The organism is Cupriavidus sp. FW305-46 (genome assembly GCF_058787075.1).
The window spans coordinates 1-112417 of record NZ_JBYSZI010000016.1 but is presented as its reverse complement, the minus strand read 5'-3'; the positions used below and the strand labels follow the sequence as shown (position 1 = coordinate 112417).

Here is a 112417-nt window from a genome sequence, read left to right as displayed (position 1 = left end):
AACACGCCCCGCCCCCTGACGCTGCAAGTCAATCACACCGAGCACACGCTGAGCGTGGCCCCTGACACGCCGCTGCTCTACATCCTGCGCAACGACCTGTGCTGCAACGGGCCCAAGTACGGCTGCGGCCTGGGCCAGTGCGGCGCCTGCACGGTGCTGGTGGACGGCATGCCGGCGCGCGCCTGCGTGCTGCCGGTCAGGGCCGTGGTCGGGCACGCCGTCACCACGCTGGAAGGACTGGGCACCGATGCGCAGCCCGACCCGGTGCAGCAAGCGTTTATCGACGAGCAGGCCGCGCAATGCGGCTATTGCCTGAATGGCATGATCATGACCGCCAAGGCGCTGCTCGCGCAGAATCCCGATCCCGATGAGGCCCAGATCCGCGAGGCGCTGCGCTTCAACCTGTGCCGCTGCGGCACCCACGTGGAAATCGTGCGCGCGGTGCAACGTGCCGCGATGCTGCAACGGCAAGCGGCCGCGGGGGCCGCATCGTGAACGAAGGACTCGTGCCCCAGGCCACCCCTGCGACCGCGGTCGCGGGCAGCATGCCGCCGCCCGCCGCCGACTGCCTGGTTGCCCGGGTGCTGACACCGCCTGGCCTGCGCTGGATCGACGGCAAGCCGCTGGCGGCACGCCTGCTGGGCGCGCAGCGCGAGGCCGCGCTGGCGCTGCCGGGCGTGCGCGCGGTCGTCATCCGCAACAACTTTGCCGGCGTGGCGGCGGCTTCCGGCGCACAGGCCGCCAACGCAATCCAGGCGCTGCAGGCACGATGGTCCGCCCCGCCCCGCGCCGACGACGCGCCGGTAACGCGCCACGCGCTGGCCCGGCGCGGCAATGCCGATGCGGTGCTGGCCGGCGCCGATGCGCGCCACACGCAGCACTACCAGTGGCCGCTGGCCGGCACCCGCGGCGAGGCGTATTGCACGGCCGTCGCCGACTGGCGCGACGGCAAGCTGACCGTGTGGCTGCCGAGCACGCGCCCTGGCGCGCTGCGCGCCGAGCTTGCCGCGCTGCTGGGCATCGCGCCGCAACAGGTGGTGCTGGCCTGCTGGCAGGCGCCCGACGACCGCGCGGACCCCGCCCTGCTCGCGCCGCACGCCGCCGCCGACGCGGCGCTGCTGGCCCACGCCGCCGGACTGCCCGTGATGCGTCGGCTGTGTGCCGCCGACCTGGGTCTTGCCGATGCCGCGCTCGATATGCGCGTCGACACCGCGCTGGCCGGCACTGCCATCGAAGCCTACGCCGCAACGCTGGCGGGCACCGCCGCCCCGGCCGTACCGCTGGCGCTGTGGCTGACGCATACGGCATCGCCCGTGGCGGACGGCATCGATGCCGACCACGCAGGCGACACCGCCATGCCGCCCTATCGCATCCCGCATGTCGACCTGGTTGCGACAGGCAACGCCGCCGCGTTCGATGCCGCGCCACTGGCGGCCGCCCGGGCCCAGGTGTTCGCCCGGGAATCCCATCTCGACGAGCTTGCCGCCGCCTCCGGCACCGATCCGGTCGCGCTGCGGCTGGCGCATCTCGACGATGCGCGCGGCACGGCACTGGTACGGCAAGTGGCCGAGCGCGCCGCCTGGACGCCGGCCGCGCCCCGCGCCAACACAGCGGCAGGCAACGTACAGCGCGGCCGCGGCTTTGCCTATGCCCACACCATCGATCACGAAGCCGGGCAGACCTGGTCGGCATGGGTGGCCGAGGTCGAGGTCGACGGCACCACCGGCGAGCTGGCGGTCAAGCGCGTGACGGTGGGGCATGACAGTGAATCGCTGCCGCGCGCGCAAGCCGCGCAGTCCGCGCGCTCGCTGGAGCTGGCCGTGGCCGATGCTGCCCTGCAGCTGGCGTCGGCCACGCCCGCCTTCGACACCTGGCCGGCCGAGGCGCCATCTGCCAGCCAGGCGCTGCCAGCCGTGCCGGGCAGCGCCCTGCCGGAAGTCCGCCTGGCCGGCACGCTCGCCCCGCATGACGCGCTGGCTGCCAGCCCGACCGGCACCATGCCCGCCGCCGCGGCCGTGGCCAATGCCATCTACGATGCCACCGGCGTGCGCCTGCGCGCGCCGCCCTTCAGCGCCGACCGCATCCGCCTGGCGCTGGCCGAAGCCAGGCCCGGCAACCAGCGCAGCAAGCGCGGCTGGATCGCCGCAGCCGCCGCTGCCGCTGCGGGCGTGTGCGCCACGCTGCTGCCCTGGCGCGCGCCGATCGCACCGGTGGCGCCGCCCGAAGCGGGCTTCTATTCCGCCGCCACGCTCGAACGCGGCCGGCTGGTGGCCGCCGCGGGAGACTGTGCGGTTTGCCATACCGTGCCGGGCGGCGTGAAGAACGCCGGCGGCCTGCCGCTGGAGACGCCCTTCGGCACGGTCTACAGCACCAATATCACCCCGGATGTGCAGACCGGCATCGGCAACTGGTCCTTCGCCGCGTTCGAGCGCGCCATGCGCGAGGGCATCCACCGCGACGGGCGCCGCCTGTATCCCGCGTTCCCGTACACCGCATTCGCGAAGATCAGCGACGGCGACATGCAGGCGCTATACGGGTACCTGATGTCGGCAGAGCCGGTGAAAGCCGAAGTCCCGCAGACGCAGCTGGCGTTCCCCTTCAACGTGCGCCCGCTGCTGGCCGGCTGGAACCTGCTGTTCCATCGCAACGAGCGCTTTACACCGGACCCGTCGCGCTCCGCGCAATGGAATCGCGGCGCGTACCTGGCTGAAGGGCTGGGCCACTGCAGCGCCTGCCATTCGCCGCGCAACGCGCTCGGCGGCGAAAAGGGCGGCCGCCAGTACCTGACCGGCGGCAGCGCCGAAGGCTGGGAAGCGCCGCCTCTGACCGCGCTGTCGCAAGCACCGCTGCCCTGGACCGAAGCGGCGCTGTTCACCTACCTGCGCGGCGGCTATGCACCGCACCATGGCGCCGCGGCCGGACCGATGGCACCGGTGGTCGAGGAACTGGCGCAACTGCCTGAGTCCGACGTGCGCGCGATTGCGCACTACGTGGCCTCGTTCGGCACGCCAGCGCCCTCGCCTGCCGTACTGGCCGCACAGGCAGCGCAGATCGAGCAGCGCAGCGCGCAGGCCGCGCGCACCCTGGGCGGTCCCGGCGAACGCCTGTACCAGAGCGCATGCGCGGTCTGCCACCAGTCGGACCAGGGCATCGCCCAGTTCGGCGTCAAGCCTTCGCTGGCGCTCAATACGAACCTGCACAGCAAGCTGCCGGACAACGTGATCCAGGTGCTGCTGCAAGGCATGCCGGCACCGCCCAACAGCGAACTGGGGGCGATGCCGGCCTATGCCGACACGCTCGACGACCAGCAGATCGCGCAACTGACGCAGTACCTGCGCGCGCGCTTTGCGCCCGACAAACCCGCATGGCAGGACCTGGAGAACACCGTCGCGCGCCTGCGCGCGGCGCCTGCCCACTAGGACTAATCCAGACCTTGCGGGGCCGGCGCGCCGGCCTTCCGCATCCACGCTGACCGCACCTACGCCGTGCCTGGCAAGGCGCTTCGCCACCGGGCAGGGACACGTGCATTCCCGCGCCGGCGCCATGCGCGCCACGCGCGGGAAAACCCCGAGGAGGGAAAACGCAATTCGGCCTTGCCCGCCAGTTTCATGTAGCTTACGCTGAACGATCATGTAGTGCGCACTACATGAGTGCCGCGTGGCTCGCAGCGGTGCCTCCCCGCACAAGGACGGCGCGCCGCAAGCGGCAGACGAGACAACAAAACTAAAAGATTGGCCCTTTACATCACCGGAAGCGCTGGCCCGGGGCTTGCATAGTCCCCCGCAGCGCCGACCGGGAGGCCGGGCCTGGACCAACCAAGGGTAGACAACAAGGAGTGACTATGTCGTATCAGAATCAAGCAGGTGTCGCGAGCGTGCTACCAGGTTAGTTCCAGCCTCGCCAATTGGAGTACTCACCACGTTTCGTTGCAATTCGGTGCGACTGCCCCGGTGTGATCATCACGCATTAGTCAGTACCGTCTGGCCCCGCTTCGATAAACGTGTGCGTCCGAGTTCAAGAACCAGCCTATAAAGACAGGTAGACAACATGTCGTCATCAATTTCATCCATGGCAACAACGACCATCCCGGAAGTCACGCTAGGCTCGGCTCCGCAGCCCAGCGCGAGGGGAGCGTCGTCTCAAACCATCACGATCGAGCAAGGCATCCGCGCGGCCGGCGTCGGCCGGTTCCAGTATCGGCTCTTTGTCATCTTCGGCCTGGTCTGGCTCGCTGACGCGATGCAGGTGCTGTCGATCGGCTTCACCGCGCCGTCGATCGCGGCGACGTTTGGCATTCCCGTACCGACGGCCTTGCAGACCGGGACGATGTTCTTTGTCGGCATGCTGATCGGCGCTTTCGTGTTCGGCCGGCTGGCTGACAGGATCGGACGCCGGCCAGTGCTGATGATGGCGGTGGTCATCGACGCCATCTGCGGTGTCGCTTCAGCCTTTGCACCGGACTTCCAGTGGCTGCTGTTGCTGCGTTTCCTGACCGGCATCGGCGTTGGCGGCACGCTGCCGGTCGACTACACCATGATGGCCGAGTTCCTGCCCTCGGACCGGCGCGGTCGCTGGCTGGTCCTGCTGGAGTCGTTCTGGGCCGTCGGCACGATCCTGCTCGCCATTCTTGCGCTGATCGCCGTGTCGCGAGGCAATGATGCCTGGCGGCTGATCTTCCTCGTCACGGGCATCCCCGCCCTGGTCGGCGTGGTGTTCCGTTTCTTTGTTCCCGAGTCTCCGCTCTACCTGAATAAATCGGGACGCTCGGCCGAGGCGCGCGCGGTGCTGCAGCGTGTCGCCACCGCCAATCGCGTGTCCGTTGAAATCGGCAACCTGGAGCCGCAGCCGATGGAGCGCAAGTCGGTCTTTGCGCTGTTCGCGCGCGGATGCCGGCGCCGCACCATCTGCCTGCTTGCCGCCTGGGCGCTCATCTCGATCGCCTACTACGGCGTCTTCGTCTATCTGCCGGTCAAGCTGGCGGGCCAGGGCTTTGGCTTCATGCGCGGCCAGGTCTTCCTGATCGTGCTCGCGCTGGTGCAGCTTCCCGGGTTCGCGCTGGCCGCGCACGGCGTCGAGCGCTGGGGCCGCAAGCCGACCCTGATCGGCTTCCTGCTGCTCAGCGCGGCAGGCTGCATGCTCTACAGCCTGGGTACGTCCACCGCGCTTATCGTCGGCTCGACCCTGCTGATGAGCTTCTCGCTCCTCGGTACCTGGGGCGCCCTCTACGCCTTCACGCCCGAGGTGTACCCGACCGACCTGCGGGCCAGCGGGATGGGCACTGCGGGTGCGATGGCGCGCTTTGGCGGCCTGTTCGCGCCGTCCATCATTGCACCGATCATGGCCAGCCAGTTCACCCTCGCCCTTGCGCTGCTTTCGTCATTTCTTGCCGTGGCGGCAATCGCCATCTACATGGTGGATATCGAGTCGAAGAACCGCGCGCTCGACTAGCGCAAGGCGCCGCCGGACGCTCCCGGCAGTTCAGGGAGCCCGCCGGCGGCGCTGGCGTGGCGGGTCCCGAAAGCGAAGCCACGGGCAGGGCGGCCCGCTTCCATTACAATCCGGCTGCAACGGCGCGGCGCGCTGGTCGACCCGATCTCGCCGCCCGCTTCACCTGCTTGCCCCTATCCCGCCGAGCCCTCGCCGCCAGCCATGAAACAAGACCCGCGCTTTCCCAACCTGTTCATCCTCGACCACCCGCTGATCCAGCACAAGCTCTCGCACATGCGCGACAAGGAAACGTCGACGCGCACCTTCCGCGAACTGCTGCGCGAGATCACGCTGCTGATGGGCTATGAGATCACCCGCAACCTGCCGCTGACCACGCGCCGCATCGAGACGCCGCTGGTGGAGCTGGACGCGCCGGTGATCGCCGGCAAGAAGCTGACCATCGTGCCAGTGCTGCGCGCGGGCGTGGGCATGAGCGACGGCCTGGTCGAGCTGATCCCGTCGGCGCGCATCGGCCATATCGGCGTGTACCGCGACGAGCAGCACCGCCCGGTGGAATACCTGGTGCGCCTGCCCGACGTGGAGGACCGCAGCTTCATCCTGTGCGACCCGATGGTCGCCACGGGCTATTCGGCTGCGCATGCCGTGGATGTGCTCAAGCGGCGCGGCGTGAAGGACGAGGCCATCACCTTCGTTGCGCTGGTGGCGGCGCCCGAGGGCGTGGAGGTGTTCCAGAAGGCGCATCCGAACGTGCAGCTGTTCGTGGCCTCGCTCGACAGCCATCTCGACGAGCACGCCTACATCGTGCCGGGCCTGGGCGATGCGGGCGACCGCCTGTTCGGCACCAAGAACTGAGTGGCGCGCGGCGGGCTGGCTTGCGCTTGACCGGCCTCAATAGTCCGCGCCACAGGGCTCCCTACACTGGCGGCAGGCGCCGGCGAGACCTCGCCGGCGGCCATCGCCAAAGCAAAGGGAGCCAAGCATGGAAGCCTTCAAGATCCTGTTCAGTACCAGCACCGGCCTGATGAGCCTGGGCGTGATCGTCTTCATCATCGGCATGGGGTGGTTCTTCGCGCGGATGTTCGCGCGCAAGATGCGCGAGGATGCGGCAGCGGCCAAGGCGCAGCAACAAGCGCAGCGCCGCTAAGGAAAAGGGCCGCTTCGCGCGGCCCTTTCCGTCATTGCGTCAGTCCGGGTCTTTACTTCTTCTTGCCCAGCAGGCTCCCCAGCACGCCGCGGATCAGCTCGCGCCCGACCTGCGAGCCCACCGTGCGCGCGGCCGACTTGGCCATCGACTCCAGGATCGAATCGCCGCGGCCGGTCTTGCCGGTGCCCTTGGTCAGCGTGCCGAAGATGTCGCCGGCCGTGCCGAGCCAGCCGCTGTCCTGCTCGCCCGCTGGCTGCCCCGCCGGCGCGCCGCCAGCGCCCTTGCCGTTGCCATTGCCGACCGTCGCCACGCTGCCGCGCAGCTTTTCATAGGCGGATTCGCGATCCACGGTCTTCTCGTAGGTGCCCGCCACCAGCGAACTTGCAATCAGCTGCCTGCGCTCTTCCTCCGTCGCCGGGCCGATGCGGCTGCCCGGTGCCAGCACCCAGGCGCGCTCGGTCACGCAGGGCGTGCCCTTGGCGTCAAGGAACGACACCAGGGCCTCGCCCACGCCCAGTTCGCTGATCGCGGTTTCCAGGTCCAGCTTGGGGTTGGCGCGCATGGTGGTGGCCGCCACCTTGACCGCCTTCTGGTCGCGCGGGGTAAAGGCGCGCAGCGCATGCTGCACGCGGTTGCCCAGCTGGCCCAGCACGGTGTCGGGGATGTCGATCGGGTTCTGCGTGACGAAGTACACGCCCACGCCCTTGGAACGCACCAGCCGCACCACCTGCTCGATCTTGTCGAGCAGCGCCTTGGGCGCATCGTTGAACAGCAGGTGGGCCTCGTCGAAGAAGAACACCAGCTTGGGCTTGTCCAGGTCGCCGGCCTCGGGCAGCTTCTCGAACAGCTCGGACAGCATCCACAGCAAGAAGGTCGCGTACAGCCGCGGCGCGTTCATCAGCTTGTCGGCGGCCAGGATATTGACCACGCCCTGGCCCTTCTCGGTCTGGATGAAGTCTTCCAGGTTCAGCATCGGCTCGCCGAAGAAGACGTCCCCGCCCTGCGATTCCAGCGCGATCAGCCCGCGCTGGATGGCGCCGACCGAGGCGGCCGAGATATTGCCGTACTCGGTGGTGAACTGGCCGGCGTTGTCGCCGACGTACTGCAGCATGGCGCGCAGGTCCTTGGCGTCGAGCAGCAGCAGGCCATTGGCGTCGGCAATGCGGAACACCAGGTTCAGCACGCCCTGCTGGGTGTCGTTCAACTCCAGCATGCGCGACAGCAGCAGCGGGCCCATGTGCGAGACCGTGGCGCGCACCGGGTGGCCCTTCTCGCCGAACACGTCCCACAGCGTGGTCGGGCACGCGCCCCATGCCGGCTCCGGCAGGTTCAGGTCGGCCAGGCGCTGTTTTAGCTTGTCGGACGGCTGGCCGGCCTGCGAAATGCCGGTCAAGTCACCTTTGACGTCCGCCATGAAGACCGGCACGCCCAGTCGCGAGAAGCCCTGCGCCAGGGTCTGCAGCGTGACGGTCTTGCCGGTGCCGGTGGCGCCGGTGATCAGCCCGTGCCGGTTGCCCATCTGCGGCAGCAGCACCAGTTCATGTTCGGCGTTCTTGGCGATGAGGATGGGGTCGGCCATGATGTTCCTGGGGTTTTGAGGTCTGGCACCGCGGGACTCGCCACGGCAGCGGCGCGGGCAGGCCCGCGTGATAAAATCCTGGGCTGATTATAGCCAGCCGCCAGGCATATCCGTCACCTGGCGCGCGCTGTCCGAGGGCTTTGCCACCCGGCCACGGCGCGCATGGCAACCCCGCACAACATCACCGCAGATCACCGCATTCCGCTTCGGAGAGAATCATGGCCGGTCACTCGAAATGGGCCAATATCAAACACAAGAAGGCCGCCGCTGACGCCAAGCGCGGCAAGATCTGGACCCGCCTGATCAAGGAAATCACCGTTGCCGCCAAGCTCGGCGGCGGCGATGTCGACTCCAACCCGCGCCTGCGCCTGTCGATCGACAAGGCCATGGACGCGAACATGCCCAAGGACAACATCCAGCGCGCGATCCAGCGCGGCGTGGGCGGCATGGAAGGCGCCAACTACGAAGAAATCCGCTACGAGGGCTACGGCCTGGCCGGCGCGGCCATCATCGTCGACTGCCTGACCGACAACCGCACCCGCACCGTGGCCGAAGTGCGCCATGCGTTCTCCAAGCACGGCGGCAACATGGGCACCGAAGGTTCGGTGGCGTTCATGTTCACCCACTGCGGCCAGTTCCTGTATGCCCCCGGCACGCCGGAAGACAAGCTGATGGAAGCCGCGCTCGAAGCCGGCGCCGACGACGTCGTCACCAACGACGACGGTTCGATCGAAGTCACCTGCCCGCCCAACGATTTCTCGGCGGTCAAGGCCGCACTGGAAGCCGCCGGCTTCAAGGCGGAAGTGGCCGACGTGGTGATGAAGCCGCAGAACGAAGTCAGCTTTGCCGGCGACGACGCGGCCAAGATGCAGAAACTGCTCGACGCCCTGGAAAACCTGGACGACGTGCAGGAAGTCTTCACCAATGCGGTGATCGAAGACTAAGCTGCAACAAGCCCCCATCGGCGGCGCCCCGGACACAGCCCAGGCCGCCGCCTTTTAGTATGTGTTTCTTTTCTGGCAGTGATCATGAAAGTATTGGTTGTCGGCTCGGGTGGACGTGAACACGCGCTGGCCTGGAAATTGGCCCAGTCCCCCAAGGTGCAGGTGGTGTACGTGGCGCCGGGCAACGGCGGGACCGCGCTCGACAAGCGCCTGCAGAATGTTCCGCTGACCGACCCCGAGGTCATCGCCGCCTTTGCCGAGCGCGAGGGCGTGGCCTTCACCGTGGTCGGCCCCGAGGCCCCGCTGGCCGCCGGCATTGTCGATATCTTCCGCGCCAAGGGCCTGCGCATCTTCGGGCCGACCCAGGCTGCCGCGCAGCTGGAATCGTCCAAGGACTTCGCCAAGGCGTTCATGGAGCGCCACGGCATCCCGACCGCCGCTTACCAGACCTTCTCCGACGCCACCCAGGCGCACGCCTACATCGACGCCCAGGGCGCTCCGATCGTGATCAAGGCCGACGGCCTGGCCGCGGGCAAGGGCGTGGTGGTGGCGATGTCGCTGGAAGAAGCGCACACCGCGGTCGACATGATGCTGGCCGACAACAAGCTCGGCGACGCCGGCGCGCGCGTGGTGATCGAAGAGTTCCTGGACGGCGAGGAAGCCAGCTTTATCGTGCTGGTCGACGGCAAGAACGTGCTGGCGCTGGCCACCAGCCAGGACCACAAGCGCCTGCTGGATGCCGACGCCGGGCCCAACACCGGCGGCATGGGCGCGTATTCCCCCGCCCCGGTGGTCACGCCCGCGCTGCATGCGCGCGCGCTGCGCGAGATCATCCTGCCGACCGTGCGCGGCATGGAAAAGGACGGCATCCCGTACACGGGCTTCCTGTACGCCGGCCTGATGATCGACAAGGACGGCAACCTGAAGACGCTGGAATTCAACTGCCGCATGGGCGACCCCGAAACCCAGCCGATCCTGGCGCGCCTGAAGACCGACCTGGTCGATGTGATGGAGCACGCCGTCAACGGCAAGCTCGACAGCATCGAGCTGGACTGGGACCGCCGCACCGCGCTGGGCGTGGTGATGGCCGCCTACGGCTATCCCGACAGCCCGCGCAAGGGCGATGCCATCACCGGCATCCCGGCCGAGACCGACGACAGCGTGACCTTCCACGCCGGCACCACCCTCAAGGACGGCACCCTGCTGACCTCGGGCGGGCGCGTGCTGTGCGTGGTGGGCCTGGCCGACACCGTCAAGGCAGCGCAGCGCGCCGCCTATGCCGCGGTCGAGCAGATCCGCTTCGACGGCATGCAGTACCGGACCGACATCGGCTACCGCGCCATCAAGCGCTGATCCTTCCCGGCAAACGCCGTTCCGGCCGGCATGGCTGATCCGCCTTGCCGGCCAGCTTTGGACCTGCGCGACCCGCCGGCCGCCTCAGCCGGTACAATCGTGACAACGCTGTGACGCGCCTGGCAGCCGCCAAGGCTGCCAGGCCGCCCTCAGCCCGGTCCATCCGCTTTCCGCCAACCATGATCGATTCCCAGGCAGTCCGTGCCTATCTGCTCGGTCTGCAAGACCGCATCACCGATGCCATCGGTGCCATCGACGGCCAGCCGTTCCTGACCGACGCCTGGGAGAAACCGCCCACCGAACGCCTGCGCGGCAGTGGCCGCACCCGCATCCTGGAAGGCGGCGCGGTGATGGAGCGCGCCGGCGTGGGCTTCTCGCACGTGAGCGGCGACACCCTGCCGCCGTCGGCCACCGCCAACCGGCCGGAACTGGCCGGGCGCAGCTTCGAGGCCATGGGCGTGTCGCTGGTGTTCCACCCGCGCAATCCCTATGTGCCCACGGTCCATATGAACGTGCGCTGCTTCCTGGCGCTCAAGCCGGGGGCCGAGCCGGTATGGTGGTTCGGCGGCGGCATGGACCTGACGCCCTACTACGGCGACGCCGGCGACTGCGCGCACTTCCACCGCACCTGCCAGCAGGCGCTGGCGCCCTACGGCGACGACCTGTACCCGCGCTTCAAGCAGTGGTGCGACGAGTATTTCTTCCTGCGCCACCGCAACGAGGCGCGCGGCGTGGGCGGGATCTTCTTCGATGACTTCTCCGCGCTGGGCTTCGAGCGCAGCTTCGCCATGATGCAATCGGTCGGCGACGCCTTCCTGGACGCCTACCTGCCGATCCTGCAGGCGCGCAAGGACACGCCCTACGGCGAGCGCGAGCGCGGCTTCCAGGCCTACCGGCGCGGGCGCTACGTCGAATTCAACCTCGTGTTCGACCGCGGCACGCTGTTCGGCCTGCAGTCGGGCGGACGCGCCGAATCCATCCTGATGTCGATGCCGCCGCTGGTGACCTGGCGCTATGACTGGCAACCGGAACCGGGCAGCCCCGAAGCGGCGCTGTACACCGATTTCCTGCCAGCGCGCGACTGGGCCTGACGCCTGACCTATGGCCAATCCAGCGCAACACCGCAAGCCCGCCGCCGACGCGGGAGAACCGCCGCAACCGTCCGCCCGCCCCTATCGCCTGGGTATCCTGGGCGGCACATTTGATCCTCCCCACGTCGGCCACCTGGCACTGGCGCGGCTGTGCATCGAACACCTCGGGCTGGATGAGCTGGTGTGGATACCCACCGGCCAGTCGTGGCAAAAAGGCGACGACGTGACCCCTGCCGCCGACCGCCTGGCCATGACCGAACTCGCCGCCGCGGCGCTTGGCGACAGCGGCGCCAAAGTCCGCGTGAGCCGCATGGAAGTGGACCGCGCCGGCCCCAGCTACACCATCGACACCGTACGCCAGCTGCGCGCCGAATACGGCCCCGAAACCTCGCTGTGCTGGCTGATGGGCGCCGACCAGCTGCTGCGCCTGCACACCTGGCACGGCTGGCAGGCACTGTTCGAACACGTGCACCTGTGCACCGCCACGCGGCCGCGCTTTGAACTGGCGGCACTGGAGGGTCCGGTGCTGGCGGCACTGGCCGAACGCCAGGCTGACACGCACCTGATACAATGCACGCCCTCCGGCCGGATGTGGATCGACCAGACGCTCGCCGTCGACCTGTCTTCCACCCACCTGCGCCAGCGGCTGGCAGCCGGCCAGCCGGCAGATGACCAACTGCCGCCCGGCGTGGCACACTACATTGCCAACCACGGGCTGTACCGCAACGCCCCGGCCAGGGCATGACCGGGGTTGCCCCAGTCCCGGCGCCCACCCCCAACCGATCTCAGCTGAACAAGAAGACACCATGGATATTCGTAAACTGCAACGCGCCATCGTCGACGGCCTCGAGGATGTCAAAGCGCAGGACATCAAGGTGTACGACACCAGCCACCTGACTGAACTGTTCGACCGGGTGGTGATTGCCAGCGGGACATCCAACCGCCAGACCAAGGCGCTGGCAGCGTCGGTGCGGGATACGGTGAAGGGAGCCGGCGGCCATATCGTGGCGGTCGAGGGCCTGGAAACCGGCGAATGGGTGCTGGTCGACTGTGGCGACGCCGTGGTCCACATCCTGCAGCCGCAGTTGCGCCTGTACTACAACCTGGAAGAAATCTGGGGCGACAAGCCGGTGCGCATGAAGCTGGCCGCCGGCGGCCGCGGCCTGGCCAAGGCCAGCGAGCCGATGGACGAGGACGAGGAAGAAGCCCCGGTGCGCACCGTGCGCCGCGCCAGCAACCTGCGCCCCGCGCTGGCCCGCCTGCCCGAAGGCATGAAGGAGCCGTCGCCGCCGATGGGCCATGAGGACACCGACGCGGACGCCATCGCCACCATCCGCAAGCCGGCCCGCAAGACCGCCACCAAGACGGCAGCGACCAAGACCGCCACCAAGACGGCAGCGACCAAGACCGCCGGCACCCGCGCCGCGGCGCCGCGCAAGACCGCTGCCGGCACCACCGCGCGCAAGACCGCAACCAAGACCGCGGCCAAGAAGGCCCCGAGCAAGACCGCTGCCAGCAAGACCGCAGCAGCCAAGCCGGCCGCGCGCAAGCGCACCACCCGCTCGGCCTGAGTCCCGGCGCGCGGCCGCCCGGCGGCCGCGCAGCATGACCCATCCCCTGCCCCATGCAACTGGTGATCGTGGCCGTCGGCCACAAGATGCCCGGCTGGATCGAGACCGGCTTCAGCGAGTACGCCAAGCGCATGCCGCCCGAGCTGCGCATCGAACTGCGCGAGGTCAAGCCCGAAACCCGCTCGTCCAGCAACAACGCCGCCACCGTGATGCAGCGCGAAGCCGCGCGCATCGAGGCGGTGCTGGGCTCGCTGTCGAAACAGTGTCGCATCGTCGCGCTGGATGAGCGCGGGCGCGACTTCACCACCGTGCAACTGGCCGCGCAGCTGACCGACTGGCAGCGCGAGGGCGGCGACGTGGCCTTCCTGATCGGCGGCGCCGACGGGCTCGATCCCGCCCTGAAAGCCCGCGCCAGCACCCTGATCCGGCTGTCCAGCCTGACCCTGCCGCACGGCATGGTGCGCGTGCTGCTGGCCGAGCAGCTGTACCGCGCCTGGTCCGTCACACAGAACCACCCCTATCATCGGGCCTGATCCCGGCTGTCGCCGGTAGGCCCCTCCGCCGCGATGCCCGACACCCTGCACGACTACCTTTACCTCGCCTCGCAGAGCCCGCGCCGCCGCGAGCTGCTGACCCAGCTCGGCGTGCGCTACGAACTGCTGCTGGCCGATGACGACGAGGATGCCGAAGCGCTCGAGGCCGTCCAGCCCGGCGAGACCCCCGACGACTACGTCCAGCGCGTCTGCGCGCTGAAGGCCGAAGCCGCGCTGCGCCGCCGCGAACGCCGCGCGCTGCCCGATGCGCCGGTGCTGACCTCCGACACCACGGTCTGCCTGGGCGGCCGCATCCTGGGCAAACCCGCCGACGGCGCCGATGCCGCGGCCATGCTGGGCGCGCTCTCGGGCAGCACCCACCGCGTCCTGACCGCCGTGACGATCGTGTCGACCACGGGCATGCGGCATGCGCTGTCGATCTCGGAAGTCACCTTCCGCCCGATGCAGCCCGCCGAGATCGAACGCTACGTCGCCAGCGGCGAGCCGCTCGGCAAGGCCGGTGCCTACGGCATCCAGGGCCGGGCGGCGGAGTTCGTCGAGCGGATCAGTGGCAGCTATTCAGGTATCATGGGCTTGCCCTTGTTTGAGACGGCGGCGTTACTTCGCCAGGCCCGCCTGCAGTTCTGAGCAGCGCCCTCCGTGCCCAGACAAGACCCGGCCCAGCGCCGGGCCACCCTATACAGCCGGGCCACCGGCGACGCGTTTCACCCGCTATGACTGAAGACATCCTCGTCAACATCACGCCCCAAGAGACCCGCGTCGCCATCGTGCAGCAAGCCGCGGTGCAGGAACTGCATGTCGAACGCACGCTCACGCGCGGGCTGGTCGGCAATATCTACCTGGGCAAGGTGGTGCGCGTGCTGCCCGGCATGCAATCGGCCTTTATCGATATCGGCCTGGAGCGCGCCGCCTTCCTGCACGTGGCCGACATCTGGCATCCGCGTGATGCCGACCGCAACAATTCCACCCCGCAGCTGGCCATCGAGAAGACCCTGTTCGAAGGCCAGGCACTCATGGTGCAGGTGATCAAGGACCCGATCGGCACCAAGGGGGCGCGCCTGTCCACCCAGGTGAGCATCGCCGGGCGCACCCTGGTGTACCTGCCGCAGGACCCGCATATCGGCATCTCGCAGCGCATCGAGGGCGAAGTGGACCGCGAGGCGCTGCGCAGCCGCGTGCAGGGCCTGGTGCCCGACGACGAGCGCGGCGGCTTTATCGTGCGCACCATTGCCGAGGAAGCGACCGACGAAGAACTCGGCAACGATATCGCCTACCTGCGCAAGATCTGGGGCGCGATCCGCCAGAACGCCACTACCCTGCCCGCGCCCAACCTGCTTTACCAGGACCTGAACCTGGCCCAGCGCGTGCTGCGCGACTTTATCAACGACGCCACCGGCGTGATCCAGATCGACTCGCGCGAGAACTACCAGATGCTGCTGGAGTTCGCCAAGGAATACACCCCGGCGGTGCTGCCGCGGCTGTCGCACTACACCGGCGAGCGCCCGATCTTCGACCTGTTCAATATCGACGCCGAGATCGAGAAGGCGCTGTCGCGCCGGGTGGACCTGAAGTCGGGCGGCTACCTGATGATCGACCAGACCGAGGCGATGACGACCATCGACGTCAACACCGGCGGCTACGTGGGCGCGCGCAACTTCGACGACACCATCTTCAAGACCAACCTGGAGGCGGCCCACACCATCGCGCGGCAGCTGCGCCTGCGCAACCTCGGCGGCATCATCATCATCGACTTCATTGATATGGAGAACGCCGAGCACCGCGACGCGGTGCTGTCCGAGCTGAAGCGAGCGCTCGCACGCGACCGCACCCGCATCACGGTCAACAGCTTCTCGCAACTGGGCCTGGTCGAGATGACGCGCAAGCGCACGCGCGAGTCGCTGGCGCATGTGCTGTGCGAGCAATGCCCGGTCTGCCACGGCAAGGGCCAGGTCAAGACGCCGCGTACGGCCTGCTACGACATCCTGCGCGAGATCATGCGCGAATCGCGCCAGTTCAACCCGCGCGAATTCCGCATCCTGGCCTCGCAGGAAGTGATCGACCTGTTCCTGGAAGAAGAAAGCCAGCATCTGGCGATGCTTGGCGACTTCATCGGCAAGCCGATTTCGCTGCAGGTGGAATCGACGTTCCACCAGGAACAGTACGACATCATCCTGATGTGAAGATGCCGGCGCAGGCATGGAAAGGCCCGCGCACTGGCGGGCCTTTCTGCATTCTGGCCGGACCAGGCTAGGGCCGGATCACGACTTGCGGACTCACCACGAAGGCGGGTTCGGGCTGGTAGTACACGGCCGGCGGCGGCTGGTACACGACCGGCCGGTCCTTGCACTTGCGCTCCTCCTTGTACTCGCCGTTGTCTTTCCACTTGCGCTTGATCTTGCAGTTGCCGACCCAGAATTCTTCCTTGTAGTCGCCGCCCTTGTACCGGCGCGCGTAGCGGTGATCATCATCGTCGTCCCAGTCGTCGTCGGCCTGGGCGGCGGCGGAGAAGGTGCCAAGGAGCACGGGCAATACGATGAGGGCAACAAGGGCGCGGGGCTTCATTTTTTGGCGGCGGCGAGCGATGGTTGAGAAAGGCTAGCACGCCGCATTCCGCATCTGTGTATCAAGCTGTTTACGAACGTAACCGCGCTGCAGCGCCTGCGCGTGTCCGCTAGCGTCCGTCTCCTTACGGACTCGGTGATGGTCCTACTCCAATTCCGTTTGCCATCCGCTATAACTAAGCCAACGTAGTCAGCGGCATCCGCACGGATGCCGCGCCCGGCTTGCCGCCCCGATGCGGGGCGCGGCCCGGTCGGCAAGCAAGGAGTCCGGCATGAACGCCACGAACCATGGGACCTGTCTGCTGGCCCTTCTGTTGTCGGTGGCGTGCGCGCCATTGCCGATTGCCAAGCGCGCCCCCGCACCGCCGCCCGAGGCGAAGGGCGAAGCGGTCGCCGCCGCGCCCAAGGAGCGCGCCACCCCGATCGCGAACAAGACCATCAACATTGCCGCCGCCTGCAAGCGCACCGAGGAAGACGGCTTCCGCGAAGACGCGCTGATGGACGTCAAGGCCAACGAGGTGCGTGCGCTCAAGTGGAAGCTATGGGTATCGCGGCGCGGCAGTTGCGAATTCAACCTGGCCGAGTTCCGCCAGGTCCGCGCGACCCCGCACATCGAACTGCAGGCCATCGACGGCAGCCAGTGCAAGCTGCTGGTGTGGCAGGATCCGCGCCGCGTGACGCTGGCCCATAACCGCTGCGAGAAGCACTGCACGCCCGGCATCTACGAGCAGGCGTGGCCGGTGCTGTTCGACCCCAAGAGCGGTGCCTGCGCCGAGGTGCGCTGAGCCGCTGCGGCGTTACTTCGCTTTCGGCACCCGGCCCATCAGGTAGAACTCGTCGTTCGGGCGCATGCTGACGGTGTTGGCCATCCGGTTCGACAGGCCGAAGAACGCCGTGATGGCGGCAATATCCCAGGCATCCTCCTCGGAAAAACCGTGCTCGCGCAGCGCAGCAAAGTCGGCATCGCCGACTTCATGCGACGCCTTGCACACCTTCATCGCAAAGTCGAGCATCGCGCGCTGGCGCTGCGGAATATCCGCCTTCAGGTAGTTCACCGCCACCTGGTCCGCCACCAGCGGCTTCTTCTCATAGATGCGCAGGATCGCGCCATGCGCCACCACGCAGTACAGGCACTGGTTGGCGCCGGAAGTCGCCACCACGATCATCTCGCGCTCGCCCTTGGTCAGGCCGCCCTCCTTGAGCATGAGCGCGTCGTGGTAGGCGAAGAACGCGCGGAACTCGTCGGGACGGTGCGCCAGCGCCAGGAAGACGTTGGGGACGAAGCCGGCTTTTTCCTGGACTTCCAGGATGCGGGCGCGGATGTCGTCGGGGAGGTCGGTCAGCGCGGGAACGGGGTAGCGGCTGATGGCGAATGCCGGGTCGGACATGGTGGTCTCCTGTTGGATAGGCGTCATCGATCGTGGGCTTCTGATGCAGATACTAACGGATCGGCATGAGTGTGGCGGGCGCCATGTCGCCCATGCATCGCACGGACACATGTCCCCTGCATAAGGCATACTACGCACCTTCCGAACCAGGCGGGCACACTGCCCACCATACTGTTCCTGATGAAACGTATTCTCATCGTCAAGCTGACCTCTCTCGGCGACATGGTGTTCACCCAGCCGCTGGTCGCGGACCTGCAGCGGGCCTTTCCCGGCGTCAAGATCGACTGGATCGCCGACTCATATTGCGCCGACGTGCCGCGCTGGAATCCGAATATCGAGCGTGTGATTTCCGCGCCGCTGCGCGGCTTCAAGAAATCGCGCAATTGGGCTGGCTTGCGTGCGATCTTCAGTGCGCTGCGTGAACTGCGCCGCGAGAAGTACGATGCGGTGCTGGACGTCCACGGCGTCTACAAGAGCGCCATCGTGACGTTCCTGGCACGCACGCGCAATCGCTATGGCTACCCCGTGGCAGAGTTGGGCGAGAGCGGCGCACGCTTCGCCTACAACCATGTGTTCCAGCCATTTGTCGAAGAAGATTGCGCGCGGCAGCGGATGCGCCGCGCCGTCAGCCGCGCCCTGGGCTATGAGCTGACCAGGGACATGGACTACGGCCTGGAGATGCCCGCAGACACGCCGGCGCCGGCCGCCAAGGGTCCGTACGCGATGCTGTTCCATGCCACCTCGAGCGAGGAAAAGAAGTGGCCGGTCGCCGACTGGATCAGCGTGGGCAGCGCGATCTCGGCGCGCGGGCTGCGCGTGCTGGTGCCTTGGGGCAACGACGCGGAGCGCAAGGAAGCCGAAACCATCGCCGCCAGCGTGCCCAACGCCGAAGTGATGCCACGCCTGAGCATCACCGGCGTGGCGCAGATGGTAGGCAAGGCATCGCTGGTGGTTGGCATGGACACCGGCTTCGTGCATATCGCCGATGCGCTGCGCCGCCCGACCGTGATCCTGTTCACGACCACGTCGCGCCACCTGTACGGCGTCGATGCGCCGGGCCGCGCGGTCTCGCTGGGCGGCGGCGGCGTGGTGCCGCGGCGGGATCAGGTGCTGGCTGCCATCGATGAAGTGCTGGGCGTGCAGCCGCCCGTCACCTCGCCAAACTGAGCACGAAGGAAACGACAAAGGCCGGCGCAAGCGCCGGCCTTTGTCGTTGGCAGGTCCGTTACCCTTGCTGCGTCGCGAACTGGATCCGGTGCAGCCCGGCGTACAGGCCGTTGGCCGCCAGCAGCTGCGCGTGCGTGCCCTGCTCCGCCACGCGGCCGTGGTCCAGCACGGCGATGCGGTCGGCGTTCTCGATGGTGGACAACCGGTGCGCAATCACCAGCGTGGTCCGGCCCTTCATCAGTTCCTCCAGCGCCGCCTGGACCTGGCGCTCGGACTCCGAATCCAGTGCCGAAGTCGCCTCGTCCAGGATCAGGATGGGCGCGTTCTTATACAGCGCCCGGGCAATCGCCAGCCGCTGGCGCTGGCCGCCGGACAACTTCATGCCGTTGTCGCCGATATTGGTGTTCAGGCCCTCCGGCAGCCCCTTGACCGTTTCCGTCAGGTAGGCGGCCGCCAGCGCGCGCTCAACGCGGGCCATGTCGATCTCGCTGTCGGATTGCGCGCCATATGCCACGTTGGCGGCGACGGTGTCGTTGAACAGCACCACGTCCTGGCTGACGAAGGCAATCTGGTTGCGCAGGTCCTTCAGCGACAACTCGGTCAGCGGCGTGCCATCCAGCAGGATGCGCCCGCCAGTCGGGTCGAAGAAGCGCGGCACCAGGTTGACCAGCGTGGTCTTGCCGCTTCCCGACGGACCTACCAGCGCCACCACTTCGCCCGGACTGACGCGCAGGTCAATGCCCTCCAGCGCGGCACGCGATGCTTCACCGTAGCGGAAGCCGACTTGCTCGAAGGCAAGTTCGCCACGGGCACGATCCAGCATCTTGCCACCGTCCTGCGGCTCGATCGGTTCATCGATCAGCCGGAAGATCATCTCGGCTGCGGTGATGCCGCGCGTCAGCGGCTGGTTGATGTCGGTCAGGTGCTTGAGCGGCGAGATCAGCAGCAGCATCGCCATCACAAAGCCGGTAAAACCGCCCACCGTGGTCTGGTTGGCCTGCGCCTGCACCATCGCAATGGTGATGATCACCGACAGCGCCAGCGCGGCCAGGAAGGCCGTGACCGGCTGGTTCAGCCCGCCGGCAACCGCCATGCGCATCGAGTAGTTCTTGAGCCGCTCGGCCACGGTGCGGAAGCGGCCCATCTCGTAGGCCTCGCCGCCGTGCAGCTTGACCACCTTGTAGCCGCCCACGGCCTCTTCCACGACATAGGCAGCGTTGTTGGTAAAGGCCTGGTGATCGCGGTTGAGCTTGCGCAGCCGGCGGTTGATCTTCGACATCAGGTAGCCGATCACCGGCAGGATCACCGCCACGATCAGCGTCAGGCGCCAGTTGGTATAGAACAGGTAGATCAGCAGCGCCACAACCGTCAGCGAGTCCCGCACCAGCGTGATAAAGACGCTGGTCAGGATCTGCAGCACCTGGTTGACCTCGAAGATCACGGCATTGATCAGCGAAGCCGCCGTGTTGCGGTGGAAGAACGACGCCGGCGCCTGCAGCAGGCGCTCGAACATCTGCAGGCGCATCTTCAGCAGCACGCGGTTCGAGATCAGGTTCAGCAGGTAGCCCGAGGCAAACTGCGCCAGGCCGCGGATCAGGGCCACGCCGGTCAGGATGGCGGGGACATGCCACAGCGTGCCGGCGTAGTCGCCGCCGAAGCCCTTGTCGAGCAGGTCATTGACAACCTTGGGGATCACCCCTTCGCTGCCCGCGACCACGGCCATGGCGAGGATAGCGCCGATGAAGATGCGTAACTCGGGGCGCAGGTAAGACCAGAGCCGGCTGGCCATGCTGGACGGCACGGCGGCACCTGGCGAAATGGGCGGTTTGGATGTGGTCACTGATATGTCTTGTGTGTGGAGGCGGCGTGCCGGCCCGGCGCTAGCCCGGCCGCTTCTGCCGGGCTACCCGAAGGAAGGGCCTGACGATGAGCTGGAACAGGAAGCGCTGATAGACGTAGCGGCGCAGATAATAGCCGATGCTGCGCTGAGCCTTGTCGGTGGCGTCCAGGTCGGCGCGATGCGTTTCGAGCGACGAGGTCTCGGCCAGCTCGGTCAGGCCGATGCAATATGGCACCACCGCACTGACCGACACCAGGCCCTGCTTTTCGAAGGCCGACCAGTAGTCGGCCGCGCACCACATCGGCTGCAAGCCCGCCAGCAGCCGTTGCGCTGCGGCGCGCGTCACCACGTAGCCGTGCGCGCGCCACCATTCGCCGTAGCGCCTGACCAGGCGTCGTTCACCGCCGAGCCTGCGGGCACCCCAGCGGGTGTACTTGTCGACATGGGACAGCAGCACCACCTCGGCCCGGTCCGGATCCAGGCGCGACTCCAGGTCGGCCAGCACGGTTGCCAGGTCGGGGCCGGGCGAAGCATCGTCCTCCAGCACCAGCGCAAAGGCGGCGCCGTCGTCAAGCATCTTGCGGTATACACCGAGGTGGCTCAACCCGCACCCGACCTCGCCCCGGCTCATGGGGCGGTAGCGCGCGGCGGCGGCGGCGGCATCGTACTTGCTGGCCACTTCCTGCTCCGCCAGCACGCGGCCATCCACGGCCCGGAACACCTGGAACGGGATGCCAAGGCCCGCCAGCTGGCCGGAAATGCGCTCCCGGCGTTCCCGCGCGGAGTCGAGATTGATGACGTAGGCGCCGATCATGCGGCCAGCACCTGTGTGTCCGGTCTTGCCCGGATTGCAGCCGGCGACAGAGAGACCAATGCTGCACGCGCAGGCAGAAGGAAGACTTCTTCCATCCCGGCGGAACGGAACAATTGTGCTCGTATCATCAATTTGAGTTTCAGGAAGCGGCCCGCTAGCCGACTCGATGGCATCAGGGTGCGCGGAGGGCGCCATGCGCCAGTGCGGTAGAATACGCGGTCTCGATCCAGCGCCTGGCGCCGTGGGCGACTCCGGCGGCCCGTCGGTCTTGTCCGACCTGCGTGCCTCCCCTATGTTCCATGAGAGTCTCGGCCGTCATCATTACCAGGAATGAAGCTCACAATATCGGGCCATGCCTCGAAAGCGTGTCCTGGTGCGAAGAGGCGATTATAGTGGATTGGGCCAGCACGGATGACACTGTGGCGATTGCGCGTGCCGCCGGCGCCACCGTCATCCAGACCGACGACTGGCCTGGCTTCGGCCCGCAGAAGAACCGCGCGGTTGACGCCGCCACGGGCGACTGGATCCTGAGTCTCGATGCCGACGAACGTGTCACGCCCGCCCTGCGCGACGAGATCCTGGGCCATCTGAAGCGGGCCGACGCCCACGCGCTTGCGCTGCCGCGCCTGTCAGCGTTCTGCGGCACCTTCGTGCGCCACGCCGGCTGGTACCCGGACTATGTGACCCGCGTCTTCCGCAAGGGCCGCGGCCGCTTCACGGATGACCTGGTCCACGAACACCTGAAGGTGGACGATCCGGTCACCCATCTGCGCGAGCCGCTTGTCCATTACAGCTACCGCACACTGTCGGACGTGCTGCGCAAGATCGACAGCTACTCCAGCGCAGGCGCGCAGCAGGCCTACGCGCGGGGCAAGCGTAGTTCGGTGGCGTCCGCCGCGGGGCACGGCCTGTGGGCCTTCATCCGGACCTACGTGCTCAAGCGCGGCTTCCTGGACGGCAGCGCAGGCTTCGGCGTGGCGCTGATGAATGCGCAGGCAAGCTACTACAAGTACGCCAAGCTGGCGCAGTTGCAGGCCGACACCAGCCTCAAGGCAGCCGCCCCTGAGGTCACCCGTTGAGGCGGCCGGCCGCCCCTCCCCTTTATTCCATGCATCGATGAAAGTTGGCATCTCCTGCAATCGCTTCGGCGCTGGCGGCGGCCTGGAACGCTATGCGCTCGACATCAGCCGGGCCATGGCAGGCCGCGCCGGCACCGAGGTGTCGGTCTACGCGCGCCGCTTCGACGCCGGCGTGGCAGAGTCGGCCGGCATTGCCCCGCACCGGATCGTGGTGTCGTGGCTGCCTGGCAAGCTGCGCGACCGCTACTTCTCGTGGCGGCTGCAAGCGCGCCGTCCCGCGGACGAAGTGCTGATTGGCTGCAACCGGGTGCGCGGCTCCGATATCGCCATCTGCGGCGGCACCCATCGCGGCTATCTCGGCGCGCGCGGCACGACAGCGCGCCGCTCCGACCAGTGGCAGATCGACCTGGAGAGTGCGCAGTATGCTGGCGCGCACCGCGTGGTGGCACATTCGGCGCTGATGCGCCGCGAGGTGATCGAGCTGTACGGGATGCCGCCGGACCGCGTGGAACTGATCTACCCGCCGGTCGACACGCAGCGCTTCACGCCGGTCGACGCCGACGCGCGCGCCGCGTTGCGCCGTGAGTTCGGTTTCGGTGACGATGAGGTCGTGTTCCTGTTCCCGTCCTCGGGCCATGCCCGCAAGGGTTTCGACCTGCTTGCCGACTATTTCTCCAAATCGGACCTGCCGATCACGCTTGCCGTGGCCGGCCGTCCGGTCGGGCGCACCATCCCGCGGGTACGGGAACTGGGCTACAGCAGCCGCATCGACGCGCTCTACCGCGCCGCGGACTTCACCATCCTGGCGTCGGGCTACGAACCGTTCGGACTGGTCGGCGTGGAATCGGTGCTGTGCGGCACACCGCTGGTCTTTGCCGACAATATTGCCTGCCTGGAGGTGATCCGGCCGCAGGCGGTGCATGCCTTCGCACGCGATCGCGCCGAGACGCTCGACCGCGCGATTCGCGCCGCGGTCGACGCGGCACGCAGCGGCCAAGGCCGGCTGGCGGATCCGATGGCGATGCTCGACTACGATCCGGGCATCGAGGCCCACGTCGACGCGCTGCTAGCGCTGGCGGCCAGCGCGCGCGCCGCCCGGCAGGCGGCCTGAGACCGCCGCTGCCGTCGGTTTATTCGTAGAGGGTGCTGACGCTGTCCGGCGACAGTGCCAGCCGCAACGCGGTCAGCGCCTCGTCGGAGGGCACCACCTTCCAGTCCGCTCCGAGCATGGCCTCGCACGAAGCCGCCGCCGACTGGTAGTGGATGCGCACCGGCAAACCCTGTCCACCGCTGGCGCGGGCCAGGTGCGGCATCAGCAGTTCACGCAACATCCCGGTCGACGAATTCCCATTCATCGACAACCGCACGGCGCTGGCAAACCTGACGCGTGCGGCCACCAGGTCCATCACCGATTCCGCCGTAAACCTCACCCCACCGGTAAACGTATCGTGCCGCGCATTCCCCGTGGCGATCAGCAGCTCATCCTCGCGGAACATGTGCCGGTTGGCGTCGAACAGCTCGTTGAACACCGTCATCTCGACCAGCCCGGTGCCGTCGTCCAGCGTGACGATCACCATCTTGCCGCGCTGGGTCATCTGCGTGCGGACGCCGCTGATCACGCCGGCGATGGTCTTGCCGCGCACATCGCGGCCGAAGCCGCCGCCGTTGCCCTGCACTTCCTTTTCCAGCGCGGCCAGCGTGCCCTTGTTGAAGCGGCGCACCTCGTCGCGGTAGGCATCGAACAGATGGCCTGAGAAGTAGTAGCCGAGCGCCTGCTTTTCTTCCTGCAACGTGCGCTTGGGACTCCAGCGCGGTTCGTCGAGCAGCTCGGGGCGGTGCGCATCGCCGGCATCGCCCATCAGGTCGAACAGCGACACCTGGTTGGCGGACTCGGCCTTCTGCTCGGCGGCCTCCATCGCGATCGGCACCGAGGCCAGCAGCTGGGCGCGGTTGTCGTTCAGGCTGTCGAAGGCGCCGGCGCGGATCAGCGCCTCGATGGTGCGGCGATTGACCTGGCGGCGGTCGACGCGTTCGCAGAAGTCGAACAGATCGGTGAACGGCCGCTCCTCGCGCGCGCGCAGGATATCTTCGATCGCGCCCTGGCCGCTGCCCTTGATGCCGCCCAGGCCGTAGCGGATGGTCTTGGGGTCGGTCGGCGCGAAGCGGTATTCGCTGGCGTTGACGTCCGGCGGCAGCACCGCGATCTTGTTGAGCTTGCAGTCCTCGTAGAGGATCTTGACCTTGTCGGTGTCATCCATGGCCAGCGACATGTTGGCTGCCATGAATTCGGCCGGATGGTGGGCCTTGAGCCAGGCGGTGTAGTACGCCAGCAGCGCATACGCGGCCGCGTGCGACTTGTTGAAGCCGTAGCCCGCGAACTTCTCCATCAGGTCGAAGATGTCGTCGGCCTGCTGCGCGGAGAGGCCGTTCTTGTCGGCGCCTTCGCGGAACATGACGCGATGCTGGGCCATCTCCTCGGGCTTCTTCTTGCCCATGGCGCGGCGCAGCAGGTCGGCGCCGCCGAGCGAGTAGCCGCCGATGATCTGCGCCATCTGCATCACCTGCTCCTGGTAGACCATGATGCCGTAGGTCTCTTTCAGGACGGGTTCGACGCGCGGATCCGGGTACTCCACCTTCTCGCGGCCGTGCTTGCGCGCGCAGAAGCTGGGGATCAGGTCCATCGGGCCCGGGCGGTACAGCGCCACCAGCGCGATGATGTCCTCGAAGCGGTCAGGCTTGGCGTCCTTGAGCATGCCCTGCATGCCGCGGCTTTCCAGCTGGAACACGGCGACCGTGTTGGCGGTCTTGAGGATATCGAAGGCGGGACTGTCGTCGAGCGGGATATGGCTGCAATTCCAGTCGGCCTTGCTCGGATCGAGGCGGCGGATATAGCGCTCGGCCCAGTCCAGGATGGTCAGTGTGGTCAGGCCCAGGAAGTCGAACTTGACCAGGCCGGCGGCCTCGACGTCGTCCTTGTCGTACTGGCTGACCACGCCGCTCATGCCGTCGTTCTGCGCGCCCTGCGTGTACAGCGGGCAGAAGTCGGTCAGCCTGCCGGGCGCGATCAGCACGCCGCCGGCGTGCATGCCGACGTTGCGGGTCATGCCTTCGACGCGCTGTGCCAGCTCCAGCAGCTGGCGCACTTCCTCCTCGTTGTTCTCGCGCTCGGTCAGCAGCGGCTCTTCCTTCTTGGCTTCCTCGATGGTGACCAGCTTGCCCGGCTTGAACGGGATCAGCTTGGCGATGCCATCGACAAAGCCGTAGCCGAGATCGAGCACGCGGCCCACGTCGCGCACCGCGGCCTTGGCCGCCATGGTGCCGAAGGTGGCGATCTGCGATACCGCGTCCTTGCCGTACTTCTCCTTCACGTATGTGATCACGCGATCGCGGCCGTGCTGGCAGAAGTCGATGTCGAAGTCAGGCATCGAGACCCGTTCCGGGTTCAGGAATCGCTCGAACAGCAGCGCGTACTTGAGCGGGTCCAGATCGGTAATGCCGAGCGCATACGCGACCAGCGAACCGGCGCCCGAACCGCGGCCCGGTCCCACCGGCACGCCGTTGTTCTTGGCCCAGTTGATAAAGTCCGCCACGATCAGGAAGTAGCCGGGGAAGCCCATCTTGATGATGGTGCCGGTCTCGAACTCCAGCCGTGCGTAGTATTCCGGGCGCTTGGATTCGCGCACCGCCTCGTCGGGGAACAGCACCACCAGGCGCTTCTCCAGCCCGTCCTTGGCCATGTAGACCAGGTAGTCGTCCAGCGACATGCCGTCGGGCGTCGGGAACAGCGGCAGGCGCGGCTTGCCCAGTTCCAGCGTCAGGTTGCAGCGGCGCGCGATCTCGACCGCGTTCTCCAGTGCCGAGGGGATGTCGGCGAACAGCGCGCACATCTCGTCCTGGGTCTTGAAGTACTGGTCAGTGGTAAAGCGCCGCGTGCGGCGCGGATTGGCCAGCAGCTCGCCCTCGGCGATGCACACGCGCGCCTCGTGCGCGGTGTAGTCGTCCGGCGTCATGAACTGCACCGGATGCGTGGCCACCACCGGCAGTTGCAGTTCCGCCGCCAGTTGCACGGCCTGCTGCACGTAGGCATCGGTGCCGGCGTTGCCGGCGCGCTGCAGTTCGATGTAGAAGCGTTGCGCGAATACCGTGGACCAATGCTGTGCCGCGCGGCGCGCACCGTCGGCATTGCCGTTGGCCAGCGCCATGCCGATATCGCCACCCATTGCGCCCGACAGGGCGATCAGGCCGGTCGCGAGCGGCAGGTCATCCTCGCCGGGTTCCAGGAACCAGGCCGGATCGATCTCGGCGCGGCCGCGGTGCTGGTTGCCCAGCCACGCGCGCGACAACAGCATGCACAGGTTCAGGTAGCCGCGGCGGTCCTGCACCAGCAGCAGCAGGCGCGACGGCTTGTCGCGGTCTTCGGCGTTGGTGAGCCAGACGTCGGCACCGACCACCGGCTTCACGCCCTTGCCGCGCGCCTCCTTGTAGTAACGGATCAGCCCGAAGGCGTTGGCGAGGTCCGTCAGGGCGAGCGCGCCCATGCCGTCGGCGGCAGCGGCCTTGACGGCGTCTTCCAGGCGGACGATGCCGTCCACGATGGAGTATTCGGAATGCAGGCGGAGGTGTACGAAGCGGGGTGCGGACATGGGCGACATTGTACCGGCTCGGGCCGCTGGCATGCCTCCGATATTGCGTGCAGGCGGCCTGGCGCGAGGGCCCGGCATAGCCGATCGGAGTGCTTGGGAATGCGCGGCGGCGGCGCCCGCACGCGTTATAATTTCGCCTTTCCAATCAGGCAGTTATCGCAAGCCGTCGGCGCCCTCCGGGACGCGGCCGTGCAGGCGCAGTCTCCCATGCAGATCGTCAATATTTCCGCTTACAAATTCGTCTCGCTGGACGACATCGAGACCCTGCGCCCGGCCATGCGCGAGCGCTGCGAAGCGGCCGGCCTGAAGGGCACGATCCTGCTCGCGCCCGAAGGCATCAATATGTTCCTGGCCGGGCCGCGCGCAGCCATCGACGGTTTCATGGCCTGGCTGCACGCCGATGCGCGCTTTGCCGATATCGCGCCCAAGGAAAGCCTGTCGGAAAACCAGCCCTTCAAGCGCATGCTGGTGCGCGCCAAGAAGGAAATCATCACCATGAAGATGCCGCTGATCCGCCCCGAGGAAGGCCGCGCGCCGTCAGTGCGTCCGGCCGACCTGAAGCGCTGGCTGGACCAGGGGCACGACGACGAAGGCCGCCCGGTGGTGATGCTGGACACGCGCAATGATTTCGAAGTCGCGGTTGGCACGTTCGAAGACGCCGTGGAATATGACATCGCCAAGTTCAGCGAATTTCCCGAGGCGGTGGCGGCCCACAAGGCGGAGCTGGAAGGCAAGACCGTGGTGTCGTTCTGCACCGGCGGCATCCGCTGCGAGAAGGCGGCGATCCATATGCAGGAAGTCGGCGTCGAGCGCGTGTACCAGCTCGAGGGCGGCATCCTGAAGTACTTCGAGGAAGTCGGTGGCAGCCATTATCGCGGCGACTGCTTCGTCTTTGACTACCGCACCGCGCTGAACCCCAGCCTGGAGCCGGCCGGCCCCAAGCAGTGCTTTGCCTGCCGCGCGGTGGTCACGCCGCAGGAGCAGCAAAGCCCGCACTACGTGGTCGGCAAGAGCTGCCCCCACTGCATCGGCAGCAAGGACCAGGCCGCAGCGTAAGAAGCCGGCGGCTCAGGCCGCCAGCAGGTGGTAAAGATTGCGCAGCATGCCCGCGGTGGCACCCCAGATAAAGCGGTGGCCGCCAGTCTCGCGCGGATAGGGCATGGCGTAGAACACCCGCTCGCCGTCGACCCAGCGGAACAGCCGCCGTTCATGGTGGGACGGGTCCATCAGGAACGCGAGCGGCACCTCGAAGACATCGGCAACCTCCGAGGCATCCGGGCGCAGCGTGAAACCGTCGCGCACCAGCCCTACCACGGGGCTCACGTGGAAACCGGTGCCGGTGATGTAGTCCGGCAGCGCACCCAGCACTTCGACATAGTCGCGCGCCAGCCCCACTTCTTCCTCCGTCTCGCGCAGCGCGGTGTCGATACGGTTGACATCCCATGACTCCTGCCGCCCGCCCGGGAAGCTGATCTGCCCGGCATGCGCGCTCAGGTTGGCATTGCGCTGCGTCAGCAGCACCGTCAGGCCGTCATGGCGCTCCACCAGCGGCACCAGCACGGCGGCGTCGCGCAGCCCGCGGCTGCGGTCATAGACGCGCGATTCATCGGTCAGCTCCGGCGCCCAGGCCGGCGGCACCCGGAAGCGGTGCCGGATAAAGTCCACCTCAAGCCGCGGCGCGCTCAGGGCGCCGTTGCGCAGGTCGGTGTCGATGACGGGGAGGGATTCGGGATCGAAAGCAGGACGCATAACATCGCAAGTATGACAGAAGCGCGCATTCTGGCGCTGCAGCAAAAACGCCTGCCGCTTCCATCGTTTGTGCCGCGCCAATGCAAAAAGGGCACCCCGGGGGTGCCCTTCCTGAGGAAACGCTGGCCGGGCTGCCCCGGCCGGCGTGCCCAGCTTACTGCGCAGCCTTGGCAGCGACAGCAGCCTTCGACACCAGCTTCTCCTTGATACGTGCGGACTTGCCCGAACGCTGGCGCAGGTAGTACAGCTTCGCACGACGCACGTCGCCGCGACGCTTCACTTCGATGGCAGCGATCAGCGGCGAGTACAGCTGGAACGTACGTTCCACGCCTTCACCCGACGAGATCTTGCGCACGATGAAGGACGAATTCAGGCCGCGGTTGCGCTTGGCAATCACGACGCCTTCGTAGGCCTGCACGCGCTTGCGGTTACCTTCCACCACGTTCACGCTGACGATCACGGTGTCGCCAGGTGCGAATGCGGGGATGGTCTTGTTCGCGGTCAGACGCGCGATCTCTTCCTTCTCGATCTGCTCGATGATGTTCATCGTTTTTTCTCCGTAGCCATCGTGCCGGCGTTGTATGCCCCAGGCGTTGCCCGGGCCCCGGCAGAGGATGGGGTTTTACCTGGCGGGGGTCTCCCCCCGCCCTTCCTTCGCCGCCCATTCCGACAAGAACTTCTCGTCAGCCCGGGTCAGCAAACCTTGTTTGCGAGCGGCCTCGATCAGATCGGGGCGCTTGCTCGCGGTATTGGCCAGCGCCTGCTGGCGCCGCCATTTCTCGATCTCGGCGTGATGGCCCCCGAGCAGGATCTCGGGCACCCGCACGCCTTCATATTCTTCCGGCCGCGTGTAGTGCGGACAATCCAGCAAGCCGTTGACGAAGCTGTCCTGCACGGCCGACTGCGCATCGCCCAGCACGCCGGGCAGATGCCGCACCACGGCGTCGATCAGCGCCATCGCCGGCAGTTCGCCGCCCGACAGCACAAAGTCGCCGAGGCTGATTTCCTCGTCCACGCGGCGGTCGATCAGCCGCTGGTCGATGGCCTCATACCGGCCGCACAGCAAGACCAGGCCCGGCCGTTCGGCCAGCTCCATCACCTTGACATGCGACAGCGTCTTGCCCTGCGGAGACATCAGCACCACATGCGGCTTTGGCACGCCGGCCTGCGCCTGCGCCGCCACCGCGGCATCGATCGCGTCATCCAGCGGCTTGGCCAGCATCACCATGCCGGGGCCGCCGCCGTAAGGACGATCATCGATGGTGCGATAGTTGTCGACCGTGAAATCACGCGGATTCCAGGTACGCAAGCCATAGCGCTGCTGCTTGGCTGCCCGGCTGGTGATACCCCAGTCGGTCAACGCGCGAAACATCTCGGGAAACAGCGTGATCACATCGAACTGCATCCGCTCTCTCCCTTCCGAACCCCGCACCGCGAAGGCACGGGCTCAGTAATCGAGCCCCCAGTCGACCACGATGCGCTTGCCCGCGGTATCGACCGAGCGCAGGAACGCATCGACAAACGGGATCAGCCGTTCACCGGCCTTGCCGTCAGGGAGCACGCAGGCCACCTGCAGGATCTGGTGGGCACCGTTGTCGATCAGCCCGGACACCTCGCCCAGCAACTCGCCTTGCTCGTTGCTGACGGTGCAGCCGATCAGGTCGACCCAGTAGAACTCATCTTCTTCCGGCGCGGGAAAATCCGCACGCCGGATCCACACGCGACGGCCCTTGAGCGCTTCCGCAAGATTGCGGTCGGCCACGCCGGACGCTTGCGCCACGACGGTGCCGCTGTGCTCGCGCGACTGCGCGATCTTCACGCAGACGGGCTGGGCACGCGACGCATCGGCCGCCACCAGCCCCGCCTGCGGCGGTGCCAGCAGCCACCAGCGGCGGGCATGCAGCAGGGCCGAAGCATCATCGGCATGCGGCAAGACCTTGATCCAGCCGCGGATGCCGTAGGCAGCGCCAATATAGCCGACCTCCACCAGGTCTTCCGGCAGGGGGTCGGCATACAGGAGCGCCGCGGGCAGTTTGCAAGCCTTTTGCGGCTCGCCCTGGGGCTGAACCAGCGGTCGGTTCAGCGGCCGGGCGGCGCCCTGCTTTCGTTCAGTCACGTGTGCAATAAGAACGCGCCCGGCCGGCCGTAAAAACGGCTCGACGGGGCGCGCTGCAGGCGACTATCAGGCAGCAGCCTTGGCGGCGCCTTGCTTGACCAGGCGGGCAACGGTCGGCGACAGCTGGGCGCCAACACCTTGCCAGTAGGCCAGGCGGTCTTGCGCCAGGCGCAGGCCTTCTTCACCTTCCGTAGCCAGCGGGTTGTAGAAACCAACGCGCTCAATGAAACGACCATCGCGACGGTTGCGCGAGTCGGTGGCGACGATGTTGAAGAACGGGCGCTTCTTGCTGCCGCCGCGAGCCAGACGGATAACGACCATGGAATGATTCCTCAGAAAACGGGGTGTTCGAGGACGTTCGAACACGAAACGCAAGAGTATAGCCCAATTACCGAGGCCAAACAAACACTTAGGTGATTGACGCGCGCCTGCCGTGCAGGCATCGTGGCAAAAACCGCGACAGGAGGCCCGACATGCGCCCCGTTCTGCACTTCATGGCCCGCACCTTACGGCCAGCTTCCCTGCTCGCCATTGTACTGCTGGCAGGCACCGGGTCCGCGCCGGCCGCCCTGCCGCTGGACCAGGTCCGGCTGCCGCCTGGTTTCCGCATCGAGGTGCTGACGCAGGACGTGCCGGGCGCACGCGCCATGGCGATGTCGCCGTCGGGCACGCTCTTCGTCGGCTCGCGCAGCGAAGGCAAGGTCTACGCGGTGACCGACGCGCTGGGGGCCCGGCCGCGCGTGCGCACGGTCGCCACCGGGCTGCGCATGCCGGTCGGCGTGGCGTTGCACGACGGCAGCCTGTATGCGTCCTCGGTGTCGAAGATCGTGCGGATCGACCATATCGAGGCCAGCCTCGACCAGCCGCCGGCACCAACGGTGGTGAGCGACCGCTTCCCGACAGACGGGCATCACGGCTGGAAATTCATCGCCTTCGGCCCCGACGGCTACCTCTACGTGCCGGTCGGCGCGCCATGCAATATCTGCGCGCCGGACGAGAACCGCTACGCCAACATCATGAAGATGAAGCCCGACGGCAGCGACCTGCAGGTAGTGGCACGCGGCGTGCGCAACACCGTCGGCTTCGACTGGCACCCGGCCACGCGCGAGCTGTGGTTCACCGACAACGGCCGCGACCGCATGGGCGACGACGTGCCCGACGACGAGCTCAACCGCGCCACCGCTGCCGGCCAGCATTTCGGCTACCCGTACTGCCATGCCGGCACGGTTGCCGATCCCGAATACGGCAGCCAGCGGCCCTGCGCCGAGTTCGTGCCGCCGGTGGCTCGCCTGGGCGCGCACGTCGCGGCCCTGGGCATGCGCTTCTACACCGGCACGCAATTCCCGGCGGCCTACCGCGACAACGTCTTCATTGCCGAGCACGGCAGCTGGGACCGCAGCGAGCCGTCCGGCTACCGCGTGGTCCGCGTGGCGCTGGACGATGCCGGCAAGGCGGTGCGCCAGGAGGTGTTCGCGCAGGGCTGGCTGCGCGGCGGCAGGCCGTGGGGCCGCCCGGTCGACGTCCTGGTTGCGCCGGACGGTTCGCTGCTGGTCAGCGACGACCTTGCCGGGGCCATTTACCGCATCCGCTACCGACCCTGAATCCCGCTGAAAACCCCACGGAACGGGGGTCTGGGTGGCCGAAACAATCCGTTACACCGGTAACGGGATTGGCATAGGCGCCCCGATGGCCCATGCGTACCATGAACCCATCTTCCAACAGCAACACAGCGCGTCAGGAACCTGGGAATCCGCATGCTCACCCGCTCTCTCCTGCGCGACCTGGTGGCTGGCATCCTGGTGGCCTCGGGCCTGGTCGGCGCGGTTGCCACCAGCCATGCCCAGGTCGCGTTCTGGCAACAAGTACGGCCCGATAGCCGGTCCGCACGGATGCAGCCGCAGCCCCGCGACGGCTGGCAGATGGCCAGCGTGCGCGCCGAGAGCCGCGAGCACGTGCAAGCCCAGATCGACCGCATGGAGGCACGTGCCCGTGCCGACGATCGCCTGAGCGGGCGCCGCGCCGCACTGGCTGGTGCCCGCGACGACAACCGCGGCCGGGGCCAGGAACGCGACAACCCCAATGAAGCCCGCAACGACTCCCGGCCAGGCAACGTCGGCCCCGGCTGGCAGGCACGTGGCCGCGACAATGGCCGATAAAGGTCACTGCTGACGGCTGTCGGCACACCCCCGCCCGTCGCCGCACTGCCCAACGGTCTTGCGGCGGTTCGCGGAACTCCGCCCCCGCTCCCCCGGTCTCTATTCAAGTGTGCGCCCCGCTTTGCGGGTGCCACGCACAGGCTGCCGCCCGGCGCTGCCCGGGGCTCACAGCGTGCCGTCCAGTGCAGACGGCAATCGAACTGACCTGCCTCTGCCCGACACCTCCTGCCGGACCCGATCAAGACGGCCCGGGCGCAGCCTCCAGAAAGACAATAATTCTGTGAGGTTTGTCATGTCACCCCTTCTTAGCGACCTGGCCGAACACGCGGGCCAGTTATCGCTGTCAATCCTGTTCATGGGCCTCCTGACCCTGGTCCTCTACGGCGAAACCCATATCAGCGAGCACGCGGTGGCCTTCCTGGACGGCCTGCAGTCCGGCTGGCATTAGCGCCGTCCTGCGCGTCTTCTGACGCACTTCCCTTTCTTGCGCTGACTGCCGGCGTACAATGTGGGCCGGCCGGTACCCGTGTGCCGCCGTTCCTGTGCCGGTGCATTGCCGGCCCGCAACCGCCGGAAATCCGACCATGCCTGCAGCCACGCCAGCCCGCCATGCCTCCACGCTCGCCTCGCCGCCCGCCCGCGGCAAATCGAAGCTGTTGACCGTGGCGCTGGCGTTCCTGTGCGGCAGCCTGGGCGCGCATCGCTTCTACCTGGGCGGCCTGCGCGATCCGTATGGCTGGGTGCACCTGCTGGCGCTGCTGGCAGGCGCGCTCGGCGTGGCCTCGATGGCGACCGGCGCGGGCAGCGCGGCGCTGAACTGGACCTTCGCCGTCGCCGGCGGAGCCTCCGTCATCAGCGCCTTCCTGGCGGCCATCGTCTACGGGCTGCGCCCGGACGACAAATGGGACGCACGCTTCAACCAACTCGGCAAACCTACACGCTCCGGCTGGCCGGTAGTGATCCTGGTGATCCTGTCGCTGCTGATCGGCACCGGCCTGCTGATGGCAGGGCTGGCGATCAGTTTCCAGACCTTCTTCGAATCGCAGGTCGAGGCCGCCCGCGCGTTGTCGCAATAGCGGCCGCGGCGGCATTGGCGCCGTGCATTTCGACCTGCTCGACATTGCCGTCTTCGTCCGCGCCGCGGCGCTGGGCAACCTGTCGGCCGCCGCACGCGACCTGGGCTTGTCCACCTCCAGCGCCAGCGCCCGCCTGGGCCGGCTGGAACAGTCGCTGGGCAGCCGCCTGCTGCATCGCACCACACGGCGGCTGGCACTCACCGCCGACGGCGAGCGCTTCCTGCCGCATGCGGAGCAGTTGCTTGCCACCGCGGATCTGGCCAGCGCATCGGTCGGCACCAGCGCCGAGCGCCCGCGCGGGCAGTTGCGCGTGACCGCGCCGGCGTCCTTCGGGCGCCAGCATGTCTCGCCAGCGCTGCCCGAATTCCTCGCCGCCTATCCCGATATCGCGCTTGACCTGCGCCTGACCGACCAGGTGATCGGACTGGTCGATGCCAGCATCGACGTGGCGCTGCGCATGGGCGTGCTGCCCGATTCCACGCTGGTGGCACGCGCGCTCGCACCCAGCCACCGCGTGATCTGCGCCTCACCCGCCTACCTGCAGCGCCACGGCGTGCCGCGCCACCCGGACGACCTGCGCCAGCACAACTGCCTGGTGCTGGCCGACCAGTCGGCGTGGCGCTTCAATACGCCACTGGGCGAGACCGTGGTGCACGTGCGCGGCAACCTGCGCGTGGATAACGGCGAAGTGCTGCGCGACGCGGTGGTGGCCGGCGTCGGCATCTCGCTCAAGTCGACCTGGGATGTGGGCCCGCTGTTGCGCAGCGGCGCGCTCGTGACAGTACTGGACGAATACCCGGTGGTGCCGGCAGTGTCGATCTGGGCAGTGTTTCCCAGCCGGCACCTGGTACCGCCCAAGACACGCGCCTTCGTGGATTTCTTCGCCGAGCGCTTCGGCAACCCGCCCTATTGGGACCGGCCCGATACCTAGAGCGCACTGCGCGCTTGCGCACGATCAAGGCCGGCGCAAACGGCGGTTCTCCTTTCCGCCAATTCGCCCATACTGGTAGAGCCGTCCGATTCCGGCGGCGTCACGCGCGGCGGGGCCACACCCTGGCGCAAAGGAGCAAGCATCGACATGCCAACCTATGAGGAAGGACGCCTGGCGGCGATCGCTGTCAGGCTGGCGCTGTCCTCGGGACTGCCGCCATCGAGCGCGAAGGCCGCGCTGGAACTCGCCAGCAGCATGATCGGCGACCAGCAGGCCACCGAACGCGCCCGGAAGACTCAGAACAGCGAACCCTGCGGATCGTCCTTGCCGCGGGGCCCCCTGACTGGCGGGCGGAAACGCGACGTATCCAGCTCGAACCGGTTGTAACGAAACCCTAGCCGTTCGGCGGCCTTGTAGAAACGCTGACGCAGCAAGTCCGCCCACACGCCCGTACCGCGCATGCGCGAGGCAAAGCTGGCATCGTAGGCTTTGCCCTCGCGCATGTCGCGCACGCGGTTCATCACCCGTTCCGCGCGCTCGGGAAAATGCGCCAGCAGCCATTCCTCGAACAGCGGCCGCACTTCCCAGGGCAGCCGCAGCACGATGTAGTTTGCATAGACGGCGCCCGCTTCGTGCGCCGCTTCCAATACACGCTCAAGGTCGGGTTCGGTGACGAACGGGATCACCGGGGCGATGCTCACACCCACCGGGATGCCGGCGTCGGTCAGCGTGCGGATGGTGCGCAGCCGGCGTGACGGCGTGGCCGCGCGCGGTTCCAGCGTGCGCGCGATGCCAGCGTCCAGCGTGGTGATGGTGACCGCCGCCACCGCCAGCCGCTTCGCCGCCATCGGCGCGAGCAGGTCGATATCGCGCTCGATCAGAGACGACTTGGTAATCAGCGCCACCGGGTGGTCGCACTCGTTCAGCACCTCCAGCACGCCGCGCGTGATGCGCTGTTCGCGCTCGATCGGCTGGTAGGCGTCGGTGTTGACGCCCAGCGCGATGGTCTCGCAGCGGTACGACGGCCGTGCCAGCGCCTCGCGCAGCCGCTCGGCGGCGTTGGTTTTGGCATAAAGCTGCGTTTCAAAGTCCAGCCCCGGCGACAGGTCCAGGTAGGCGTGCGTCGGCCGGGCGAAGCAGTAGATGCAGCCGTGCTCGCAACCGCGGTAGGGGTTGAGCGAGACATCGAACGGGATGTCGGGCGATGCATTGCGCGTCAGGACCGAACGGGCGCGCTCGATATGGACTTCCGTGCGCAGCGGCGGCAGCGGGGCTGCCTCCGGCGACGATGCGGCTTCGGTGGTACGCGGCGCCTCTTCCGGTGCACTGCCCCAGCCATCGTCGAACGCTTCACGCAGGTCGCGCTCGAAACGCCCCTGCAGGTTGCTCACGGCGCCCCGGCCCTTGCGCGCCACGGGCGGCCGCGGGCCTGCCTGCGGCGCGAGCGCGTCGGGGTCGGCGTCGGGCCGCGTCGGGCGGCTGCTGGCGGGCTTGGGTTTTGGCGGGGGGCGCTCCATGCTGGCCTTGGTCATACTGCCTGGCTCTTCTCCTCGACGGAAATCGCCAGCGTCTCCTTGATCTCTTCCATCACCACATAGCTTTTCGACTGCGCTGCGCCGGGCAGCTGCAGCAGGATGTCGCCCAGCAGCCGGCGGTATTCACCGATCTCGCGGATGCGCGCCTTGATCAGGTAGTCGAAATCGCCCGATACCAGGTGACATTCCAGCACTTCCGGGATACGCAGCACCTCGCGCCGGAACTGCTCGAACATATTGCCCGACTTGTTGCCCAGCGAGATCTCGACGAACACCAGCAGCGCGCTGCCCAGCAGCGCCGGGTTCAGCCGCGCGTAGTAGCCCATGATGACACCATCGCGCTCCAGGCGCTTGACGCGCTCGATGCAGGGCGTGATGGTCAGGCCGACCGCCTCGGCCAGGTCCTTCATCGACATCCGGCCGTCGCTCTGCAGCGCCGTCAGGATCTTGCGGTCGAGCCGGTCGAGGGTGCGCATGGGCTGGCGACTCGTTCTCATGAGTTTTTCCTGTTTTCCTGAGAAATTCGATAACAATGACTGGATTGGATTCAATAGTATAGAGATAAATCCTTTATCAACTTGTCACCGCAGTTGGAGCCCCCGGACATGCGCGTTCTCGTACTAGGCAGCGGCGTTATTGGCGTCACCAGTGCGTGGTATCTGGCCAAGGCCGGTCACGAAGTGACCGTCGTCGACCGCGAGGCCGGGCCCGCGCTCGGCACCAGCTTTGCCAACGCGGGGCAGATCTCGCCCGGCTATGCGTCGCCGTGGGCGGCGCCGGGCGTACCGCTGAAGGCGATCAAGTGGATGTTCCAGGAACACGCGCCGCTCAGCATCCGTCCGGACGGCACGCTGTTCCAGCTGCAATGGATGTGGCAGATGCTGCAGAACTGCAGCGCCGAACGCTACGCCGTCAACAAGGAGCGCATGGTGCGGCTGGCCGAATACAGCCGCGACTGCATCCGCGCGCTGCGCGCGGAGACGGGCATCGCTTATGAAGGCCGCCAGCAAGGCACGCTGCAGGTGTTCCGCACCGACGAGCAGCTGCAAGGCGCGGCCAAGGACATCGCCGTGCTGGAAGAAGCCGGCGTGCCTTACCAGTTGCTTTCGCGCGAGGAACTCGCCGCGAGCGAACCGGCGCTGGCCGCCGTCCGCCACAAGCTGGCCGGCGGCCTGCGCCTCCCCAACGATGAAACCGGCGACTGCGCGCTGTTTACGCAACGGCTCGCGGGCATGGCCGAGCTGCTGGGCGTGAAACTCCTGTACAACCGCTCGATCGACAGCCTGATGACCCAGGGCGATGCCGTCACCGGCGCCGTGGTCGACGGCCAGCCGATGGATGCCGACCTGGTGGTGGTGGCGCTGGGCAGCTGGTCGACGCAACTGGTCAAGCCGTTCCTGCATGGCATGTCCAACCTGCCGGTGTATCCGCTCAAGGGCTTCTCGATCACGGTGCCGCTGAGCGATCCGTCGCGCAGCCCGGTGTCCACCGTTCTGGACGAAACCTACAAGGTTGCCATCACCCGCTTCGACGACCGCATCCGGGTGGGCGGCATGGCGCAGATCGTCGGCTATGACCGCAGCCTGGATCCGGCCAAGCGCCGCACGCTCGAACACGTGGTCACCGACCTGTTCCCGGGCGCCGGCGATGTCAGCCAGGCCACCTTCTGGACCGGCCTGCGCCCGATGACGCCGGATGGCACGCCGATCGTGGGCCCGACCCAGGTGCGCGGCCTGTGGCTGAACACCGGCCACGGCACGCTCGGCTGGACCATGGCCTGCGGCTCGGGCAAGCTGCTCTCGGACCTGGTCTCGGGCACCTCGCCGGCGATCCGCGCCGACGACCTGTCGGTGGGCCGCTACCTGAAGCCGGCGCGCCATCGCCTGGCGCCCAGGCCGGCCACTGCCTGAAGCAGGCGCTGCCTCGATAAGCAAAAAGGGCGACCCCGCGGGGCCGCCCTTCTTCTTTCCGGCGACTGTCAGGCCGCTCAGAACTGCTCGGCCGTCATCGCATTCACCGGTGCCGCACCACTGACGATGGCATCGCGCAAAGCCGACGCCTGCGACAGGATGTGCTCCGCAAAGAAATGCGCGGTGGCGATCTTGGCGTCATAAAAGCCCGGATCCTCGGCCCGCTTCGCATCGGCGGCCAGCATCGCACGACCGAACTGCCAGCCAGAGAACACGATGCCGCACAGCTTCAGGTAAGGCACACTGCCGGCAAAGACGGCGTTCGGGTCGGACTTGGCATTGGCCACGACAAACGCCACCACGTCTTCCAGCGCCGCGCGGCCCTTGGCCAGTTGCGCCTGTACCGCGGTGAACCCGGCGCAGCTGTGCTTGCCCAGCGCAGCCTCGGTCTCGGCGATCTGCGCACAGATCGCACGCGCCACGGCGCCGCCGTCGCGTACGGTCTTGCGGCCGATCAGGTCGTTGGCCTGGATTGCCGTGGTGCCTTCGTAGATCGGCAGGATGCGCGCATCGCGGTAGTGCTGCGCCGCGCCGGTTTCCTCGATAAAGCCCATGCCGCCGTGCACCTGCACGCCCAGGCTGGTGACATCGATCGACAGCTCGGTGCTCCAGCCCTTCACCACCGGCACCAGGAACTCATAGAAGGCCTGGTTCTGCTGGCGCACCGCTTCGTCGGGATGCTGGTGCGCCGCGTCGCTGGCGGCCGCGGCCACGTAGGCCACGGCGCGCGCGCCTTCGGTCAGCGCGCGCATGGTCATCAGCATGCGCTTGACGTCCGGGTGGTGGATGATGGTCACCGCCTCGCGCGCCGAACCATCGACCGGGCGGCTCTGCACGCGCTCGCGCGCAAAGGCCACCGCCTGCTGGTAGGCGCGTTCGGACACGGCGATGCCCTGCATGCCGACCGAGAAGCGTGCCGAGTTCATCATGATGAACATGTACTCGAGGCCACGGTTCTCTTCGCCGACCAGCGTGCCGGTGGCGCCGCCATGGTCGCCGAACTGCAGCACTGCCGTGGGACTCGCCTTGATGCCCAGCTTGTGCTCGATCGAGACGCAATGCACGTCGTTGCGCTCACCGGTGCTGCCGTCGGCGTTGACCATGAACTTCGGCACGATGAACAGCGAGATGCCCTTGACGCCCTCGGGCGCGGTGGGCGTGCGCGCCAGCACGAGATGGACGATGTTCTTTGCCATGTCATGCTCGCCGTAGGTGATGAAGATCTTGGTGCCGAACACCTTGTAGGTGCCGTCGCCCTGCGGCTCGGCGCGGGTGCGCACCGCGGCCAGGTCCGAGCCGGCCTGCGGCTCGGTCAGGTTCATGGTGCCGGTCCACTCGCCCGAGATCAGCTTGGGCAGGAAGGTGGCCTTCTGCTCATCCGTGCCGGCCGTCAGCAGCGCTTCGATGGCACCATCGGTCAGCAGCGGGCACAGCGCGAACGACAGGTTCGCGGTGTTCAGCATCTCGTTGCAGGCGGTGGCGACCAGCTTGGGCAGGCCCTGGCCGCCAAACTCCTGCGGATGCAGCACGCCCTGCCAGCCGCCCTCGCCGAACTGGCGGAAGGCCTCCTTGAAGCCGGGCGTGGTGGTGACCACGCCGTCCTTCCAGCTGCTCGGGTCCAGGTCGCCGGCGCGGTTCAGCGGCGCGACGACCTGCTCGTTGAACTTGGCGGCCTCGTCCAGCACTGCCTCGGCCGTTTCCGGCGTGGCTTCCTCGAAGCCCGGCAGTTTGCTCACGGCCTCTAGCCCGGCCAGCTCGTTCATGACGAACAGCATGTCCTTGATCGGCGCACGGTAAGTCATCGATGTCTCCCAACATGTATGAAAAAGCCGTTCGCGGGTCACCCCCGGAACGGCTCGTACTTGCTACCCGTGCCGGCCGCCTGGCGGCCGGCAAGGCATCAGCCCAGTGCTGCCACCAGCTCCGGCACCACGGTGTTCAGGTCGCCCACCAGGCCGTAGTCGGCCACGGAGAAGATCGGGGCTTCGGCATCCTTGTTGATCGCGACGATCACCTTGGAGTCCTTCATGCCGGCCAGGTGCTGGATCGCGCCGGAGATGCCGACGGCGATGTACAGCTGCGGCGCGACGATCTTGCCGGTCTGGCCGACCTGGTAGTCGTTCGGCACGAAGCCGGCGTCCACGGCGGCGCGCGAGGCACCCAGCGCGGCGCCCAGCTTGTCGGCCAGCGGCGTCAGCACCTTGGTGTAGTTCTCGCCCGAACCCACGCCACGGCCACCCGAGACGATGATCTTGGCGGCGGTCAGTTCCGGACGGTCGCTCTTGGCCACTTCGCGCGAAACAAACTGCGAAACGCCTGCGTCGGCCACGGCCGGCAGGGTCTCGACGGCAGCCGAGCCACCTTCGGCTGCGGCGGCGTCAAAGGCGGTGCCGCGCACGGTGATGACCTTGATCTTGTCTTCCGACTTGACCGTGGCAATGGCGTTGCCGGCGTAGATCGGGCGCTCGAACGTGTCCGGGGCGTCGACCTTGGAGATTTCCGAGATCTGGGCCATGTCCAGCTTGGCAGCCACGCGCGGCAGGATGTTCTTGCCGTACGGGGTGGCCGGAGCCAGGATGTGCGAGTAGTCGTTGGCGATGGCCAGCGCCTGCTCGGCCACGTTCTCGGCCAGGCCGTCACCGAAGTACGGGGCGTCGGCCAGCAGGACCTTGGTCACGCCGGCGATCTTGGCGGCGGCATCGGCCGCGGCCTTGGCGTTGGCACCAGCCACCAGCACGTGCACGTCGCCGCCGCACTGGGCAGCGGCAGTCACGGTGTTCAGCGTGGCGGCCTTGATGGATTGATTGTCGTGTTCAGCAATGACGAGTGCAGTCATGTTATTTCTCCCCCGCGCTCAGATAACCTTGGCTTCGTTCTTCAGCTTCTGCACCAGCGTCGCGACGTCCGGCACCATCACACCCGCGCTGCGCTTGGCAGGCTCGACCACCTTCAGGGTCGACAGGCGCGGCTTGACGTCGACGCCGAGGTCTTCCGGCTTGACGGTATCGAGCTGCTTCTTCTTGGCCTTCATGATGTTCGGCAGCGTCACGTAGCGCGGCTCGTTCAGGCGCAGGTCGGTCGTGACCACGGCCGGCAGCTTGAGCGACAGCGTTTCCAGGCCGCCATCGACTTCACGCGTCACCGAGGCCTTGCCATCGGCAACCACCACCTTCGAGGCAAACGTGGCTTGCGGCAGGCCGGCGAGCGCGGCCACCATCTGGCCGGTCTGGTTGGAGTCGTCGTCGATGGCCTGCTTGCCCAGGATCACCAGTTGCGGCTGTTCCTTGTCGATCAGCGCCTTCAGCAGCTTGGCCACGGCCAGCGGTTGCAGGTCTTCGTTCGATTCCACCAGGATGCCGCGGTCGGCACCGATGGCCATCGCGGTGCGCAGGGTTTCCTGGCACTGCGTGACACCGCACGAGACGGCGATCACTTCGGTGGCAACGCCGGCTTCCTTCAGGCGCACGGCCTCTTCCACGGCGATTTCGTCGAAGGGGTTCATGCTCATCTTCACGTTGGCCAGATCGACGCCACTGCCGTCCGGCTTGACGCGGACCTTGACGTTGTAATCCACCACCCGCTTGACTGCGACGAGTACTTTCATGCGCTCACTCCACTGATAGCTGATAGTCAGAAATATTGTTCGCTCGTCATTATAACCACCGGGTTGGCGGCTCTCCTGTTTTTCGAACGATCGTACTATTTTATCGGCAAAATAATGCCGGGCATAGCCCGGCAGATCCCAGCCGTCCAGCGATTGTGCCGCAAACCGGGGCTTGCGGGCATCGTCTGATTGGATGAAAACCTCAAAGTGACGCCGGCTTACCAGGCGGTAATGACCGAGTCCTTGAAGGTCGATGTGACGTATTGCTTGATTTCCGGCGAATGGTAGGCCTTCACCAGCTTGGCCACCCAGGGCTTGCTCTTGTCGGCCTCGCGGATCGCGATCAGGTTGGCATAAGGACCCTTCGGGCCTTCGATGGCGATGGCGTCCTTGACGGGCGACAGGCCGGCCGATTCCGCGTAGTTGCCGTTGATGGCGGCGGCATCCAGGTCATCCAGCGAGCGCGGCAGCTGCGCGGCGTCCAGCTCGACGATGCGGATCTTCTTCGGGTTCTCGACGATGTCCAGCGGCGTGGCCTTCAGGCCGGCGTTGGGCTTGAGCTTGATCACGCCCTTGCTCTGCAGCAGCAACAGGCCACGCCCGCCGTTGGTGGGATCGTTGGGCACGCCCACGCGCGCGCCCTGCTTGAGCTGGTCGAGCGACTTGATCTTCTTGGAGTACACGCCCATCGGGAAGGTCACGGTATAGGCGATATGCGCGAACTTGTAGCCGCGGTCCTTGATCTGGGCTTCCAGGTACGGCAGGTGCTGGTAGCTGTTGGCGTCCAGGTCGCCGGCAGCCAGCGCGGCGTTGGGCTGGATGTAGTCGCTGAACTCGACCACCTGGATGTTCAGGCCGTCCTTGGCGGCGACCTTCTTCACCTGTTCCATGATCTGGGCGTGCGGGCCGCCGGTCACGCCGATCTTGATCGGCTTTTCCTGGGCGACGGCGCCAGTGGCCAGCGTTGCGCCGATCGCGGCGCCGAGAATCCATTGCAGCAGGTTGCGACGTTGCATGATATGCGTTCCTGTTTCAGAAAATAATTGGCTTGGGCAGTGGCTGACTAGCGGTGGCTGATACGGCGGACAAGCCAGTCGCCGAAACTCTGCACGGCCTGCACGAACACGATCAGGATCACCACCACCGCCACCATGACCTCGGTGATATAGCGCTGGTAGCCGTAGCGGATGCCCAGGTCGCCCAGGCCGCCGCCGCCGATCGCGCCGGCCATGGCCGAATAGCCGACCAGGCTGACAAAGGTGATGGTCAGGCCGGCGACGATGCCGGGCATGGCCTCGGGCAGCAGCACCTTCCACACGATCTGGCGGGTGGTGGCGCCCATCGACTGGGCGGCCTCGACCAGGCCCTTGTCGACCTCGCGCAGCGCGCTTTCCACCAGGCGCGCGATAAACGGGATCGCCGCGATGGTCAGCGGCACGATCGCCGCGGTGGTGCCGATCGACGACCCGACGATAAAGCGCGTGAACGGGATCACCACCACCAGCAGGATGATGAACGGGATCGAGCGCACCGCATTGACCACCACGCCGACGCTGCGGTTGAACAGCGGATGCGACAACACGCCGCCGCGGTTGGTCAGGTGCAGCAGCACGCCCAGCGGCACGCCCAGCAACGAGCCGACCACGCCCGAGATCGCCACCATCAGCAGGGTCTCGTTGAACGAGGTCAGGAACAGGTCAAACATTTCAGACCACATGCTCGAACTCCTCCACCACGACGCCTTGCGCCTGCAGGTATTCCATCGCCGCCTTCACGTCGGCCAGTTCGCCCGTGGCCATGATCGCCAGCGAGCCGAAGGCCTGGCCCTGGATCTCGTCGATATGGCCATGCAGGATATTGAAGTCCAGCCCGTAGCGGCGGATCGCCTGGGCCAGCACCGGCTGGTCCACGCCCTCGCCGGTGAAGGCAAGGCGGTAGACGTGGTCGCGCCCGTTGCCCAGCCGGCTTTCCACGCGCTTGAGCACGCTGGCCGGCAGTTCCTGCGAGATGACGTCGCCGATCATGGCGCGGGTGACGTCGTGCTGCGGGCGCAGGAATACGTCGATCACGCGCCCGGTCTCCACCACCTGGCCGGCTTCAAGCACGGCCACGCGGTCGCAGACCTGCTTGATGACTTCCATCTGGTGCGTGATCATCACGATGGTCAGGCCCAGGTCGCGGTTAATTTGCTTGAGCAGATCCAGGATGGAGCGGGTGGTTTCGGGGTCCAGCGCGGAAGTGGCCTCGTCCGACAGCAGCACCTTGGGCTTGCTGGCCAGCGCACGCGCAATGCCCACGCGCTGCTTCTGCCCGCCGCTGATCTGCGCCGGATAGCGGTCCTTCAACGCCGACAGGCCCACCAGGTCCAGCAGCGGCAGCACCGTCGCGGCGATCTCGGCCTTGGGCTTGCCGGCCAGTTCCAGCGGCAGCGCCACGTTCTCATACACCGTGCGCGAAGACAGCAGGTTGAAGTGCTGGAAGATCATGCCGATCTCGCGGCGTGCCAGGCGCAGCGCGCCCGTGTCCAGCGCGGTCAGTTCCTGGCCCGCGACGATCACGCGGCCGCTCGAGGGCCGGTTCAACAGGTTGATGGCGCGTACCAGCGTGCTCTTGCCGGCGCCGCTGCGGCCGATAATGCCGAAGACCTCGCCCGCCGCTATCGACAGGCTGACGTCCCGCAATGCATGCACGTCGCCAGACGCGCCCGGGAAGCGCTGCGACAGTCCTTGCAGTTCGATCATGGAAAGGTGACCAAAAGAAAACGGCAACAGGCGAGGGATCTCCAGCGCTGTTGCCGCTCGTTATTTTTCTGAAGCGCGTATTTTATGCGATTCGCTTCATACCATAAACGACTTTTTACCGATGTCTTTATACGCTCCCGGCATATAAACGCCGAAAAAGTCGCCTATGAGCCACGCCAGGACGGCGAGCGCTTGTCAATGAAGGCCTGCACCCCCTCCAGCGCCGACTCGTCCATCATGTTGCAGGCCATGGTCTGGCCGGCGAGCTGGTAGGCGGCCTCGATGCCCATTTCCAGCTGGCGGTAGAACAGGCCCTTGCCGGCGGCCACCGCGGCGGCCGGCTTGGCGCAGATGCTGGCGGCCAGGCGCGCCACCTCTTCGTCGAGCTGGCCAGCGGGCACCACCCGGTTCACCAGCCCGCGCTCGCGGGCGGTTTCGGCGTCGATCATGTCGCCGGTCAGCAGCATCTCCATCGCCTGCTTGCGATGCAGGTTGCGCGACAACGCCACCCCGGGCGTCGAGCAGAACAGGCCCAGGTTGACGCCGGACACCGCAAAGCGCGCATCGTCGGCGGCCACCGCAAGGTCGCACATGGCCACCAGCTGGCAGCCCGCCGCCGTGGCGATGCCCTGCACGCGCGCAAGCACCGGCTGCGGCATCTTCTGGATCGCCATCATCATGCGCGTGCAGCGGTCGAACAGGCGCCGGTAGTAGTCGTGCGACGGCGAGGCCCGCATCTCGCGCAGGTCGTGCCCGGCGCAGAAGGCCTTGCCGGCGCCAGCCAGCACCACCACGCGCACGGTGTGGTCCGACGCCAGCCGGCCGAGAGCGTCGGTCAGCGCGTCGAGCAGCGTTTCTGACAGCGCATTGAACGCCTGCGGCCGATTCATGGTCAGTCGCACCACGCCCGCGGCATCGCGCGTTTCGGTCAGCAGCGGCGCGTCCACGCGCGCATCGTTCTCGGCCATGGCCATGCTCTCCTATCGTTCCAGCAGCACCTTCAGGTGCGCCAGCACGCTGCGGCCCAGCGCGCTCAGGTTGTAGCCCCCCTCCAGGCAGCTGACGATGCGGCCCTGTGCATGGGCGCGCGCAACGTCCACCAGCTGGCCGGTGATCCAGGCGTAGTCCTGCTCCACCAGGCCCATCTGGCCCAGGTCGTCCTCGCGGTGCGCGTCAAAGCCGGCGGAGATAAACAACATCTGCGGGCGGAACTCATTGAGCCGCGGCAGCCAGATGGTCTCGACCACTTCGCGCACGGCCATGCCGTTGGTATAGGCCGGCAGCGGGATGTTGACCATATTGGGAGCAAGATGCTCGGTGCCGCTGTACGGATAGAACGGGTGCTGGAAGATGCTGCACATCATCACCTGCTCGTCGCCACGGAATGCCGCTTCGGTGCCGTTGCCGTGGTGCACGTCGAAATCGATGATGGCCACGCGCTCCAGCCCGTGCGCCCGCAGCGCGTGGCGCGCGGCGATGGCGACGTTGTTGTAGAAGCAGAAGCCCATCGCGCGGTCAGGCTCGGCGTGGTGGCCGGGCGGGCGCACGCAGCAGAACGCGTTCTCGAACTCGCCCGCGATCACCGCATCGGTGGCCGCTACCGCCGCGCCCGCGGCCAGCGTGGCGGCGGCGAGCGTGTGCGAGTTCATCGAGGTATCCGGATCGATCGCGTGATAGCCGCTGGCCGGGCTGGCGCGTTCGAGCGAATCGACATAGTCGGGCCGGTGCACGCGCTCAAGCTGCTCGCGCGTGGCGGGCGGGGCTTCGCGGCGCTCCAGCAGCCCGTCCAGGCCGTGCGAAATCAGGTGATCCTCGATCGCCTGAAGGCGTTCCGGGCACTCCGGATGGAAATGCCCCATCTCGTGCCGCTGGAACTCGGGGTGCGTGTAATAGCCTGTCGGCATCTCTTATCGTCGCGATGTTGTCTCCAATCGCTACGTTAGCACACGCCAGCCCAAGCCACCCAGCGGCGCCGGCGCGCGATGTCGTGACGGCTTGCCCATAGTTGCCGCAGTGGCATCCGCTATACTCGGTGCGACTTGCAAAGGACATCATGACCGACACCCAGCGCTCACTGCGACGCCCCCTGCTGGGCGCCGCGCTTTCCGCTGCCGCACTCGGACTCTGCGGCCTCTCCCCCAGCCTGCTCGCCGCGGGCAAGCGCCGCGTCAGCATGCGCGAGGAAGAGATCGAACCCGGCCGCTACCGCGACAATCCGCAGACCCGCGCATTTATCGACGAGATGGTGGCCCGCCACCGCCTTGACCGTGGCATGCTGCAGGAGTGGTTTGGCCAAGCGGTCTATTCCGCCACCGTGGTGCGCCTGATCATGCCGCCCGCCACCACCGGCCGCAAAAGCTGGCGCACCTACCGCTCGCGCTTTATCGAGCCGATCCGCATCAACGCGGGCGTGCGCTTCTGGCAGGACAACCGCGACACGCTGCGCCGCGCCGAAGCCGAGTTCGGCGTGCCGGCATCGGTCATCGTCGGCATCATCGGCGTGGAAACCATCTATGGCCGCGACATGGGCACCTTCCGCGTGCTCGATTCGCTGTCCACGCTCGCCTTCGACTACCCGGACACGCCCAACCGCGAAGCCCGCACCACGCTGTTCCGCAACCAGCTGGCCGACTACCTGCTGTGGTGCCGCGACACCCGCACCGACGTGTACTCGGTGCTGGGCTCCTTCGCGGGCGCGATCGGCATCCCGCAGTTCATGCCGACCAGCCTGCGCGAATACGCCATCGACTACGACAACAACGGCCGCATCGACCTGCGCAACAGCCCTACCGATGCCATCGGCAGTGTCGCGCGCTTCCTCCAGCTGCACGGCTGGGAGCCGGGCCGCCCGGTGGTGTGGCGCATTGCCGGCGACGCCGGCAGCCTGGGTGTCGCCACCGCGGCGGCCGACGGCGAGCCGTGGCCAACGCGCACGCTCAACCAGCTGACCCGCGCCGGCCTGCGCGTGGACGAGCCGATCGACCCCGCGCGCGAAGGCGAGACCGGCGTGCTGGTGGTGGACTTGCCCACCCCCGACCAGCCCACGGAGTACCTGCTCGGCCTGCGCAACTTCTACGTGCTGACACGCTACAACCGCAGCTTCTTCTATGCGCTGGCGGTGTACCAGCTGGGCGAGGCGGTCAAGGCGGCGATGGGCTGATGCCAGCTGCCCGCCAAAGCAAGAAAGGCCTCGCATTTGCGAGGCCTTTCTTGCTTTGGCACCGGTTCAGGTCACGCCGGGAACACGCCGGTCGACAGGTAGCGGTCGCCGCGGTCGCACACCACGAAGACGATAGTGGCGTTCTCCACTTCCTCGGCAATGCGCAGCGCCACGCAGAGCGCGCCCGCGGCCGAAATGCCGCAGAAGATGCCCTCTTCGGACGCCATGCGCCGCGCCATGTGCTCGGCATCGCCCTGGCTCACCGGCTCGGTGCGGTCGATGTAGCTGGCATCGTAGATCTTGGGCAGATACGCCTCGGGCCACTTGCGGATGCCCGGGATGCGCGAGCCTTCGGCCGGCTGCGCGCCGATGACCTGGATCTCCGGGTTCTGTTCCTTCAGGTAGCGCGACACGCCGGTAATGGTGCCGGTGGTGCCCATCGCCGAAACGAAGTGGGTGATGCGGCCGTCGGTATCGCGCCAGATCTCCGGCCCGGTGCCCTCGTAGTGCGCCTGCGGGTTGTCCGGGTTGGCGAACTGGTCGAGGATCACGCCCTTGCCGTCGCGCTCCATCGAATCCGCCAGGTCGCGCGCGTACTCCATGCCGCCCTTGACCGGGGTCAGGATGATCTCGGCACCGTAGGCCGCCATGCTCTGGCGGCGTTCGAGGCTCAGGTCCTCGGGCATGATCAGCACCATCTTGTAGCCGCGGATGGCGGCCGCCATGGCCAGCGCGATGCCGGTATTGCCGGAAGTCGCCTCGATCAGGGTGTCGCCCGGCTTGATGCGCCCGCGCGCCTCGGCCCGGGCGATCATCGACACCGCGGGGCGGTCCTTGACCGAACCGGCCGGGTTGTTGCCTTCGAGCTTGCCGAGGATCACATTGCCGCGCGCGTCGTTGGCGGCACCGGGGATGCGCTGCAGTCTGACCAGCGGCGTATTGCCGATGGTGTCTTCAATTGTCTTGTAGGCCATGGAGCGAGGGGTCGCGAAAGGGGGTCGCAAACGGGGGATTCCAATTCGCCGGCCATTGTAATCCAGACACCTATCCCTCGCCGGCAGGCGGGATTTACGCTGCCACCCACCCGCCTGCGCCCATCCTGCCCTGGCTCAGCCCTCTTCGTGGTTGCCTTCGCCCAGCAGGTGGTACAGCAGGATGCAGCCGAAGGTGGCGGTGCCGATGCCGCCCAGCGTCATGCCGCCCAGTTTCAGCGTCAGGTCGCCGGCGGCCACGGTCAGCGTGGCGCCGACCGTGATCAGGTTGCGCGAGCTGGAGAAGTCCACCTTGTTCTGCACCCAGATCCGGCCCGCCGTCGCCGCGATCAGGCCGAACACGACGATGGTCAGCCCGCCGATCACCGGACCCGGGATGGTCAGGATCAGTGCACCGAACTTGGGCGAGAAGCCCAGCAGGATGGCCACCGCGGCCGCGACCACGAAGATCAGCGTCGAGTAGATCTTGGTGACCGCCATCACGCCCATGTTCTCGGCATAAGTGGTCACGCCGGTGCCGCCGCCGCTGGCCGACAGCATGGTCGCGATGCCGTCGCCGATAAAGGCACGGCCGATATACGGGTCCAGGTTGCGCCCGGTCATCACGCCGATGGCCTTGATATGGCCCAGGTTCTCCGCCACCAGCACAATCGCCACCGGGGCGATCAGCAGCATGGCGCTTAACTCGAAGGTCGGTGCGGTGAACGCCGGCAACCCGAACCAGCTGGCCGCAGCCACGCTGGAGAAGTCGATCGGCTTGCCCAGCCCCATCACGTTGGTGCCCAGGTAGTAGGCGAGGTAGCCGGCCAGGCCGCCGATCAGCACCGGCAGGCGCCCGATCATGCCGGGCGCACGCACCGCCACCAGCCCCACGGCCACCACCGTCAGCAGGCCCACCCAGGTATCGAGGGCCGCGCCGCTGACTGCCTTGACCGCCACCGGGGCCAGGTTCAGCCCGATCGCCGCGACGATGGCCCCGGTCACCACCGGTGGCATCAGCTTTTCGACCCAGGCGTAGCCCACCGCCTGCACGATCAGGCCGATCACCGTGTACAGCGCACCGGCGGCGATGATGCCGCCCAGCGCCACCGGGATATTGAGGTTGGGGCCGCTGCCCGCGTAGCCAGTGGCGGCGATCACCACGGCGATGAAGGCGAAGCTGGAGCCAAGATAGCTCGGCACCCGCCCGCGCACGCACAGGAAGAAGATCAGCGTGCCGATGCCGGAAAACAGGATGGCGATATTCGGGTTGAAACCCATCAGGATCGGTGCAATGGCGGTCGAGCCGAACATCGCCACCACGTGCTGGATGCCGGCCAGCAGCGTCTGCCCGGCGGGCAGCCGCTCATCCGGCCCGATCACGCCTTCGGTCTTGAGCCGCCATTGCGGCAGGAATCCCGCGTCCTCGCCATTCGCCATACTGTTCTGCTCCCTGTGGTCCGGGCTGGCCGCCTGGTCGGCGGCCGCCGCGTTTGTGCCTGGTTGTTTGGTAGATGCGTGCCTGTCGGCAGCCGCGCGCGGCAGATCCTGCCGGCGCGGCGTCCGCATGATACTCCGCCGCCACGGGGCGTGCGAAGCGGCAAGGGTCTAGCACAACCCATACCAGCAAGGAGAGCGCCCGGCCACGCGGCAGCCGGGCGCCAGCCCATGCGCCTGCTAGCGCGCCGGCTTCGCGGCCGCCGTGGGCGCTGCCTTACCGGCTTTGGCTGGGGCCGGGACCGCCGCCGCTGCCGGCGCCGCTGCTGCGGCTCCCTTCGGGCCAATGGCGAGGCCAGCGTCCTGCAGCTTCGCCACGGACTTTGGCCCGATGCCGCTGACGCGCTCGGCCAGGTCCGCGGCGTCCTTGTAGGGCCCACGCTTGTTGCGTTCGTCGATGATGTTGCGGGCGGTGGCGGCTCCCACGCCCTTGACCGAGGTCAGCGCCGCCTCGTCCGCCGTGTTGACATCGATGGCGGCATGCGCGGCACCGCCAGCGAACAGGCAGATGGTTGCAGCGAAGGAAACCAGGGAAAAACGCCGGGCAAGTTGCCGGACCCAATGCTTGAACATGAAGGCTCTCCTTTCCTGTGGATGGTCTGAGGTACCACCCCCGCCGGGGCGGCGAGGTCAGGTCAGGATAGGGGCGGGCCGCAGCGGCGGCCCATGCGGCAACAAAAGTTGACACCGGCCGCACGAAAGCGTGTCGGCCGGCTGCGCGCCGATTGTCAGCCGGCGCGTTCGATCAGCCAGCGGCAGTAGCGCGCCACGCCTTCCTCGACGGACAGGAACGGCTCGCTGTAGCCGGCGCTGCGCAGCTTCGACACATCCGACTGCGTAAAGCACTGGTACTTGCCGCGCAGCGCATCGGGGAACTTGACGTACTCGAGCAGGCCTTCCTGCACCAGTTCATCGAGCGACAGGCGCGGTTTGCCTTCGGCCTCGCGCAGGGTGTTGACCACGGTGGCGGCGATGTCGTTGAACGGCTGCGCGCGGCCGGTGCCGAGGTTGAAGATGCCGGACTTGTCCGGATGGTCGAAGAAGTGCAGGTTGACCTTGACCACGTCCTCGACCGAGATGAAGTCGCGGCTCTGCATGCCGGGGGCATAGCCACCGTACTCGCCGAACAGCTTCACCGTGCCGTCGGCGCGGAACTGGTTGAAGTTGTGGAAGGCGACCGAGGCCATGCGGCCCTTGTGCGTTTCACGCGGGCCGTACACGTTGAAGTAGCGGAAGCCCACGATCTGCGACAGCGCCGACGGCAGCCGGCGCCGCACGATCTGGTCGAACAGGAACTTGGAGTAGCCGTACACGTTCAGCGGGCGCTCGAACTCGCGGTCTTCGCGGAACACCTGCGAAGCACCGTAGGTAGCCGCCGACGACGCATACAGGAACTGCGTGCCCTGTTCCAGGCAGCTCTCCATCAGAGACAGCGTGTAACGGTAGTTGTTCTCCATCATGTAGCGGCCGTCGGTCTCCATGGTGTCGGAGCACGCGCCTTCATGGAATACCGCCCGCACCTTGCCGAACTCGCCGCGGGCAAAGCGCGCGAGGAAGTCCTGCTTGTCCAGGTAGTCGGAGATCTCGCAGTCGACCAGGTTGTGGAACTTGTCGGCACGGGTCAGGTTGTCGACAGCGATGACGTTGGTCTCGCCGCGGTCGTTCAGGCCTTTGACGAGGTTGCTGCCGATAAAGCCAGCGGCGCCGGTGACGATGATGGTCATGGTCGGATCAGGATGGGGGCGCCACGCCTCACGGGGCGGCGCCGAACAATTCAGAATAAGAGACGACGGCGGTACCAAGCTTGCCCACCACGATGGCGCCGGCACGATTGGCATGCTGCACGGCTTCCTTGAGCGGCACGCCGGCACCCAGCATGGTGGCGAGCGTGGCGATCACGGTATCGCCCGCACCCGATACATCATAGACCTCGCGCGCCTGGGCGGAGACGTGCAGCACCTCGGCCTCGGTGTAGAGCGTCATGCCCTCTTCCGAGCGCGTCAGCAACAGCGCCTCAAGCTGCAGCCCGCGGCGCAGGTTCTGCGCGCGGATGGTCAGGTCGGCCTCGGTCTTCCAGGCGCCGACCACGGCACGCATCTCGGCCCGGTTGGGGGTGATCAGGGTGGCGCCGCGGTAGCGCGAGTAGTCGTCGCCCTTGGGGTCGATCAGCACCTTGCGCCCGGCCGCGCGGCTGGCGTCGATCATGCGCGTGACGTGGGTCAGGCCGCCTTTGCCGTAATCGGACAGCACCAGCACCTGGTAGTCGTTGATCAGGGCCAGGAAACGGTCCTGTACCGCGGCCAGCACTTCATGCGCCGGCGCGCTCTCGAAATCCACGCGCAGCAACTGCTGCTGGTGCGCCACCACGCGCAGCTTGATGGTGGTGTTGAGCTTGGGATCGCGGTGCAGGTAGGGCTGCACATGGCTCTCGCCCAGCAGCGCTTCAAGCGTGCGGGCCGGCTCGTCGTCGCCGACCACGCCCAGCATGCCCACGCGTGCGCCCAGCGCCGCGGCGTTGCGGGCCACGTTGGCGGCGCCGCCCAGGCGCTCGTCGCTGCGCTTGACCTGCACCACCGGCACCGGTGCTTCCGGCGAGATGCGCTCCACATCGCCGAACCAGTAGCGGTCCAGCATCATGTCGCCGACCACCAGGATATGGGACTGCCGGATCTGCTCCTGCGGAATGACGGTCTTGTTCATGAAGATCCTTGGCAATATCGCGACGGCCGCGGCCGCCGCGTTAGCTTATCGGTTGATGAGTCCGTTGACCCGCCGGCGCCTCATTCGTTCACGGCCTGCCGGGTCGGGCGGCCGATGGCGTGGTACTCCACGCCGGTCTCGACCATGGCCTCGGGCTCATACAGGTTGCGCCCGTCGAAGATCACGGGGGCCTTCAGGCGCCGCTTGATCTGGCCGAAGTCGGGGCTGCGGAACACCTTCCATTCAGTCACGATCACCAGCGCGTCGGCGCCGTCCAGCGCATCCATCTGGTTCTCGTGGAAACTCACGCGCGCGGCGCCGCCCGGCAGGTCGGCCAGGTCGGCATCCAGCACGCGCCGGGCTTCGGCCATCGACACTGGGTCGTGCATGCGCAGCGACGCGCCGCGCGACACCAGTTCGCGCGCCAGCACGCGCGACGGCGCTTCGCGCATGTCGTCGGTATTGGGCTTGAAGGCCAGGCCCCACACGGCAAAGGTGCGCCCGCTCAGGTCATCGCCGAAGCGGCGCACGACCTTGTCGCCCAATACGCGTTTCTGCGCGCCGTTGACCGATTCCACCGCCTCCAGCACGCGCATCGGCTTGCCATGGTCGGCGGCAGTGCGCATCAGCGCCTGCACGTCCTTGGGAAAGCATGAACCGCCATAGCCGGCGCCGGCATACAGGAAGCTGTAGCCGATGCGCGGGTCCGATCCGATGCCCATGCGCACCAGTTCGATATCGGCGCCGACCTCGTCGGCCAGGTTGGCCAGCTCGTTCATGAACGAGATGCGCGTGGCCAGCATCGAATTGGCGGCGTACTTGGTGAACTCGGCCGAGCGCACGTCCATGTAGAAGGTGCGCTCGTGGTGCCGGTTGAACGGCGCGTAAAGCTGGCGCATGGTGGCCTGCGCGTGGCGGCCGGCGACGTCGGCGCTGCAGCCCAGCACGATGCGGTCCGGGCGCATGAAGTCCTCGACCGCGGCGCCCTCCTTCAGGAACTCGGGGTTCGACACCACCGAGAACTGCAGGTCCTCCAGGCTGCGCGCGGCCAGCTCCGCGCGGATCGTGGCGGCCACGCGGTCGCCGGTACCCACCGGCACGGTGGACTTGTCGACCACGACCTTGAAGCCGGTCATATGGCGGCCGATATTGCGCGCCGCCGCCAACACGTACTTCAGGTCGGCAGAGCCGTCTTCGTCCGGGGGCGTGCCCACGGCGATGAACTGCACATCGGCGTGCTCGACGCTGGCCGCCACGTCGGTGGAAAAGGTCAGCCGCCCGGCGGCACGGTTGCGCTGGATCAGCTCCTGCAGGCCCGGCTCGTAGATCGGCACGCCGCCTGTGTTAAGCAGCGCGATCTTCTGCTCGTCCAGGTCCAGGCAGAACACGTCGTTGCCAAGTTCCGCCAGGCAGGCGCCGGTGACAAGGCCGACATAGCCGCTGCCGATGATGGTGACTTTCATAGCGTCAATTCAATTCTGTTGCACAGGCCGCCCGGGCTCAGCCGAGCGTCTCGGAGCGCCGCGGGGCATAGGTTTCCCAGCGGTTGCAACCCGGGCATTGCCAATAGAAAAGCCGGGCGCGGAAGCCGCACTCGCGGCAGGTGTAGCGCGCGAGGTTGCGCGTGCGCAGCTGCAGCAGGTCACGGATGGCCGTGGTTTCCTGCGCTTGCTCGCCATTGCCGTCGTTGCCGTCGGCACCCTCTGCCGGGGCATCGGCACCCGCCGGCTGCGCGGACGGGGCGCCGGCCGTGACCACCGCCGCCTGCGCCTCGAAATACTTGGTCAGCGCCAGCAGCGTGGGCTGGCGGCGCAGCTGTTCGCGCATCAGGCGCGCGGCGGCTTCCGGGCCGTTCACGTCCAGTTCCGCCTTGTAGGCGGTATCGAGCACCTCCGGCGCCAGCTTGCCCTTGAGCAGGCCGCGCAGCCATTCCAGCGCGGCGCCCTCCTCCTGCAGGCTGGCGTAGGCCTTGACCACGCGGTCCGCCACCAGCGGCAGGAAGGATGCATCCTGCCGCTCGATGCCAAGCCAGTGGCCAAGCGCCGCGCGGGCGTCGCCCGCGGCCGCGGCCACGTCGCCCAGCAGGATCGGGGCGCGCACGTTGGCAGGATTCTCGGCAACGGCCTGGTTGAGCCACTTCACCGCATCTTCGGGGCGCTTGCGCTGCAGCGCGTCCTGCGCCAGCTCGCAGCAGAACTGGGCAATCTGCAGGCTGTAGCTGGTCTGCTCCAGCGTCTGCAGCTCGCGCGCGGCCTCGATCGCCTTCTGCCACTCCTTCTCCACTTCGTAGAGCTCAAGCAGCACGCGCTTGGCCGACGCCGCGTACGGGCCCGACATCAGCCGGCGCAGCGATTCCTCGGCACGGTCCAGCAGGCCGGCGCGCAGGAAGTCCTCGCCCAGTTCAAACAAGGCATGCTCGCGCTCAGGCTCGGGCAGGTCGGGGCGGGTCGCCAGGTTCTGGTGCACGCGGATGGCACGCTCGGTTTCGCCGCGGCGGCGGAACAGCGCGCCCAGCGCGAAGTGCAGCTCGGTGGTTTCCGGGTCCAGCCGCGCGACCTCGATAAAGGCGTCGATGGCCTTGTCGGGTTGCTCGTTGAGCAGGAAGTTGAGGCCCTTGAAATACGAGCGCGGCAAGGCGCCCTGCTCGCTGATCAGCTGGCGCACATCGAAGCGCGCCGCCATCCAGCCAAGGCCAAAGACAAGTGGCAGCGCCAGCAGCCACCAGGTTTCAAACATCATGGATCAGACCTTCGGGCCGACTACGTTATAGGGAACAGGCTTGCCGTCGCGCGGCGCGGCGGCTGCTGCCGAGGTTGGCGACGGCGGCGATGCCGCTGACGCGCTCGCCTGCGCGCCGGCATCGGCCAGGGCGCGGCGCAGCCGGGCAAGCTCCATGCGCTGGCGCATCAGGTTGGGCGCGATCGATGCCAGTGCCGCGACCGCGCCGAGCACGAAGGCCGCGAACAGGATCAGGATCAGCGGGGCATGCCAGACGGCGTTGAAGAACAGCTGCAGCGAGGCTTCGGCGGTATTGCGCAGCGCCAGCACGAACAGCAGCACGAATACGACGATGCGGACGATCCAGGCGAACAGTTTCATGCGGTTGGCAGCGTTTCAGCGTGACGTGGAAGCGGCACCGGCGCACTCGCGCGAGGTCCGGCAAAGACCCCGGCATTGTAACGGATACGCTTCACCTATTCGGTAACCGGGCCGTAATGCGGCCCGGGCTGCGGCCCGGCGCCAGACGCCGGCAAGCCGCTTGCGCACGATGCGCCACCCGTCTCGGTGCGCGCGTAAGGCCGGCAGAAATAGAAAAAGCGCCCCGAAGGGGGGCGCTTTTTTCAACCACACAAGCAGCAGGCAAAACCCGGCAATCAGGAAGAGCGGACAAAATTCAGCCCACCCTCGTGCAATCCCGCCGCTGCAGCGGGAGCGCTGCCCTGGCCTACCTTGCCCGGCACGGCCTGGGCCGTGCCGGCGGCATGACCGTTGCCATTGGCGCCCGGAGGCGCCGGCTGGCTGCGGTCAACCCGTTCGCGCAATTCCTTGCCCGCCTTGAAGTGCGGCACCCGTTTCTCGGGAACCAGCACACGCTCGCCGGACTTGGGATTGCGCCCCACGCGAGGCGGACGCTTGTTCAGACCAAAACTGCCGAATCCGCGGATCTCGATGCGGTGGCCATCGGCCAACGCCTCGGACATCGCGTCGAGTATCGTTTTGACCGAGATGTCCGCGTCCCGCAGCAGCAGCTGGGGGAAGCGGGCAGCCAGTTTTTCGACGAGCTCCGACTTGGTCATGGGCATACGCGCAAGCGCGGGGGCCTGCGATTACTGGTTGTCCTGGCCGAGCTTGGCCTTCAGCAGGGCGCCGAGGTTGGTCGTGCCAGCCGTGCCGGTGTCAGCCTGGAACTTCTGCATCGCTTCTTGCTGCTCTGCGCTGTCCTTGGCCTTGATCGACAGGTTGATGTTGCGCGACTTGCGGTCGACGTTCACCACCAGGGCGGTGATCTGCTCGCCTTCCTTCAGCACGTTGCGGGCGTCTTCCACACGGTCAGCGGAGATTTCCGAAGCACGCAGGTAGCCTTCCACATCGTCAGCCAGCTGGACCACGGCGCCCTTGGCGTCAACCGCCTTGATGGTGCCCTGAACCAGCGAACCCTTGTCGTTGGCCGAGATGAAGTTGTTGAACGGATCGCCCGACAGCTGCTTGATGCCCAGCGAGATGCGTTCCTTGTCGACGTCGATGCCCAGGACCACGGCTTCGACTTCGTCGCCCTTCTTGTACTTGCGAACGGCTTCTTCGCCAGTCTCTTGCCACGACAGGTCCGACAGGTGCACCAGGCCGTCGATGCCGCCCGGCAGGCCGATGAACACGCCGAAGTCGGTGATCGACTTGATCTGGCCGGCCAGCTTGTCGCCCTTCTTGTGGTTACGCGAGAAATCGTCCCACGGATTGGCCTTGCACTGCTTCATGCCCAGGCTGATACGACGCTTGTCTTCATCGATATCCAGCACCATGACTTCGACTTCGTCGCCCAGCTGGACAACCTTGGACGGGGCAACGTTCTTGTTGGTCCAGTCCATTTCCGACACGTGCACCAGGCCTTCGATGCCGGCTTCGATCTCGACGAACGCGCCGTAGTCGGTCAGGTTGGTCACCTTGCCGAACAGGCGGGTGCCTTGCGGGTAGCGGCGCGAGATGCCGACCCACGGATCTTCGCCCAGCTGCTTCACGCCCAGCGAGACGCGGTTCTTTTCCTGGTCGAACTTGAGGATCTTGGCGGTGATTTCCTGGCCAACCGACAGCACTTCGCTCGGGTGGCGGACACGGCGCCAGGCCAGGTCGGTGATGTGCAGCAGGCCGTCAATGCCACCCAGATCCACGAATGCGCCGTAGTCGGTGATGTTCTTGACGATACCGTTGACGATGGCGCCTTCCTTCAGGGTTTCCATCAGCTTCTGGCGCTCTTCGCCCAGGGTCGCTTCGACCACGGCGCGGCGCGACAGCACCACGTTGTTGCGCTTGCGATCCAGCTTGATGACCTTGAATTCCAGGGTCTTGCCTTCGTACGGGGTGGTGTCCTTGATCGGGCGCACGTCAACCAGCGAACCCGGCAGGAACGCGCGGATGCCGTTGACCATCACCGTCAGGCCGCCCTTGACCTTGCCGGTCACGGTACCCGAGATGATCTCGCCGTCTTCCAGCGCCTTCTCGAGGTTCAGCCACGATGCCAGGCGCTTGGCCTTGTCGCGGGAGAGGATGGTGTCGCCATAGCCGTTCTCGAGCGCATCGATGGCCACGGAGACGTAGTCGCCGGCCTGCACTTCGAGTTCGCCCTGGTCGTTCAGGAACTCCTCCACCGGCACGAATGCCTCGGACTTGAGGCCGGCATTGACGACCACGAAATTGTGGTCGATGCGCACGACTTCAGCGGAGATCACTTCGCCAGCCTTCATATTGGAGCGGGCGACGGATTCCTCGAACAGTGCGGCAAAGGATTCGTTAGTTTGCAGGTCGGACATAAACGTAAGGTGAAATCCGCAATACGCTGGCCGGCGCGACTATCGCGCTCAGTCTGCCAGTGCAGCGGGGTCAGGTTTGACACAAGCCAGCCACAAGCCTTGCCCGGGCTGGCGCCATCTGGTGCCGTCGGGGTACACCGCTTCTACTGATGCGCCCGCATGCATCTCATGCATCGGGCCGCACAGCGGCAAACCACTCCAGCACCTGCGCCACTGCCTGGTCCACCGTCATATCGGAGGTATCCAGCAGCTTTGCATCCTCGGCGGGACGAAGCGGCGCGGCGGTGCGGGTGCGATCCCGTACATCGCGCGCTTCAAGGTCACGCAAAAGGTCTTCGATATTAGCAGAAATTCCCTTATCAATCAATTGTTTATAGCGCCTGCGAGCGCGCGCCTCAACACTTGCGGTCAGGAACACCTTGAGCGGCGCATCCGGGAAGATCACAGTACCCATGTCGCGGCCGTCGGCGACCAGCCCCGGCAGCTTGCGGAAGCTGCGCTGCAGCTGGGTCAGCGCGTCGCGCACCGGCTGGTGCACGGCGATGGCCGAGGCCCGGTTGCCGATCGCCTCGGCACGGATTGCCAGGCTGACTTCCTCGCCTTGCATCCAGACGCGGTCAGGGCCGAACTTCACATCGAGGCGGGAAGCGATCTTTGCAAGCGCGTCCACGTCCGCCAGGTCAATCCCGGCGCGGTCGCTGGCCAGCGCCACGAGCCGGTACAGGGCGCCGCTGTCGAGCAGGTGAAAGCCCACGGCGTCCGCGACCTTGTGCGCGACAGTGCCCTTGCCCGAGGCAGTCGGCCCGTCAATGGCGATGACGTTGACGATAGTCATTGTTTATAAAACCAAGAGAAACGATTGATTGTGAATTCAATTGAGAATCATTATCATTTGATTCATGGCACTTCGCCGCAGCCGCGGCACCATGCCCTTTCCGTCCAGTCGCGAGGCAATCTACCATGGCAAAAACCCTGACTTTCGGCATCATGCACCTCGGCATCGCTTTCAGCGTGACGTATGCGCTGACCGGCAGCCTCGCCATCAGCGGTGCCATCACCTTCATCGAGCCGGCCGTCAATACCGTGGCCCACTACTTCTTCGACTGCTACTGGGAGAAGCGCGAGCGCCGCCAGGCCGGAACTGCCCGCGACCGCGCCCCGGCGCAGCGCGACCACGCCAACCTGGCCAGCGCTTAGACGGTCACGCCCGCAAACACGCTGAAGTAATCCGGGAACGTCTTCGCCACACAGCCCGGATCATTGATCCGCACCGGCAGCGGCCCAAAGGCTGCCAGCGAGAAGCACATCGCCATGCGATGGTCATCATAGGTGCCAATGCCGTCGGCCGGAGTCTGCCACGGTTGCGGCGGCGTCACACGCAGATAGTCGGCCCCTTCTTCCACGACTGCGCCGAGCTTGCGCAGTTCCGTCGCCATCGCCGCGATACGGTCCGTTTCCTTGACGCGCCAGCTGGCGATATTGGTCAGCGTGGTCGTGCCTTCGGCAAACAGTGCCGCCACCGCCAGCGTCATCGCCGCATCGGGGATATGGTTGCAGTCCAGCTCGATGCCGTGCAGGCGCCCGTCGTCGCGTTCCGTGCCGCGCACTTCGATCCAGTTGTCACCTGCCATCACATTGGCGCCCATGCGGTTGAGCGCCTCGGCGAAGCGCACATCGCCCTGGATGCTGGCCATGCCCACGCCTTCCACCCGGACCGGGCCACCGCCGATCGCACCGGCCGCCAGGAAGTAGGAAGCGGACGACGCATCGCCCTCAACAAAGATCTCGCCTGGCGAGCGGTAAGCCGCGCCGGCCGGCAGCACGAAGCGCTCCCAGCCCTGGCGCTCGACCTCGATGCCGAAGCGCGCCAGCAGGTTCAGCGTGATCTCGATATACGGCTTGGAGATCAGCTCGCCTACTACTTCGATCTCGATGCGGCCGCTGTCGGATTGCGCCATCGGCAGGCTCATCAGCAGCGCGGTCAGGAACTGGCTCGACACATCGCCGCGCACGCGGATCGGCGCGTCGATGCGAATGCCGGCCGGCTGGATATGCAGCGGCGGAAAGCCTTCATTGCCAAGGTAGTCGATCACGGCGCCCACCTGGCGCAGGCCGTCGACCAGGTCGCCGATCGGCCGCTCATGCATGCGCGGCACGCCCGACAGCTTGTAGCTGCCGCCCTGCAGCGCAAGCGCGGCAGTCAGCGGGCGGATCGCGGTGCCGGCATTGCCCATGAACAGTTCGGCCGACTTGTTCGGAAAATTGCCCCCGGCGCCGGTGACGATGTAGTCGTCGCCTTCCTGCCGCCACGCCACGCCGAGCGTGCGCAACGCTTGCAGCATCACGCGGGTGTCGTCGGAATCGAGCAGGTCGCGCACGCGGGTTTCGCCCGTGGCCAGTGCGGCCAGCAGCAGCACGCGGTTGGAGATGCTCTTCGAGCCCGGCAGCCGGACGGTGCCGTTGGCGCGGGTCAGGGGGCCTAGCGTCAGGTGTTCCATGGTTTTCGTGGGCGCCGGGGCGCCGCGGTCAGGCTATTGGTTCAGGGTTCGGTATGGTTGCCCGCGGCACGCTCTGCGCCCCAGGCCAGCCGGGTCTTGCTGGCGCGCGCGAAGATGCGTTCGAGCGCGTCGCCGTCGCCCTTCTCGATCTGCGCCTTCAGGTGCGCCAGCACCGACTGGTAGGTATTCAGCTCACGCAGCAGCGCGTCGCGGTTGGCCACGCAGATGTCGCGCCACATCTCAGGCGACGAGGCCGCGATGCGCGTGAAATCGCGGAAGCCGCCGCCGGCGAAGCCCAGCTTCAGCGCGGCATCTTCCGCATTGGCGACCTGCGCCACCAGCGCGTACGACAGCACGTGCGGCAGGTGGCTGACCGCGGCAAACACCGCGTCGTGCTGCACTGCCGACATCACATGGCATTCTGCGCCGGCGCTTTCCCACATGGCGCGCACCGCGGCGACATCGGCGCGCGAGTTTTCCTGCAGCGGGCACAGCACGGTCTTCTTGCCGAGGTACAGGTCCGGCAGCGCCGCCTCCACGCCGTTGAGCTCGCGCCCGGCGATCGGGTGTGCCGGCACGAACTGCGCGACCTTGTCGCCGAGCGCCGTCTTGGCCGCCATGATCACGTCTGACTTGGTGCTGCCGGCATCGGTGACGATGGTGCCCGGCTGCAGGTGCGGCTCCAGCGCGTGCAGCAGCGCAAAGTTCTGCGCCACCGGCGCGCACAGCACGATCACGCTGGCGCCGCGCGCGGCATCCGCCAGCGTCGCGGCCTCGTCGATCACGCCAAGATCCAGCGCCTTCTGCAGCGACGCCGGCGAGCGCCCCACCCCGACCACCGTGCCCACCACGCCGGCGCGCTTGAGCGCCAGCGCGAGCGAGCCGCCGATCAGGCCGACACCGACAATGACAACACGGGAAAAATGCAATGCACTCACAATCTCAGGCCGCTAGGGGCAGTGGCTCGGACCAGGCCGAGGTAAATCGATGATTGGCAACGAGGCAGGCAAGCAGCCTGCAGCGAAACGCCGCGATTGTAGCCGCGCTCACGCCAGCGCCCGCTCCAGCGCCGCGATGAAGGCCGCGTTCTCCTCGGCCAGGCCGATGGTCACGCGCAGCCAGCGCGGCAGGTTGTAGTTGCCCACCGGCCGCACGATCACGCCCTGCTTCAGCAAGGCCAGGTTGACGCGCGCGCCGGCGCCGTCGTCATCGCCCACGCGCACCATCACGAAGTTGCCGGACGACGGCACGTATTCCAGCCCGAGCCGGTCGAAGGCATCGGTCAGCTGGCGCTTGCCGGCACGGTTCAGCTCGGCGCTGCGGCGCAGGAACCCGGCATCGCCCAGCGCCGCGATGGCCGCGGCCTGCGCCACGCTGTTGACGTTGAACGGCTGGCGGATGCGGTTCAGCAGGTCCGACAGCTCCGGTTGCGCCACCGCGTAGCCGATGCGCAGGCCCGCCAGGCCATAGGCCTTGGAGAACGTGCGCGACACCATCAGGTTCGGGTAGCGGCGCACCCAGGCGAGCGAATCATATTGCTGGTCGGCATCCAGGTATTCGTTGTACGCCTCGTCCAGCACAACCACCACATTGGCCGGCACCCGCTGCAGGAAGGCTTCGATCTGCGCGGCCGGCACGAACGTGCCGGTCGGGTTGTTCGGGTTGGCGATAAAGACCAGGCGCGTATCCGGCGCGATCGCCGCGGCCATCGCCTCCAGGTCATGGCCGTAGTCGCGCGCGGGCACTTCGATGGCGCGTGCGCCGATCTCCTGCGTGGCCAGCGCGTAGACCGCGAACGAGTACTGGGCATAGACGATCGACTGACCCGGCTCCACCAGCGCATGCGCGGCCAGCTCCAGGATGTCGTTGCTGCCGTTGCCCAGCGTCAGCCAGTCGGCGGGCACGCCGAAGCGCGCCGACAGCGCGCCCTTCAGCGCAAAGCCGTTGGAATCCGGGTAGCGGCCGAGTTCAGCCACCGCATCGGCGACCGCGCGGCGGGCCGACTCGGGCATGCCGAGCGGATTTTCATTAGAGGCGAGCTTGACGATGCCGGCCTCGTCCAGGCCGAACTCGCGCGCGACTTCCGAAATCGGCTTGCCGGCAACGTACGGCGAAATCGCCCGCACATAGCCGGGTCCGAACACCGTGCCGCCTTGCTTACCCTGCTCTGCCATCTCGTCTCCTTGTTCTTGCCTGGCTGCCTTACTTGCTCGACGGATACGAGCCCAGCACCTTCAGGTAAGCCGCGTTGCGGCGCAGCTCTTCGATCGCGCGCGCCACTGCCGGCTCATGCTGGTGCCCTTCCACGTCGACGTAGAAGTAGTACTCCCACGCGCCGCTGCGCGCCGGGCGCGACTCGAAGCGGCACATTGAAACACCGTTCTCCGCCAGCGGCGCCAGCAGCTGGTACACCGCGCCGGCCTTGTTGGGCACCGACAGGATCATCGAGGTCTGGTCGCTGCCCGACGGTTCGGTCTCATAGCGGCCGATCACGGCAAAGCGCGTGCGGTTGTGGGGATCGTCCTGGATATGCGTGCGCACGATATGCAGGTGATAGCGGTTGGCGGCGGACTCGCCGGCAATCGCGGCCACGGTCGGGTCTTCGCTGGCCATGCGCGCGGCCTCGGCATTGCTCGACACCGCCTGGCGCTCCAGGTGCGGATAGTTGGCGGTCAGCCAGTGCTGGCACTGCGCCAGTGCCTGCGCATGCGCGCGCACCACCGTGACGCCCTGCATGTCGGGCGTGGATGCCATCAGGTTGTGGTGCACCTTGAGCGCGATCTCGCCGCTGATCTTCAGCGAGGTCTGCAGGAACAGGTCGAGCGTGCGCGACACCGCGCCCTCGGTGGAGTTCTCGACCGGCACCACGCCGTACTCGACCGTGCCCGCCTCGACGGCACGGAACACCTCGTCGATGCTCGGGCAAGGCACGCCCGACACCTCATGGCCGAAGTGCGCATACAGCGCCTGCTCGGAGAACGTGCCGGCCGGGCCGAGGAAAGCCACTTCCAGCGGCTTTTCCAGCCCGCGGCATGCGGACATCACCTCGCGCCAGATCGCCGCAACGCTTTCGCCCAGCAACGGGCCGGGGTTGGCGCCCTGCACCTTGCGGATCACCTGCAGCTCGCGCTCCGGGCGGAACACCGGCGCGCCGTACTTCTTCTTGACCTCGCCGACCTCGAGTGCCAGCTTGGCGCGGCGGCTCAGCATCGCCAGCAGTTCGCGGTCAACGGTGTCGATCTGCTCGCGCAGCGGGCTCAGCTCGACCGACAGCTTGCGCTCGGCTTCGCTCAGGTGGCTATCGTTCTGCTGCTCGTTGGGCGGCGTCTCCTCGCGCGCGGGGGTGCGGTCTTGGCTTGTCATTTTGTATGAATCCGGTGGGCCGCCGGGGCGCGGCGGCCGGAGAAAAACTGACCTCTGCCTGCCGGCGCACTGTGCCTGACGTGCGCGGGCAGCCAGCGGGAATGCGCGTCAGGCGGACGTACGCTCGAACTCGCGCATGAAATCGACCAGCGCCATCACGCCTTCCAGCGGCATCGCGTTATAGATGCTGGCGCGCATGCCGCCCACGGTCTTGTGTCCCTTGAGCTGCACCAGGCCGTTGGCCCGCGCCTGCTGCAGGAACGCTTCATTGCGCGATTCGTCGCCCAGGAAGAACGGCACGTTCATGCGCGAGCGGCAGCTCGGATGGATCTCGTTGCGATAGAAATCGCTCTGGTCCAGGTAGTTGTACAGCGCCGACGCCTTGGCGATATTGCGCTGCTCGATCGCGGGCACGCCGCCCTGGCGCTTGAGCCACTTGAAGACCAGGCCGGCGATATAGATCGCATAGGTCGGCGGCGTGTTGTACATCGAGTTGTGCTCGGCCACCAGGCGCCAGTTGAATGCCGACGGGCACAGCGGGTGGGCATGACCGAGCAGGTCGTCGCGCACGATCACGATGGTGACGCCGGCCGGGCCGATATTCTTCTGCGCGCCGCCGTAGACCACCTGCACGCGCGACCAGTCGATCGGGCGCGACAGGATATGGCTGGAAGCGTCCGCCACCACCACGCGGTCGCCCTTGACCTGGCCGATATCGGGAATGTCCTGGAACTCCACGCCGACGATGGTCTCGTTGGTGCACAGGTGCACGTAGCCGGCATCGTCCGACAGTTTCCAGTCCGCAACGTCGGGGATGCGGTGGAATTTCTGCGCCTCGCTGGTGGCAGCGATATTGACCGCGCCATAGCGGCGGGCTTCCTGCTCGGTCTTGACCGACCAGGTGCCGGTGACGACGAAATCGGCCTTGGGCTGCTCGGCGCTGCGCAGCCGCATCAGGTTCAGCGGCACGATGGCGTTTTCGCCGATGGCGCCGCCTTGCAGGAACAGCACCTTGAAATTGGCGGGGATGTGCAGCAACTCGCGCAGGTCAGCGATCGCTTCGTTATGGATGCTTTCGAATTCGCGGCTGCGGTGGCTCATCTCCATCACCGAAACCCCGGTCCCGTGCCAGGACAGCATCTCCTCGGCAGCCTGTTGCAGCACTTCGGCGGGCAGCGCCGCCGGGCCAGGGGAGAAGTTGTAGACACGTTCGGCCAATGCACGCTGCATCATGCCGGCAAGAGCGGGATTCTGGGGATCGTTCATGAGACGGGGAATGGAAAAATGGCTGCCGGTGTTACCCAAGCAGCCATTATCCCTCAAACCCGCGCCCCGTTGGGCACCCGGGGCCAAGCCCCGGGGCCGCACTTGCCTGCAAGGCTGCAGGCGGGCGGCGGTCTGATTCAGTCGCGGATCACGCCAGCATCACTTCGAAGCGGCGGTGATTTCCTTCTCTGCGGCGTCGCGCATCGACTTGCCGACCTGCGGGCCGTACTTCTGCATCATCGAACCCCAGATCTCCTGGGTCGCCTTGCCCTGGTTGGCCATGAACTTCTGGCCGGTCGGCGACTTAAGGAAGGTGGTCAGGTCCTTGAGTTCCGCCGTCGAGTAGTACTTGCCGAAGGCATCGTAGTGCGCCTGGATCGCGTCCTTGCGGAAGCCATCGGTGCTGAACGCCGAGCCGGCGCCGTCAACCATGCGCTGCACCGCGCCGTTCTTCTTCAGCTTTTCGACAGCGGCCTGCTTCTGCTTGTCGTTCAGGGTCTTGTTCTCGACCAGCACTTGTTCCAGCACCAGCGGAGCTTCCTGCTTGGCGCCTTGCTGCCAGTTTTCGGCCTGGCCCTTGACGGCCTGGTCAGCCTGCATGACGGAAAGCAGTTCCTTGATGGCTGCTGTCTTTTCCGCATCCTGCGCATGGGCGTGCTGCGCCATCATGAAGGTCGGAACGAAAGCGGCCAGAACTGCGATACGTCGATAGGTTTTGAGCATTGTGACTCCCTGGTAAATACGTCCGTTTTAGTCCGGACAGCCGCGAGGCGAGTTCCGGCTGGCGTCCTATTGTTGCAACAATTTACGATTTGTCTTACGGATTAGCGTCCAAGTCGGCCCCGGCAGCACCTTCTGCACCGTCGGCGTCTTCAGCCTCGTCGCCACCGGCACCGTTGTCGGCATCGCTTTCGACGATGCGCTGCAGCCCGGACAACTTGGTGCCTTCGTCAACGTTGATCAGCGTGACACCCTGCGTGGCGCGGCCCATTTCGCGGATTTCAGCCACGCGGGTACGGATCAGCACGCCGCCGGTGGTGATCAGCATGATCTCATCCTCGGGCGAAACCAGTGCTGCCGCCACCACACGGCCATTGCGCTCGCTCGTCTGGATCGCAATCATGCCCTTGGTGCCGCGGCCGTGTCGAGTGTACTCAGCAATGGGGGTGCGCTTGCCGTAGCCGTTCTCGGTCGCGGTCAGCACGCTGCCGCGCATGCCCGCCTCAGCCTCTTCGGCGGTCTCGGCCGGCGCCACCAGCATGGCGATTACGGTCTGGCCGTCTTCAAGGTTCATGCCGCGCACGCCGCGCGCCTGGCGGCCCATCGGACGCACGTCGTTCTCGTCGAAGCGCACGGCCTTGCCGGCATCGGAGAACAGCATCACATCGTGCTGGCCGTCGGTCACGGCCGCGCCGATCAGGTAGTCGCCCTCGTCCAGGTCGACCGCAATGATGCCGGCCTTGCGCGGATTGGAGAACTCGGTCAGGGCGGTCTTCTTGACCGTGCCGCGGGCGGTGGCCATGAAGATGAAGTGCTCGGCGTCAAACTGCTTGACCGGCAGGATCACATTGATCTTCTCGCCTTCGGACAGCGGGAACATGTTGACGATCGGGCGCCCGCGCGAGTTGCGGGAGCCCTGCGGCACCTCGTACACCTTCAGCCAGTAGAGCCGGCCGCGGTTGGAGAAGCACAGGATGTAGTCGTGGGTATTGGCCACGAACAGCGTGTCGATCCAGTCGTCTTCCTTGGTCGCTGCCGCCTGCTTGCCGCGTCCGCCACGCTTTTGCGCGCGGTACTCGGAAATCGGCTGGCTCTTCATATAGCCGCTGTGCGACAGCGTGACCACCATGTCCTGCGGCGTGATCAGGTCTTCGGTGTCCAGCTCGGTCGCGTTCAGCTCGATCTGCGAACGGCGCTCGTCGCCGAATTCGGCGCGGATAGCGGTGAGTTCGTCGATGATGATGGCAGTAATACGCTCCGGCCGCGCCAGGATATCCAGCAGGTCGGTGATTACCGCCATGATGTCGCGATATTCCTGGACGATCTTGTCCTGTTCGAGCCCGGTGAGGCGTTGCAGGCGCATTTGCAGGATTTCCTGCGCCTGGCCATCCGACAGGCGGTACAGGCCGTCTGCCTGCATGCCGAACACCGGCGGCAGCCCGTCCGGACGATAGGAGGCGCGGCCGCCCGGGGTCTCGCCTTCGGCGCGCGCAAGCATTTCGCGGACCAGGGCCGAATCCCATGCCTTCGCCATCAGTTCCTGCTTGGCGATCGGCGGCGTCGGTGCGGCCTTGATGATGGCGATGAATTCGTCGATATTGGCCAGCGCCACGGCCAGGCCTTCCAGCACGTGGCCGCGCTCGCGCGCCTTGCGCAGCTCGAACACCGTGCGGCGGGTGACGACTTCGCGCCGGTGCGCCAGGAAGTACTCCAGCATCTGGCGCAGGTTCAGCAGGCGCGGCTGGCGGTCGACCAGCGCCACCATGTTCATGCCGAAGGTGTCCTGCAGCTGGGTGTTCTTATATAGGTTGTTGAGAACAACCTCAGGCACCTCATTGCGCTTGAGCTCGATCACCACGCGCATGCCAGACTTGTCCGACTCGTCGCGGATGTCGGAAATGCCCTCGATCTTCTTTTCAGTGACCAGTTCGGCGATGCGCTCGAGCAAGGTGCGCTTGTTGACCTGGTAGGGCAGCTCATCGACGATGATCGCCTGGCGCTGGCCGCGGTCGATGTCCTCGAAGTGCGTCTTGGCCCGCATCACCACGCGGCCGCGGCCGGTGCGATAGCCTTCGCGAACGCCCTGGATGCCATAGATAATCCCGGCGGTCGGAAAATCAGGCGCCGGAATCAATTCAATCAGCTCATCCACCGTCGCCTGCGGGTTGCGCAGCAGGTGCAGACAGCCATCGACGATTTCATTCAGGTTATGTGGTGGGATATTGGTGGCCATGCCCACCGCAATACCGGACGAACCGTTGATTAGCAGATTGGGAATACGCGCCGGCAGAATCGAAGGCTCTTTTTCAGAGCCGTCGTAGTTGCTGTCGAAATCGACGGTTTCCTTGTCGATGTCGAACAGCATCTCGTGGGCGATTTTCGCCAGGCGGATTTCGGTATAACGCATGGCCGCGGCGTTATCGCCGTCGACCGAACCGAAATTACCCTGGCCGTCGACCAGCATGTAGCGCAGCGAGAAGTCCTGCGCCATGCGGACGATGGTGTCGTAGACTGCGGTATCGCCGTGCGGGTGATACTTACCGATCACATCACCGACGATACGGGCCGACTTCTTGTAGGGTCGGTTCCAGTCGTTGTTGAGCTCGTGCATCGCAAACAGCACGCGCCGGTGCACCGGTTTCAGGCCGTCCCGCACATCAGGAAGCGCCCGGCCCACGATCACGCTCATGGCGTAATCGAGATAGGAGCGGCGCATTTCCTCTTCGAGGGAGACCGGAAGGGTTTCTTTTGCGAATGGATCCATTGCGGCGTGGTTTATGCGGCAGGTTTAAGCGAATGACAGGCCCTTTAGCGCGCGGCACGGTGGGCGCCTGACGGCTGGGCAACGTGCCATTCTAACATGCCGCCACCCCCCGCCTGCCGCTCTCCGGACAGCCCTTGCGCACACCTCCCGAGGCCCTGACTGAAACCCGGAATCCCTGATGCCACAAGGCTTTGCGGGCGATACAAGACCCATGTTGCACAAACACCACAGGCCCAAAACCCATGCGGCGAATCGAATATATTTACTTCTTAGGAAACGACCCTTGTGGCACAATTCCCCAGCGAAGAGCCAGACATTGTTCGAAGTGGAGCATCCACCACATCGAGAATGTTATACTCCGAAGAATGTATGACTTGTTTTCGTCCATTTGCTCGCAGTAACCCTGCGGTGATCTCATCCTGAGAGGAGAAATATGAAAAAATTTGCCAAGCTCGCGCTCGTTGCAGCTACCGCAGTAATGGCTGCATCCGCTCAAGCTCAGTCCGTCCCTTATGAAAAGAAGGCAGTGAACGACAACTGGGGCAACGGTACGAGCGAGTACGTGTGGAAGAATGGCACGAACGAGCTCTGCTGGCGCGACAGCTCCTGGACCCCGGCCACCGCCAACGCGCTGTGCGACGGCGCCCTGGCCCCGGCCGCACCGGCACCGGCACCGGCTCCGGTGGCTCCTCCGGTCGTCTCGAGCGAGAAGGTCACTTTCGCTGCTGACACCCTGTTCGACTTCGACAAGGCTGTCCTGAAGCCGGAAGGCAAGGCCAAGCTGGACGACCTGGTCTCGAAGCTGCAAGGCATCACCCTGGAAGTCATCATCGCCGTTGGCCACACCGACTCGTTCGGTTCGGACAAGTACAACGATCGCCTGTCGATCCGTCGTGCTGAATCGGTCAAGGCTTACCTGGTGAGCAAGGGCGTTGAAGCCAACCGCGTCTACACCGAAGGCAAGGGCAAGCGCCAGCTGAAGGTCGATCCGAAGTCGTGCAAGGGCAACCGCAAGTCCCAGATCGCCTGCCAGCAGCCGAACCGCCGCGTGGAAGTCGAAGTGGTCGGCACCCGCAGCGCACGTTAATCGGATTCTTTCCGACGACGAAAAGCCCAGCGCAAGCTGGGCTTTTTTTTTGGTACAGTTGCCCGGACTGTCCCTCTCTTCCCTTCACACCGCCGGCGCGGCTAGTGCCGCCGGCCCCGCATACGATGACGTTGCAATCGCAAACCCTTTCCGCAGCCGGTGCCGCCAATCAGGACCTGCCGCGCCGCAATGCCGATCCGAAGGAAATCGACAAGTTCAGCGAACTGGCCCACCGCTGGTGGGACCCGGAAAGCGAGTTCAAGCCGCTGCATGAGCTGAACCCGCTGCGCCTGGGCTGGATCGACGGCATCGCCGGCCTGGCCGGCAAGCGCGTGGTCGACGTGGGTTGCGGCGGCGGCATCCTGTCCGAAAGCATGGCACGCCTGGGTGCCACGGTGCGCGGTATCGATCTCTCGACCAAGGCATTGAAGGTAGCGGACCTGCACAGCCTGGAGACCGGCGTTGCCGTCACCTACGAAGAGATCGCCGCAGAAGCGCTGGCCGCAAGTGAACCGGCGAGCGTCGATGTGGTGACTTGCATGGAGATGCTGGAGCATGTGCCCGATCCGGCGTCGATCGTGCAAGCCTGTGCCACGCTGGTCAAGCCCGGCGGCCATGTGTTCTTCTCGACCATCAACCGCAACCTGAAGGCCTACCTGCTGGCCATCGTCGGCGCGGAATACGTGCTCAATATGCTGCCGCGCGGCACGCACGACTACGACAAGTTCATCACGCCGTCCGAGCTCGCGCGCTTTGCCCGCCAGGCCAGGCTGGACCTGTTGGAAATGCGCGGCATGACCTACAACCCGCTGTCGCAGGTGTATGCGCTGGGCCGCGACACCGATGTGAACTACATGATGGCGTTCCGCCGGGTGGCAGCATGAGGGCCGGCATTGCAGGGGTCTTCTTCGACCTGGACGGCACGCTGGCAGATACCGCGCCGGACCTGGCGGCGGCCGCCAACCGGCTGGTCGTCGAACGCGGCCAGGCGCCGGTGGCCTATGAAAAACTGCGTCCCGTCGCCTCGCACGGCGCGCGCGGACTGCTTGGTGCAGCCTTCGGCCTGCGTCCGGAGGATGCAGAGTTCCCGGCGCTGCGCGATGTCTTCCTGGACTACTACGAGGCCGACATCGCGGTGCACACGCGCCTGTTCGACGGCATGCCGCAAGTGCTGGCCGCGCTCGAGGCAGCGGGCATCCCGTGGGGCATCGTCACCAACAAGATCGCCCGCTTCACCGTGCCGCTGGTCGCCGCGATCGGCCTGGCCCCGCGTGCCAGCGCGGTCGTCAGCGGCGACACCACGGCCCACGCCAAGCCGCACCCCGCCCCGCTGCTGCATGCCGCGGCAAGCGCCGGCGTCGACCCGCGCCAGTGCGTCTACGTGGGCGATGACCTGCGCGACATCCAGGCCGGCAAGGCCGCCGGCATGATCACCGTCACCGCCGCCTATGGCTATTGCGGCGACGCCGAACCGCCCGAGACCTGGGGCGCCGACCACCTGATCCGCCACCCGGCCGAGCTGATCCCGCTGCTGTTGCCCGCCGCGGTCGCCTGATTGTGTCGCAGGGGTATCCTGGCCGAGCCAGGAACTCCCCGCGACAGCTTGCGTCCAACCGGGTACAATCCAGCTTCCTCACTGGGGCCGACCTGGTTTCGACGTGGGTTACAAAGCAGTGGAGGGCATACCGAGGACCCGTCACCTCGTTAATCAATGGGAATGCAATAACTGCTAACGACGAACGTTACGCACTGGCCGCTTAATTGCGGCCGTCCTCGCACTGGCTCGCTGACGGGCTAGGGTCGCAAGACCACGCGAGGTCATTTACGTCAGATAAGCTCCGGAAGGGTCACGAAGCCGGGGACGAAAATCTAGTGACTCGCCGTTGCAGAGCGTGTTCGTCCGCGATGCACCGGTTAAATCAAATGACAGAACTAAGTATGTAGAACTCTCTGTGGAGGGCTTACGGACGCGGGTTCGATTCCCGCCGGCTCCACCAGTATTCAGTCCGATGCAATACCAGCAGGTCTAGAAACCCGCGCAAGCCCAAGGCTTCGCGGGTTTTTTCTTTGGCGGCCGGATCCCCCGCCATCTGCCTTCCAGGACGGCATCCGTATCGCACCGCCGCGTTTGCAGTTGTTTGCAGTCATTACCCCAGCGCTGGCCTACGCTGGAATTGCTGCAGGCCGGGCAACGCACGGCATCAGCAACACAGTGCTCCACAGGCGGGCTGGCCTGGCACCGGCTCCCGTTGCCAGGCCCTTTCTCCACGCCCGCGCGAACGCACATCGTCCACATGAAACGGAGTTGGCGATGCCAATCAAGTCCATCGAGGTCATGCTCACGCGAGACGCGCAGTGGGCCCTGGAATACGACCGCGATAACCCCGGACCGGTCTACCCGTCCCGCGATGCCGCGATTGCCGCAGGCCTGCAGCTGGCGATGACCCACGATGCTGTCCTGACGATTCATGGCATCAATGACAAATCGGACGCGTTCGATTTCAGGGAATTGCACGCTCCTTTGCTCCATTGATGGTTGGTGCTATCAGCGCGCAATGGAAAGCAACATCCCCAGAATTGGGGATGCCCGGATCGCGTAGCGGCACCATCATGGCATGCGGGCGTACTGCGACTCGCCCGCTACCACTTGTGGCCCTCGTCCTCCCTGGCCGAGGGCTTTTTCTTGGGTGACGCACCAGCACCGCGCAGCGTCAGCGGGAAGCGCGGCAGGCGCTGGTGCGCCGGTTTATACCCCCAGCGCCCGGCCATCGCTGCGCGGGTCGTGCGCGCCGGCAAGCTGGCCGCCGGCATCGATCCGGATCGCACCCGGATGGCCGGCCAGCTGGCTTTGCGCAGGGATCGGGCTCAGTTGATGGCCGCGCGCGGCAAGCTCGCTGAACACCGGCAGGCCGGCATCCTGTTCCAGCTTGAGGCTGTCGCGGCTGTCCGAGAAGGTCTTGCCCAGCAGGAAGCGCGGGCGGCGCAGAGCCGTCAGCGGATCCATGCCGTAGTCGATCATCCGTGTCAGCACCGCGGCCAGTGTCTGCGGCTGGCCGTCGGCGCCTTGCGTGCCGTACAGCAGGTGCGGCCGGCCCTGCTTCAGGTAGATGCCGGGATTGAGGGTATGGAATGGCCGCTTGCCGCCGCGCAGCACGTTGGGGCTGGCGGGATCGAGGCTGAACGATGCGCCGCGGTTGTGCCAGAGCACCCCCGTGTCGCCGACGACCAGGCCGCTGCCCCAGTCGAAATAGACGGTCTGCAGCATGCTCACGCAGCGGCCCTCGCGGTCGGCGGCGCCGATGTAGACCGTGTCGCCGGGCTTGAACACATGCGGCCACGCCATGGCGCGGTCCATGCGGATGCGGCGCGCGTGGGCGTCGAGATTGGACCTGGACAACAGCCGGTCCAGCGGCACGTCGACAAAATCGGGATCGGCGACGTAGCGGTTGCGGTCCAGGAACGCCAGCTTCACCGCCTCGACCAGCAGGTGGTAATAGTCTGCGCTGCCTTCCGGGATACCGGACAGATCGAACCGGTCGAGGATGCCCATGATCTCCAGCGTGGTCACGCCTTGCGTGGGCGGACGCAGGCCGAGCAGTTCGCCGTCGCGGTAAGCCACGCGCAGCGGCACTTCTTCGCGCGCCTGGCAGCGCGCCAGGTCATGTTCGCGCAACGGCGAGCCGGCCTTGGCCAGCCCGGCGGCAAGGCGACCGGCGAGGTCGCCCTCGTAGAATTCGCGCCCGCCTTGTGTCGCCACCCGGTCCAGGGTGCGGGCCAGCTCGGGCTGGCGGAACATTTGGCCCGGCCTGGGCATGCGCCCGTCTGGCATGAAGACCTGTCCGAAGCCATCCCAGCCTGACAGGTCCGCCGAGCGGAACTCCTGCCAGAAGCACTGTGACGGCGTGACCGGGAATCCGTTGGCGGCGTACTCGGTGGCCCGCGCCAGCAGCGCCGACCACGACTGCGTGCCGCCCCACTGGTCCCGGCTGAAGGCAAAGGCGCGGTCCCAGATCGCAACGGTGGCGGCGGCAGTGAGGGCCGCTGCCGGGCCCCTCAGCGGAATGGTGCCGGCATAACCCGGGGTCTCGGACGCGGCCTGGCCGATGCCGGAGAACGTGCGCACATTGCCGCCGCGGTCGCTGACCACCAGGAAGGCGTCGCCCCCCAGGCCGGTAAAGTGAGGATATGTCACGCTCAGCACTGCACCGATGGCAATCGCCGCCTCGATGGCGTTGCCCCCGGCCTTCAGTACCTCAAGCCCCGCCTGGCTGGCCAGTCCATGCGGGCTCGTGACCATGCCCGTGGACGAATGCGCCAGCCCCGCGCGCCCGGATTGCGCCGGCTCCTGCGCCAGTTCCTGCCCGACAGCAGGCAATACTGTGCTGCCCGCCAGCGCGGCCGAGCCGGCCAGGAATGCCCGACGCGACGTGCCGGTGCCGCAAGGATCCACTTCACCCAGAAATTCCATACTCACTTCCCCCGGATACGCGGCGACCGTCCGACGCTGACATTCCCTACGCGCCGGCCGCCGCGATAACGATTCGATGATGGCGCCGGGTCAAGCCGCGCCTTGCACGCAGACCCGGCAGGACACGTCGGCTCAGGTCTCAGTCTTCCAGCCCTGCCATGGGCGTTCGGCAACGGATTCCGGCGCGGCATAGTGATGCTTGATCCAGGCATAGGCCGGCCCGAGCGCATTCATGGCGATCACCGCCCCGAGCGCGACAACGGGATCGCCCGGCACCGGGCCGAAGCCGCCGAACAGCGTTGCAAAATACGAGGCAAAGCCAAAGAACATGCCGGGGATGAAGCGCAGCCTGACGAACACGCGTGCGAGGTACATCATCGAAGCGTTGAGCGTGAACAGGATCACCATCTCCGCCACGATCAGCGCAGGGCCGGAGAACTGCTCGGCTGCCTGGCGGAAGCAAAGCACGATGACAAAGGCAAAGAGCGAGCCCACCGGCAGCGTCGGCCAGATCTTCTTCAGGTTCTCCGGCGTGGGACCGCCCATGGCAAAGGTCGCGGCCCAGCTGATGAAGATGGCCCATGGCGGCAGGTGCGAGGCATGCGCGGCGATGGGAACAGTGGTGATGGCAAGCAGTGAGGCCACGACTTCGGCAGGCAGCTTTCTCATGATCGACTCCTTGATGGACGGGGAACGGGCATTGCTGTCAGTGCGGGCAGCACCGGTGCCGATGGATCTCGCAGCGATGCTGCGTGACCACGGTGATCTTGCCGCGCTTCACCACCCAGAGCCGCGGCGGGATGTCGATCAGCGCATCGGCCACCTGGAAGGTATCGAGCACGACCAGGTCCGCCTGGCGCCCGACCTTGAGGCCATAGGTGTCGTGCAGGCCGATCGCGCGCGCGGCGTTGTGCGTGCCCATGTCGAGCACCGCGAGCTGGTGCTCGGGCACGCCGAACTGGGCCACGTGCGCCAGCATGTTGCCGATCTGCAGCATGTCGGCCTTGCCGAACGGGGTGAAGGCATTGCGGATATTGTTCGAGGAATACGCCACGTTGACCCCGCCGCTGTGCAGGGCCTTCACCGGCGTCAGCCCGCGGCGCTGGTTCTGGACGTCCTTGCGGCCGCCGAGATAGAGATCGGTGGCGGGCAGCGTGACGATGCTGATGCCGGCCTCGCGGATCTGCTCGATCAGCGGCTGCAGCTGCGCCGCGTCAAGCGCGCCCAGGCTCGTGACATGGCCCAGCGACACGCGCCCCTGGTAGCCGGCTTCGATGGTCTTCTGCGCGATATATGACACTGCGGCAAAGCGCTGGTCGCCGGTGTCGTCGGCAAAATCGGCATGCATATCCACCGGCGCGTCATAGCGTTGTGCCAGTTCGAAGACCATGTCGATATGGCGCATGGTGTCGGCCCAGCTCAGCTCGTTGTACGGACAGCCGCCGACCACATCGGCGCCCATGTCCATGGCCTCTGTCAGCAGCTCGCGGGTGCCCTGCGATTTCAGGATGCCCTCTTGCGGGAAGGCCACGATCTGCAGGTCGAGCAGATCGTGGTACTCCGATTTCAGCTCAAGCAGCGTCTCCACCCCGATCAGCCCCTGGATCAGGTCGACATCGGGATGCGCGCGGATCGCCACCGTGCCGTTCCTGACCGCCATGTCCAGCACCTGGCGCGAGCGGTCCAGCACATCCTGGCGCTGCTGCTTGCTTTTCAGGATACCGGTGACGCGGATGGCTTCGTCCAGCGTGCCGAAGCGCGCCGGCAGGCGGCGGTGCAGCAGAGCCTTGTCCAGGTGCAGGTGCGCTTCGACCAGCCCCGGGATGACGGCGCGGCCGCCGGCCTCGATCACTTCATGCGCCGGCACGTCGATGCCGGGCTCGATGGCGGCGATGCGGCCGTCGCGGATGGCGATATCGGTCAGGGGCGCGTCGTCGCGAACGCAGGCGTCCCGGATCAGCAGATCCAGCTGCATGGCTTGTCTCCTCAGGTCTTGTTATGCAGGCGAAGTCAGGGCTTCGCTACCTGAAGCGTAGGTGCCGGGCCGGCATCGCTACATCAGGATTGGCTGAATTCGACCTAAGGATTTTCCTAGACGCACCGCAGCAGACTAGGCCGCGTCCCCGGCTTCGGCGAGCAGGCCGTGGCGGATGGCGTAGTGCACCAGCCCGGCCGTCGATGCGATGTCCATCTTGCCGAGGATGTTGGCCTTGTGGGTGCTTACCGTCTTGGCGCTGAGCAACAGCGCCGCGGCGACCTCGTTGATGCCCAGCCCCTCGGCCAGCATCTGGAACACCTGCAGTTCACGCGCCGTCAGCCGTGCATGCGGCAGCATGGCATCGGGCTGCCGGGCCTGGCTGAGGAGCTTGTCGGCAATCGCCGGCGAGACCGCGGTACCGCCGCGCGCCACCTTGCGGATGGCACCGAGCAGCTGGTCGGACTCGACATTCTTGGTCAGGTAGCCAGCCGCGCCCGCGCGGATAGCCTGCACCGCGTATTGCGACTCGCGGTACATGCTCAGCACCAGGACCGGCAGCGCCGGATAGCCGGCCCGTATCTGCTGGATCAGCAGGATGCCGCTGCGCCCCGGCATCGACATGTCCAGCAACAGCACGTCCGGCGCCTGCGCGCGCAGCAGCGCCAACACTTCGCAGCCGTCGGCGGCTTCGGCCACCACCTGCATGTCGGGCACGGTGGAGAAGATCTTCTTGAGCCCGTCGCGGATGATAGTGTGGTCGTCGGCAAGCATCAGGCGGATCATCTTGCCCCTCCGTTGCCGGCAGCGCCGGCATTGGGAATCTGCGCCTCGACCCGGGTGCCGCCGCCCTTCTCGCCGGTTACCGCCAGCTTGCCGCCCAGCATCAGCGCACGCTCGCGCATCCCCAGCAAACCCAGGCTGCGGCGATGCCCGGCCCTGGACGCATCGATGCCGCGGCCGTTGTCGGCAACCACCAGCCGCAAGGTTCCGCCGGCCTCGCTCAGTTCCACCCGCACGCGATCGGCGCGGCCATGACGGCAGGCATTGGTCAGCGCTTCCTGCGCGATGCGAAAGACCGCGGTGCTGAGTTCGGCGCCGAGCTCGCCAACGGGCTGCAGCGCCAGCTCGCAGGCGATGCCGCCGCGCTCGGAAAAGGACTCGGCCAGCCACTCGATCGCAGCGGTCAGCCCCAGCTCATCCAGCAGCGGCGGGCGCAGGTCTGCCGCGATGCGCTGCACCGCGTCCACCGTCGAATCCGCGATCTGCTTGAGCATCTGCAAATGCTTGCGGCACGCGTCGCCAGCATCGGGGCCCTGCTGCGCTTCGATAAAGCTCAGACCCAGGCGCAATGCCGTCAGGGACTGGCCAAGCTCATCGTGCAGCTCGCGTGAGATCCGGGTGCGCTCCGCCTCGCGCACGGACTGCAGGTAGGCGGACAACTCACGCAACTGCGCGCGCGAGTCCAGCAGTTCCTGCTCGGAGCGCTTGCGGTCGGTAATGTCGCGCGAGATGCCGACCGTGCCGACGACCGCGCCGTCCTGGCCCCGAATCGGCATCTTGATCGTATCGAACCAGCGCAGGCTGCCGTCCTGGCCGTGACGGCATTCCTCATAGCGCCGGCGGATGCCGCTGGCCACCACGGCCTTGTCGGTGCCCAGGTAGACCTGTCCCCATTCCTCCGACCACACCTTGTCCGGCGTGCTGCCCAGGATCTCGGCCTCGGACCGCCCGCATGCGGCCATGAAGGCGTCATTGACCAGGACGTAGCGGGAGCCGACGTCCTTCAGCCAGGCCTGGTCGGGTATGTTGTTCAGGATGGCCCGCTGCAGGTCGACATACGTATCCATGACTTCTCCTTGCCGGGCCCTTGCCTTGCCGGCAGGCGCCCGATTCATGACAGACAAGTATCGATTCATGCATTGCACTCATCAGACGGCATGGCCTGCCTGCATCCCCTCGCAGACTATAGCCAGCAACCGGCGGCAATGCGCTTGTCGTTTTCCTCAATGGCTGGACGAAAGCGAACGTCCGGATCACAGAGCCTTGCGGCATGGTGTGGATCAAGGAGCTGTTTGGCAGTTCTTCCGTTCCGGTGGCGTGAAATCTCTGACCCGGGTTTAAGGCAAGCCTTATTGCCGCCGGACTGCGCCAAACCTATCGTAGTAGCGCAACTTCAACCGGCATGCCGGAAAGCCGGAGGGCCGGCCCGCAACCTGGCCGTTTGTGCACGCCGCGCATGCCATCACGGCGAGCCCTGCTATGAACGGAAAACAACTAATCAGCACCCTGCGCCACTGGCTGGTGGTACTTGCATGCTTTGCGGTCCCGCATTTCGCTCATGCGACCTGCAGTGCCACGCCGGCAATGCCATATCTGCAGGCACTAAGCAACATTGCCGTCGCCGCCAACCTTACCGTTGGCAGCACCATTCCCGGAACGGTGCACTACTATTCATTCAGCGGCACCTGTGCCTACGTGCCGCCGTACGTGGTGGCCGGCGCTCCCATCATCTCCTGCTACTACGGCAGCGGCACTGAAGTCATGCCCGGCGTCTACTCCACCGGCGTCGCCGGCATCGGCATCCGGCTGCGCAATGCCTCTGGCCAGCCCATGACGAATGCCGCTGGTGTCTGGTGCGATACCCGCGGCGCTAACCTGGGAAACCTGGACGCAAACCTGAACTATGCCGTGTCGGTATCGGTGGAATTTGTCAAGACCGGCCCGATCACCTCAGGCAATCTCGATCCAAGCCAGACCGAGTTCGGCTTCGGTGTCTACAACGGCAGCTTGGCCGGCGCGCTAGGCGGCTCTGGCAACAACTACATCGGCTTCTCCGGCAATGTGACCCCCCGGGAAATTGCCTGCAATCTCAACTACCCAACGGTGGTCAACTTGCCGACGATCAGCGCCAGCACGCTCGCGAGCGGGCGCGCGGGTGGCAGCACACCATTCGCCATCCAGTTGACCTGCAGCGGCGCGGCCATAGTCGGCATGACACTCGACGGCGCCGCAGGCACACCCGTGGTCTCGGCCGCAACCGGCATACTCGGCATCAGCGGTGGCGGGACGGGCGGCATGGCCAGTGGCGCTGGCGTGCAGATCGTCAATGCGAGCGGCACCGCGCCCGTTCCGCTGCAGGTGCGCAATGCGATGGGCAACATCACGGCCAACGTTCCCGCCACATACCGCTTCGGCGCGCGCTACATCGGACTGGGCGGCACGCCCTCCCCGGGGACGGTGTCGAGCGCGATGGTCTTTACCATGGATTATCAATAGCCGGCATGGAAGCGGCGCGCCGAAGGACTACAATAGCCGGCTGCAGTCCTTGAAGGCTTTCGCCATGTCTGACCATCCCCGCTTCACCATCAACCGTTCCATGGTCGCCCTGGTCCCGGAACAGCCGTTCCTGGACTGGATCCAGGCGGTCGATCCCCAGCCGGTGGCCGGCCTCACGCTAGAGCAGGTGCGCGAGGATCAGAGCGTGTTCCTGCTGCCGGAAGAACTGGCCGATACGCACGACAACGCCGTGCGCTGGGTCGAGAAGCGCTGGCAGGAATTCTTCGAATTCATGCTGGGCGAGTGGTTCGACGACTCGATGTGGCCCGAGGAACTGTCGCTGCAGATGTTCCGCGAGTGGTTCAGCGTGCGCTACCACTCGATGGTGTTCGACATGGCGCCTGACGTGCCGGTCATGCACGATGACTGGGACGACGCGGACGACGCGTCCGAGATGCTGCACTAGGGCCCGGATCGGGAACCCGACCGGCAGAGCTCCGGCCCGGGGTCAGCGTCGCCAGGGACGCCTCAGAGGAAGCGGTCGAGGATCTTGCGGCTGTGCTTGTCCAGCGCCATCAGGTCGCGGATCAGGTAGTGGATGCCGTGCGTGTCCGATATCAGCAGCGTGCTGCCGGCCAGGCGCCGGATCGCCTCTTCGCCGCGCAGCACCAGTTCGGTCTGGCCGCGATCGGTCTGCACCGTCCACACGCTGGGCGTGGCATAGGTCGACACGCTGACGATACGCTGAATCTCCGGCATGAACTCGCGCGAGGCGAGTTCCGCTTCGATCATGCTGCGCTCTGCCAGCGGCAAATCCTCCAGCCGCGGAATCCACACCACTTCATGCCCGTCGGTGCTCATCAGGCCGATGCCGCCCTGCGGTGCGGAAATCGGGAAGGCGCGCACCGGCACCACGCCTTCGTGGACGGTGCCGTCCTCGGCGATCAGGACCAGGCGGCCAAAACGATTGCGATCTAGCGTAAACATGGGCGTCGGCGTGGTGGCGGGGATGTCATTGGGCATTGGCGGCCTCCGGCGTTTCGATCGCTTCGTCTTCGCCGTCCTCGGTGTCGACATTGCGCGCCTGCGCCTGGTACAGCTTGTAGTACGCACCTTCGCGCAACAGCAGCTCATCATGGCTGCCGACCTCGACGATCTGGCCGCGGTCCATCACCACCAGCCGGTCGGCCTTGCGCAGCGTCGACAGGCGGTGCGCGATGGCGATGGTGGTGCGGCCCTGCACCAGGTTGTCGAGCGCCTTCTGGATTTCCTTCTCGGTGGCGGTGTCGACCGACGAGGTGGCCTCGTCCATGATCAGGATGCGCGGGTTGATCAGCAGTGCGCGCGCGATCGAGATGCGCTGGCGCTCGCCGCCTGACAGCGCCTGGCCACGCTCACCGACCAGCGAGTCATAGCCGTGCGGCAGGCGCAGGATGAACTCGTGCGCATGCGCGGCGCGCGCGGCGGCGATGATCTCTTCGCGCGTGGCGTCGGGCTTGCCGTAGGCAATGTTGTCGGCAATCGTGCCGAAGAACAGGAACGGCTCCTGCAGCACCAGGCCAATATGGCGGCGGTACTCCGACACCGGCAGCGAGCGGATATCGACGCCGTCGACGCGGATCGCGCCCTCGGAAACATCGTAGAAACGGCAGATCAGGTTGACCAGCGTGCTCTTGCCCGAGCCGCTGTGCCCCACCAGGCCAATCATCTCGCCCGGCTCGATCGACAGGTTCAGCCCGCGGATCACCGCGCGGTTACCGTAGCGGAAGCCCAGGTCGCTCATGTCGATGGCGCCTTCGACCTTGTCCAGCTTCGCCGGGCGCACCGGCTCCGGCACGCTCGACACATGGTCGAGGATGTCGAAGATGCGCTTGGCGCCGGCAGCGGCCTTCTGCGTCACCGAGACAATCCGGCTCATCGAATCCAGCCGGGTATAGAAGCGGCTGATATAGGTCAGGAACGCCACCAGCACACCCACCGTGATGGCGCTGTGCGACACCTGCCAGATGCCGAACACCCACACGATCAGCAGGCCGATCTCGGTCAGCAGGGTCACCGTCGGCGTGAACAGCGACCATACCGCGTTGACGCGGTCATTGATCGCCAGGTTGTGCTTGTTGGCCTCGCGGAAGCGCGACACCTCACGCTTTTCCTGGGCAAAGGCCTTGACCACGCGGATGCCGGGGATGGTATCGGCCAGCACATTGGTGATCTCGGACCAGATCCGGTCGATCTTCTCGAAGCCGTGGCGCAGGCGGTCCCGCACCAGGTGGATCATCCAGGCAATGAACGGCAGCGGCACCAGCGTGACCAATGCCAGCCACGGGTTGATCGATACCAGGATCACCGCCGTCATGAGGATCATCAGCACGTCGGTGGCAAAGTCCAGCAGGTGCAGCGACAGGAAGACGCAGATGCGGTCGCTTTCCGAGCCGATGCGCGCCATCAGGTCGCCGGTGCGCTTGCCCCCGAAGTATTCCAGCGACAGCTTTAGCAGATGTTCGTACGTGGTAGTGCGCAGATCGGCGCCGATACGCTCCGATACGCGCGCGAGCAGGTAAGTGCGCGCCCACCCCAGCGACCAGGCCACCAGCGCCGCCCCCAGCAATCCCGCCAGGTACAGACGCACCAGCCCGTAGTCGATTGGCACCCCGTTCTGGAACGGGATCAGCACCTTGTCCATCAGCGGCATGGTCAGGTACGGCGGCACCAGCGTGGCCGCGGTGGACAGCAGCGTCAGCAGGAAGCCCGCCAGCAGCTGCCACTGGTACGGCCGGGCAAAGCGCCACAGGCGCAGCAGCGCCCAGGTCGACGGCGGGGTTTCCAGCTCCCGGCTGCATTGGGGGCACTGTTCCTCGTCCGGCGGCAGCGGCGCCTTGCAGGTCGGGCACAGCACTTCGCCCGCCTCGCCGGCCGGGCGCGCGCCGGCGGCATCGCGCTGGAATTCGAACTGGTCGGCCAGCCGCAGCGCGGCCGGATTGTAACCAAGCGTGTATCGCCAGCTGGCCAGCCGGCCCTCTGGACCGCTCAGTTCCAGCGCGCCCACGCCCGCGTGGTCGGTGTGCGAGAGGCGCAGGGAGGTCCCGATGTTCCATTCCCGCACATTTTTTTCACCGGGAGCCCGGGCAACGATGCGCTGGTCGGTCACAACCAGCCACCCTTGGGTAAAATGCAGCTTCGCGTCGAGGTCCAGAACCAGTCCGGCCAGGACGGTCTCGCCGGGTCGGAGCCACGATCCGGATTCGGTCCGCCAGGGCTCGTCGGCAGCAGGGGCGGTAGGGACAGGCAGGGAGGACTGGGTCATGGATGGCGCGGCGTGCGTCCAGGGGGTACGGACATAACTTGAAACAAATTTAGGCCGGGCACGCTCTGGCGGCCCGCGAATTCGCCCGCAGTATACATAACGACGAACGCGCGGGTACTCCTGATGCACTGCACAATCACTTTTACACGAAGAAAGTCAACCCGCTCTGTGCTGTAACGTTACTGAAAGGTTAGGCTTCCATTTCTCGGGCGGTTCCGCCCACTGCCTCAAGCTAATTCAATGAAAAAGAAGGACATTGAGATTTTCGATGTCATGTCGCTGCGCGGCCCGAATATGTGGACATATCGGCCCGTACTGGAGGCATGGGTCGATATCGGGGAACTGGAGGACTTTCCCTCCAACACGATTCCGGGGTTCTACGAGCGCCTGTCGGCCTGGCTGCCGTCGCTGATCGAGCATCGCTGCAGTATCGGCGAGCGCGGCGGCTTCCTGCAGCGCGTGAAGGACGGCACCTGGCCCGGCCATATCCTGGAACACGTGACGCTTGAGCTGCAGAACCTGGCAGGCATGCCCGGCGGCTTCGGCAAGGCGCGCGAGACCCCGGTGCGCGGCGTCTACAAGGTGATCGTGCGCGCCTGGCACGAGCAAGTCACCCGCGTCGCCCTGTTCACCGCCCGCGACCTGGTCATGGCCGCGATCGAGGACCGTCCCTTCGACGTCCCCGCCGCCGTGGACAACCTGCGCCGCCTGGTGGACGAGCATTGCCTGGGCCCCAGCACCGCCTGCATCGTCGATGCCGCGGACGACCGCGACATCCCGGCGATCCGCCTGTCGGACGGCAACCTGGTGCAGCTGGGCTACGGCGCGCGCCAGCGCCGCATCTGGACCGCCGAGACCGACCGTACCAGCGCCATCGGCGAAAGCATCTCGCGCGACAAGGACCTGACCAAGAGCCTGCTTGAGTCCTGCGGCGTGCCGGTCCCCGAGGGCCGCATGGTCGATTCCCCGGCAGACGCCTGGGACGCCGCCGAGGACATCGGCGTGCCGGTGGTGGTCAAGCCCTATGACGGCAACCACGGCCGCGGCGTGTTCACCAACCTGATGACCCGCGAGGAAGTCGAGACCGCCTACGGCGTGGCCATCGACGAAGGCAACGGCGTCATCGTCGAACGCTTCATCCCCGGCAACGAGCACCGCCTGCTGGTGGTGGGCGGCCGCCTGGTGGCCGCCGCCATGGGCGAGACCGCGAGCGTGGTCGGCGACGGCAAGTCCACCATCGACGAGCTGATCGAGCTGCAGATCAATTCCGATCCGCGCCGCGGCACCACCGAGGATCATCCGCTGAACCGTGTGCGGCTGGACTCGGCCGCGCGCCTGGAACTGAAGCGCCAGGGCATGGACGCCAGCTCGGTACCGCCCGAAGGCCGCACCGTGCTGATCCAGCGCAACGGCAATGTCGCCTTCGACGTCACCGACCGCGTGCACCCGAGCGTCGCAGCGCATGCGGCGCTGGCCGCGCGCGTGGTCGGGCTGGACATCGCCGGCGTGGACCTGGTGGCCGAGGACATCTCGCGCCCGCTGGCCGAGCAGCGCGGCGCCATCGTCGAGGTCAACGCCGGCCCCGGCCTGCTGATGCATATCAAGCCGGCCGAAGGCACGCCGCGTCCGGTCGGCCGCGCCATCGTCAACCACCTGTTCCCTGAGTCCGATGACGACCAGGGCCGCATCCCGGTGGTGGGCGTGACCGGCACCAACGGCAAGACCGTGGTCGCGCGCCTGGTGGCGCGCCTGCTGCAGCTGTCGGGCAAGCATACCGGCCTGGCCTGCAGCGACGGGCTGTTCCTGGACCGCCGCCAGGTGGAAAGCGGCGACCGCGCCAACTGGGAATCGGGCCATCGCATCCTGATGAACCGCGCGGTCGAGGCCGCCGTGTTCGAGAACGACAGCGGCAGCATCCTCTCCGAAGGCCTGGCCTACGACCGCTGCCAGGTCGGCGTGGTCACCAATTTCGACCAGCCCGACCACCTCGGCGACTACTACGTCGAGGACGAGGACCGCATGTACAACGTGCTGCGCACGCAGGTCGACGTGGTGCTTGAGACCGGCGCGGCCGTGCTCAACGCGCGCGACGAACGCCTGGTGGAGATGGCCGGGCTGTGCGACGGCGACGTGATCTTCTTCGGCCTGACGCCGGAGCTGCCCGCGATCGTGTCGCACCGTGCCGCCGGCAAGCGCGCGGTGTACCTGCGCGAAGGCAAGATCGTGCTGGCCACCGGCAGCAGCGAAACCGCGCTGGTGGACGTGGCCGCGGTGCCGCTGACCTATGCCGGGCGCGTCGCGTTCCAGGTCGAGAACGTGCTGGCGGCCGTGGCCGCGGGCTGGGCGCTGGGCATTTCCAACGACCTGATCCGCGCCGGCGTGGTGACCTTCGATGTCGGCCAGGTCGACGTGCCGGGCCGCTTCACGCTGTTCGAGCGCAACGGCGCCACCGTGGTGGTCGACGACGCCCACAACGCGCCCGCGCTGGAAGCCCTGGCGACCGCGCTGGAGCGCTTCCCGGCCGAGCGCCGCATGGTGGTCTACGGCGCCGGCATGCAACGCCGCGACGAAGACCTGGTGCGCCAAGGCATGGCGCTGGGCCAGCATTTCGACCGCGTCTTCCTGTGCGAGGACCGCAGCGTCAAGCGCGCCCTGCCCGATGCCGAGGCGCGCGCGCTGCTCAAGCAGGGCCTGTACGAAGGCCGGCGCGTCACCAAGATCATCGACGAAGGCACGCGTGCCAGCGCCATTGAAACCGCCCTGAACCAGCTGGTGCCGGGCGACCTGCTGGTACTGCAGTGCGACGAGGCCGCCACCGGCGCCACCGTCGACCTGGTGCACCACTGGATGGGCCAGCCTGCGCGCCGCGCCTGACGCGGCCCCAAGCTCAACCGCGCATAGAAGACACGGAAACCGTTCTATGGAAGTCTCACGTATCCGGGCCCTGCGGGGCCCGAACCTGTGGTGCCGCCACACCGCCATCGAGGCGATCGTGGCCTGCCAGGATGCCACCAACATGCTGTCGGCGCTGCCCGGTTTTGAAGACCGGCTGCGCGCCCGTTTCCCCGAGATCGGGCCGCTGCGCCCGGACGAGGAGTCGGGCGAGCTGTCGCTGGCCCACGTGCTGGAAGTGACCGCGCTGCGCCTGCAGGCCGCTGCCGGCTGCCCGGTCACCTTCAGCCGCACCGCGCAGACGGTCGAGCCCGGCACCTACCAGGTGATCGTGCAATACAGCGAGGAAGAAGTCGGCCGGCTTGCGTTCGAGCTGGCCGAGGCCCTGTGCCGCGCCGCGCGCAACGACACCCCGTTCGACCTGGCCGACGCGCTGCACCGCCTGCGCGAGCTGGACGAGGACGTGCGCCTGGGGCCCAGCACCGGCTCCATCGTCTACGCCGCCGTGGCGCGCGGCATCCCCTACCGGCGCCTGACGCAGGGCTCGATGGTGCAGTTCGGCTGGGGCAGCAAGCAGCGCCGCATCCAGGCCGCCGAGACCGACCGCACCAGCGCCGTGGCCGAATCGATCGCGCAGGACAAGGACCTGACCAAGACCCTGCTGCACGCCGCCGGCGTGCCGGTGCCGCTGGGCCGCTCGGTGCGCAGCGCCGAAGAGGCCTGGGCCGCAGCGCAGGAAATCGACGCCCCGGTGGTGGTCAAGCCGCGCGACGGCAACCAGGGCAAGGGCGTGGCGGTGCGCATCCGCACCCGCGAGGAAGTGATGACGGCCTACGAGGTCGCCTCGGACATCAGCTCGGATGTGATCGTCGAGCGCTATATCCCGGGCCATGACTTCCGCCTGCTGGTGGTCGGCAAGCAGCTGGTGGCGGCCGCGCGCCGCGATCCGCCGCAGGTCATCGGCGACGGCGTGCATACGGTGCGCCAGCTGGTCGAGGAAGTGAACCGCGACCCGCGCCGCGGCGAAGGCCATGCGACCTCGCTGACCAAGATCCGCTTTGACGACATCGCGCTGGCCACGCTGGCCAAGCAGAACCTGACCGCCGATTCCGTGCCGGCCAACGGCACGCGCGTGGTATTGCGCAACAACGCCAACCTGTCCACCGGCGGCAGCGCCACCGACGTGACCGACGACGTCCACCCGGACATCGCCGCGCGTGCCGTGGCGGCGGCGCAGATGGTGGGCCTGGACATCGCCGGCGTCGACGCCGTGTGCGAGACCATGCTCAAGCCGTTCGAGGAACAGGCCGGCGGCATCGTCGAGGTAAACGCCGCGCCGGGCCTGCGCATGCACCTGCAGCCGTCTTACGGCAAGGGCCGCGCGGTCGGCGAAGCCATTGTCTCGACCATGTTCTCCGATGGCGACGATGGCCGCATCCCGGTGGTGGCCGTGTCCGGCACCAACGGCAAGACCACCACGGTCCGGCTGATCACCCACATCATGGCCACCAGCGGCCTGCGCATGGGCATGACCGGCACCGATGGCGTGTATATCCAGGGCGAGCGCATCGACACCGGCGACTGCAGCGGCCCGCGCAGCGCGCGCAACGTGCTGCTGCACCCGGACGTGGACGCCGCCGTGTTTGAAACCGCGCGCGGCGGCCTGCTGCGCGAAGGCCTGGCATTCGACCGCTGCGACGTGGCGGTGGTGACCAACGTGGGCGAAGGCGACCACCTGGGCCTGTCCTACATCAACTCGGTGGAAGACCTGGCGGTGCTCAAGAGCGTGATCGTGCAGAACGTCGCGCCGCACGGCATGGCGGTCCTGAACGCAGCCGACCCGATGGTGGTGCGCATGGCCGACGCCTGCCCCGGCAGCGTCACCTTCTTCGCCCACGATCCCAACCAGCCGGCCATGGCCACGCACCGCGCGCAGGGCAAGCGCGTGGTGTTCGTGGACGGCGCCGACATCGTCGCGTCCGAAGTCGATACCGAAGTGCGCATCGCTCTGGCCGAGATCCCGCTGACGCGCAACGGCACCATCGGCTTCCAGGTCGATAACGCGATGTCGTCGATCGCGGCCGCGTGGGCGCTGGGCATCGACTGGTCGATCATCCGCCGTGGCCTGGCCACCTTCGTCAACGACGCGCAGACCGCCCCGGGACGCTTCAACGTGTTCGACTACCGCGGCGCCACGCTGATCGCCGACTACGGCCACAACCCGGATGCCATCCTGGCGCTGTGCAACGCTGTCGAGACCATCCCGGCCAAGCGGCGCATGGTGGTGATCAGCGGCGCGGGCGACCGCCGCGACGACGACATCCGCCGCCAGACCCAGATCCTGGGCGGCGTGTTCGATGAAGTCATCCTGTACCAGGACCAGTGCCAGCGCGGCCGCGCCGACGGCGAGGTGCTGGCGCTGCTGCGCGAAGGCCTGCAGGGCGCGCAACGCGCCGGCCAGGTCGAGGAGATCCGTGGCGAGTTCCTCGCCATCGATACCGCGCTGTCGCACCTGCAGCCGGGCGACCTGTGCCTGGTCCTGGTGGACCAGGTGGAAGAGGCGCTGGGGCATATCGCCAGCCGCATCGCGCAGGGCTGACCGGCCCGGCGATAAAAAAAAGGCCAGCTCGGCGGAGCTGGCCTTTTTCTTTGCGCGCCGATCAGTGGCGCCCGGGCAGCGACAAGCGCCGCTCCAGCATATGCTGCACGCCCGACAGCCCGGTGCTCAGCACCCAGTAGATCGCCGCTACCGCCAGGTACAGAGGCAGCGGCTGGTAGGTGGCCGCGATCACCTCCTGCGCAGTGCGCAGCAGCTCGGTCACGGTGATGACCGATACCAGCGAGGTGTCCTTGATCAGGCTGATCAGGCTGTTGGACAGGCTTGGCACCGCCAGCCGCAGCGCCTGCGGGCCGATCACGTAGCGCAGTGCCTGCACCGGCGTCAGGCCCAGGCTGTAGGCTGCCAGCCATTGGCCGCGCGACACGCCCAGGATGGCCCCGCGCATGCTCTCGGACAGGTAGGCGCCGACGTTCAGGCTCAGCGTCAGCACGCCCGCGGGGGTGGGCTCCAGCGCGATGCCGATGCCCGGCAGCCCGTAGTAGACGACAAAGATCTGCACCAGCAGCGGCGTGCCGCGCATGATGCTGACGTAGGTGCGCGCCACCGCCTTGAGCACGCGGCTATGGCTGATGCCCATCAGCGCCACCACCGTGCCCAGCATCAGCCCGAACACCATCGACCACAACGCGAACTTGATGGTCAGCAGCGCGCCCTGCAGCAGCACGGGCATGGAGTCGATGACGAGTTGGAGAGCTGGCATAAGGAAGGCTGAGGCGTGAACAATGAACGCGTGGCGCAAATGGCAAACGGCGCGGCAGCCCTCTGGCCGCCGCGCCGCGACATGATACCGCCCGGCTTACTTCACAGGCTTACTTCACCGGCTTGGTCACATCGGTGCCGAACCACTTCACCGACAGCTTGTTGAGTGTGCCGTCTTTGCGCAGGTCATCCAGCGCATGGTTGATGGCCTGCGCAAACTTGGGATTGTCCTTGCGGAACGGGATGGCGACTTCCGAACCCGCACCCGGCACCACCGCGCCCGGGCGCAGCGGCAGGTTGGCCGTCTTGATCAGGTAGCCCACCATCAGCCGGTCATTGAGCGCGGCATCCACGCGCTGCGCCGCCAGGTCGCGCAGGTATTCGGGCGCGCCGGGGTAGGTCTTGACGTCGATGCCCGCCACGGACTTGGCCAGGTCGTTGTAGTTGCTGCCCAGGCTGACGCCGAGCTTGTGGCCCTTGAGCGCTTCCAGCGACTTGAACTCGCGCTTGTCATCCTTGCGCTGGATCAGCTGCGCTTCGGAGTAGACATAGGGCGTGGAGAAATCCAGCACCTGCTTGCGCTGCGCCGTGGCGGCAACCTGGTTGACGATGACATCGAACTTGCCGGCCTGCAGGCCGGCAATGATGCCGCTCCACTCGGTGGTGACGAACTCCGGCTTCACGCCCAGCTTGCCCGCCACCGCACGCGCCACGTCCACGTCAAAGCCTTCCAGCTCGTTCTTCGCGCCGCGGAAGCCGAACGGCGGATAGGTGCCCTCCAGGCCGATCCTGAGCACGCCGGCCTGCCTGACGGTATCGAGCAGGTCGGCGGCCTGCGCCGCGGTGGACGCCAGCCCGGCGCCGGCAAGCAGCGAGGCAGCCAGCAGGGATTTGAGCCAGCCAGTACGAATCGATCGCATATGTTCTCCAGTGGATGCGGATAAGCAGTATGGGGGGCAGACAGAGCCGGAGGCCGCTTGTGAGGGCCGCCGGCCAGTTGTGCTGCTATGAGCCTATATCGGCCTCAACACTACCGCAAACACTATCGAGCGCTAAATATTGATTCATTATGGCTAAATAACCACCGGACCTGATACGCCCCTGCGTTGGCGCCCTGCCCTTACTGGTAGGCCTTGTCGTTGGGCGCCGCGAACAGCGCCTTCATGTCGGCCGAGAGCGGGTAGTTCATGTTGATGCCGCGCGGCGGAATCGGCGACATGAACCACTTGTTGTACAGCTTCTCGGCACGGCCGCTGGTCTGCAGGTCTGCGATCACGCCATCGGCCAGCTTCTTGAACGAGGGATCGTCCTTGCGGAACATGCAGGCGTAGTTCTCGGTCTGCAGCGGCGCGCCGACCACCACCCAGTCGGCTGCGCTCTTGGCCTTGGTGCGCTCGCCGTACAGCAGCGGCTCGTCCATGACGAAGGCAGCGGCACGGCCGGTCTCCAGGATCAGGAAGGACTGGCCGTGGTCCTTGGTGCTGATCAGGTTCATGTTCATGGCCTTCTCGCCGTTCATCTTGACCAGCAGGCGCTCGCCGGTGGTGCCGGCGGTGGTGACCACATTGCGGTCCTTCAGGTCAGTGAACTCCTTCACGCCCGAATCCTTCCTGGTCAGCATCTTGATGCCGTAGACAAACATGCTGTTGGAGAACGCCACCTGCTTCTGGCGCTCCAGGTTGTTGGTGGTGCTGCCGCATTCGATGTCGATGGTGCCGTTCTGCACCAGCGGGATGCGGTTCTGCGAGGTGATCGGGGTCAGGCGCACCTGCAGGCCGGGCATCTTCAGTTCGCTCTTCACCTTGTCGACAATCTGCAGCAGGATCTCGTGCGAATAGCCCATGACCTCCTTGCCATCGGTGTATGAGAACGGGATCGACGATTCGCGATAGCCAAGCGAGATCACGCCGCTGTCCTTGATCTTCTTCAGCGTGTCGCCATCGGCGGCATGGGCGGCGCCGGCGGCCAGCAGCAGCGTGGCGGCCGCAAGCGCGCGGCGGGTCGCGGATCGGTGGGTGTGCAGTGATTGCATGTGGCGCTCCTTGTAGTGGGGCTTGGTCATTGAGGCATGTTTCGTGGACGGCGTCGTGGCTTGCGGACGCACGGGTACGGCATGAACCAACACTTGCCTGCGGCGCTAGCGGGACAGGACACTAGGCGCACACAGCATCAAAATCCTCTGCTTCGATGGCCGGACGGCGCCCTGCCAGCCGGTCGGCCAGCAGGCCGGCGCTGCCCATCGCCAGCGTAAAACCGAGTGCGCCGTGGCCCAGGTTCAGCCATAGCCCGGACACGCGCGACGGCCCCACCAGCGGCAGGCCGTCCGGCGTGGCCGGGCGCAGCCCGGCCCACGGCTGCAGCTGCGCCAGCGGCAGCTCGGGCACGATGCCCTCGAACAGCGCGCGTGTCTGTGCCACCAGCGTGCCGACCCGCTCCGGGTCGATGCGGGTGCCGCCGCGCACCAGGTCGGCCATGCCCGCCACCCGCAGTGTATTGCCGATGCGCGCGTAGACGATCTTGTTGGCAAAGTCCGTCACGCTGATATGCGGCGCGCGCGTGCCGCTGGCCAGCGGCACCGTGATGCTGTAGCCCTTGAGCGGCCACAGCATCGGCCGCACGCCCAGCGGGCGCAGCAGCGGCACGCTGCCGATGCCGCCGGCCACGATCACCACGTCGGCCGGCACCACGCCGCTGGCGGTCCGCACGCCGGTCACGCGCCCGCCCTGCTGCACCAGCTCTTGCACCACGGTGCCGAAGCGCATCGACACCCCGGCGTGCGCCCCGTCTTGCAGCAACCGTGCCAGCGACAGGCAGAAGCGGTGGCAGTCGCCCACTTCCTCGCTCGGCGTGTAGATGGCGCCGGCAATCTCGTTGCGGATGCCGGCCAGCGCGGGCTCCAGCGCCACGCAGGCATCGCGGTCCAGCGCCTGCTGCTCGCAACCCAGGCTGGCCTGGTAGTCCAGCAGCCGGCAGGCCGCGTCGAACGCCGCCGCATCGCGGTGCACAACCAGTTTGCCGCGCCGCGCAAAATCGAAACCGGCGCCAACATCGTCATGCTGGTGCCGGGCCACGAAGGCCTGCATCAGGTCGCGTGAATAGAACCCCAGCCGCAGCAGCTTGCGCGTGGTGGCTTCACTGGTGGCGGCATTGCAGGCGCCCATGAAGGCTGCCAGCCAGCGCCACTGCGCCGGGTCGGCCGCGGGCCGGAAGCGCATCGGCGAATCGCGCCGCAGCAGCCAGCCCGGCACCTTGGCCATCACGCCCGGCCCGGCCAGCGGCGCCACATAGCTGTAACTGAGCTGCCCGCCATTGGCAAAGCTGGTCTCCTCGGCCGGCCCGTCGTGGCGCTCCAGCACCGTCACCTGGTGGCCGTCTTCGGCCAGGCGCCACGCCGTCGTCATGCCGACCACGCCGGCGCCCACGATCACTACCTGCATTGCCATCCCTTGATTGCTTTTTCCCGATCCGGCAAAGCGTAGTGCAGGCGGCGCGGATTGCCCAATGCGAATACGTGCCAGAATATGTCATCAGGCTATGGATGCCTGCCCGCTTCCCGGATTGCCATGCGCTTGCGCCAGATCGAAGTCTTCCGCGCCGTGATGCTGACCGGCACCGTCAGCGAGGCCGCGCGCCTGCTGCACGTGTCCCAGCCGGTGGTCACGCGCGTGCTGCAGCACGCCGAGGCCTCGCTCGGCTTTCGCCTGTTCGAGCGGGTGCGCGGCCGGCTGCAGGCCACGCCCGAGGCCAATGCGCTCTATGGCGATGTCGAAAGGCTATATGGCGAGATCGAGCGCGTGCGCCGGGTCTCGGAAAGCCTGCGCCACAAGGGCGCCGGGCGGCTGCGCGTGGCCGCCACCCCCAGCCTGGCCAATCCGCTGCTGGTGCCGGCGGTGCGGCGCTTCTACGCGCGCCACCCGGACACGCAGGTGCAGGTGCTGACCCACCATACCGACGAGATCGTCGGGGCGCTGCTGGCCAACCAGATCGACCTGGGCTTTGCCTTTGCGCCGCCGGGCCACGAGGCCATTTCCAGCGAGCCGGTGGCCAGCGGCCGCATGCTGCTGGCGGTGCCGCGCGGCCAGCCGCTGCCCGCCGGCGGGCGCCGCCAGGTGGTGCCGATGCAGCGGCTGATGGAGCGCGCCTTCATCGGCTATGACGACAACAGCTCGCTCGGGCTGCTGGTGCGCCAGACCCTGGCCCGGCACGCGCTGGAGCCGCGCTCGACGCTGGAGGTGCAGACCTATTCGCTGGCGCTGGCCCTGGTCGATGCCGGGCTGGGCGTGACCCTGCTGGACCAGTACACCGCGCTCAGCGCCAGCCCGGAGCGCGTCGCGCTGCACGACGTGGCGCCGGTGCTGCCGTTCGAGATCCAGATGCTGCGCGCCAGCCACCGCGCCGGCTCCAGCCTCGCCGACGACCTGCGCGCGCAGTTTGCGCTGGCCGCCGCGGAACTGGCCGCAACGCTGCCGCAGCGGCTGGAAGCGCCAGCCGCCAGCTTTGACGCCACGCCCCGGAGCCGCGATCGGGGTCCGCCTGATGTCTGATTGATGTCCGATTGACAGCCGCGCGCGGCGTGCACCATCATCAAGCCGCCTGCAGGCACAACCTGCGTGCGCCAAACCGCCTATGTTCGTCCTGACCCTGATCGCCCTTGTCCTTGTCAGCGCCTTTTTCTCGGTCTCCGAGATCGCGCTGACCGCCGCGCGCCGCACCAAGCTGCAAGTCTTGTCGGAGCGCGGCGATGGCCGCGCCACGCGCGTGCTGCGGCTCAAGGAAGAGCCCGGGAATTTCTTCACGATCGTGCAGATCGGCGTCAACAGCGTGGCCATCCTGGCCGGTATCCTCGGCGAGAAGCATGTGTCGGACCTGCTGCTGGAAACGCTGTCGCCCTATATGCAGGTGATCCACGCCCAGCGCGTGGCCAATATCGGCTCGTTCCTGATCGTGACGCTGCTGTTTATCCAGTTCGCCGACCTGATCCCCAAGCGCATCGCCATGACCTTCCCCGAGCGCTGCGCGGTGGCGGTGATCGACCCGATGCTGACGCTGCTGCGCGTGCTCAAGCCGCTGGTCTGGATCTTCAACGCCGCCGCCGATGCCACGCTGCGGCTGCTGCGCCTGCCGACCAAGCCGGTCGACCAAATCACCACCGAGGACATCGCCGCGATGGTCGATGCCGGCGCCGAAGCCGGCGTGCTGCACAAGCATGAACTCCACCTGATCGAGAACGTGTTCGAGCTCGAGTTCAAGAGCATTACCGCGATCATGACGCCGCGCGACGACGTGGTCTACCTGAGTCTCGACGAACCCGCCGACAGCGTGCGCCGCAAGCTGGTCAACCAGCCGCACGCGCAATACCCGGTGTGCGGGCACGACCTCGACGACGTGCAGGGCTATATCGATTCCAAGGACATCCTGCAGCTGCTGCTGGCCGACGAGAGCGCCACCGTGATCAACAATATCGGCCGCCACCACGACAAGAACGTGCTGGTGATCCCCGACACGCTGACCCTGTCCGAGGCGCTCACGCGCTTCCGCGAGATGCACCAGAACTTTGCCGTGGTGATGAACGAATACGGGCTGGTGGTGGGCGTCGTCACGCTGGACGATATCGTCGGCGCGCTGATGGGAGACATCCTGTATTCCAGCGAGGACGAGCAGATCGTGCGGCGCGACGACAGCTCCTGGCTGGTCGACGGCCTCACCCCGCTGGTGGACCTGAAGAAGGCGCTGGATCTGGACACCCTGCCCGGCGAGGACTATGTCGACACCGCGGCCGGGCTGGTAATCTATTCGCTCAAGCGCATCCCGAAGAAATCCGAGTCGATCACCGTGGCGGGCTATCGCTTCGAAGTGCTGGACATCGACCATCACAAGATCGACCAGCTGCTGGTGTCGCGCCTGCCGCAGGCGCCGGAAGCCGAAGCGCCAGCACGGCTGGCGTAGGCGCGACGGCCTGCCGGTAGCGCTCCAGCGTATCCGGCAGCCGGAACCACGCCACATAGCTGAACGCCACCACCACCGCTGCCGCCGCCACCGCGCCCAGCCGCCATGGCGCCACCGATTCCTTCGGCGCCGGCACGTGCAGCGTGCGGTAAGCCGTGCCGAGCAGCGCGATCCATGCCAGCCCCAGCGCATAACCTGCAGCGACGTCCGACAGCCAGTGCATGCCCAGGTACAGCCGCGATACCCCGATCGCCGCCACCGCCACCACGGTCAGTGCCAGCACCGGGATGCGCACGCGCCACGGCTGGCGCAGGCACATCAGGAAGGCCAGGAAGCCATAGGTGACCATGCTGCTGGTGGCGTGTCCGCTGGGGAAGGAATACGATTCCAGGCCGCTGTAGATGCTGGCCGGGCGCACGCGCGCCATGCCCAGCTTGAGCGCCATCACGCAGGCGCGCGCACCCAGCAACGCGGCGGCCCAGTACAGCGCCACGGTCCAGGCGCGCCGCCAGCACAGCCACGCGAACACCGCCACGCCCACCGCCAGGGAAATGCGCGCGCCGCCCAGTTCGGTCACTGCCACCATTGCGATATCAAGCCAGTCGGTACGCAAGGCACGCAGCCATGCAAACACGATCTGGTCGATGCGCACCACGCCCCCCCTTTCGGCGACCTCGCCGGCCAGCCAGAACAGGGCGCTGCCGCAGGCCAGCAGCACGGCACCGGCCAGCAGCACCACCAGCAGCTCGGCCATGTCGCGTTCGAGCACGCGCAGCGTGAGCGTGCTCAGCCGGCGCGGCTGTGCGGCCACGCGCGCGGACAGTGCGCCGGCCCCCCACACGCGCCACCGGTCCAGCCAGCGCACCACCGGCCGCAACAGCGCCACCAGCAGCGGCACCAGGCTCAGCAGCAGCACCGTCACCAGCGTGAACAGCGCCAGCAGCCCGAGCGCCGTGCCCGGCGTGAGCCAGGCCTCGGCGAAGGCGCTCGCGCGTGCCGGCACGTCAATCACGGGACGCGCCCGCGGCGCCGACGATGCGGGCGATATTGGCGCGAGCCGGCGCCTCGCAGTCGGCAAAGGCGTCGGTCAGGAAGAGTCGCGGGCGCTGCGCCAGCTTGCCCAGGAACGCCGCGCGGCGGCGCATGAATTCAGTCTCCAGCGCCTCCCCCTTGAGACCGGTGCGCGCGGCCAGCAAGGCGCGGTTCTCGGCGAACACGTCCTGGCTATGGGCATCGAGCATTTCCGGCGCCGCGGCCAGCCTGAGCAGGTCGAGATCGAGCACGGTGTCGGCGCCGGCAATGCTCGGGCCATGGCCGCGCGTATCGAGCACGATCTGCGCGGCACGGTCCAGCACCGCGCGGTCCTCGCCGGGCGCCACCGTTTCGATCAGCGCGGCTGAGGCGGCTTCGTTGTGCTCGCATCCCGCCACATAGACCGCGTCGTGGCACAGCACCGCCAGCGCCTGCGCGCGGTCCAGCGCAATGCCGCGCACGTGGGCGGTCTCGAACATCTCCAGGATATGGCGGCGGTCGTGGTAGTGCCGGTACGGCGTGTCGTGCAGCGCCAGCACATCGAGCACCGCCTGGCGCGGCAGGAAGTCCAGGCAGGCCAGCGCCGCGGGCCAGGCGGGCGCAAAGCGCGGCACCTCGCCCTGCGGCGTGGCCACCGGTTCGCTGAACACATCGGAGCGGCGCACCCACAGCAATGAGGGATCGCGCATCGCGCGATAGACCACCACCGGCGCGAGATCGGCCTCGAAGCGGCCGATGCCGACTGCCGTGTAGGCGCCGCCCTTGTAGTGTCGGTACGGCATGCCGGCGACCAGGTTGGGGTCGGCCGGCAGTTCGGCCGGATCGCCGTGGAAGACCGGTGCTGGGGGTTGGCTGGCGGGTGGCTGTGTCATGGTGCGGCATCCTGCGTTGCGGATCGCCATGATAGTGCACCTGGCAGTGCGTCCGGTATGGAGGCCGGTGCGGCGGCCCATGCCCGCCGCATGAAAACCGGCCGCGGAAAAAACAAAACCGACGCGCACTGTCGTGGGCGTCGGCCTGAGTTTTACTACACTGTTGTTGCCTGCCGGTGGTCGATTCCGACAGCTTCTTGTTTTGGCGGAGAGGGTGGGATTCGAACCCACGGTACCGTCGCCGGTACGCCTGATTTCGAGTCAGGTACATTCGACCACTCTGCCACCTCTCCGGTAACTTGTTGCCGTGTGGCGAAACCAAGATTATAGCCATGTCCGGCCAGCCGATGCAATAGGCTGGCAGCGGATTTTTTCGGTTCGCTTTACAGCTCCGGTTCCAGGCGGGTGATGCCGCCCATGTACGGCTGCAGCGCGGCCGGCACCGTGACCGAGCCGTCTGCGTTCTGGTAGTTCTCAAGGATCGCCACCAGCGTGCGGCCCACGGCCAGCCCGGAGCCGTTGAGGGTGTGCACCAGCTCCGGCTTGCCCTGCCCCGCGCGCATGCGCGCCTGCATGCGGCGCGCCTGGAAGTCGCCCATGTTCGAGCACGAGCTGATCTCGCGGTAGGTGTTCTGCGCGGGGATCCACACTTCGAGGTCGTAGGTCTTGGTGCTGCCGAAGCCCATGTCGCCGGTGCACAGCACGATGGTGCGGAACGACAGCTCCAGCTTCTTCAGGATTGCCTCGGCGTGGCCGGTCAGTTGTTCCAGCGCCTCGAACGACTGCGCGGCCGGCACCACCTGCACCAGCTCGACCTTGTCGAACTGGTGCTGGCGGATCATGCCGCGCGTGTCCTTGCCGTACGAGCCGGCCTCCGAGCGGAAGCACGGCGTATGCGCGACAAAGCGCAGCGGCAGCTTCTCGCCGGCGACGATGGCGTCGCGCACGATATTGGTCAGCGGCACCTCGGCGGTCGGGATCAGATAGAAGTTCTCGATGCGCTCGCCGTCTTCGCTGCCGACCTTGCGCGGCACCTTGAACAGGTCTTCCTCGAACTTGGGCAGCTGGCCGGTGCCGCGCATCGAGGCGGCGTTGACCATGTACGGCACGTACATCTCGGTGTAGCCGTGTTCCTGCGTATGAATGTCGAGCATCAGCTGGACCAGCGCGCGGTTCATGCGCGCCAGGCCGCCACGCAGCATCGAGAAGCGCGAACCGGTGACCTTGACCGCGGTGTCGAAGTCCAGGCCCAGCTTCTCGCCCACGTCGACGTGGTCGCGCACGGCGAAATCGAACTGGCGCGGCTCGCCCACGCGGCGCACTTCGACGTTCTGGGTTTCGTCATTGCCCACCGGCACGCTTTCATGCGGCAGGTTGGGGATGGCCAGCATCAGCTCGGCCAGGTGCGCCTGGATCTCGTCCAGCCGCGCGGCCGAGGCCTTGAGCGTGTCGCCGATGCCGCCCACTTCCGCCATCACGGCCGAGGCGTCCTCGCCCTTGCCCTTGAGCATGCCGATCTGCTTGGACAGGCTGTTGCGGCGGGCCTGCAGTTCCTCGGTCTGGGTCTGCAGTTGCTTGCGTTCGGCCTCAAGTGCCTGGAACGCCGCAACGTCGAGTTGGTAGCCGCGCGTGGCAAGGCGTTGCGCCACGGCGTCGATGTCTTTGCGGAACAGCTGGATGTCGAGCATGTTGCTTTGGTGAAGTGCAGGGCCAGCGACATGCCGGCGGACCCGCCATTTTACTGCACCGGCCCCGTCCGGCGCGAACCGGGCGATGCCAGGCCAGAGGGCCGTGTCGCCGGCTCACGCCACCGCTCACTCCCCGCCCTTGCCGCCGTCCTTTGCCTTGGCCACGCGCTGCTCGCGATGCCAGGCGGCATCCAGCTCGCGCAGGTGGCGCAGCTTCTCGGCAATCTTGCCCTCCAGCCCGCGCGGCACCGGCTGGTACCAGTCCTGGGCCTTGAGGTCGTCCGGGAAGTAGTGCTCGCCGGCGGCGTAGGCCTCGGGCTCGTCGTGCGCGTAGCGGTAGGCGTGGCCGTGGCCAAGCTCCTTCATCAGCTTGGTCGGCGCGTTGCGCAGGTGCACCGGCACCGCGCGCGACTTGTCCTTGCCGACGAAGGCGCGAGCCGCGTTGTAGGCGTTGTAGCCGGCGTTGGACTTGGGCGCCACGGCCAGGTAGATCAGGGCCTGGCCCAGCGCCAGCTCGCCCTCGGGCGAGCCAAGGCGCTCATAGGTCTCGGCCGCGTCCAGCGTGATGCGGGCGGCACGGGGATCGGCCAGGCCGATATCCTCCCACGCCATGCGCACGATGCGCCGCGCCAGGTAGCGCGGGTCGGCGCCGCCGTCGATCATGCGGCAGAACCAGTACAGCGCCGCGTCCGGGTCCGAGCCGCGCACGGACTTGTGCAGCGCGCTGATCTGGTCGTAGAAGGCGTCGCCGCCCTTGTCGAAGCGGCGCAGGTTTTCCGACAGCGCGCTGCCCAGCAGCGCGGTATCGATCTGCGCGGCGCGGGCGGTGCGCGCGGCGCGCGCCACGATCTCGATATTGTTCAGCAGCTTGCGCCCGTCGCCATCGGCCGAGGCCACGATCAGCTGCAGCGCTTCATCCTGCCAGCTCAGGTCGCCCGCCTGTGCGCCAAGTTCTTCGCTGGCGCGCAGCGCCAGCTGGGTCAGCTCGGCATCGTCCAGGCTCTTGAGCACATAGACCGCCGCGCGCGACAGCAAGGCGCCGTTGACTTCGAACGAGGGGTTCTCGGTGGTGGCGCCGATAAAGGTGAAGAGCCCGCTTTCCACATGCGGCAGGAAGGCATCCTGCTGGCTCTTGTTGAAGCGATGGACCTCGTCGACGAATACCAGCGTGCGCCGCCCGTGCGCGCGGAACTGCTCGGCGCGCTCGACCGCCTCGCGGATGTCCTTGACCCCCGACAGCACCGCCGACAGCGCGATGAACTCGGCGTCGAAGGCACTGGCCATCAGCCGCGCCAGCGTGGTCTTGCCCACGCCCGGGGGGCCCCACAGGATCATCGAATGCGGCTCGCCGGACTCGAACGCCACGCGCAGCGGCTTGCCCGCACCGAGCAGGTGCTGTTGCCCGATCACCTCGTCGATGGTGCGCGGGCGCAGGCGCTCGGCCAGCGGTTGCCGGGAACGGTCGGGAGTATCGGAAAACAGCGTGTCCGCCACGGTATTCAAGCCTTGTGAATGCAGAACGCCACAGTGTAGACCATCGGCGCCCTGCCCCTGCGTGGCAGGCTAGGCGGCAAATGCCACCACGTCCTCGATCTCGACACGGATGCCGATGCGCTCGCCCACGGCATGGTTGTGGTGGGACGGCACCAGCGCCAGCACGCGGCCGCCGCTGGCCAGGCGCAGCGTGTACAGGATCTCGGCGCCGCGGAAGGCCTTGTGGACCACCTCGGCGCGCATCGGGCTGGCGTCGTCGTGGACGATGTCATCGGGGCGCACCAGCACGTCGACGGCGGCGCCGGCGGGCAGCGCCAGCGGCGCCGCGGGGCGCAGCAGGCCCAGTTCCAGTTCAATCTCCGCGGTCCCGCGCAACCGCCCCGCCATCAGCACGCCCTGCCCGATAAAGCCCGCGACAAAGCGCGATGTCGGCCGGTGGTAGAGGTCGTGCGCGCTGCCCCACTGCTCGATCACCCCGTCGTGCATGACGCCGATCTCGTCGGCCATGGCAAAGGCCTCGTGCTGGTCGTGGGTGACCAGGATCGCGGTGGTGCCCTGCGCCTTCAGGATCGCGCGCACCTCCAGGCTCAGGCGTTCGCGCAGGTCGACGTCGAGGTTGGAGAACGGCTCGTCGAGCAGCAGCAGCTCCGGGCGCGGTGCCAGCGCGCGCGCCAGCGCCACGCGCTGCTGCTGGCCGCCGGACAGCTCATGCGGATACTTGCGGCCCGCGCCGGCCAGTCCGACCAGCTGCAGCACCTCGTCCACGCGCGCCGCGCGCCCGGCGCGGCTGGCCCGCACCAGGCCGAAACCCACGTTGGCCGCCACGTCCAGGTGCGGGAACAGCGCATAGTCCTGGAACACCATGCCGATGCGGCGCTGCTCCGGCGCCAGCATCGCCCCGGACGACGACACGACCTGCCCGTCCAGCACGATGCGGCCATCCTGCAGCGGCTCGAAACCGGCGATGGCGCGCAGCACCGTGGTCTTGCCGCAGCCGCTGGGCCCCAGCAGGCAGGCGATATTGCCGCGCGCCACCGAGAACGACAGCCCCTTGACCACCACATGGCGGCCAAAAGCGTGACGGATCTGGTCGACCTCGATGACAGCGGCGCCAGCGCCAGTGACGTCAGCAACGCCTGCGCGGGTCGCCGGCCGGCTGCGGGCCTGGGCGCCGGGCAAGCGTGAATAGGAATCGGTTCGCATGTGCGCATTATAGGGACGCGGCCGGGGCCGGGAGCGCCTTTCGGGGCAAATGCGTGCCCCACATTGCTAGAATGCGGCAGCCCGCACGCTGTGCGCGGCACTTCCGCCCACTTTCCGACGCATGCTCCTGTCCAGCCGCCGCCGCTTCCATCCCCTGACCCTGGCCACCCTGGTGATGGCGCTGCTGATCGCCGTGCCGGTGCTGGTGATCGCCTCGGCAGTGCTGCTGCCTGCCGGCGACACCTGGCGCCACCTGATCGACACGGTGCTGGCGGAATACGTGCTCAACACCGTCTGGCTGCTGTGCGGCGTCGCCGTGGGCGTATTGCTGCTGGGGGTGACCACCGCCTGGCTGGTATCGACCTACCGTTTCCCGGGCCACGCCGTGATGGAATGGGCGCTGGTCTTGCCGATGGCGATGCCCGCCTACGTGATCGCCTATGCCTACACCGACGCGCTGCAGTTTGCCGGGCCGGTGCAGGGCTGGCTGCGCGAGCTGACCGGCTGGAAGGCGCGCGAGTACTGGTTCCCGGATATCCGCTCGCTGGGCGGCGCCATCGCCCTGTTCTCGCTGGTGCTGTACCCCTACGTCTACCTGACCGCGCGCGCCGCCTTCCTGCAGCAGACCCAGAACACGCTGGAAGCCGCGCGCCTGCTCGGCCACGGCACCTGGAGCCGGCTCTGGCGCGTGGTGCTGCCGCTGGCGCGTCCCGGCATCGTTGCCGGCACCGCGCTGGCAATGATGGAAACGCTGGCCGACTTCGGCACCGTCGCCTACTTTGCCATCCCGACTTTCTCCACCGGCATCTACCGCGCCTGGTTTTCGCTTGGCGACAAGAACGCCGCAGCGCAGCTGTCGGCATGCATGCTGCTGTTCGTCGCCGCCATCCTGCTGATGGAGCGCGCCAGCCGCGGCCGCGCGCAGGTCTACGGCAACCAGCGCCGCGCCGTGGCCTGGACGCTGGACGGCGCGCGCGGCTGGCTGGCGCTGGCTGTATGCATGGTGCCGGTGCTGCTGGGCTTCCTGATTCCCGCGCTGATGCTGTGCCGCATGGCCTTCACCGACGGCGATGCGCAGTTCGGCGCGCGCTTTGTCGGGCTGGTGCGCAACAGCTTCCTGCTGGCCAGCGCCACCGCGCTGGCCGCGGTGACGGTCGCGCTGGCAGTGGGCTACGCCGCGCGCGCGGCCAACGGCAAGCGCAGCTGGCTGATGCGCGGCCTGACGCGGCTGTGCGGCATGGGTTATGCGCTGCCGGGCTCGGTCATTGCCGTGGGCGTGCTGGTGCCGGTGGCGCGGCTAGACAACGCGCTGTCGGCCTGGCTGCAGCAGCAGTTCGGGCTCTCGGTGGGGCTGCTGCTGACCGGCGGCATCGCCGCGCTGGTCTATGCGCTGCTGGTGCGCTTCCTGGGCGTGGCGCTGCAGACCGTCAATGCCGGGCTGGGCAAGATCACGCCCAGCATGGATGCGGCCGCGCGCAGCCTCGGCCACGGCCCCGGCGCCACGCTGCGGCGCGTGCATTTCCCGATGCTGCGCGGCAGCCTGCTGACCGCGGCACTGATCGTCTTTGTCGACGTGATGAAGGAGTTGCCGGCCACCTTCGTGATGCGCCCGTTCAACTTCGACACGCTGGCCGTGCAGGCCTACAACCTCGCTGCCGACGAGCGCCTGACCGAGGCCGCCACCGCCTCGCTGGTGATCGTAGCCGTGGGCCTGCTGCCGGTGATCGTGCTCTCGCGCACGATCCGGCGCGAAGCGCAGCGCTGAGCCTCCCGCGCTTCTTGCCCTAAAGTCGCGCCGCAACGCGCCGATAGCCTTTTATGGCCCGGCGTCCGCCCGGGAGCGAACAGCGGCATGCCTGCCGCGCAAGAACCTATGCTGCGATATCACATCCTGCTGTTCAAGTTGAACCGGCTCAGCCGCAACAAGCTGAGCGGCGTGGAAGAAGTCTCGCTGGCCGGCCAGTTGGCGGAGAAGGTCAATTCGGCCGACACGGCCGCGCGCGTCATCGCCGACCTGTTCGATCACGCCAACCCGCAGGTGCGCCGCATCGCGCTCAACGCGATCCGCCGCGCGCGGCAGTTCTCGTCGCCCGAACTGCAGCCCGCGCTGGTGCGCCGCATGGCCGATGCCGAAGCGGTGCTGCGCCATGACGCCGTCTGGATCGTGCAGGAAACCCGGATGGATGGCGCCGAACTGCGCGCCGCGCTGCGCCGCCTTGCCGGCAAGGTGCAGCTGCCTTGGGACGCCGAGCGTGCCCGCGCCAATCCCGGCGACATCGCGCTGGCGGCGCAGGTGCGCGCACGCATGGCATTGGACAAGCTGCTGGAAAAGAGTGCGGCGCAGCGCAACCAGGCGCTGGCCGCGATGGCGCTGGGCGGGACGCCAGACCAGCCTTATGCGGAAGGCACGGTCGGACACAAGGGCCTGCTGCACCGGGCGCTGGTACGGCGCCAGGCGGGGCGGCGGCTCAACAGCAGCGTGAAGCTGACGTTCCGCAAGGTCGAGCCGACCGAGGTGACGGGGAACAAGCGGTTCCTGCTGTAGCAAGAACCGCTACTGCAAAGGCCGTGGCGGCTTACTTGAAGCCGGCGCGGTCCACCAGCTTCTGTGCCTGCGGCTGGTACTTGCCCAGTTCGGCCACGTTGATGGTGTCGGACTTGAACGTGCCCAGCGCTTCCAGCGCCGGGTTGCTGACCTTCACGCCCTGCACCACCGGCCACTCGTTGTTGCCGTCGGCAAAGTAGCGCTGAGCCTCGTCGCTGGCCAGGTACTCCAGGAACTTGACCGCCGCTTCCTTGTTGGGCGCATGCTTGAGCATGCCGCCGCCCGAGACGTTCATGTGCACGCCCTGGCTCGACTGGTTCGGCCACAGCACGCCCAGCTTGTCGGCCACGGCTTTGTCTTCCGGCTTGGTCGACTTCAGCAGGCGCGCGATGTAGTAGGTGTTGGCGATGGCCACGTCGCACTCGCCGGCGGCAACCGCCTTGAGCTGGTCGGTGTCGCCGCCCTTGGGCACGCGCGCCAGGTTGGCGGCCACGCCGCGCGCCCACTGCTCGGTGCGTGCCTCGCCATCATGGGCGATCAGGCTGGAGACCAGCGACAGGTTGTAGACATGGCCGCTGGAACGCGTGCAGACCTTGCCCTTCCACTTGGGATCGGCCAAGTCTTCATAGCTGGCGATATCGCCGGCCTTGACCGCGGTCTTGTTGTAGGCGATCACGCGGCCGCGCGCCGAGAAGCCGAACCATTCGCCATTGGGGTCGCGATAGTTGGCCGGGATGCGCGATTCCAGCGCCTTCGACTTTACCGGCGCAAACACGCCAGCCTGCTGGGCGCGCCACAGGCGGCCGATATCCACCGTGATGAACACGTCCGCCGGGCTGTTGGCACCTTCATTGCGGATGCGCTCCAGCAGCGGGTCTTCCTGGCCTTCGATGCGGTTGATCTTGATGCCGGTCTGCTTGGTGAAGTTGGCGTACAGCGCTTCGTCCGTCTGGTAGTGACGCGCGGTGTAGAGGTTGAGCACCTTTTCCTGCGCCGCCGCGGCGAGCGGCAGGGTCAGCAGGGCCAGCGCCGCAGCGCGCGGCAGCAAGGTTCGGATAGTGGTCTTCACGCGGTTGGCTCCCCAGCATGGTTTGGGCAGCCGCCGGGGACCCGAGGCCGCCCGGTTATTGGATTCCGGTCAGCGGGAAACAATATTGATTCTTGTTCAGGCGGTCAAATTACATTTCTGTCATGTTGACGCCCGTTGACCGCTCAATATCAGGGAGATGCCCGCACTAACCTAATCGCCCCTTGTGCGAAGGCGAACCGGCAAGGCGGGCGCCGGATCTCAGCCGCGGCGTACCCAGACCACCTTGCCAGCCTTGACGCCGAGCGCGCGGCGTTGCGGGTTGTAGTCCATGGTGCCGGGGAACTGCTGGCCGTCGCGCTCGCCCAGGCGCCACGCGCAGCCCTGCAGCAGGCCGATGGCCTCGGCCTCGGGCTTGCCGACCAGGGCATCGTCGGCCAGCTTGTCGGCGGCACAGCCCTGCGGCGTGCCACGCGCGCCTTGCGGGCCGGTCGGCGCGGGCGCCGCGCAAGCCGCCAGCAGGGCCCCGCCCGCCGCCAGCATGGCGGACTGGCGCAGCCAACGGCGGATGGTTCGCTTCGCAATCATGTCGTTCTCCTGATGGGTATGGCGAGTATGTGGATGCTGGGACACGCGGCACACCGCGGCGTTCAGCTTCTTTGCACACCGATGTGAAACCTTTGCCAGATTGCCATGTATTGTGCACATTTTCTGTATGGCCTCGGCTTGATCTGGATAAACCGACCTATAACCCAGGCGTGCTATCAGTGAGGAAGCGGGCCGGCAACGTCCCGCACCACTCCACCCACCGCGCGTCCCCCTGCGCCTTCCCTGGGAGCAACGCATGACCGCAATGATGAAAGCCGCCGTTTTTGTCGAGCCTGGCCGGATCGAACTGGCAGACAAGCCAATCCCGGATATCGGCCCCAACGATGCCCTGGTGCGTATCACCACCACCACCATCTGCGGCACCGACGTGCACATCCTCAAGGGTGAGTACCCGGTGGCGAAGGGCCTGACCGTGGGCCATGAGCCCGTCGGCATCATCGAAAAGCTCGGCAGCGCGGTGACGGGATACCGAGAAGGCCAGCGCGTGATCGCCGGCGCAATCTGCCCCAACTTCAACTCCTACGCGGCGCAGGACGGCGTGGCCTCGCAGGATGGCAGCTACCTGATGGCCAGCGGCCAGTGCGGCTGCCACGGCTACAAGGCGACCGCGGGCTGGCGCTTCGGCAACATGATCGACGGTACCCAGGCGGAATACGTGCTGGTGCCCGACGCCCAGGCCAACCTGGCGCCAATCCCCGATGGCCTCACCGACGAGCAGGTGCTGATGTGCCCCGACATCATGTCCACCGGCTTCAAGGGCGCGGAAAACGCCAATATCCGCATCGGCGACACCGTGGCCGTGTTCGCGCAGGGTCCGATCGGGCTATGCGCGACCGCCGGCGCGCGGCTGTGCGGCGCCACCACCATCATCGCCGTCGACGGCAACGACCACCGGCTGGAGATCGCGCGCAAGATGGGCGCGGACGTGGTCCTGAACTTCCGCAACTGCGACGTGGTGGACGAGGTCATGAAGCTGACCGGCGGGCGCGGCGTGGATGCCTCGATCGAGGCACTGGGCACGCAGGCAACCTTCGAGCAGTCGCTGCGCGTGCTCAAGCCCGGCGGCACGCTGTCCAGCCTGGGGGTCTATTCAAGCGACCTGACCATTCCGCTGTCGGCCTTAGCCGCGGGGTTGGGCGACCACAAGATCAATACCGCGCTGTGCCCCGGCGGCAAGGAACGCATGCGGCGGCTGATCAATGTGATCGAGTCGGGGCGGGTCGACCTGGGCGCGCTGGTGACGCACCAGTACAAGCTGGACGACATCGTCGCGGCCTACGACCTGTTCGCCAACCAGCGCGACGGCGTGCTGAAGATCGCCATCAAGCCGCACTGACGGCGGCGCCTCGGGTTCAGCCCTTGGCCCGGGCGGCCAGCGCCTGCATGGCGTCGGCCGGCAGCGGCCCATGGCAGGTGCGCTCGCCGCCGGACTCGCCGACCACCAGCCATACCTGGTCCGGCTGGCCCTTCGGATGCAACAGCCAGGCCGGGCCGCGCGCATTGCTGCTGGGCGGCAGGTCTTCCAGCACGCCGGTGCTGGCCGACTGCAGCATCACCGCGCACTCGGTGGCGGGCACGCGCGTGGCCTTGAGGAAGCCCGGATTGCCCAGCACTTCGGGCAATCCCGAGTCCGGTGCGCGCAGGAAGGAATCGACATCGAACTTGCTGGCGCCGCCGCCGCTGCTGGCACATGCCGCCGTCAGCAGCGCGCCGGCACTGGCCAGCAACACGGCGCGCTGGCCGCGCCGGGAACGGATGGTGACTGCGGGACCTTCCTGCGGATCGTTCATGGCGGGCCTCACTGCTTCATCACATCGGCGCCCTTGGGCACCGTGAACCGGAATGCATCGGCCGCCAGCGGCGGGTTCTTCTGCATGCCCGTGAAGGTCAGCAGGGTGGTGTTGCCGAACGCGTCGCGCAGTTCCATGGCTTCAAGATTGCCGGCCTTGAAGCCGATGCCGATGCGCTCGAACTGCGTGTCCTTGGCCTTGGGCGTCAGCTCCAGCCACTCTACGCCGTCGCGGGTCGGGCCGTTCTTGACCATGAAGTTCTTTTCCAGGTCGTTGCTGCCGAACAGGATCGCCGCCGGGCTGGAGCCGAGTGCACCGTCGAGCTTGCGCTCGGTGACCTGGTTCAGGTCCTTGTCGTAGATGTACAGGGTCTGGCCGTCGGCCTGCAGCAGCTGGTCGTAGGGCTTGGTATAGCGCCAGGTGAACTTGCCCGGGCGCGAGAACACAAAGGTGCCGCTGGAGGTGCCGGTCACCTTGCCGTTGGCGCCCTGCCCCTTGACCTGGCGCTGCGTGAACTCGCCGCGCGCGCTCTTCACGCCGGTGACAAAGCTCTGCAACTGGTCAGTGGCTGCGGCATGGGCCGGCGCCTGGATGGCAAACATCGCCAGCGCGGCGCAGGCCGACACGATGATGCGGTTGCGCATGGTTCGGGTCCTGGTAGTTGTAGGGTGCGTTGCCTGCGCCGCGTCGGGCGCTGGCAACCTGTCCTTTTAGAGCCGCCGGCAGCCCGGGGATTCCGCGCGCCGCAAGCCGGCGGGTAACCGGATATTACGAAGGCTGCGCGAGCGGCGCTCAGTCATCTTCGCGGGCGGCACCGCCACCCTGCACCAGGATGTCGCGGTTGCCATTGCCCGACATGGCCGAGACCATGCCGGCCTTTTCCATGTCCTCCAGCAGCCGCGCGGCACGGTTGTAGCCGATGCGCAGGTGGCGCTGCACCAGCGAGATCGACGCGCGCCGGTTCTTCAGCACCACCTCGACCGCCTGGTCGTACAGCGGATCGGCCTCGCCGCCGCCACCGCCAATGCCGGCACCGCCGCCAAACCCGTCGCCACCGCCGGCGTCATCGGTCAGGCCGCCCTCGAGGATGCCCTCGATGTAGTTGGCTTCGCCGGATTCCTTGAGCTTTTCCACCACGCGGTGGACTTCCTCGTCCGAGACAAAGGCGCCGTGCACGCGCACCGGCAGGCCGGTGCCCGGCGCCAGGTAGAGCATGTCGCCCATGCCCAGCAGCGCTTCGGCGCCCTGCTGGTCGAGGATGGTGCGCGAGTCGATCTTGCTGCTGACCTGGAACGCGATCCGGGTCGGCACGTTGGCCTTGATCAGGCCGGTGATCACGTCCACCGACGGGCGCTGCGTGGCCAGCACCAGGTGCAGGCCGGCCGCGCGCGCCTTCTGCGCGATGCGGGCGATCAGCTCTTCCACCTTCTTGCCGACCACCATCATCAGGTCGGCCAGCTCGTCGATGACGATGACGATGGTGGGCAGCCGGTCCAGCGGCTCCGGGGCGTCCGGGGTCAGGCTGAACGGGTTGGGGATCTTTTCTTCGCGGGCCGCGGCCTCGTCGATCTTCTTGTTGTAGCCGGCCAGGTTGCGCACGCCCAGCTTGCTCATCAGCTTGTAGCGGCGCTCCATCTCGCCGACCGCCCAGTTCAGGGCATTGCCGGCCTGGCGCATGTCGGTCACCACCGGGCACAGCAGGTGCGGGATGCCCTCGTAGACGCTCATTTCGAGCATCTTCGGGTCGATCAGGATCAGGCGTACGCTTTCCGCCTTGGCCTTGTACAGCAGCGACAGGATCATCGCGTTGATGCCGACCGACTTGCCCGAGCCGGTGGTGCCGGCCACCATGCAGTGCGGCATGCGGGCCAGGTCGGCCACCATCGGCTTGCCGGCGATGTCCTTGCCCAGCGCCATGGTCAGGCTGGACGAACTCTCGTTGTAGACCTGCGAGCCGAGGATTTCCGACAGGCGCACGGTCTGGCGCTTCGGGTTGGGCAGCTCCAGCCCCATGTAGTTCTTGCCCGGGATGGTCTCGACCACGCGGATCGACACCAGCGACAGCGAGCGCGCCAGGTCGCGCGCCAGGTTCACCACCTGGCTGCCCTTGACGCCGGTGGCCGGCTCGATCTCATACCGCGTGATAACCGGGCCCGGGTAGGCCGCCACCACCTTGACCTCGACGCCGAAGTCCTTGAGCTTTTTCTCGATCAGGCGCGAGGTGAACTCCAGGGTCTCGGCGCTGACAGTTTCCTGGTGCGGCGGGATCGGGTCCAGCAGCGACAGCGGCGGCAGGTCCGAGTCCTGGATATCGGCAAACAGCGGCTGCTGCTTCTCGCGCTCGACGCGCTCATGCTTGGGCACCGCCTGCGGGCGCACGATCTGCACCGGCGCCGCCTCTTCGATGCGCACGCGCTGCACCTCGACGGTTTCCTTGCGCTCGGTCTTGGCGGCCTCGCCGATGATGCGGTCCTGCTTGCTCTCGCGGCGGGCCTTGAAGCCCAGGAACAGGGTCTCGACAAAGCCGCCGACGTGCTCGGCCACGGTCAGCCAGGAGAAATGGAAGAACAGCGACAGCCCGATCGCCAGCAGCAGCAACAGCAGCAGGGTCGCGCCGGTGAAGCCCAGCGCCACCTGCAGCCAGCCGCCCAGCAGGTCGCCCAGCACCCCGCCCGGCGCGCGCGGCAGCGCGGCGCGCAGCGGGTACATGCGGATCGCCTCCAGGCCCATGCTGGAGAACAGGGTCAGCCCGAAGCCGATCCAGCTGACGGTCACGCCCTGGCGGTGCAGGCCGGGATCCGCGCGCTCGGGCAGCTCGGCAGTCAGCGTGCGCCAGCCGCGCCAGCAGCGGCGCACCAGCAGCACCGCCAGCCAGTAGGCGGAAAAGCCGAAGATGAAGAACAGCACGTCGGCCACCCAGGCGCCGACGCGCCCGCCCAGGTTGTGGATATCGGCCACCTGGTTGGCATGCGACCAGCCGGGATCGGTCTTGCTGTAGCTGGCCAGCACGCACAGGAAACCCAGCGTGACGGCAAGCAGCAGGAACCAGCGGACCTCTCCCAGCAGTTTGCCGATGCGGGATGGCAAGGCTGAGGGATCGGTGCGGGTGGTCGTGGTAGCTCGGGCCATGCCTGGTTAAGACTCGCGTGTAAGGTGATTCCGGACGTGTTTCGGGCCGATGCCGGCAGCGGTCAGTGGTCGCTCACCAGGTGACTGACGGTCATCGTGGCGGCCATTTTAACGTGGCCCGAGACTATCGCACTCATTGGAATTTGCAACAGTGAGCAAATGCGGCTCCTCTTATAATGTCGCTTTCGAGCAATGCCGGTGGGCAGCATGCCGCACCGGCCACAGGAACGCATCATGGCAAAACACGCAAAAGTGCTGATTCTCGGTTCTGGTCCCGCCGGCTATACCGCCGCGGTCTACGCGGCCCGCGCCAACCTGGAACCGGTGCTGATCACCGGCCTGGCACAGGGCGGTCAGCTGATGACCACCACGGACGTCGAGAACTGGCCGGGCGATGCCAAGGGCGTCCAGGGTCCTGAACTGATGCAGCGCCTGCTGGCGCACGCCGAGGAATTCAAGACCGAAATCATCTTCGATCACATCCACACCGCCAAGCTGGTGGACGACAACGGCCAGCCGGCCCGCCCCTTCCGCCTGATCGGCGACGCCGGTGAATATACGTGCGACGCGCTGATCATCGCCACCGGCGCCTCGGCGCAGTACCTGGGCCTGCCGTCCGAAGAGTCCTTCATGGGCCGCGGCGTGTCGGCCTGCGCCACCTGCGACGGCTTCTTCTACAAGAACCAGGAAGTGGCCGTGGTCGGCGGCGGCAACACCGCCGTGGAAGAGGCGCTGTACCTGTCGCATATCGCCAGCAAGGTCACCGTGATCCACCGCCGCGACAGCTTCCGCGCCGAGCCGATCCTGGTCGACCGCCTGCTGCAGCGTGAAAAGGAAGGCCGCGTGGTGATCCGCTACGACAGCGTGCTGGACGAGGTGCTGGGCGACGAATCCGGCGTGACCGGCATCCGCGTGCGCGGCACCAAGACCGGCCAGGCCGAGGACCTGAAGCTGGCGGGCGTGTTCATCGCCATCGGCCACAAGCCCAACACCGACCTGTTCGAAGGCCAGCTGGCCATGGAAAACGGCTACCTGGTGACCAAGTCGGGCCTGCAGGGCGACGCCACCGCCACCAGCGTGCCGGGCGTGTTTGCCGCCGGCGACGTGCAGGACCATGTCTACCGCCAGGCTATCACCAGCGCCGGCACCGGCTGCATGGCCGCGCTGGATGCCCAGCGCTTTGTCGAAGCCCTGAAGTAAGCACCGCCCCCTCCGCCCGCCGGGCCCCCCCCGCCCCCCGGCG

The 112417-nt window shown here is 66.9% G+C and carries 100 protein-coding genes, 1 tRNA gene and 1 other RNA gene; 41 read left to right on the top strand and 61 right to left on the bottom strand.

Annotation, left to right across the window (positions count from 1 at the left end; genetic code table 11):
* The 5 genes from AC3WON_RS10645 to AC3WON_RS10625 all read left to right on the top strand — a co-directional run.
* On the top strand, positions 1-495 hold a 495-nt coding region (locus tag AC3WON_RS10645), incomplete at its 5' end, for a (2Fe-2S)-binding protein (RefSeq protein WP_492351767.1).
* A 50-nt stretch (positions 496-545) separates the two neighbouring features.
* On the top strand, positions 546-3419 hold the full coding sequence (locus AC3WON_RS10640; RefSeq protein WP_492351769.1) for a c-type cytochrome: 2874 nt from the start codon (positions 546-548) through the stop codon (positions 3417-3419).
* A gap of 628 nt (positions 3420-4047) precedes the next feature.
* On the top strand, positions 4048-5448 hold the full coding sequence (locus AC3WON_RS10635; RefSeq protein ID WP_492321435.1) for an MFS transporter: 1401 nt from the start codon (positions 4048-4050) through the stop codon (positions 5446-5448).
* Positions 5449-5649: 201 nt separating this feature from the next.
* Positions 5650-6300 carry a uracil phosphoribosyltransferase gene (upp, locus tag AC3WON_RS10630; protein ID WP_010812902.1) on the top strand — a complete coding sequence of 217 codons (651 nt, stop codon included), beginning with the start codon at positions 5650-5652 and terminating at the stop codon, positions 6298-6300.
* Positions 6301-6427: 127 nt separating this feature from the next.
* On the top strand, positions 6428-6592 hold the full coding sequence (locus AC3WON_RS10625; protein WP_010812903.1) for a DUF3149 domain-containing protein: 165 nt from the start codon (positions 6428-6430) through the stop codon (positions 6590-6592).
* Between the two features lie 52 nt (positions 6593-6644).
* Here AC3WON_RS10625 and AC3WON_RS10620 read toward each other — a convergent pair whose 3' ends face one another.
* On the bottom strand, positions 6645-8171 hold the full coding sequence (locus AC3WON_RS10620) for a helicase HerA-like C-terminal domain-containing protein (protein WP_492351766.1): 1527 nt from the start codon (positions 8169-8171) through the stop codon (positions 6645-6647).
* Positions 8172-8389: 218 nt separating this feature from the next.
* Here AC3WON_RS10620 and AC3WON_RS10615 point away from each other — a divergent pair, with 218 nt between their 5' ends.
* The 8 genes from AC3WON_RS10615 (at position 8390) to rng (ending at position 15864) form a co-directional block, all read left to right on the top strand.
* Positions 8390-9115: a YebC/PmpR family DNA-binding transcriptional regulator gene (locus AC3WON_RS10615; protein ID WP_010812905.1), complete on the top strand. Its 726-nt coding sequence runs from the start codon at positions 8390-8392 to the stop codon at positions 9113-9115.
* Between the two features lie 84 nt (positions 9116-9199).
* Complete coding sequence (purD, locus tag AC3WON_RS10610) at positions 9200-10468, top strand: phosphoribosylamine--glycine ligase (protein ID WP_010812906.1); 1269 nt, start codon at positions 9200-9202, stop codon at positions 10466-10468.
* 179 nt (positions 10469-10647) lie between these two features.
* Positions 10648-11559: an oxygen-dependent coproporphyrinogen oxidase gene (gene hemF, locus AC3WON_RS10605; protein ID WP_492351765.1), complete on the top strand. Its 912-nt coding sequence runs from the start codon at positions 10648-10650 to the stop codon at positions 11557-11559.
* Positions 11560-11569: 10 nt separating this feature from the next.
* Positions 11570-12304: a nicotinate-nucleotide adenylyltransferase gene (locus AC3WON_RS10600; protein WP_492321432.1), complete on the top strand. Its 735-nt coding sequence runs from the start codon at positions 11570-11572 to the stop codon at positions 12302-12304.
* A gap of 61 nt (positions 12305-12365) precedes the next feature.
* A complete protein-coding gene (gene rsfS, locus AC3WON_RS10595; protein WP_492351764.1) occupies positions 12366-13130 on the top strand; it encodes a ribosome silencing factor in 765 nt (254 codons plus the stop codon).
* A 53-nt stretch (positions 13131-13183) separates the two neighbouring features.
* Positions 13184-13663 carry a 23S rRNA (pseudouridine(1915)-N(3))-methyltransferase RlmH gene (gene rlmH / locus AC3WON_RS10590; protein ID WP_011614787.1) on the top strand — a complete coding sequence of 160 codons (480 nt, stop codon included), beginning with the start codon at positions 13184-13186 and terminating at the stop codon, positions 13661-13663.
* Positions 13664-13696: 33 nt separating this feature from the next.
* Entirely contained in the window at positions 13697-14311 is a 615-nt protein-coding gene (locus tag AC3WON_RS10585) for a Maf family protein (RefSeq protein ID WP_010812911.1), read from the top strand.
* A gap of 86 nt (positions 14312-14397) precedes the next feature.
* Positions 14398-15864 carry a ribonuclease G gene (gene rng, locus AC3WON_RS10580; RefSeq protein ID WP_010812912.1) on the top strand — a complete coding sequence of 489 codons (1467 nt, stop codon included), beginning with the start codon at positions 14398-14400 and terminating at the stop codon, positions 15862-15864.
* A gap of 67 nt (positions 15865-15931) precedes the next feature.
* On the opposite strand, the gene AC3WON_RS10575 is transcribed toward rng, so the two are convergent.
* Positions 15932-16246, bottom strand: coding sequence for a hypothetical protein (locus AC3WON_RS10575; RefSeq protein WP_492321430.1), 315 nt, complete (start codon positions 16244-16246; stop codon positions 15932-15934).
* Positions 16247-16517: 271 nt separating this feature from the next.
* On the opposite strand from AC3WON_RS10575, the gene AC3WON_RS10570 reads away from it, so the two are divergent.
* Positions 16518-17030: a hypothetical protein gene (locus AC3WON_RS10570; RefSeq protein ID WP_492321429.1), complete on the top strand. Its 513-nt coding sequence runs from the start codon at positions 16518-16520 to the stop codon at positions 17028-17030.
* Between the two features lie 12 nt (positions 17031-17042).
* Here AC3WON_RS10570 and AC3WON_RS10565 read toward each other — a convergent pair whose 3' ends face one another.
* The gene (locus AC3WON_RS10565; RefSeq protein ID WP_010812915.1) at positions 17043-17633 is read right to left on the bottom strand and encodes a peroxidase-related enzyme; all 591 of its coding nucleotides are present in this window, start codon (positions 17631-17633) and stop codon (positions 17043-17045) included.
* Positions 17634-17813: 180 nt separating this feature from the next.
* On the opposite strand from AC3WON_RS10565, the gene waaC reads away from it, so the two are divergent.
* On the top strand, positions 17814-18800 hold the full coding sequence (waaC, locus tag AC3WON_RS10560; RefSeq protein WP_010812916.1) for a lipopolysaccharide heptosyltransferase I: 987 nt from the start codon (positions 17814-17816) through the stop codon (positions 18798-18800).
* A gap of 58 nt (positions 18801-18858) precedes the next feature.
* On the opposite strand, the gene msbA is transcribed toward waaC, so the two are convergent.
* Both msbA and AC3WON_RS10550 read right to left on the bottom strand, forming a co-directional pair.
* Positions 18859-20589 (bottom strand): lipid A export permease/ATP-binding protein MsbA, encoded by a 1731-nt coding sequence (msbA, locus tag AC3WON_RS10555; RefSeq protein WP_492321445.1) that lies wholly within the window; start codon positions 20587-20589, stop codon positions 18859-18861.
* Positions 20590-20680: 91 nt separating this feature from the next.
* On the bottom strand, positions 20681-21454 hold the full coding sequence (locus AC3WON_RS10550) for a glycosyltransferase family 25 protein (RefSeq protein WP_492351763.1): 774 nt from the start codon (positions 21452-21454) through the stop codon (positions 20681-20683).
* Between the two features lie 299 nt (positions 21455-21753).
* On the opposite strand from AC3WON_RS10550, the gene AC3WON_RS10545 reads away from it, so the two are divergent.
* Both AC3WON_RS10545 and AC3WON_RS10540 read left to right on the top strand, forming a co-directional pair.
* Positions 21754-22533, top strand: a complete 780-nt coding sequence (locus AC3WON_RS10545; RefSeq protein ID WP_492351762.1) for a glycosyltransferase family 2 protein — start codon at positions 21754-21756, stop codon at positions 22531-22533.
* Positions 22534-22570: 37 nt separating this feature from the next.
* Positions 22571-23644, top strand: a complete 1074-nt coding sequence (locus tag AC3WON_RS10540) for a glycosyltransferase family 4 protein (protein WP_492321426.1) — start codon at positions 22571-22573, stop codon at positions 23642-23644.
* Positions 23645-23663: 19 nt separating this feature from the next.
* Here the strand turns inward: AC3WON_RS10540 and dnaE are convergent, their stop codons facing one another.
* Positions 23664-27176: a DNA polymerase III subunit alpha gene (gene dnaE, locus AC3WON_RS10535; RefSeq protein WP_492321425.1), complete on the bottom strand. Its 3513-nt coding sequence runs from the start codon at positions 27174-27176 to the stop codon at positions 23664-23666.
* Between the two features lie 207 nt (positions 27177-27383).
* Here dnaE and AC3WON_RS10530 point away from each other — a divergent pair, with 207 nt between their 5' ends.
* Positions 27384-28232 carry a sulfurtransferase gene (locus AC3WON_RS10530; protein ID WP_492321424.1) on the top strand — a complete coding sequence of 283 codons (849 nt, stop codon included), beginning with the start codon at positions 27384-27386 and terminating at the stop codon, positions 28230-28232.
* Between the two features lie 12 nt (positions 28233-28244).
* Here AC3WON_RS10530 and AC3WON_RS10525 read toward each other — a convergent pair whose 3' ends face one another.
* The 5 genes from AC3WON_RS10525 to rpsP form a co-directional block, all read right to left on the bottom strand.
* Complete coding sequence (locus AC3WON_RS10525) at positions 28245-28925, bottom strand: CoA pyrophosphatase (RefSeq protein ID WP_010812923.1); 681 nt, start codon at positions 28923-28925, stop codon at positions 28245-28247.
* Between the two features lie 154 nt (positions 28926-29079).
* Positions 29080-29472: a 50S ribosomal protein L19 gene (rplS, locus tag AC3WON_RS10520; protein ID WP_492321423.1), complete on the bottom strand. Its 393-nt coding sequence runs from the start codon at positions 29470-29472 to the stop codon at positions 29080-29082.
* A 75-nt stretch (positions 29473-29547) separates the two neighbouring features.
* Positions 29548-30330 carry a tRNA (guanosine(37)-N1)-methyltransferase TrmD gene (trmD, locus tag AC3WON_RS10515; RefSeq protein ID WP_492351761.1) on the bottom strand — a complete coding sequence of 261 codons (783 nt, stop codon included), beginning with the start codon at positions 30328-30330 and terminating at the stop codon, positions 29548-29550.
* A 42-nt stretch (positions 30331-30372) separates the two neighbouring features.
* On the bottom strand, positions 30373-30996 hold the full coding sequence (gene rimM / locus AC3WON_RS10510; RefSeq protein WP_051398514.1) for a ribosome maturation factor RimM: 624 nt from the start codon (positions 30994-30996) through the stop codon (positions 30373-30375).
* A gap of 111 nt (positions 30997-31107) precedes the next feature.
* A complete protein-coding gene (gene rpsP / locus AC3WON_RS10505) occupies positions 31108-31362 on the bottom strand; it encodes a 30S ribosomal protein S16 (protein WP_010812927.1) in 255 nt (84 codons plus the stop codon).
* 152 nt (positions 31363-31514) lie between these two features.
* Between rpsP and AC3WON_RS10500 the strand changes: the two genes are divergently transcribed.
* The 5 genes from AC3WON_RS10500 (at position 31515) to AC3WON_RS10480 (ending at position 35204) form a co-directional block, all read left to right on the top strand.
* A complete protein-coding gene (locus AC3WON_RS10500; RefSeq protein WP_492351760.1) occupies positions 31515-32642 on the top strand; it encodes a PQQ-dependent sugar dehydrogenase in 1128 nt (375 codons plus the stop codon).
* A gap of 153 nt (positions 32643-32795) precedes the next feature.
* On the top strand, positions 32796-33197 hold the full coding sequence (locus tag AC3WON_RS10495; RefSeq protein WP_010812929.1) for a hypothetical protein: 402 nt from the start codon (positions 32796-32798) through the stop codon (positions 33195-33197).
* A gap of 292 nt (positions 33198-33489) precedes the next feature.
* Positions 33490-33645 (top strand): hypothetical protein, encoded by a 156-nt coding sequence (locus tag AC3WON_RS10490; RefSeq protein WP_492321420.1) that lies wholly within the window; start codon positions 33490-33492, stop codon positions 33643-33645.
* Between the two features lie 136 nt (positions 33646-33781).
* The gene (locus AC3WON_RS10485) at positions 33782-34273 is read left to right on the top strand and encodes an NINE protein (RefSeq protein WP_492351759.1); all 492 of its coding nucleotides are present in this window, start codon (positions 33782-33784) and stop codon (positions 34271-34273) included.
* A gap of 22 nt (positions 34274-34295) precedes the next feature.
* Positions 34296-35204, top strand: coding sequence for a LysR family transcriptional regulator (locus tag AC3WON_RS10480; protein ID WP_492321418.1), 909 nt, complete (start codon positions 34296-34298; stop codon positions 35202-35204).
* 296 nt (positions 35205-35500) lie between these two features.
* Here the strand turns inward: AC3WON_RS10480 and AC3WON_RS10475 are convergent, their stop codons facing one another.
* Both AC3WON_RS10475 and AC3WON_RS10470 read right to left on the bottom strand, forming a co-directional pair.
* Positions 35501-36736 (bottom strand): PA0069 family radical SAM protein, encoded by a 1236-nt coding sequence (locus AC3WON_RS10475; protein WP_492351758.1) that lies wholly within the window; start codon positions 36734-36736, stop codon positions 35501-35503.
* Positions 36733-37236, bottom strand: coding sequence for an Lrp/AsnC ligand binding domain-containing protein (locus AC3WON_RS10470; RefSeq protein WP_010812934.1), 504 nt, complete (start codon positions 37234-37236; stop codon positions 36733-36735). Before AC3WON_RS10470 ends, AC3WON_RS10475 begins: the two co-directional genes overlap by 4 nt.
* A 108-nt stretch (positions 37237-37344) precedes the next feature.
* Here AC3WON_RS10470 and AC3WON_RS10465 point away from each other — a divergent pair, with 108 nt between their 5' ends.
* Positions 37345-38649 (top strand): D-amino acid dehydrogenase, encoded by a 1305-nt coding sequence (locus AC3WON_RS10465; protein ID WP_492321417.1) that lies wholly within the window; start codon positions 37345-37347, stop codon positions 38647-38649.
* Positions 38650-38726: 77 nt separating this feature from the next.
* On the opposite strand, the gene AC3WON_RS10460 is transcribed toward AC3WON_RS10465, so the two are convergent.
* The 8 genes from AC3WON_RS10460 to AC3WON_RS10425 all read right to left on the bottom strand — a co-directional run bounded on the left by AC3WON_RS10460 (position 38727) and on the right by AC3WON_RS10425 (position 46958).
* Positions 38727-40511, bottom strand: a complete 1785-nt coding sequence (locus tag AC3WON_RS10460) for an acyl-CoA dehydrogenase (protein WP_492351757.1) — start codon at positions 40509-40511, stop codon at positions 38727-38729.
* 98 nt (positions 40512-40609) lie between these two features.
* Positions 40610-41545, bottom strand: a complete 936-nt coding sequence (locus tag AC3WON_RS10455) for an electron transfer flavoprotein subunit alpha/FixB family protein (protein ID WP_492351756.1) — start codon at positions 41543-41545, stop codon at positions 40610-40612.
* 18 nt (positions 41546-41563) lie between these two features.
* Positions 41564-42313, bottom strand: a complete 750-nt coding sequence (locus AC3WON_RS10450; RefSeq protein ID WP_340523966.1) for an electron transfer flavoprotein subunit beta/FixA family protein — start codon at positions 42311-42313, stop codon at positions 41564-41566.
* A 218-nt stretch (positions 42314-42531) separates the two neighbouring features.
* Complete coding sequence (locus AC3WON_RS10445; protein WP_492321414.1) at positions 42532-43329, bottom strand: MetQ/NlpA family ABC transporter substrate-binding protein; 798 nt, start codon at positions 43327-43329, stop codon at positions 42532-42534.
* A gap of 47 nt (positions 43330-43376) precedes the next feature.
* Positions 43377-44030, bottom strand: coding sequence for a methionine ABC transporter permease (locus AC3WON_RS10440; RefSeq protein WP_492351755.1), 654 nt, complete (start codon positions 44028-44030; stop codon positions 43377-43379).
* Entirely contained in the window at positions 44020-45054 is a 1035-nt protein-coding gene (locus tag AC3WON_RS10435; RefSeq protein WP_492321413.1) for a methionine ABC transporter ATP-binding protein, read from the bottom strand. The genes AC3WON_RS10440 and AC3WON_RS10435 overlap by 11 nt, the downstream gene beginning before the upstream one ends.
* Positions 45055-45218: 164 nt before the next feature.
* Positions 45219-46022 (bottom strand): enoyl-CoA hydratase, encoded by an 804-nt coding sequence (locus AC3WON_RS10430; protein ID WP_492351754.1) that lies wholly within the window; start codon positions 46020-46022, stop codon positions 45219-45221.
* 12 nt (positions 46023-46034) lie between these two features.
* Complete coding sequence (locus AC3WON_RS10425) at positions 46035-46958, bottom strand: histone deacetylase family protein (protein ID WP_010812943.1); 924 nt, start codon at positions 46956-46958, stop codon at positions 46035-46037.
* A 149-nt stretch (positions 46959-47107) separates the two neighbouring features.
* Between AC3WON_RS10425 and mltB the strand changes: the two genes are divergently transcribed.
* The gene (gene mltB / locus AC3WON_RS10420; RefSeq protein ID WP_340523979.1) at positions 47108-48214 is read left to right on the top strand and encodes a lytic murein transglycosylase B; all 1107 of its coding nucleotides are present in this window, start codon (positions 47108-47110) and stop codon (positions 48212-48214) included.
* Between the two features lie 71 nt (positions 48215-48285).
* Here the strand turns inward: mltB and cysM are convergent, their stop codons facing one another.
* The 11 genes from cysM to cmk all read right to left on the bottom strand — a co-directional run bounded on the left by cysM (position 48286) and on the right by cmk (position 59739).
* The gene (gene cysM / locus AC3WON_RS10415; RefSeq protein WP_010812945.1) at positions 48286-49188 is read right to left on the bottom strand and encodes a cysteine synthase CysM; all 903 of its coding nucleotides are present in this window, start codon (positions 49186-49188) and stop codon (positions 48286-48288) included.
* 135 nt (positions 49189-49323) lie between these two features.
* Positions 49324-50625: a solute carrier family 23 protein gene (locus AC3WON_RS10410; RefSeq protein WP_011614702.1), complete on the bottom strand. Its 1302-nt coding sequence runs from the start codon at positions 50623-50625 to the stop codon at positions 49324-49326.
* A gap of 237 nt (positions 50626-50862) precedes the next feature.
* A complete protein-coding gene (locus AC3WON_RS10405; RefSeq protein ID WP_492321411.1) occupies positions 50863-51255 on the bottom strand; it encodes a ComEA family DNA-binding protein in 393 nt (130 codons plus the stop codon).
* Positions 51256-51410: 155 nt separating this feature from the next.
* Positions 51411-52406, bottom strand: coding sequence for an ADP-glyceromanno-heptose 6-epimerase (rfaD, locus tag AC3WON_RS10400; protein WP_010812948.1), 996 nt, complete (start codon positions 52404-52406; stop codon positions 51411-51413).
* A 28-nt stretch (positions 52407-52434) separates the two neighbouring features.
* A complete protein-coding gene (gene rfaE1, locus AC3WON_RS10395) occupies positions 52435-53382 on the bottom strand; it encodes a D-glycero-beta-D-manno-heptose-7-phosphate kinase (protein ID WP_010812949.1) in 948 nt (315 codons plus the stop codon).
* Positions 53383-53462: 80 nt separating this feature from the next.
* Entirely contained in the window at positions 53463-54845 is a 1383-nt protein-coding gene (locus tag AC3WON_RS10390) for a UDP-glucose dehydrogenase family protein (protein WP_492351753.1), read from the bottom strand.
* A gap of 37 nt (positions 54846-54882) precedes the next feature.
* Entirely contained in the window at positions 54883-56121 is a 1239-nt protein-coding gene (gene lapB / locus AC3WON_RS10385; RefSeq protein ID WP_492321409.1) for a lipopolysaccharide assembly protein LapB, read from the bottom strand.
* Positions 56122-56124: 3 nt separating this feature from the next.
* Positions 56125-56481 carry a LapA family protein gene (locus AC3WON_RS10380; protein WP_010812952.1) on the bottom strand — a complete coding sequence of 119 codons (357 nt, stop codon included), beginning with the start codon at positions 56479-56481 and terminating at the stop codon, positions 56125-56127.
* Between the two features lie 275 nt (positions 56482-56756).
* On the bottom strand, positions 56757-57179 hold the full coding sequence (locus tag AC3WON_RS10375) for an integration host factor subunit beta (RefSeq protein WP_010812953.1): 423 nt from the start codon (positions 57177-57179) through the stop codon (positions 56757-56759).
* 30 nt (positions 57180-57209) lie between these two features.
* On the bottom strand, positions 57210-58904 hold the full coding sequence (gene rpsA / locus AC3WON_RS10370) for a 30S ribosomal protein S1 (protein ID WP_010812954.1): 1695 nt from the start codon (positions 58902-58904) through the stop codon (positions 57210-57212).
* A gap of 166 nt (positions 58905-59070) precedes the next feature.
* Positions 59071-59739, bottom strand: a complete 669-nt coding sequence (gene cmk / locus AC3WON_RS10365) for a (d)CMP kinase (protein ID WP_492317444.1) — start codon at positions 59737-59739, stop codon at positions 59071-59073.
* A 125-nt stretch (positions 59740-59864) separates the two neighbouring features.
* Between cmk and AC3WON_RS10360 the strand changes: the two genes are divergently transcribed.
* Positions 59865-60101 (top strand): DUF2061 domain-containing protein, encoded by a 237-nt coding sequence (locus AC3WON_RS10360; protein WP_492351752.1) that lies wholly within the window; start codon positions 59865-59867, stop codon positions 60099-60101.
* Here the strand turns inward: AC3WON_RS10360 and aroA are convergent.
* The 7 genes from aroA to gyrA form a co-directional block, all read right to left on the bottom strand.
* Positions 60098-61402 (bottom strand): 3-phosphoshikimate 1-carboxyvinyltransferase, encoded by a 1305-nt coding sequence (aroA, locus tag AC3WON_RS10355; RefSeq protein WP_492351751.1) that lies wholly within the window; start codon positions 61400-61402, stop codon positions 60098-60100. The genes AC3WON_RS10360 and aroA overlap by 4 nt on opposite strands.
* A 41-nt stretch (positions 61403-61443) precedes the next feature.
* Positions 61444-62340, bottom strand: a complete 897-nt coding sequence (locus AC3WON_RS10350; protein ID WP_454750222.1) for a prephenate dehydrogenase — start codon at positions 62338-62340, stop codon at positions 61444-61446.
* Between the two features lie 108 nt (positions 62341-62448).
* On the bottom strand, positions 62449-63576 hold the full coding sequence (gene hisC / locus AC3WON_RS10345; protein ID WP_492317447.1) for a histidinol-phosphate transaminase: 1128 nt from the start codon (positions 63574-63576) through the stop codon (positions 62449-62451).
* A gap of 28 nt (positions 63577-63604) precedes the next feature.
* Positions 63605-64765, bottom strand: coding sequence for a prephenate dehydratase (gene pheA / locus AC3WON_RS10340; protein WP_492351750.1), 1161 nt, complete (start codon positions 64763-64765; stop codon positions 63605-63607).
* A 108-nt stretch (positions 64766-64873) separates the two neighbouring features.
* On the bottom strand, positions 64874-66031 hold the full coding sequence (gene serC, locus AC3WON_RS10335; protein WP_492317449.1) for a 3-phosphoserine/phosphohydroxythreonine transaminase: 1158 nt from the start codon (positions 66029-66031) through the stop codon (positions 64874-64876).
* A gap of 159 nt (positions 66032-66190) precedes the next feature.
* The gene (locus tag AC3WON_RS10330; RefSeq protein ID WP_010812962.1) at positions 66191-66754 is read right to left on the bottom strand and encodes a DUF2059 domain-containing protein; all 564 of its coding nucleotides are present in this window, start codon (positions 66752-66754) and stop codon (positions 66191-66193) included.
* Positions 66755-66848: 94 nt separating this feature from the next.
* Positions 66849-69515 (bottom strand): DNA gyrase subunit A, encoded by a 2667-nt coding sequence (gyrA, locus tag AC3WON_RS10325; RefSeq protein WP_492317451.1) that lies wholly within the window; start codon positions 69513-69515, stop codon positions 66849-66851.
* A 433-nt stretch (positions 69516-69948) separates the two neighbouring features.
* On the opposite strand from gyrA, the gene ompA reads away from it, so the two are divergent.
* The 5 genes from ompA (at position 69949) to AC3WON_RS10300 (ending at position 73135) form a co-directional block, all read left to right on the top strand.
* Positions 69949-70602, top strand: coding sequence for an outer membrane protein OmpA (ompA, locus tag AC3WON_RS10320; protein ID WP_010812964.1), 654 nt, complete (start codon positions 69949-69951; stop codon positions 70600-70602).
* Between the two features lie 125 nt (positions 70603-70727).
* A complete protein-coding gene (gene ubiG / locus AC3WON_RS10315; protein ID WP_492351749.1) occupies positions 70728-71486 on the top strand; it encodes a bifunctional 2-polyprenyl-6-hydroxyphenol methylase/3-demethylubiquinol 3-O-methyltransferase UbiG in 759 nt (252 codons plus the stop codon).
* Positions 71483-72157: a phosphoglycolate phosphatase gene (gene gph / locus AC3WON_RS10310; protein ID WP_492317453.1), complete on the top strand. Its 675-nt coding sequence runs from the start codon at positions 71483-71485 to the stop codon at positions 72155-72157. Before ubiG ends, gph begins: the two co-directional genes overlap by 4 nt.
* A gap of 83 nt (positions 72158-72240) precedes the next feature.
* Positions 72241-72599, top strand: a transfer-messenger RNA (tmRNA) gene (ssrA, locus tag AC3WON_RS10305).
* A gap of 314 nt (positions 72600-72913) precedes the next feature.
* Positions 72914-73135: a DUF2188 domain-containing protein gene (locus tag AC3WON_RS10300; RefSeq protein WP_492317454.1), complete on the top strand. Its 222-nt coding sequence runs from the start codon at positions 72914-72916 to the stop codon at positions 73133-73135.
* 213 nt (positions 73136-73348) lie between these two features.
* Here the strand turns inward: AC3WON_RS10300 and AC3WON_RS10295 are convergent, their stop codons facing one another.
* From AC3WON_RS10295 to AC3WON_RS10275, 5 genes are all read right to left on the bottom strand, one after another.
* Entirely contained in the window at positions 73349-75070 is a 1722-nt protein-coding gene (locus AC3WON_RS10295; RefSeq protein WP_492351748.1) for a gamma-glutamyltransferase family protein, read from the bottom strand.
* A 132-nt stretch (positions 75071-75202) separates the two neighbouring features.
* On the bottom strand, positions 75203-75739 hold the full coding sequence (locus AC3WON_RS10290) for a DUF1097 domain-containing protein (protein ID WP_492317456.1): 537 nt from the start codon (positions 75737-75739) through the stop codon (positions 75203-75205).
* Positions 75740-75776: 37 nt separating this feature from the next.
* The gene (locus tag AC3WON_RS10285; protein WP_492317457.1) at positions 75777-77045 is read right to left on the bottom strand and encodes an amidohydrolase family protein; all 1269 of its coding nucleotides are present in this window, start codon (positions 77043-77045) and stop codon (positions 75777-75779) included.
* A 135-nt stretch (positions 77046-77180) separates the two neighbouring features.
* A complete protein-coding gene (locus tag AC3WON_RS10280) occupies positions 77181-77831 on the bottom strand; it encodes a response regulator (protein ID WP_492317458.1) in 651 nt (216 codons plus the stop codon).
* Positions 77828-78895, bottom strand: a complete 1068-nt coding sequence (locus AC3WON_RS10275) for a sensor histidine kinase (protein ID WP_492351747.1) — start codon at positions 78893-78895, stop codon at positions 77828-77830. Before AC3WON_RS10275 ends, AC3WON_RS10280 begins: the two co-directional genes overlap by 4 nt.
* A gap of 412 nt (positions 78896-79307) precedes the next feature.
* Here AC3WON_RS10275 and AC3WON_RS10270 point away from each other — a divergent pair, with 412 nt between their 5' ends.
* Together AC3WON_RS10270 and AC3WON_RS10265 are read left to right on the top strand one after the other, a co-directional pair.
* Entirely contained in the window at positions 79308-80324 is a 1017-nt protein-coding gene (locus AC3WON_RS10270) for a fimbrial protein (protein ID WP_492351746.1), read from the top strand.
* 64 nt (positions 80325-80388) lie between these two features.
* Complete coding sequence (locus AC3WON_RS10265) at positions 80389-80790, top strand: hypothetical protein (RefSeq protein WP_492317461.1); 402 nt, start codon at positions 80389-80391, stop codon at positions 80788-80790.
* Positions 80791-80852: 62 nt separating this feature from the next.
* Here the strand turns inward: AC3WON_RS10265 and AC3WON_RS10260 are convergent, their stop codons facing one another.
* Together AC3WON_RS10260 and AC3WON_RS10255 are read right to left on the bottom strand one after the other, a co-directional pair.
* Positions 80853-81347 carry a cyanophycin metabolism-associated DUF1854 family protein gene (locus AC3WON_RS10260; RefSeq protein ID WP_018312457.1) on the bottom strand — a complete coding sequence of 165 codons (495 nt, stop codon included), beginning with the start codon at positions 81345-81347 and terminating at the stop codon, positions 80853-80855.
* Positions 81337-83628, bottom strand: coding sequence for a cyanophycin metabolism-associated ABC transporter (locus AC3WON_RS10255; RefSeq protein ID WP_492317463.1), 2292 nt, complete (start codon positions 83626-83628; stop codon positions 81337-81339). Before AC3WON_RS10255 ends, AC3WON_RS10260 begins: the two co-directional genes overlap by 11 nt.
* Positions 83629-83868: 240 nt before the next feature.
* Between AC3WON_RS10255 and cphA (AC3WON_RS10250) the strand changes: the two genes are divergently transcribed.
* Both cphA (AC3WON_RS10250) and cphA (AC3WON_RS10245) read left to right on the top strand, forming a co-directional pair.
* Positions 83869-86502, top strand: a complete 2634-nt coding sequence (gene cphA / locus AC3WON_RS10250) for a cyanophycin synthetase (RefSeq protein WP_492317464.1) — start codon at positions 83869-83871, stop codon at positions 86500-86502.
* Between the two features lie 46 nt (positions 86503-86548).
* Positions 86549-89119: a cyanophycin synthetase gene (gene cphA, locus AC3WON_RS10245; protein ID WP_492317465.1), complete on the top strand. Its 2571-nt coding sequence runs from the start codon at positions 86549-86551 to the stop codon at positions 89117-89119.
* Positions 89120-89180: 61 nt separating this feature from the next.
* Here cphA (AC3WON_RS10245) and AC3WON_RS10240 read toward each other — a convergent pair whose 3' ends face one another.
* The 4 genes from AC3WON_RS10240 to AC3WON_RS10225 form a co-directional block, all read right to left on the bottom strand.
* Positions 89181-89840, bottom strand: a complete 660-nt coding sequence (locus AC3WON_RS10240; RefSeq protein WP_492317466.1) for an amino acid ABC transporter permease — start codon at positions 89838-89840, stop codon at positions 89181-89183.
* A 109-nt stretch (positions 89841-89949) separates the two neighbouring features.
* Complete coding sequence (locus AC3WON_RS10235; RefSeq protein WP_492351745.1) at positions 89950-90759, bottom strand: transporter substrate-binding domain-containing protein; 810 nt, start codon at positions 90757-90759, stop codon at positions 89950-89952.
* Positions 90760-90959: 200 nt separating this feature from the next.
* A complete protein-coding gene (locus tag AC3WON_RS10230; protein ID WP_492351744.1) occupies positions 90960-91871 on the bottom strand; it encodes a glutamate/aspartate ABC transporter substrate-binding protein in 912 nt (303 codons plus the stop codon).
* Positions 91872-91992: 121 nt separating this feature from the next.
* A complete protein-coding gene (locus AC3WON_RS10225; protein WP_492351768.1) occupies positions 91993-93276 on the bottom strand; it encodes a D-amino acid dehydrogenase in 1284 nt (427 codons plus the stop codon).
* 126 nt (positions 93277-93402) lie between these two features.
* Between AC3WON_RS10225 and AC3WON_RS10220 the strand changes: the two genes are divergently transcribed.
* Together AC3WON_RS10220 and paeA are read left to right on the top strand one after the other, a co-directional pair.
* Positions 93403-94383, top strand: coding sequence for a LysR substrate-binding domain-containing protein (locus AC3WON_RS10220; protein WP_492351743.1), 981 nt, complete (start codon positions 93403-93405; stop codon positions 94381-94383).
* A gap of 82 nt (positions 94384-94465) precedes the next feature.
* Positions 94466-95785 (top strand): polyamine export protein PaeA, encoded by a 1320-nt coding sequence (gene paeA / locus AC3WON_RS10215; protein WP_492317470.1) that lies wholly within the window; start codon positions 94466-94468, stop codon positions 95783-95785.
* On the opposite strand, the gene AC3WON_RS10210 is transcribed toward paeA, so the two are convergent.
* The 6 genes from AC3WON_RS10210 to AC3WON_RS10185 form a co-directional block, all read right to left on the bottom strand.
* Positions 95667-96797, bottom strand: coding sequence for a phosphatase PAP2 family protein (locus AC3WON_RS10210; RefSeq protein WP_492317471.1), 1131 nt, complete (start codon positions 96795-96797; stop codon positions 95667-95669). The two genes, paeA and AC3WON_RS10210, sit on opposite strands and share 119 nt — an antisense overlap.
* A complete protein-coding gene (locus AC3WON_RS10205; protein WP_492351742.1) occupies positions 96790-97719 on the bottom strand; it encodes a DUF1653 domain-containing protein in 930 nt (309 codons plus the stop codon). The genes AC3WON_RS10210 and AC3WON_RS10205 overlap by 8 nt, the downstream gene beginning before the upstream one ends.
* Before the next feature lie 173 nt (positions 97720-97892).
* Positions 97893-97982: transfer RNA gene (locus AC3WON_RS10200), tRNA-Ser, on the bottom strand.
* 90 nt (positions 97983-98072) lie between these two features.
* Positions 98073-99377: a serine--tRNA ligase gene (serS, locus tag AC3WON_RS10195; protein WP_492351741.1), complete on the bottom strand. Its 1305-nt coding sequence runs from the start codon at positions 99375-99377 to the stop codon at positions 98073-98075.
* A 126-nt stretch (positions 99378-99503) separates the two neighbouring features.
* Positions 99504-100871 carry a replication-associated recombination protein A gene (locus tag AC3WON_RS10190; RefSeq protein ID WP_492317685.1) on the bottom strand — a complete coding sequence of 456 codons (1368 nt, stop codon included), beginning with the start codon at positions 100869-100871 and terminating at the stop codon, positions 99504-99506.
* A gap of 69 nt (positions 100872-100940) precedes the next feature.
* On the bottom strand, positions 100941-102074 hold the full coding sequence (locus AC3WON_RS10185) for an ABC transporter ATP-binding protein (protein ID WP_492317485.1): 1134 nt from the start codon (positions 102072-102074) through the stop codon (positions 100941-100943).
* A 121-nt stretch (positions 102075-102195) separates the two neighbouring features.
* Between AC3WON_RS10185 and AC3WON_RS10180 the strand changes: the two genes are divergently transcribed.
* A complete protein-coding gene (locus tag AC3WON_RS10180) occupies positions 102196-103839 on the top strand; it encodes an ABC transporter permease (RefSeq protein ID WP_010812991.1) in 1644 nt (547 codons plus the stop codon).
* Positions 103840-103947: 108 nt separating this feature from the next.
* A complete protein-coding gene (locus AC3WON_RS10175) occupies positions 103948-104619 on the top strand; it encodes a hypothetical protein (RefSeq protein ID WP_492351740.1) in 672 nt (223 codons plus the stop codon).
* 31 nt (positions 104620-104650) lie between these two features.
* On the opposite strand, the gene AC3WON_RS10170 is transcribed toward AC3WON_RS10175, so the two are convergent.
* Positions 104651-105688 carry a Fe(3+) ABC transporter substrate-binding protein gene (locus AC3WON_RS10170; protein ID WP_340523034.1) on the bottom strand — a complete coding sequence of 346 codons (1038 nt, stop codon included), beginning with the start codon at positions 105686-105688 and terminating at the stop codon, positions 104651-104653.
* 219 nt (positions 105689-105907) lie between these two features.
* Positions 105908-106234, bottom strand: coding sequence for a hypothetical protein (locus AC3WON_RS10165; RefSeq protein WP_492351739.1), 327 nt, complete (start codon positions 106232-106234; stop codon positions 105908-105910).
* Between the two features lie 256 nt (positions 106235-106490).
* Between AC3WON_RS10165 and AC3WON_RS10160 the strand changes: the two genes are divergently transcribed.
* A complete protein-coding gene (locus AC3WON_RS10160; RefSeq protein ID WP_492317488.1) occupies positions 106491-107591 on the top strand; it encodes an NAD(P)-dependent alcohol dehydrogenase in 1101 nt (366 codons plus the stop codon).
* Positions 107592-107607: 16 nt separating this feature from the next.
* Here the strand turns inward: AC3WON_RS10160 and AC3WON_RS10155 are convergent, their stop codons facing one another.
* The 3 genes from AC3WON_RS10155 to AC3WON_RS10145 form a co-directional block, all read right to left on the bottom strand.
* Entirely contained in the window at positions 107608-108045 is a 438-nt protein-coding gene (locus AC3WON_RS10155) for a hypothetical protein (protein ID WP_492317489.1), read from the bottom strand.
* An 8-nt stretch (positions 108046-108053) separates the two neighbouring features.
* Positions 108054-108689 carry an outer membrane lipoprotein chaperone LolA gene (lolA, locus tag AC3WON_RS10150; protein WP_492317490.1) on the bottom strand — a complete coding sequence of 212 codons (636 nt, stop codon included), beginning with the start codon at positions 108687-108689 and terminating at the stop codon, positions 108054-108056.
* A 148-nt stretch (positions 108690-108837) separates the two neighbouring features.
* Positions 108838-111174 (bottom strand): DNA translocase FtsK, encoded by a 2337-nt coding sequence (locus AC3WON_RS10145; RefSeq protein ID WP_492317491.1) that lies wholly within the window; start codon positions 111172-111174, stop codon positions 108838-108840.
* Positions 111175-111408: 234 nt separating this feature from the next.
* On the opposite strand from AC3WON_RS10145, the gene trxB reads away from it, so the two are divergent.
* Positions 111409-112374, top strand: coding sequence for a thioredoxin-disulfide reductase (trxB, locus tag AC3WON_RS10140; RefSeq protein WP_010813000.1), 966 nt, complete (start codon positions 111409-111411; stop codon positions 112372-112374).
* Positions 112375-112417: the final 43 nt, after the last annotated feature.

Coding starts and splice junctions, on each gene's coding strand:
- AC3WON_RS10640 (WP_492351769.1), top strand. CDS start 546: ATGCCGCCGCCCGCCGCCGACTGCCTGGTTGCCCGGGTGCTGACACCG.
- AC3WON_RS10635 (WP_492321435.1), top strand. CDS start 4,048: ATGTCGTCATCAATTTCATCCATGGCAACAACGACCATCCCGGAAGTC.
- upp (WP_010812902.1), top strand. CDS start 5,650: ATGAAACAAGACCCGCGCTTTCCCAACCTGTTCATCCTCGACCACCCG.
- AC3WON_RS10625 (WP_010812903.1), top strand. CDS start 6,428: ATGGAAGCCTTCAAGATCCTGTTCAGTACCAGCACCGGCCTGATGAGC.
- AC3WON_RS10620 (WP_492351766.1), bottom strand. CDS start 8,171: ATGGCCGACCCCATCCTCATCGCCAAGAACGCCGAACATGAACTGGTG.
- AC3WON_RS10615 (WP_010812905.1), top strand. CDS start 8,390: ATGGCCGGTCACTCGAAATGGGCCAATATCAAACACAAGAAGGCCGCC.
- purD (WP_010812906.1), top strand. CDS start 9,200: ATGAAAGTATTGGTTGTCGGCTCGGGTGGACGTGAACACGCGCTGGCC.
- hemF (WP_492351765.1), top strand. CDS start 10,648: ATGATCGATTCCCAGGCAGTCCGTGCCTATCTGCTCGGTCTGCAAGAC.
- AC3WON_RS10600 (WP_492321432.1), top strand. CDS start 11,570: ATGGCCAATCCAGCGCAACACCGCAAGCCCGCCGCCGACGCGGGAGAA.
- rsfS (WP_492351764.1), top strand. CDS start 12,366: ATGGATATTCGTAAACTGCAACGCGCCATCGTCGACGGCCTCGAGGAT.
- rlmH (WP_011614787.1), top strand. CDS start 13,184: ATGCAACTGGTGATCGTGGCCGTCGGCCACAAGATGCCCGGCTGGATC.
- AC3WON_RS10585 (WP_010812911.1), top strand. CDS start 13,697: ATGCCCGACACCCTGCACGACTACCTTTACCTCGCCTCGCAGAGCCCG.
- rng (WP_010812912.1), top strand. CDS start 14,398: ATGACTGAAGACATCCTCGTCAACATCACGCCCCAAGAGACCCGCGTC.
- AC3WON_RS10575 (WP_492321430.1), bottom strand. CDS start 16,246: ATGAAGCCCCGCGCCCTTGTTGCCCTCATCGTATTGCCCGTGCTCCTT.
- AC3WON_RS10570 (WP_492321429.1), top strand. CDS start 16,518: ATGAACGCCACGAACCATGGGACCTGTCTGCTGGCCCTTCTGTTGTCG.
- AC3WON_RS10565 (WP_010812915.1), bottom strand. CDS start 17,633: ATGTCCGACCCGGCATTCGCCATCAGCCGCTACCCCGTTCCCGCGCTG.
- waaC (WP_010812916.1), top strand. CDS start 17,814: ATGAAACGTATTCTCATCGTCAAGCTGACCTCTCTCGGCGACATGGTG.
- msbA (WP_492321445.1), bottom strand. CDS start 20,589: ATGGCCAGCCGGCTCTGGTCTTACCTGCGCCCCGAGTTACGCATCTTC.
- AC3WON_RS10550 (WP_492351763.1), bottom strand. CDS start 21,454: ATGATCGGCGCCTACGTCATCAATCTCGACTCCGCGCGGGAACGCCGG.
- AC3WON_RS10545 (WP_492351762.1), top strand. CDS start 21,754: ATGAGAGTCTCGGCCGTCATCATTACCAGGAATGAAGCTCACAATATC.
- AC3WON_RS10540 (WP_492321426.1), top strand. CDS start 22,571: ATGAAAGTTGGCATCTCCTGCAATCGCTTCGGCGCTGGCGGCGGCCTG.
- dnaE (WP_492321425.1), bottom strand. CDS start 27,176: ATGTCCGCACCCCGCTTCGTACACCTCCGCCTGCATTCCGAATACTCC.
- AC3WON_RS10530 (WP_492321424.1), top strand. CDS start 27,384: ATGCAGATCGTCAATATTTCCGCTTACAAATTCGTCTCGCTGGACGAC.
- AC3WON_RS10525 (WP_010812923.1), bottom strand. CDS start 28,925: ATGCGTCCTGCTTTCGATCCCGAATCCCTCCCCGTCATCGACACCGAC.
- rplS (WP_492321423.1), bottom strand. CDS start 29,472: ATGAACATCATCGAGCAGATCGAGAAGGAAGAGATCGCGCGTCTGACC.
- trmD (WP_492351761.1), bottom strand. CDS start 30,330: ATGCAGTTCGATGTGATCACGCTGTTTCCCGAGATGTTTCGCGCGTTG.
- rpsP (WP_010812927.1), bottom strand. CDS start 31,362: ATGGTCGTTATCCGTCTGGCTCGCGGCGGCAGCAAGAAGCGCCCGTTC.
- AC3WON_RS10500 (WP_492351760.1), top strand. CDS start 31,515: ATGCGCCCCGTTCTGCACTTCATGGCCCGCACCTTACGGCCAGCTTCC.
- AC3WON_RS10495 (WP_010812929.1), top strand. CDS start 32,796: ATGCTCACCCGCTCTCTCCTGCGCGACCTGGTGGCTGGCATCCTGGTG.
- AC3WON_RS10490 (WP_492321420.1), top strand. CDS start 33,490: ATGTCACCCCTTCTTAGCGACCTGGCCGAACACGCGGGCCAGTTATCG.
- AC3WON_RS10485 (WP_492351759.1), top strand. CDS start 33,782: ATGCCTGCAGCCACGCCAGCCCGCCATGCCTCCACGCTCGCCTCGCCG.
- AC3WON_RS10475 (WP_492351758.1), bottom strand. CDS start 36,736: ATGACCAAGGCCAGCATGGAGCGCCCCCCGCCAAAACCCAAGCCCGCC.
- AC3WON_RS10470 (WP_010812934.1), bottom strand. CDS start 37,236: ATGAGAACGAGTCGCCAGCCCATGCGCACCCTCGACCGGCTCGACCGC.
- AC3WON_RS10465 (WP_492321417.1), top strand. CDS start 37,345: ATGCGCGTTCTCGTACTAGGCAGCGGCGTTATTGGCGTCACCAGTGCG.
- AC3WON_RS10460 (WP_492351757.1), bottom strand. CDS start 40,511: ATGACTTACCGTGCGCCGATCAAGGACATGCTGTTCGTCATGAACGAG.
- AC3WON_RS10455 (WP_492351756.1), bottom strand. CDS start 41,545: ATGACTGCACTCGTCATTGCTGAACACGACAATCAATCCATCAAGGCC.
- AC3WON_RS10450 (WP_340523966.1), bottom strand. CDS start 42,313: ATGAAAGTACTCGTCGCAGTCAAGCGGGTGGTGGATTACAACGTCAAG.
- AC3WON_RS10445 (WP_492321414.1), bottom strand. CDS start 43,329: ATGCAACGTCGCAACCTGCTGCAATGGATTCTCGGCGCCGCGATCGGC.
- AC3WON_RS10440 (WP_492351755.1), bottom strand. CDS start 44,030: ATGTGGTCTGAAATGTTTGACCTGTTCCTGACCTCGTTCAACGAGACC.
- AC3WON_RS10435 (WP_492321413.1), bottom strand. CDS start 45,054: ATGATCGAACTGCAAGGACTGTCGCAGCGCTTCCCGGGCGCGTCTGGC.
- AC3WON_RS10430 (WP_492351754.1), bottom strand. CDS start 46,022: ATGGCCGAGAACGATGCGCGCGTGGACGCGCCGCTGCTGACCGAAACG.
- AC3WON_RS10425 (WP_010812943.1), bottom strand. CDS start 46,958: ATGCCGACAGGCTATTACACGCACCCCGAGTTCCAGCGGCACGAGATG.
- mltB (WP_340523979.1), top strand. CDS start 47,108: ATGACCGACACCCAGCGCTCACTGCGACGCCCCCTGCTGGGCGCCGCG.
- cysM (WP_010812945.1), bottom strand. CDS start 49,188: ATGGCCTACAAGACAATTGAAGACACCATCGGCAATACGCCGCTGGTC.
- AC3WON_RS10410 (WP_011614702.1), bottom strand. CDS start 50,625: ATGGCGAATGGCGAGGACGCGGGATTCCTGCCGCAATGGCGGCTCAAG.
- AC3WON_RS10405 (WP_492321411.1), bottom strand. CDS start 51,255: ATGTTCAAGCATTGGGTCCGGCAACTTGCCCGGCGTTTTTCCCTGGTT.
- rfaD (WP_010812948.1), bottom strand. CDS start 52,406: ATGACCATCATCGTCACCGGCGCCGCTGGCTTTATCGGCAGCAACCTC.
- rfaE1 (WP_010812949.1), bottom strand. CDS start 53,382: ATGAACAAGACCGTCATTCCGCAGGAGCAGATCCGGCAGTCCCATATC.
- AC3WON_RS10390 (WP_492351753.1), bottom strand. CDS start 54,845: ATGAAAGTCACCATCATCGGCAGCGGCTATGTCGGCCTTGTCACCGGC.
- lapB (WP_492321409.1), bottom strand. CDS start 56,121: ATGATGTTTGAAACCTGGTGGCTGCTGGCGCTGCCACTTGTCTTTGGC.
- AC3WON_RS10380 (WP_010812952.1), bottom strand. CDS start 56,481: ATGAAACTGTTCGCCTGGATCGTCCGCATCGTCGTATTCGTGCTGCTG.
- AC3WON_RS10375 (WP_010812953.1), bottom strand. CDS start 57,179: ATGACCAAGTCGGAGCTCGTCGAAAAACTGGCTGCCCGCTTCCCCCAG.
- rpsA (WP_010812954.1), bottom strand. CDS start 58,904: ATGTCCGACCTGCAAACTAACGAATCCTTTGCCGCACTGTTCGAGGAA.
- cmk (WP_492317444.1), bottom strand. CDS start 59,739: ATGACTATCGTCAACGTCATCGCCATTGACGGGCCGACTGCCTCGGGC.
- AC3WON_RS10360 (WP_492351752.1), top strand. CDS start 59,865: ATGGCAAAAACCCTGACTTTCGGCATCATGCACCTCGGCATCGCTTTC.
- aroA (WP_492351751.1), bottom strand. CDS start 61,402: ATGGAACACCTGACGCTAGGCCCCCTGACCCGCGCCAACGGCACCGTC.
- hisC (WP_492317447.1), bottom strand. CDS start 63,576: ATGGCAGAGCAGGGTAAGCAAGGCGGCACGGTGTTCGGACCCGGCTAT.
- pheA (WP_492351750.1), bottom strand. CDS start 64,765: ATGACAAGCCAAGACCGCACCCCCGCGCGCGAGGAGACGCCGCCCAAC.
- serC (WP_492317449.1), bottom strand. CDS start 66,031: ATGAACGATCCCCAGAATCCCGCTCTTGCCGGCATGATGCAGCGTGCA.
- AC3WON_RS10330 (WP_010812962.1), bottom strand. CDS start 66,754: ATGCTCAAAACCTATCGACGTATCGCAGTTCTGGCCGCTTTCGTTCCG.
- gyrA (WP_492317451.1), bottom strand. CDS start 69,515: ATGGATCCATTCGCAAAAGAAACCCTTCCGGTCTCCCTCGAAGAGGAA.
- ompA (WP_010812964.1), top strand. CDS start 69,949: ATGAAAAAATTTGCCAAGCTCGCGCTCGTTGCAGCTACCGCAGTAATG.
- ubiG (WP_492351749.1), top strand. CDS start 70,728: ATGACGTTGCAATCGCAAACCCTTTCCGCAGCCGGTGCCGCCAATCAG.
- gph (WP_492317453.1), top strand. CDS start 71,483: ATGAGGGCCGGCATTGCAGGGGTCTTCTTCGACCTGGACGGCACGCTG.
- AC3WON_RS10300 (WP_492317454.1), top strand. CDS start 72,914: ATGCCAATCAAGTCCATCGAGGTCATGCTCACGCGAGACGCGCAGTGG.
- AC3WON_RS10295 (WP_492351748.1), bottom strand. CDS start 75,070: ATGGAATTTCTGGGTGAAGTGGATCCTTGCGGCACCGGCACGTCGCGT.
- AC3WON_RS10290 (WP_492317456.1), bottom strand. CDS start 75,739: ATGAGAAAGCTGCCTGCCGAAGTCGTGGCCTCACTGCTTGCCATCACC.
- AC3WON_RS10285 (WP_492317457.1), bottom strand. CDS start 77,045: ATGCAGCTGGATCTGCTGATCCGGGACGCCTGCGTTCGCGACGACGCG.
- AC3WON_RS10280 (WP_492317458.1), bottom strand. CDS start 77,831: ATGATCCGCCTGATGCTTGCCGACGACCACACTATCATCCGCGACGGG.
- AC3WON_RS10275 (WP_492351747.1), bottom strand. CDS start 78,895: ATGGATACGTATGTCGACCTGCAGCGGGCCATCCTGAACAACATACCC.
- AC3WON_RS10270 (WP_492351746.1), top strand. CDS start 79,308: ATGAACGGAAAACAACTAATCAGCACCCTGCGCCACTGGCTGGTGGTA.
- AC3WON_RS10265 (WP_492317461.1), top strand. CDS start 80,389: ATGTCTGACCATCCCCGCTTCACCATCAACCGTTCCATGGTCGCCCTG.
- AC3WON_RS10260 (WP_018312457.1), bottom strand. CDS start 81,347: ATGCCCAATGACATCCCCGCCACCACGCCGACGCCCATGTTTACGCTA.
- AC3WON_RS10255 (WP_492317463.1), bottom strand. CDS start 83,628: ATGACCCAGTCCTCCCTGCCTGTCCCTACCGCCCCTGCTGCCGACGAG.
- cphA (WP_492317464.1), top strand. CDS start 83,869: ATGAAAAAGAAGGACATTGAGATTTTCGATGTCATGTCGCTGCGCGGC.
- cphA (WP_492317465.1), top strand. CDS start 86,549: ATGGAAGTCTCACGTATCCGGGCCCTGCGGGGCCCGAACCTGTGGTGC.
- AC3WON_RS10240 (WP_492317466.1), bottom strand. CDS start 89,840: ATGCCAGCTCTCCAACTCGTCATCGACTCCATGCCCGTGCTGCTGCAG.
- AC3WON_RS10235 (WP_492351745.1), bottom strand. CDS start 90,759: ATGCGATCGATTCGTACTGGCTGGCTCAAATCCCTGCTGGCTGCCTCG.
- AC3WON_RS10230 (WP_492351744.1), bottom strand. CDS start 91,871: ATGCAATCACTGCACACCCACCGATCCGCGACCCGCCGCGCGCTTGCG.
- AC3WON_RS10225 (WP_492351768.1), bottom strand. CDS start 93,276: ATGCAGGTAGTGATCGTGGGCGCCGGCGTGGTCGGCATGACGACGGCG.
- AC3WON_RS10220 (WP_492351743.1), top strand. CDS start 93,403: ATGCGCTTGCGCCAGATCGAAGTCTTCCGCGCCGTGATGCTGACCGGC.
- paeA (WP_492317470.1), top strand. CDS start 94,466: ATGTTCGTCCTGACCCTGATCGCCCTTGTCCTTGTCAGCGCCTTTTTC.
- AC3WON_RS10205 (WP_492351742.1), bottom strand. CDS start 97,719: ATGGCGATCCGCAACGCAGGATGCCGCACCATGACACAGCCACCCGCC.
- serS (WP_492351741.1), bottom strand. CDS start 99,377: ATGCTCGACATCCAGCTGTTCCGCAAAGACATCGACGCCGTGGCGCAA.
- AC3WON_RS10185 (WP_492317485.1), bottom strand. CDS start 102,074: ATGCGAACCGATTCCTATTCACGCTTGCCCGGCGCCCAGGCCCGCAGC.
- AC3WON_RS10180 (WP_010812991.1), top strand. CDS start 102,196: ATGCTCCTGTCCAGCCGCCGCCGCTTCCATCCCCTGACCCTGGCCACC.
- AC3WON_RS10175 (WP_492351740.1), top strand. CDS start 103,948: ATGCTGCGATATCACATCCTGCTGTTCAAGTTGAACCGGCTCAGCCGC.
- AC3WON_RS10165 (WP_492351739.1), bottom strand. CDS start 106,234: ATGATTGCGAAGCGAACCATCCGCCGTTGGCTGCGCCAGTCCGCCATG.
- AC3WON_RS10160 (WP_492317488.1), top strand. CDS start 106,491: ATGACCGCAATGATGAAAGCCGCCGTTTTTGTCGAGCCTGGCCGGATC.
- AC3WON_RS10155 (WP_492317489.1), bottom strand. CDS start 108,045: ATGAACGATCCGCAGGAAGGTCCCGCAGTCACCATCCGTTCCCGGCGC.
- lolA (WP_492317490.1), bottom strand. CDS start 108,689: ATGCGCAACCGCATCATCGTGTCGGCCTGCGCCGCGCTGGCGATGTTT.
- AC3WON_RS10145 (WP_492317491.1), bottom strand. CDS start 111,174: ATGGCCCGAGCTACCACGACCACCCGCACCGATCCCTCAGCCTTGCCA.
- trxB (WP_010813000.1), top strand. CDS start 111,409: ATGGCAAAACACGCAAAAGTGCTGATTCTCGGTTCTGGTCCCGCCGGC.